The sequence below is a fragment of the Microvirga aerilata genome, from assembly GCF_016743775.1.
In the GTDB taxonomy this organism is placed as follows: Bacteria; Pseudomonadota; Alphaproteobacteria; order Rhizobiales; family Beijerinckiaceae; genus Microvirga; species Microvirga aerilata.
This window is the reverse complement of record NZ_JAEQMY010000003.1, coordinates 1-111,756: the sequence shown is the minus strand read 5'-3', so window position 1 is coordinate 111,756 and position 111,756 is coordinate 1. Positions and strand designations below refer to the sequence as shown.

The 111,756-nt window shown below is 63.6% G+C and carries 110 protein-coding genes and 1 tRNA gene (1 of these 111 only partly in view); 53 read left to right on the top strand and 58 right to left on the bottom strand.

Going from position 1 to position 111,756, the window contains the following annotated elements:
• Positions 1 to 943, top strand: the 3' portion of a protein-coding gene (locus JKG68_RS03395; RefSeq protein ID WP_202055866.1) for an MBL fold metallo-hydrolase. 44 nt of this gene lie to the left of the window's left edge; the window shows 943 of its 987 coding nt (coding positions 45–987); its start codon lies off the left edge, out of view; its stop codon occupies positions 941 to 943.
• On the opposite strand, the gene cutA is transcribed toward JKG68_RS03395, so the two are convergent.
• The gene (gene cutA, locus JKG68_RS03390; RefSeq protein ID WP_202055864.1) at positions 940 to 1,266 is read right to left on the bottom strand and encodes a divalent-cation tolerance protein CutA; all 327 of its coding nucleotides are present in this window, start codon (positions 1,264 to 1,266) and stop codon (positions 940 to 942) included. The genes JKG68_RS03395 and cutA overlap by 4 nt on opposite strands.
• A gap of 49 nt (positions 1,267 to 1,315) precedes the next feature.
• Here cutA and JKG68_RS03385 point away from each other — a divergent pair, with 49 nt between their 5' ends.
• The 4 genes from JKG68_RS03385 to JKG68_RS03370 all read left to right on the top strand — a co-directional run bounded on the left by JKG68_RS03385 (position 1,316) and on the right by JKG68_RS03370 (position 6,270).
• Entirely contained in the window at positions 1,316 to 2,089 is a 774-nt protein-coding gene (locus JKG68_RS03385) for an NAD kinase (RefSeq protein WP_202055862.1), read from the top strand.
• A 54-nt stretch (positions 2,090 to 2,143) separates the two neighbouring features.
• Positions 2,144 to 2,623, top strand: coding sequence for a MaoC family dehydratase (locus JKG68_RS03380; RefSeq protein ID WP_202055860.1), 480 nt, complete (start codon positions 2,144 to 2,146; stop codon positions 2,621 to 2,623).
• Positions 2,623 to 3,507 (top strand): HpcH/HpaI aldolase/citrate lyase family protein, encoded by an 885-nt coding sequence (locus tag JKG68_RS03375; RefSeq protein WP_202055859.1) that lies wholly within the window; start codon positions 2,623 to 2,625, stop codon positions 3,505 to 3,507. The genes JKG68_RS03380 and JKG68_RS03375 overlap by 1 nt, the downstream gene beginning before the upstream one ends.
• Positions 3,508 to 4,017: 510 nt before the next feature.
• Complete coding sequence (locus JKG68_RS03370; protein ID WP_202055858.1) at positions 4,018 to 6,270, top strand: Ig-like domain-containing protein; 2,253 nt, start codon at positions 4,018 to 4,020, stop codon at positions 6,268 to 6,270.
• Positions 6,271 to 6,306: 36 nt separating this feature from the next.
• On the opposite strand, the gene JKG68_RS03365 is transcribed toward JKG68_RS03370, so the two are convergent.
• The gene (locus JKG68_RS03365) at positions 6,307 to 6,915 is read right to left on the bottom strand and encodes a flavin reductase family protein (protein WP_202055857.1); all 609 of its coding nucleotides are present in this window, start codon (positions 6,913 to 6,915) and stop codon (positions 6,307 to 6,309) included.
• Positions 6,916 to 6,921: 6 nt separating this feature from the next.
• Positions 6,922 to 7,485 (bottom strand): nitroreductase family protein, encoded by a 564-nt coding sequence (locus JKG68_RS03360; RefSeq protein ID WP_202055856.1) that lies wholly within the window; start codon positions 7,483 to 7,485, stop codon positions 6,922 to 6,924.
• A gap of 288 nt (positions 7,486 to 7,773) precedes the next feature.
• Here JKG68_RS03360 and JKG68_RS03355 point away from each other — a divergent pair, with 288 nt between their 5' ends.
• From JKG68_RS03355 to JKG68_RS33250, 3 genes are all read left to right on the top strand, one after another.
• On the top strand, positions 7,774 to 10,218 hold the full coding sequence (locus JKG68_RS03355; protein ID WP_202055855.1) for a YfhO family protein: 2,445 nt from the start codon (positions 7,774 to 7,776) through the stop codon (positions 10,216 to 10,218).
• A gap of 18 nt (positions 10,219 to 10,236) precedes the next feature.
• Positions 10,237 to 11,115 carry an RgsD C-terminal domain-containing protein gene (locus JKG68_RS03350; protein WP_246515059.1) on the top strand — a complete coding sequence of 293 codons (879 nt, stop codon included), beginning with the start codon at positions 10,237 to 10,239 and terminating at the stop codon, positions 11,113 to 11,115.
• A gap of 107 nt (positions 11,116 to 11,222) precedes the next feature.
• Entirely contained in the window at positions 11,223 to 12,596 is a 1,374-nt protein-coding gene (locus JKG68_RS33250; RefSeq protein ID WP_246515044.1) for a CBS domain-containing protein, read from the top strand.
• A gap of 133 nt (positions 12,597 to 12,729) precedes the next feature.
• Here JKG68_RS33250 and thrS read toward each other — a convergent pair whose 3' ends face one another.
• From thrS to JKG68_RS03325, 3 genes are all read right to left on the bottom strand, one after another.
• Positions 12,730 to 14,742 carry a threonine--tRNA ligase gene (gene thrS, locus JKG68_RS03335; RefSeq protein ID WP_202056004.1) on the bottom strand — a complete coding sequence of 671 codons (2,013 nt, stop codon included), beginning with the start codon at positions 14,740 to 14,742 and terminating at the stop codon, positions 12,730 to 12,732.
• Positions 14,743 to 14,818: 76 nt separating this feature from the next.
• The gene (yidD, locus tag JKG68_RS03330) at positions 14,819 to 15,160 is read right to left on the bottom strand and encodes a membrane protein insertion efficiency factor YidD (RefSeq protein WP_202055848.1); all 342 of its coding nucleotides are present in this window, start codon (positions 15,158 to 15,160) and stop codon (positions 14,819 to 14,821) included.
• Positions 15,161 to 15,607, bottom strand: coding sequence for an iron-sulfur cluster assembly scaffold protein (locus JKG68_RS03325; RefSeq protein ID WP_202055847.1), 447 nt, complete (start codon positions 15,605 to 15,607; stop codon positions 15,161 to 15,163).
• Between the two features lie 175 nt (positions 15,608 to 15,782).
• Between JKG68_RS03325 and folE the strand changes: the two genes are divergently transcribed.
• The 4 genes from folE to JKG68_RS03305 all read left to right on the top strand — a co-directional run bounded on the left by folE (position 15,783) and on the right by JKG68_RS03305 (position 19,183).
• Positions 15,783 to 16,418 (top strand): GTP cyclohydrolase I FolE, encoded by a 636-nt coding sequence (folE, locus tag JKG68_RS03320; protein ID WP_202055846.1) that lies wholly within the window; start codon positions 15,783 to 15,785, stop codon positions 16,416 to 16,418.
• An 8-nt stretch (positions 16,419 to 16,426) separates the two neighbouring features.
• Positions 16,427 to 16,843, top strand: a complete 417-nt coding sequence (gene hisI, locus JKG68_RS03315; protein ID WP_202055845.1) for a phosphoribosyl-AMP cyclohydrolase — start codon at positions 16,427 to 16,429, stop codon at positions 16,841 to 16,843.
• An 84-nt stretch (positions 16,844 to 16,927) separates the two neighbouring features.
• On the top strand, positions 16,928 to 18,088 hold the full coding sequence (locus JKG68_RS03310) for an MFS transporter (protein ID WP_202055843.1): 1,161 nt from the start codon (positions 16,928 to 16,930) through the stop codon (positions 18,086 to 18,088).
• A gap of 84 nt (positions 18,089 to 18,172) precedes the next feature.
• Positions 18,173 to 19,183 (top strand): patatin-like phospholipase family protein, encoded by a 1,011-nt coding sequence (locus JKG68_RS03305; RefSeq protein WP_202055842.1) that lies wholly within the window; start codon positions 18,173 to 18,175, stop codon positions 19,181 to 19,183.
• 44 nt (positions 19,184 to 19,227) lie between these two features.
• Here the strand turns inward: JKG68_RS03305 and JKG68_RS03300 are convergent, their stop codons facing one another.
• Together JKG68_RS03300 and JKG68_RS03295 are read right to left on the bottom strand one after the other, a co-directional pair.
• The gene (locus JKG68_RS03300; RefSeq protein WP_202055839.1) at positions 19,228 to 19,659 is read right to left on the bottom strand and encodes a CBS domain-containing protein; all 432 of its coding nucleotides are present in this window, start codon (positions 19,657 to 19,659) and stop codon (positions 19,228 to 19,230) included.
• Between the two features lie 138 nt (positions 19,660 to 19,797).
• Positions 19,798 to 20,613: a rhomboid family intramembrane serine protease gene (locus JKG68_RS03295; RefSeq protein ID WP_202055838.1), complete on the bottom strand. Its 816-nt coding sequence runs from the start codon at positions 20,611 to 20,613 to the stop codon at positions 19,798 to 19,800.
• 291 nt (positions 20,614 to 20,904) lie between these two features.
• Between JKG68_RS03295 and JKG68_RS03290 the strand changes: the two genes are divergently transcribed.
• Entirely contained in the window at positions 20,905 to 21,588 is a 684-nt protein-coding gene (locus JKG68_RS03290; protein WP_202055837.1) for a transglutaminase-like cysteine peptidase, read from the top strand.
• A 67-nt stretch (positions 21,589 to 21,655) separates the two neighbouring features.
• Here JKG68_RS03290 and JKG68_RS03285 read toward each other — a convergent pair whose 3' ends face one another.
• From JKG68_RS03285 to cysE, 3 genes are all read right to left on the bottom strand, one after another.
• A complete protein-coding gene (locus JKG68_RS03285; protein ID WP_202055836.1) occupies positions 21,656 to 22,186 on the bottom strand; it encodes a gamma carbonic anhydrase family protein in 531 nt (176 codons plus the stop codon).
• Between the two features lie 61 nt (positions 22,187 to 22,247).
• Entirely contained in the window at positions 22,248 to 22,445 is a 198-nt protein-coding gene (locus JKG68_RS03280) for a DUF3126 family protein (protein WP_210346202.1), read from the bottom strand.
• Positions 22,446 to 22,552: 107 nt separating this feature from the next.
• A complete protein-coding gene (gene cysE, locus JKG68_RS03275) occupies positions 22,553 to 23,389 on the bottom strand; it encodes a serine O-acetyltransferase (protein ID WP_202055834.1) in 837 nt (278 codons plus the stop codon).
• Positions 23,390 to 23,468: 79 nt separating this feature from the next.
• On the opposite strand from cysE, the gene JKG68_RS03270 reads away from it, so the two are divergent.
• Positions 23,469 to 24,269 (top strand): enoyl-CoA hydratase, encoded by an 801-nt coding sequence (locus tag JKG68_RS03270; protein WP_202055833.1) that lies wholly within the window; start codon positions 23,469 to 23,471, stop codon positions 24,267 to 24,269.
• Between the two features lie 9 nt (positions 24,270 to 24,278).
• Here the strand turns inward: JKG68_RS03270 and JKG68_RS03265 are convergent, their stop codons facing one another.
• Both JKG68_RS03265 and JKG68_RS03260 read right to left on the bottom strand, forming a co-directional pair.
• Positions 24,279 to 24,770 (bottom strand): class I SAM-dependent methyltransferase, encoded by a 492-nt coding sequence (locus JKG68_RS03265; protein WP_202055831.1) that lies wholly within the window; start codon positions 24,768 to 24,770, stop codon positions 24,279 to 24,281.
• Positions 24,771 to 24,827: 57 nt separating this feature from the next.
• Complete coding sequence (locus JKG68_RS03260) at positions 24,828 to 25,592, bottom strand: alpha/beta fold hydrolase (RefSeq protein WP_202055829.1); 765 nt, start codon at positions 25,590 to 25,592, stop codon at positions 24,828 to 24,830.
• Positions 25,593 to 25,738: 146 nt separating this feature from the next.
• Between JKG68_RS03260 and JKG68_RS03255 the strand changes: the two genes are divergently transcribed.
• From JKG68_RS03255 to JKG68_RS03240, 4 genes are all read left to right on the top strand, one after another.
• Complete coding sequence (locus JKG68_RS03255) at positions 25,739 to 26,002, top strand: zinc-finger domain-containing protein (RefSeq protein ID WP_202055827.1); 264 nt, start codon at positions 25,739 to 25,741, stop codon at positions 26,000 to 26,002.
• Entirely contained in the window at positions 26,003 to 27,190 is a 1,188-nt protein-coding gene (locus JKG68_RS03250) for an FAD-dependent oxidoreductase (protein ID WP_202055825.1), read from the top strand.
• A gap of 71 nt (positions 27,191 to 27,261) precedes the next feature.
• A tRNA-Leu gene (locus JKG68_RS03245) sits at positions 27,262 to 27,347 on the top strand.
• Between the two features lie 112 nt (positions 27,348 to 27,459).
• Positions 27,460 to 27,729, top strand: a complete 270-nt coding sequence (locus JKG68_RS03240; protein WP_202055819.1) for a hypothetical protein — start codon at positions 27,460 to 27,462, stop codon at positions 27,727 to 27,729.
• Between the two features lie 33 nt (positions 27,730 to 27,762).
• On the opposite strand, the gene JKG68_RS03235 is transcribed toward JKG68_RS03240, so the two are convergent.
• From JKG68_RS03235 to JKG68_RS03220, 4 genes are all read right to left on the bottom strand, one after another.
• On the bottom strand, positions 27,763 to 28,101 hold the full coding sequence (locus JKG68_RS03235; protein WP_202055818.1) for a hypothetical protein: 339 nt from the start codon (positions 28,099 to 28,101) through the stop codon (positions 27,763 to 27,765).
• A 391-nt stretch (positions 28,102 to 28,492) separates the two neighbouring features.
• Complete coding sequence (locus JKG68_RS03230; protein WP_202055817.1) at positions 28,493 to 28,891, bottom strand: hypothetical protein; 399 nt, start codon at positions 28,889 to 28,891, stop codon at positions 28,493 to 28,495.
• 102 nt (positions 28,892 to 28,993) lie between these two features.
• A complete protein-coding gene (locus tag JKG68_RS03225; RefSeq protein WP_202055816.1) occupies positions 28,994 to 32,539 on the bottom strand; it encodes a PAS domain S-box protein in 3,546 nt (1,181 codons plus the stop codon).
• Between the two features lie 184 nt (positions 32,540 to 32,723).
• Positions 32,724 to 32,891 (bottom strand): hypothetical protein, encoded by a 168-nt coding sequence (locus JKG68_RS03220; RefSeq protein ID WP_202055814.1) that lies wholly within the window; start codon positions 32,889 to 32,891, stop codon positions 32,724 to 32,726.
• A 252-nt stretch (positions 32,892 to 33,143) separates the two neighbouring features.
• Here JKG68_RS03220 and JKG68_RS03215 point away from each other — a divergent pair, with 252 nt between their 5' ends.
• Entirely contained in the window at positions 33,144 to 33,365 is a 222-nt protein-coding gene (locus tag JKG68_RS03215; protein WP_202055813.1) for a NepR family anti-sigma factor, read from the top strand.
• A gap of 66 nt (positions 33,366 to 33,431) precedes the next feature.
• Here JKG68_RS03215 and JKG68_RS03210 read toward each other — a convergent pair whose 3' ends face one another.
• Positions 33,432 to 33,821: a hypothetical protein gene (locus JKG68_RS03210; RefSeq protein ID WP_202055812.1), complete on the bottom strand. Its 390-nt coding sequence runs from the start codon at positions 33,819 to 33,821 to the stop codon at positions 33,432 to 33,434.
• A 125-nt stretch (positions 33,822 to 33,946) separates the two neighbouring features.
• Positions 33,947 to 34,342 carry a response regulator gene (locus JKG68_RS03205; RefSeq protein WP_202055811.1) on the bottom strand — a complete coding sequence of 132 codons (396 nt, stop codon included), beginning with the start codon at positions 34,340 to 34,342 and terminating at the stop codon, positions 33,947 to 33,949.
• A 434-nt stretch (positions 34,343 to 34,776) separates the two neighbouring features.
• Between JKG68_RS03205 and JKG68_RS03200 the strand changes: the two genes are divergently transcribed.
• On the top strand, positions 34,777 to 34,965 hold the full coding sequence (locus JKG68_RS03200; protein ID WP_202055804.1) for a hypothetical protein: 189 nt from the start codon (positions 34,777 to 34,779) through the stop codon (positions 34,963 to 34,965).
• 164 nt (positions 34,966 to 35,129) lie between these two features.
• Positions 35,130 to 35,282: a hypothetical protein gene (locus JKG68_RS03195; protein WP_202055802.1), complete on the top strand. Its 153-nt coding sequence runs from the start codon at positions 35,130 to 35,132 to the stop codon at positions 35,280 to 35,282.
• A 229-nt stretch (positions 35,283 to 35,511) separates the two neighbouring features.
• On the opposite strand, the gene JKG68_RS03190 is transcribed toward JKG68_RS03195, so the two are convergent.
• From JKG68_RS03190 to JKG68_RS03165, 6 genes are all read right to left on the bottom strand, one after another.
• Positions 35,512 to 35,814, bottom strand: coding sequence for a hypothetical protein (locus tag JKG68_RS03190; RefSeq protein ID WP_202055800.1), 303 nt, complete (start codon positions 35,812 to 35,814; stop codon positions 35,512 to 35,514).
• 115 nt (positions 35,815 to 35,929) lie between these two features.
• Positions 35,930 to 37,171, bottom strand: coding sequence for a porin (locus JKG68_RS03185; RefSeq protein WP_202055798.1), 1,242 nt, complete (start codon positions 37,169 to 37,171; stop codon positions 35,930 to 35,932).
• Between the two features lie 240 nt (positions 37,172 to 37,411).
• A complete protein-coding gene (locus JKG68_RS03180) occupies positions 37,412 to 37,699 on the bottom strand; it encodes a hypothetical protein (protein WP_202056003.1) in 288 nt (95 codons plus the stop codon).
• Between the two features lie 124 nt (positions 37,700 to 37,823).
• Positions 37,824 to 39,380: an AMP-binding protein gene (locus tag JKG68_RS03175; protein WP_202055796.1), complete on the bottom strand. Its 1,557-nt coding sequence runs from the start codon at positions 39,378 to 39,380 to the stop codon at positions 37,824 to 37,826.
• Between the two features lie 129 nt (positions 39,381 to 39,509).
• Positions 39,510 to 40,016 carry a xanthine phosphoribosyltransferase gene (gene gpt, locus JKG68_RS03170; protein WP_190843991.1) on the bottom strand — a complete coding sequence of 169 codons (507 nt, stop codon included), beginning with the start codon at positions 40,014 to 40,016 and terminating at the stop codon, positions 39,510 to 39,512.
• Between the two features lie 35 nt (positions 40,017 to 40,051).
• On the bottom strand, positions 40,052 to 40,798 hold the full coding sequence (locus JKG68_RS03165) for a competence/damage-inducible protein A (RefSeq protein ID WP_202055794.1): 747 nt from the start codon (positions 40,796 to 40,798) through the stop codon (positions 40,052 to 40,054).
• Between the two features lie 412 nt (positions 40,799 to 41,210).
• Here JKG68_RS03165 and sfsA point away from each other — a divergent pair, with 412 nt between their 5' ends.
• On the top strand, positions 41,211 to 41,930 hold the full coding sequence (sfsA, locus tag JKG68_RS03160) for a DNA/RNA nuclease SfsA (RefSeq protein ID WP_202055792.1): 720 nt from the start codon (positions 41,211 to 41,213) through the stop codon (positions 41,928 to 41,930).
• A gap of 8 nt (positions 41,931 to 41,938) precedes the next feature.
• Here the strand turns inward: sfsA and JKG68_RS03155 are convergent, their stop codons facing one another.
• The 3 genes from JKG68_RS03155 to JKG68_RS03145 all read right to left on the bottom strand — a co-directional run bounded on the left by JKG68_RS03155 (position 41,939) and on the right by JKG68_RS03145 (position 46,231).
• Positions 41,939 to 43,597, bottom strand: coding sequence for an ATP-binding protein (locus tag JKG68_RS03155; protein ID WP_202055790.1), 1,659 nt, complete (start codon positions 43,595 to 43,597; stop codon positions 41,939 to 41,941).
• Positions 43,590 to 45,128: an ATPase domain-containing protein gene (locus JKG68_RS03150; RefSeq protein ID WP_202055788.1), complete on the bottom strand. Its 1,539-nt coding sequence runs from the start codon at positions 45,126 to 45,128 to the stop codon at positions 43,590 to 43,592. Before JKG68_RS03150 ends, JKG68_RS03155 begins: the two co-directional genes overlap by 8 nt.
• 266 nt (positions 45,129 to 45,394) lie before the next feature.
• Positions 45,395 to 46,231, bottom strand: coding sequence for an FkbM family methyltransferase (locus tag JKG68_RS03145; protein ID WP_202055786.1), 837 nt, complete (start codon positions 46,229 to 46,231; stop codon positions 45,395 to 45,397).
• A gap of 142 nt (positions 46,232 to 46,373) precedes the next feature.
• On the opposite strand from JKG68_RS03145, the gene map reads away from it, so the two are divergent.
• From map to JKG68_RS03130, 3 genes are all read left to right on the top strand, one after another.
• Positions 46,374 to 47,183, top strand: a complete 810-nt coding sequence (map, locus tag JKG68_RS03140; protein WP_202055784.1) for a type I methionyl aminopeptidase — start codon at positions 46,374 to 46,376, stop codon at positions 47,181 to 47,183.
• Positions 47,184 to 47,600: 417 nt separating this feature from the next.
• Complete coding sequence (gene radC / locus JKG68_RS03135; RefSeq protein WP_202055782.1) at positions 47,601 to 48,287, top strand: RadC family protein; 687 nt, start codon at positions 47,601 to 47,603, stop codon at positions 48,285 to 48,287.
• 72 nt (positions 48,288 to 48,359) lie between these two features.
• Complete coding sequence (locus JKG68_RS03130) at positions 48,360 to 48,818, top strand: PRC-barrel domain-containing protein (protein WP_202055781.1); 459 nt, start codon at positions 48,360 to 48,362, stop codon at positions 48,816 to 48,818.
• A gap of 45 nt (positions 48,819 to 48,863) precedes the next feature.
• On the opposite strand, the gene JKG68_RS03125 is transcribed toward JKG68_RS03130, so the two are convergent.
• Both JKG68_RS03125 and JKG68_RS03120 read right to left on the bottom strand, forming a co-directional pair.
• Entirely contained in the window at positions 48,864 to 49,460 is a 597-nt protein-coding gene (locus tag JKG68_RS03125; protein ID WP_202055780.1) for an exopolysaccharide biosynthesis protein, read from the bottom strand.
• Positions 49,461 to 49,542: 82 nt separating this feature from the next.
• Positions 49,543 to 49,812, bottom strand: a complete 270-nt coding sequence (locus JKG68_RS03120; RefSeq protein WP_202055779.1) for an usg protein — start codon at positions 49,810 to 49,812, stop codon at positions 49,543 to 49,545.
• A 227-nt stretch (positions 49,813 to 50,039) separates the two neighbouring features.
• Here JKG68_RS03120 and JKG68_RS03115 point away from each other — a divergent pair, with 227 nt between their 5' ends.
• Positions 50,040 to 50,888, top strand: coding sequence for a formyltransferase family protein (locus JKG68_RS03115; protein WP_202055778.1), 849 nt, complete (start codon positions 50,040 to 50,042; stop codon positions 50,886 to 50,888).
• A gap of 497 nt (positions 50,889 to 51,385) precedes the next feature.
• On the opposite strand, the gene JKG68_RS03110 is transcribed toward JKG68_RS03115, so the two are convergent.
• A complete protein-coding gene (locus JKG68_RS03110; RefSeq protein ID WP_202055777.1) occupies positions 51,386 to 51,862 on the bottom strand; it encodes a hypothetical protein in 477 nt (158 codons plus the stop codon).
• Between the two features lie 144 nt (positions 51,863 to 52,006).
• Complete coding sequence (locus JKG68_RS03105; RefSeq protein ID WP_202055776.1) at positions 52,007 to 52,534, bottom strand: flavin reductase; 528 nt, start codon at positions 52,532 to 52,534, stop codon at positions 52,007 to 52,009.
• A 297-nt stretch (positions 52,535 to 52,831) separates the two neighbouring features.
• Between JKG68_RS03105 and JKG68_RS03100 the strand changes: the two genes are divergently transcribed.
• The 7 genes from JKG68_RS03100 to JKG68_RS03070 all read left to right on the top strand — a co-directional run bounded on the left by JKG68_RS03100 (position 52,832) and on the right by JKG68_RS03070 (position 59,006).
• Positions 52,832 to 53,752 (top strand): branched-chain amino acid ABC transporter permease, encoded by a 921-nt coding sequence (locus JKG68_RS03100; RefSeq protein WP_202055775.1) that lies wholly within the window; start codon positions 52,832 to 52,834, stop codon positions 53,750 to 53,752.
• Positions 53,753 to 53,764: 12 nt separating this feature from the next.
• Positions 53,765 to 55,177, top strand: coding sequence for a high-affinity branched-chain amino acid ABC transporter permease LivM (gene livM, locus JKG68_RS03095; RefSeq protein WP_202055774.1), 1,413 nt, complete (start codon positions 53,765 to 53,767; stop codon positions 55,175 to 55,177).
• Positions 55,177 to 56,019, top strand: a complete 843-nt coding sequence (locus tag JKG68_RS03090; RefSeq protein WP_202055772.1) for an ABC transporter ATP-binding protein — start codon at positions 55,177 to 55,179, stop codon at positions 56,017 to 56,019. Before livM ends, JKG68_RS03090 begins: the two co-directional genes overlap by 1 nt.
• The gene (locus JKG68_RS03085; protein ID WP_202055770.1) at positions 56,016 to 56,792 is read left to right on the top strand and encodes an ABC transporter ATP-binding protein; all 777 of its coding nucleotides are present in this window, start codon (positions 56,016 to 56,018) and stop codon (positions 56,790 to 56,792) included. Before JKG68_RS03090 ends, JKG68_RS03085 begins: the two co-directional genes overlap by 4 nt.
• The gene (locus JKG68_RS03080; RefSeq protein ID WP_202055768.1) at positions 56,792 to 57,154 is read left to right on the top strand and encodes a DUF6867 family protein; all 363 of its coding nucleotides are present in this window, start codon (positions 56,792 to 56,794) and stop codon (positions 57,152 to 57,154) included. The genes JKG68_RS03085 and JKG68_RS03080 overlap by 1 nt, the downstream gene beginning before the upstream one ends.
• Positions 57,155 to 57,396: 242 nt before the next feature.
• Positions 57,397 to 58,524 (top strand): branched-chain amino acid ABC transporter substrate-binding protein, encoded by a 1,128-nt coding sequence (locus tag JKG68_RS03075; protein WP_202055766.1) that lies wholly within the window; start codon positions 57,397 to 57,399, stop codon positions 58,522 to 58,524.
• Positions 58,525 to 58,625: 101 nt separating this feature from the next.
• Complete coding sequence (locus tag JKG68_RS03070; protein WP_202055764.1) at positions 58,626 to 59,006, top strand: ACT domain-containing protein; 381 nt, start codon at positions 58,626 to 58,628, stop codon at positions 59,004 to 59,006.
• A 1-nt stretch (position 59,007) separates the two neighbouring features.
• Here JKG68_RS03070 and JKG68_RS03065 read toward each other — a convergent pair whose 3' ends face one another.
• Positions 59,008 to 59,475, bottom strand: a complete 468-nt coding sequence (locus JKG68_RS03065) for a DUF1203 domain-containing protein (RefSeq protein WP_202055761.1) — start codon at positions 59,473 to 59,475, stop codon at positions 59,008 to 59,010.
• A gap of 70 nt (positions 59,476 to 59,545) precedes the next feature.
• Positions 59,546 to 60,274: a cytochrome c biogenesis CcdA family protein gene (locus tag JKG68_RS03060; protein WP_202055759.1), complete on the bottom strand. Its 729-nt coding sequence runs from the start codon at positions 60,272 to 60,274 to the stop codon at positions 59,546 to 59,548.
• A 96-nt stretch (positions 60,275 to 60,370) separates the two neighbouring features.
• Between JKG68_RS03060 and JKG68_RS03055 the strand changes: the two genes are divergently transcribed.
• Positions 60,371 to 61,381, top strand: coding sequence for a P1 family peptidase (locus JKG68_RS03055; protein WP_202055757.1), 1,011 nt, complete (start codon positions 60,371 to 60,373; stop codon positions 61,379 to 61,381).
• On the opposite strand, the gene JKG68_RS03050 is transcribed toward JKG68_RS03055, so the two are convergent.
• Both JKG68_RS03050 and JKG68_RS03045 read right to left on the bottom strand, forming a co-directional pair.
• The gene (locus JKG68_RS03050) at positions 61,378 to 62,532 is read right to left on the bottom strand and encodes a hypothetical protein (RefSeq protein WP_202055755.1); all 1,155 of its coding nucleotides are present in this window, start codon (positions 62,530 to 62,532) and stop codon (positions 61,378 to 61,380) included. The genes JKG68_RS03055 and JKG68_RS03050 overlap by 4 nt on opposite strands.
• Before the next feature lie 97 nt (positions 62,533 to 62,629).
• Positions 62,630 to 63,871 carry an NAD(P)/FAD-dependent oxidoreductase gene (locus JKG68_RS03045; protein ID WP_202055753.1) on the bottom strand — a complete coding sequence of 414 codons (1,242 nt, stop codon included), beginning with the start codon at positions 63,869 to 63,871 and terminating at the stop codon, positions 62,630 to 62,632.
• 209 nt (positions 63,872 to 64,080) lie between these two features.
• On the opposite strand from JKG68_RS03045, the gene rpe reads away from it, so the two are divergent.
• The 4 genes from rpe (at position 64,081) to JKG68_RS03025 (ending at position 67,589) form a co-directional block, all read left to right on the top strand.
• Entirely contained in the window at positions 64,081 to 64,752 is a 672-nt protein-coding gene (gene rpe, locus JKG68_RS03040) for a ribulose-phosphate 3-epimerase (RefSeq protein WP_202055751.1), read from the top strand.
• A gap of 58 nt (positions 64,753 to 64,810) precedes the next feature.
• A complete protein-coding gene (gene purB / locus JKG68_RS03035; protein WP_202055750.1) occupies positions 64,811 to 66,124 on the top strand; it encodes an adenylosuccinate lyase in 1,314 nt (437 codons plus the stop codon).
• Positions 66,125 to 66,273: 149 nt separating this feature from the next.
• The gene (locus tag JKG68_RS03030; RefSeq protein ID WP_202056002.1) at positions 66,274 to 66,825 is read left to right on the top strand and encodes an RBBP9/YdeN family alpha/beta hydrolase; all 552 of its coding nucleotides are present in this window, start codon (positions 66,274 to 66,276) and stop codon (positions 66,823 to 66,825) included.
• A 143-nt stretch (positions 66,826 to 66,968) separates the two neighbouring features.
• Positions 66,969 to 67,589, top strand: a complete 621-nt coding sequence (locus tag JKG68_RS03025; protein ID WP_202055748.1) for a Spy/CpxP family protein refolding chaperone — start codon at positions 66,969 to 66,971, stop codon at positions 67,587 to 67,589.
• Between the two features lie 78 nt (positions 67,590 to 67,667).
• Here the strand turns inward: JKG68_RS03025 and rpsD are convergent, their stop codons facing one another.
• The 5 genes from rpsD to JKG68_RS03000 all read right to left on the bottom strand — a co-directional run bounded on the left by rpsD (position 67,668) and on the right by JKG68_RS03000 (position 71,951).
• Positions 67,668 to 68,285 (bottom strand): 30S ribosomal protein S4, encoded by a 618-nt coding sequence (gene rpsD / locus JKG68_RS03020; RefSeq protein WP_202055746.1) that lies wholly within the window; start codon positions 68,283 to 68,285, stop codon positions 67,668 to 67,670.
• 311 nt (positions 68,286 to 68,596) lie between these two features.
• Positions 68,597 to 69,469, bottom strand: a complete 873-nt coding sequence (murI, locus tag JKG68_RS03015) for a glutamate racemase (RefSeq protein WP_202055743.1) — start codon at positions 69,467 to 69,469, stop codon at positions 68,597 to 68,599.
• Positions 69,470 to 69,478: 9 nt separating this feature from the next.
• The gene (locus tag JKG68_RS03010; protein ID WP_202055742.1) at positions 69,479 to 70,681 is read right to left on the bottom strand and encodes an alpha/beta hydrolase family protein; all 1,203 of its coding nucleotides are present in this window, start codon (positions 70,679 to 70,681) and stop codon (positions 69,479 to 69,481) included.
• A gap of 65 nt (positions 70,682 to 70,746) precedes the next feature.
• On the bottom strand, positions 70,747 to 71,481 hold the full coding sequence (locus JKG68_RS03005; RefSeq protein WP_202055741.1) for an RNA methyltransferase: 735 nt from the start codon (positions 71,479 to 71,481) through the stop codon (positions 70,747 to 70,749).
• Positions 71,482 to 71,663: 182 nt separating this feature from the next.
• Positions 71,664 to 71,951, bottom strand: a complete 288-nt coding sequence (locus JKG68_RS03000; RefSeq protein WP_202055740.1) for a hypothetical protein — start codon at positions 71,949 to 71,951, stop codon at positions 71,664 to 71,666.
• A gap of 255 nt (positions 71,952 to 72,206) precedes the next feature.
• Between JKG68_RS03000 and JKG68_RS02995 the strand changes: the two genes are divergently transcribed.
• From JKG68_RS02995 to JKG68_RS02970, 6 genes are all read left to right on the top strand, one after another.
• On the top strand, positions 72,207 to 72,593 hold the full coding sequence (locus tag JKG68_RS02995) for a phospholipase A2 family protein (protein WP_202055739.1): 387 nt from the start codon (positions 72,207 to 72,209) through the stop codon (positions 72,591 to 72,593).
• Between the two features lie 109 nt (positions 72,594 to 72,702).
• Entirely contained in the window at positions 72,703 to 73,917 is a 1,215-nt protein-coding gene (locus JKG68_RS02990; protein ID WP_202055738.1) for an NADP-dependent isocitrate dehydrogenase, read from the top strand.
• Between the two features lie 201 nt (positions 73,918 to 74,118).
• The gene (locus tag JKG68_RS02985) at positions 74,119 to 74,346 is read left to right on the top strand and encodes a DUF6894 family protein (protein WP_202055737.1); all 228 of its coding nucleotides are present in this window, start codon (positions 74,119 to 74,121) and stop codon (positions 74,344 to 74,346) included.
• Between the two features lie 159 nt (positions 74,347 to 74,505).
• Complete coding sequence (locus tag JKG68_RS02980) at positions 74,506 to 74,970, top strand: GFA family protein (RefSeq protein ID WP_246515042.1); 465 nt, start codon at positions 74,506 to 74,508, stop codon at positions 74,968 to 74,970.
• A gap of 117 nt (positions 74,971 to 75,087) precedes the next feature.
• Entirely contained in the window at positions 75,088 to 75,519 is a 432-nt protein-coding gene (locus JKG68_RS02975; protein ID WP_202055735.1) for a DUF2231 domain-containing protein, read from the top strand.
• A complete protein-coding gene (locus tag JKG68_RS02970; protein WP_202055734.1) occupies positions 75,516 to 76,799 on the top strand; it encodes a PQQ-dependent sugar dehydrogenase in 1,284 nt (427 codons plus the stop codon). The genes JKG68_RS02975 and JKG68_RS02970 overlap by 4 nt, the downstream gene beginning before the upstream one ends.
• A gap of 86 nt (positions 76,800 to 76,885) precedes the next feature.
• On the opposite strand, the gene alaS is transcribed toward JKG68_RS02970, so the two are convergent.
• From alaS to cckA, 3 genes are all read right to left on the bottom strand, one after another.
• On the bottom strand, positions 76,886 to 79,549 hold the full coding sequence (alaS, locus tag JKG68_RS02965; RefSeq protein ID WP_202055733.1) for an alanine--tRNA ligase: 2,664 nt from the start codon (positions 79,547 to 79,549) through the stop codon (positions 76,886 to 76,888).
• Between the two features lie 522 nt (positions 79,550 to 80,071).
• A complete protein-coding gene (gene recA, locus JKG68_RS02960) occupies positions 80,072 to 81,166 on the bottom strand; it encodes a recombinase RecA (protein WP_202055732.1) in 1,095 nt (364 codons plus the stop codon).
• A gap of 171 nt (positions 81,167 to 81,337) precedes the next feature.
• Complete coding sequence (cckA, locus tag JKG68_RS02955) at positions 81,338 to 83,869, bottom strand: cell cycle histidine kinase CckA (protein ID WP_202055730.1); 2,532 nt, start codon at positions 83,867 to 83,869, stop codon at positions 81,338 to 81,340.
• Positions 83,870 to 84,256: 387 nt separating this feature from the next.
• Between cckA and JKG68_RS02950 the strand changes: the two genes are divergently transcribed.
• Positions 84,257 to 85,522 carry a hypothetical protein gene (locus tag JKG68_RS02950; protein ID WP_210346201.1) on the top strand — a complete coding sequence of 422 codons (1,266 nt, stop codon included), beginning with the start codon at positions 84,257 to 84,259 and terminating at the stop codon, positions 85,520 to 85,522.
• Between the two features lie 103 nt (positions 85,523 to 85,625).
• On the opposite strand, the gene dksA is transcribed toward JKG68_RS02950, so the two are convergent.
• The 7 genes from dksA to JKG68_RS02915 form a co-directional block, all read right to left on the bottom strand.
• A complete protein-coding gene (dksA, locus tag JKG68_RS02945; protein WP_202055729.1) occupies positions 85,626 to 86,045 on the bottom strand; it encodes an RNA polymerase-binding protein DksA in 420 nt (139 codons plus the stop codon).
• Between the two features lie 140 nt (positions 86,046 to 86,185).
• The gene (locus JKG68_RS02940; protein ID WP_202055724.1) at positions 86,186 to 87,175 is read right to left on the bottom strand and encodes a YcjF family protein; all 990 of its coding nucleotides are present in this window, start codon (positions 87,173 to 87,175) and stop codon (positions 86,186 to 86,188) included.
• Complete coding sequence (locus tag JKG68_RS02935; RefSeq protein WP_202055723.1) at positions 87,172 to 88,620, bottom strand: YcjX family GTP-binding protein; 1,449 nt, start codon at positions 88,618 to 88,620, stop codon at positions 87,172 to 87,174. Before JKG68_RS02935 ends, JKG68_RS02940 begins: the two co-directional genes overlap by 4 nt.
• 169 nt (positions 88,621 to 88,789) lie before the next feature.
• Entirely contained in the window at positions 88,790 to 91,291 is a 2,502-nt protein-coding gene (locus JKG68_RS02930; RefSeq protein WP_202055721.1) for a calcium-binding protein, read from the bottom strand.
• Between the two features lie 137 nt (positions 91,292 to 91,428).
• Positions 91,429 to 92,610 (bottom strand): hypothetical protein, encoded by a 1,182-nt coding sequence (locus JKG68_RS02925; RefSeq protein ID WP_202055718.1) that lies wholly within the window; start codon positions 92,608 to 92,610, stop codon positions 91,429 to 91,431.
• Positions 92,611 to 92,663: 53 nt separating this feature from the next.
• Positions 92,664 to 93,188, bottom strand: a complete 525-nt coding sequence (locus tag JKG68_RS02920; protein ID WP_202055716.1) for a SixA phosphatase family protein — start codon at positions 93,186 to 93,188, stop codon at positions 92,664 to 92,666.
• On the bottom strand, positions 93,188 to 94,036 hold the full coding sequence (locus JKG68_RS02915; protein WP_202055714.1) for an AAA family ATPase: 849 nt from the start codon (positions 94,034 to 94,036) through the stop codon (positions 93,188 to 93,190). Before JKG68_RS02915 ends, JKG68_RS02920 begins: the two co-directional genes overlap by 1 nt.
• A gap of 118 nt (positions 94,037 to 94,154) precedes the next feature.
• Here JKG68_RS02915 and JKG68_RS02910 point away from each other — a divergent pair, with 118 nt between their 5' ends.
• From JKG68_RS02910 to JKG68_RS02890, 5 genes are all read left to right on the top strand, one after another.
• Positions 94,155 to 95,441 (top strand): cystathionine gamma-synthase family protein, encoded by a 1,287-nt coding sequence (locus tag JKG68_RS02910; RefSeq protein WP_202055712.1) that lies wholly within the window; start codon positions 94,155 to 94,157, stop codon positions 95,439 to 95,441.
• 381 nt (positions 95,442 to 95,822) lie between these two features.
• The gene (locus JKG68_RS02905) at positions 95,823 to 97,613 is read left to right on the top strand and encodes a cation:proton antiporter domain-containing protein (RefSeq protein ID WP_202055710.1); all 1,791 of its coding nucleotides are present in this window, start codon (positions 95,823 to 95,825) and stop codon (positions 97,611 to 97,613) included.
• Between the two features lie 62 nt (positions 97,614 to 97,675).
• Positions 97,676 to 98,851 (top strand): vWA domain-containing protein, encoded by a 1,176-nt coding sequence (locus JKG68_RS02900; protein ID WP_202055702.1) that lies wholly within the window; start codon positions 97,676 to 97,678, stop codon positions 98,849 to 98,851.
• A 55-nt stretch (positions 98,852 to 98,906) separates the two neighbouring features.
• Positions 98,907 to 99,137 (top strand): hypothetical protein, encoded by a 231-nt coding sequence (locus tag JKG68_RS02895; protein ID WP_202055696.1) that lies wholly within the window; start codon positions 98,907 to 98,909, stop codon positions 99,135 to 99,137.
• Positions 99,138 to 99,421: 284 nt separating this feature from the next.
• Positions 99,422 to 100,291: a hypothetical protein gene (locus JKG68_RS02890; protein WP_202055694.1), complete on the top strand. Its 870-nt coding sequence runs from the start codon at positions 99,422 to 99,424 to the stop codon at positions 100,289 to 100,291.
• 497 nt (positions 100,292 to 100,788) lie between these two features.
• On the opposite strand, the gene JKG68_RS02885 is transcribed toward JKG68_RS02890, so the two are convergent.
• Both JKG68_RS02885 and JKG68_RS02880 read right to left on the bottom strand, forming a co-directional pair.
• A complete protein-coding gene (locus JKG68_RS02885; protein ID WP_202055693.1) occupies positions 100,789 to 101,151 on the bottom strand; it encodes a hypothetical protein in 363 nt (120 codons plus the stop codon).
• A gap of 5 nt (positions 101,152 to 101,156) precedes the next feature.
• Positions 101,157 to 102,791 carry a VapE domain-containing protein gene (locus JKG68_RS02880; RefSeq protein WP_202055692.1) on the bottom strand — a complete coding sequence of 545 codons (1,635 nt, stop codon included), beginning with the start codon at positions 102,789 to 102,791 and terminating at the stop codon, positions 101,157 to 101,159.
• Between the two features lie 1,251 nt (positions 102,792 to 104,042).
• On the opposite strand from JKG68_RS02880, the gene JKG68_RS02875 reads away from it, so the two are divergent.
• A complete protein-coding gene (locus JKG68_RS02875; protein WP_246515039.1) occupies positions 104,043 to 104,789 on the top strand; it encodes a Crp/Fnr family transcriptional regulator in 747 nt (248 codons plus the stop codon).
• Positions 104,790 to 104,981: 192 nt separating this feature from the next.
• Here the strand turns inward: JKG68_RS02875 and JKG68_RS02870 are convergent, their stop codons facing one another.
• The 3 genes from JKG68_RS02870 to JKG68_RS02860 form a co-directional block, all read right to left on the bottom strand.
• Positions 104,982 to 105,179 (bottom strand): hypothetical protein, encoded by a 198-nt coding sequence (locus tag JKG68_RS02870; protein ID WP_202055691.1) that lies wholly within the window; start codon positions 105,177 to 105,179, stop codon positions 104,982 to 104,984.
• Between the two features lie 339 nt (positions 105,180 to 105,518).
• Positions 105,519 to 106,232, bottom strand: a complete 714-nt coding sequence (locus tag JKG68_RS02865) for a hypothetical protein (protein ID WP_202055690.1) — start codon at positions 106,230 to 106,232, stop codon at positions 105,519 to 105,521.
• 95 nt (positions 106,233 to 106,327) lie between these two features.
• Positions 106,328 to 106,522: a DUF6494 family protein gene (locus JKG68_RS02860; protein ID WP_202055689.1), complete on the bottom strand. Its 195-nt coding sequence runs from the start codon at positions 106,520 to 106,522 to the stop codon at positions 106,328 to 106,330.
• Positions 106,523 to 106,964: 442 nt separating this feature from the next.
• Between JKG68_RS02860 and JKG68_RS02855 the strand changes: the two genes are divergently transcribed.
• On the top strand, positions 106,965 to 107,606 hold the full coding sequence (locus JKG68_RS02855; protein WP_202055688.1) for a recombinase family protein: 642 nt from the start codon (positions 106,965 to 106,967) through the stop codon (positions 107,604 to 107,606).
• A gap of 48 nt (positions 107,607 to 107,654) precedes the next feature.
• Here JKG68_RS02855 and JKG68_RS02850 read toward each other — a convergent pair whose 3' ends face one another.
• Positions 107,655 to 108,521 carry a GIY-YIG nuclease family protein gene (locus JKG68_RS02850; protein ID WP_202055687.1) on the bottom strand — a complete coding sequence of 289 codons (867 nt, stop codon included), beginning with the start codon at positions 108,519 to 108,521 and terminating at the stop codon, positions 107,655 to 107,657.
• A 1,545-nt stretch (positions 108,522 to 110,066) separates the two neighbouring features.
• On the opposite strand from JKG68_RS02850, the gene JKG68_RS02845 reads away from it, so the two are divergent.
• Positions 110,067 to 110,516 carry a hypothetical protein gene (locus tag JKG68_RS02845; protein WP_202055685.1) on the top strand — a complete coding sequence of 150 codons (450 nt, stop codon included), beginning with the start codon at positions 110,067 to 110,069 and terminating at the stop codon, positions 110,514 to 110,516.
• Between the two features lie 509 nt (positions 110,517 to 111,025).
• On the opposite strand, the gene JKG68_RS02840 is transcribed toward JKG68_RS02845, so the two are convergent.
• The coding region (locus JKG68_RS02840) for a M10 family metallopeptidase C-terminal domain-containing protein (protein ID WP_376773106.1) at positions 111,026 to 111,756 on the bottom strand (731 nt) is incomplete at its 5' end.

Genomic DNA, 111,756 nt, shown 5'->3' with positions numbered 1-111,756 from the left:
CGCTGCTCCGATCGGAGTTCCCGCCATGGCCCAAACGGCCTCGCCCGCACCGGCTCCTGCGCAAGGATCCGCCGCGCGCCAGGCTCCCGGCTTTTATCGCTACAAGGTCGGGGACATCGAGGTTACCGCCATCAACGACGGCTCCGCGCCTCGTCCTCTCGAGGGCTTTATCCGCAATGCGGAGATCGCGGCCGTTCAGCAGGCTGCCCGTGAGGCGTTTCTCCCGGAGAATACGATCCAGAACACCTTCAACGGCCTTGTTCTCAACAACGGCGGACGGCTGACGATCATCGATACCGGCAACGGAGACATGGGCGCTCCCACAACCGGCCGCTGGATGGAGAATTTTCGCGCCGCCGGCTTCGATCCGGCCCAGGTCAACACCGTCGTCATCAGCCATTTCCATGGCGATCACATCAACGGCCTGCGCCGCAAGGACGGCACCGCGGTCTTCCCGAATGCCGAGGTGATGGTGCCGGCCGCCGAATGGGCGTTCTGGATGGACGATGCCCGCATGAACCAGGCTCCCGAAGGCGCAAGGGGCGGCTTCCAGGGCGCCCGCCGGGTGTTCGGCCCCATCGCCAACGACGTGAAGCGATTCGAGGCGGACAAGGAGGTCGTGCCGGGCCTGACCTCCGTTGCGGCCTATGGCCATTCGCCAGGCCACACCGCCTTTATGCTCTCCTCGGGCTCGGGCCGGCTGCTGATCCTGTCCGATACGGCGAACCACCCTGCCCTCTTCGTGCGCAATCCGGACTGGTCGGCCGTGTTCGACATGGATGCGGATCAGGCCCGCGCCACCCGCCGCCGGATGCTCGATATGGCGGCCTCCGAGCGCGCGCAGGTCGCGTTCTACCATGCGCCTTTCCCGGCGACCGGCCATATCTCAAAGGACGGCAACGGGTTCCGCTTCGTGCCGGTGCAGTGGAGCCCGGCCGTCTAGGAAGCGTCTGAGGTTTCCGTCAGAAGCCACTCCAGGGTGGCCGCGTCAGCGCCGGTCGGCTCGATGAAGAGAACGACCGGCGTCTCGTAGGGGTGCCTTTCCTTCAGGGCGCGATGCACCTGGTCCTGGAGACCCTTGCGGGTCTTCAGGATGGCGACCGCTTCCTGGCCCTGCTCGACGGCTCCCTTCCAGGCATAGACGGACCTCATCCCTGGCAGCACATTGATGCAGGCGATCAGCCGATCCCGCACGAGGCCCTCCCCGATCGACAGGGCGCTGTCCACATCGGGAAAGGTCGTATAGACGAGAAGTGGGCGATCCATGCTATGCCTTTCCTCCGCATCCCGCCGGACGCAACGAGGGTAACTGGGCATGGCCCGCCGTTTCAACAACATTGCATTCGTGGCGAGTGCCGCACCTGATGCTCAGGCGGCGCTCAAAGGCCTGCAGGACCGTTATCCGAACGTTGCCCCCGAGGACGCGGACGTTGTCGTTGCCCTCGGCGGCGACGGCCTGATGCTGCAGAGCCTTCACGACAGCATGGGAACGGCCAAGCCCATCTATGGCATGAACAAGGGCACGGTCGGCTTCCTGATGAACGAGTTCCGGGAGGAAGACCTCTTCGAACGCCTCGATGCGGCCAAGCGCAGCGTCGTTCACCCCCTCCTCATGGTCGCCTGGGATGTGATGGGGGTGGCGCATACGGCGCGCGCGATCAACGAGGTTTCCATGCTGCGGCAGACCTACCAGGCCGCCAAGTTGCGCGTGAGCGTCGACTCCCATGTGCGCATCCCGGAACTCATTGCGGACGGCATTCTGGTGGCGACGCCTGCCGGGTCCACGGCCTACAATCTTTCCGTCGGCGGAACGATCCTGCCGCTGACCGCGCCCCTGCTGGCCCTGACCCCGATCTCGGCCTTCCGCCCGCGCCGGTGGCGCGGCGCGCTGCTGCCGGACTACGCCAAGATCCAGGTCGAGGTTCTGGAGGCCGTGAACCGCCCGGTGAGCGCGGTCGCCGATCACACGGAATTTCGCAACGTCTCCCGCGTTCATGTCTCCATGGACAGAAGCGTCGATCTTGTGATGCTTCACGATCCCGGCCATAGCCTGGACGAGCGCATCCTGCGGGAGCAGTTCGGCTATTGAGACCCGAAGAGGCATGGGAACCAGCATGCCCTGTCAGCAGAGGAGGACAGCATCGTGAGCGACGAGAGCAGGCACCCGCGCGGGGGGCTCTATTTCGAGGACTTCACCGTCGGCACCACCATCAATCACCGCCTCACCCGGACGGTGACGCAGATGGACAACATGCTGTTCTCCAACATGACCCTGAACCCCCAGCCGCTCCACATCGACGCGCATTTCTGTGCAACAGAGACGGAATGGGGAAAGCCGCTCATGAACTCCCTGTTCACCCTGGGCCTCATGATCGGCATCTCCGTCAACGACACCACCGTCGGCACCACCATCGCCAATCTCGGCATGACGGACGTGACGTTTCCCGCTCCGCTGTTCGAGGGCGATACGGTGAATGCAACGACGGAAATCGTCGCCAAGCGCGAATCCAAGTCGCGGCCCGATGCAGGCATCGTCGACTTCATTCATCGCGCCTATAAGCAGGACGGCACTCTGGTCGCCGAGTGCCGCCGGCAGGCTTTCATGCGCAAGAGGAGCGCCTGATGCGGTCCCTGCTCTTCGTGCCGGGCGACAGTTCCAGGAAGCTAGAAAAGGCCCTGGCATCGGGAGCCGACGTTCTCCTCATCGATCTGGAGGATTCCGTCGATCTCAGCGCCAAGGAAGAGGCCAGGCGCGTGACCGCGGCCTTTCTTTCGGAGCAGCAGGCGACACCTGATCGCCCCCGCCTGTTCGTCCGGGTGAACGGTTTGACCACCGGACTCACCGACGCCGACCTCGACGGCGTGATGCAGGCAGCTCCCGACGGGATCGTTTTGCCCAAAACGGTGGGCGGCGCAGATGTCGCGCATCTGGGAGCGAAGCTGGCAGTCAGGGAGGCCGAGTTCGACCTAAAGGACGGCGCCACGCGCATCCTCGCCATCGCCACGGAGAATGCCGCGGGTGTTTTCGCGCTGGGCACCTTCGCGGGTGCGAGCCATCGGCTCATGGGAATGACCTGGGGCGGAGAGGACCTGTCCGCCGATCTCGGGGCTGAGACCAACCGGGACGCCGATGGCGCCTATACGGATCCCTACAGGCTCGCCCGGTCGCTCACCCTCCTGGGTGCAGCCGCCGCGGGAGTCGACGCGGTGGACTCCGTCTTCACCAACTTCCGCGACATGGCAGGCCTGGAAGCCGAGTGCCGCATGGCCCGGCGCGATGGCTTCGTGGCCAAGATGGCGATTCATCCGGCGCAGGTGCCGATTATCAATGAGGCCTTCACCCCCTCCCAGGAAGCAATCGACAAGGCCAAAGCCGTCATCGAGGCTTTCAAGGTCAATCCCGGCGCGGGCGTCGTCGGCGTCAACGGCGAAATGCTTGATCGCCCGCATCAGCTCAGGGCTGAGCGGCTGTTGCGGCGGGCAGCCCAAAACGCCGGCCGGCGCTAGGGGCCCCTGAAGCAACCGAACACTTGGCTTGCCGGTTCGTGGCAAAAAATCCCGGCCTCTATGAAGCCGGGCTGCGGGCGGTGCACGTCACAGCCACTGCTGGTCGATGGCCATGGCCATGAAAGAAGGCGCAACTCTATATTGCACAACAACAACCGTTGTATCTTATAGTTGAAATAAGAATCATGCCTGCGAATTGCAGATGACCTGGAGATGAAGACTCCGGTTCCCGCGAACAATATGATCACATCACTCGGTTCAAGGTGCTTTCTCGCCCACTTTCTTCGGCGGACCTGATCTCTTTTCTTTCCGAGGGCTAAATTCGCCGGGGATTTAACCTCGCACCCCTCCAAACAGAGAGTACATCAACTCGAACCGTGGATCGTATAACTCCTCGCCCTCGCTGCTTGGCGCGCTTGAGCTGTCTCTGCGGGCGGAGGGTCGGGCGTTGAACACGACGGCGCAGTGATGCGGCCTGTCTCGCCCGGGGAAGAGCAATGAGGATCCCGGATGGACGAAACGACTGCTCTTGCGGCACTCCACGAAGCCCTGGCGACGCCGGGCGCAGACCCTGAAACGGGAAAGCCCCACTACGTGAACGCCATTCTGGCGGTTCTCGACACCTATGAGGCCATCTTCCTCGAAGGTGAGACCTTCGGACCTCTCTTCACGGAGTTGCTGGAGGGCGGAGAGCGCCAGCAGGCCGTGGCGCAGGGCCTGTATGATGAATGGACGCTGTCCGGAAATTTCGGGTCCGTTGGCATTCTCAAGTTCACGCTCGGGCAGCAGATCAGTTTCGAGCACGCCAAGCACCAGTTCATCACGGCGGCCAACAGCGCCGGAGATGAAGCCGCCATGGCTCAAGCCATCTCAGCCCATCTGGACACTCTCTACACCCATCGTCAGGACCAGATCGCACGGCTGATCGGCTTGGGCGACGATCCGGCAGTTCGGGCACGACTCCAGCAACTGGAGGACGATCCCTACACGATTGTCCTCAACAAGATTGTAGGGCGCCTCACCGACACCGGTTTCCTAGCCGATCTCGCTGCCGGTCTGCTGGCGGCAAGGAGAGCCATCGAGGGCGACGTCAAAGAATTCGCCGAGATCATTCCCGTTATCGCGGCGCTGGACCAGGCATCTGATGCATCGGATGCCACGCTCCTTGCGGCGTTCAACGATGCCGCCGATTGGAGCGCGGTCCTGGCCGCAATCGACGACAACGGCTCCACGGTGCTTGATGCGTCCAGTGCCGCCATCCTGCAGATCCTCCCGGACGGTGGGGAGCGCGAGGAGGCCATCGGGCGCGGCATCAACGAGATCAGAGACCTTTTCGGCAACTTCGGAACGGTCGGTGCAGTCAGGGAGGCCGTGCTGCAGCAGATCGCCGTCGAACATGCCAAGCACATGTTCTTCGAGGCGATCAACACGGCCGGCGATGCGAGCAGCATGGCCCAAGCTCTGGGAGAGGTAGCAACGCTCAGCCTGCACCGCCAAGCACAGATCGAGCTTTGGTCGAACAGCACCGATCCTGAGGTTGTGGCCCGTGTCGAAGCTCTCAAGGCCGCCGCCTACACTCGTGTTCTGAATGAGATCCACGCGCGTCTGGATGACGCTGCCTTTGTTGAGAGCCTGAGCGCCAGATTGCTGGCCGTTCGCGATGCCACTCATGCCGAAAAGAAATTCCAGGGCATTCTCCAGATCATCGACGCCATCGACGCCGCAGCGGATGCAATCGACTCTCCCACGGCTCCAGCAACCCGGCACCTCACGACCAACGAGGACACGCCGCTGGTGGGAATCGATATCGGGGCGAGCGACCCGAACGAAGATGCGCTGACGTACAGGATCAAGGAGGATGCCGGTCCCCAGAAGGGAACGGTGGCCATTGTCGATGGAAAGTTCACATACACGCCGAACCGCAACGTCAGCGGAACGGATCGTTTCACCTTCGAGATCTCCGACGGGAAGCACGGAACCATCGAGCAGAAGGTCCATATCGCCGTCGGCGCTGTCAACGACGCGCCGATAGAGCTGTCCCTGTCGAAGGCGCAGGTCCGTGAAAATGCGAAAGTCGGAACCGAGATCGGCCGTCTCGCCGGCTCCGACGCCGAAGGCGATCCTCTCACCTTCACCCTCCTGGACGATGCTGAGGGGCGTTTCGAGATCAAAGGGATCGATGGCTCGGCCTCGCTCGTGGTCAAGGATGGGGTCAAGCTCGACCACGAGCAGGCCGCATGGCACAGGATCAGGGTGCAGGTGAAGGATGCGGCGAATGCAACCTATGAGGAGACGCTCTCGATCGAGGTGACCGACGACAAGGACGAGATCCTGACGGGCACGTCCGCCTCGGATGTGCTCAACGGCGATGTCGGCAGCGACCAGCTCTGGGGCGGTCTGGGCAACGACACCCTGACGGGTGCCAAGGGGAAGGACGTGTTCGTGTTCGACACAAAAGCGAACAAGAGCACGAACCGGGACAAGATCGTCGATTTCAGCGTGAAGGACGACGCGATCTGGCTCGACAACAAGGTCTTCGCCAAGCTGGGCAAGACAGGTTCGGAGATGAAGCCGGCGCAGCTGAAGAAGGACTTCTTCACCATCGGGGCCAAGGCCAAGGACAAGAACGACTACCTTGTCTACGACAAGGCCAAGGGCGTGCTGTTCTACGATGCCGACGGCTCAGGAAAAGGCAAGGCGGTGGAAATCGCCTCCCTCTCCAAGAAGCTCCCCATGACTTACAAGGACTTCTTCGTCATCTAGATCGGCCCAGAGAACGTACCGAGGCTGTCCGGAGCCTCAACTGCCGGGCCGGGTGATCGAGAACTTGGTCTCAGGGGTAGCGACGAAATAGTCGCGGTAGCCGGAGCGGGCGATGGGGCGCATGGCGGCCGTATCGACGATGCCGTTCACGATGTAACGGTCGTCGATATGGATCCCGACCACCTGCCCGATTACGAGGTAATAGGACGGCTCGCCGCCGCCCAGGGGGGCGAGCGGCACGGTCTGGAGCCACTTGCACTCGAGGGCCGCCAAGGCCTCGGCCACCCGCGGCGGCTTCACCATCCGGGAGGGCGCGGCCGTAAGGCCCGCATGCTCCATCTCGTTCTCGCCCCGCGGCAGAACGGCGGAGGTCGCGTTCATCTGATCTCGCAGGTCATAGGTGGCGAGATTGCAGACGAACTCCCCCGTCTCCTCGACGAAGGTCAGCGCATCCTTCCTGCCGGCCGACGAGAACGCCACCATGGGCGGGCGCTCCGAGACGGCGTTGAAGAAGGAATAGGGCGAGAGGTTGACCTCGCCCCGGGCGCTCATGGACGTGATCCAGCCGATGGGACGCGGGGTGACGATGGCCTTGAAGGGATCGTGCGGCAGGCCGTGGGCATTGGTTGAGGTTTCATAGAACATGGGATGTCAGAACCGCGTCACGATGCTGGCGAGGCTCGGACGCTCCCGGTCTGCGGGCGTCTCCTTGGCCGTGCCGATATGGATATAGCCTGCAATGCGCTCGTTGGCCGCAAGCCCCAAAGCATCCAGCACCCTCCGGTCGAAGGCCGCCCAGCCGCTGAGCCAGGAGGCGCCATAGCCGAGGGCCGTTGCCCCGTTGAGAAGGTTCATGCACACCGCGCCGGCCGAGAGAACCTGCTCCCAGTCGGGGATCTTCACGTGGGGAACGACGCGGGACACGACGGCGACCACCAGGGGCGCCTTGGAGAAGCGCTCCCGTTCGGTGGCGACCTTTTCCGCATCGGCCTCGGGATGATCCGCCTGGAACGCCGCCGCCAGCACCTCGCCCAGCCGCTGCCGACCTTCGCCCTGGATGAGGATGAAGCGCCAGGGAGCCAGCTTTCCATGATCCGGCACGCGGGACGCGACCTGCAGGAGGGTCTCGATCTCCTGCTCGCTCGGGCCCGGCTCCCCGAGCCAGCGCGGGGGAACGGAACGGCGCTGCTGCAGGCGGGAAAGGCTTTCATTCATGGGATCTTCATCCAGCTCGAATAATGTGGAACAATGAAGGTGGATGCTCACGAAGGCTGCGGACGAGGAAAGCACCGGCTTGCCATCGTCTCGCCGTCTTGCTGCGCTTGAGGGAGCGCGGGCGTCTCAGGGTAGAGCCGCTGACACACAAGAAACAGCAGCGGATGTATAGGGGGAGTGCGGTCAGACGCCAAGCAGGTTTCAGCCTGTGCCGAAACCAGCGGCCTGCTCAAGGGGCCGAGGGGCAATCGATGGGCCGGTTCTTTGGCGAGGCGCCGCTTTAAAGCAATGCGTACATCCATCTTCAGTCTGGACGACGCCAGTCCACCGACAGCCTGTTCGAGGCAGCAGACGCTCCTCGCCTTCGCGCTCATTCTGGCAGCCTGGGCGCTGGCGGCCGCCATATGGCCCCTCACCGGCACGGTGGTGCCCTGGGACTCGAAGAACCATTTCTACCCGACCTTCCGCTATCTCGGAGCGGCCTTGGCCCATGGGGAGCTTCCCTTGTGGAACCCCTACCACTTCGGCGGCCACCCCTCGGCGGCCGATCCGCAGTCCCTGCTGTTCACCCCGACCATGCTGCTGTTCGGATGGCTGATCCCAGAGCCGTCCATGCAGTTCTTCGATGCGGTGGTCTTCGCCCATTTCCTCCCCGGCGCCCTGGCGTTCATCCCCCTCTTCCGGAGGCGCGGCTGGCATTCGGCCGGCGCCGTGGCTGCCGCCCTCATCTTCATGCTCGGCGGCTCGGCGACGGCCCGGCTGCAGCATACGGGAATGATCTTCAGCTACGGCTTCTTTCCCCTCGCCTTCTGGCTCCTCGAGCAGGCCCTGGATCGCCGGTCCTATGTTTATGGGGTGCTGTTTGCCGTCAGCGCCGCCATGATGGTGATCGGGCGCGACCAGGTGGCCTTCCTTTGCGCCCTGACCCTGATCGCACTTGCCGCTCACCGCATCTGGACTGCCCCGGAGCCCCTCGCCTATCTCAGGTCGCGCCTGGGGCTCCTAGTCTCGATGGGAGCGGTCGGCGCAGGCCTTCTGGCGGTGCCGGTCGTTTTGACGATGCAGTTTCTCGCCACGTCGTCCCGGCCGTCCTTCGGCTACGGCGTTGCCGCCATGGGATCCCTCCCTCCGGAGAGCCTGGCCACCATCCTGTTCGGGAATGTTTTCGGATCCTTGCGCTGGACATACGACTACTGGGGGCCCGACTGGCACAGCCTGTCCGAGGGCACCTGGACCGACAGGGCCACCAACTACCTGTTTGTCGGAACGATCCCGGCTCTCTTCCTCCTCTGGCACGGGATCGCTGGCGGACGCCTGTTTGCCCGCGAGTTCCGGTTCTTTCTCGCGGTCGGCATCGCTGCCCTGCTTTACGCCCTTGGGCGCTATACGCCCGGCTTTGAAATCATCTTCGATCACATGCCCGGCGTGAACCTCTACCGCAGGCCGGCCGACGCCACCTTCCTCATCAACATCGCCCTCGCCTTCGCGGTAGGCTACCTGGTGCATCGCTACGCAACCGATGGCCTTCCCAAGTGGAGCCGCGCCTCGCTCGGACCGTTCTGGGCATTCCTGCCCCTGCTGGCGCTCGGCCTCGTCATTGCCGCTATCGCAAGCGCCTTGGCCTTTGCCGTCAAGGGCGGCCACGTTTCCTCCGCCGCAACCGAAATCGGCCTGGGCCTAGCCGCCGCAGCCCTGGTGATGGGGGTGCTCGCCAAGATGGGCGGGGCGAGCCGCTGGCGCGCAGCGACGGCTCTCGTGCTGGTCACCCTGACGGGTGCGGAGCTGATCGGCCGCCATGCGGCCTCCGCCCTCAACGCGGAGCCCGCCGAGCGCTACACCGTCTTCACGAAGCTGCCCCCCGAGCAGCTTCAGGGTCTCCAGATCCTCAAGCGGGAGCTGGCCGAGCGCCACGCCAAGGGCGAGTATCCCCGCGTCGAGATCCTGGGGCTGAAGGGCGCTTGGCAGAACGCCTCCATGGTTCTCGGGATCGAGGACATCATCGGCTACAATCCCCTGCGCCTGGCCGATTACGAGCGGGCCATCGGTCCGGGAGAGAACGCGGAGGACCCCAATCTGCGGCGGTTCCCGACCAGTTTCCGGGGCTACGAGAGCGAGCTCGCGAGCCTTCTCGGGCTCGACTACCTTGTTCTCGACCGCCCCGCCGAGAAACTCCCCCGCCACTTCCCTCGCCTGACGGATGCCGAGGTCGTTTACGGAACGGGCCGGATGTGGATCTACCGGCTGAACGCCTCCGGCCCGCGCGCCTACGTGGCGCACCATGTGAGCCCGGTCGATTCCGAGGCGGTGCTCGGCCAGGACGAACTGCCCGAGTTCAATCGCGAGACGGAAGCCCTGATCGACCATGAGAGCCTTCCCCTGCTCAAGGCCCGCTATACCCCGGCCGGTCCCGGACCGGCCAAGGCCAAGGGCGAGGCGCGCATCGTTAGCTACCAGAGGAACTCGGTGACGATCGAGGTCGAGAGCAGCGAGCAGGGCATCCTGGTGCTGCACGACATCCATTATCCCGGATGGGAGGCATCGGTGGACGGGGAGCGGCGTCAGATCCTGCGCACCAATCTCCTGTTCCGGGGTATCGAGGTTCCGGCCGGGCGGCACCGGGTCGAGTTCCACTTCCGCCCGATGTCCCTTGAAAATCTGGTTGCCGCCGCGTCCGATCTGGTGAAGAGCGAGGACGAGCCTATCAAGACCGCCGTTGCTTCTCCGGTCCGGTAAGGGCCCATTCCACTGATGATGCTGTTCGTGAAAACTCCCACTTCGGTCCTCGGCCTGCTTGCCCTCCTCGCCGCATCCGCGGCCTCGGCGCAAGCGCCGTCGGTTCCTTCGATGTCGCAGAGCCTCCCCCCGATCTCCATCGGGCAGGTCACCCTGAACGCGGGCGCGGTCTTCGCGGGAAGCAATGAGCCGATCCGCTCGGGGCTGGTCTGGCGGGTCTACGAGGATCGCGGGGACGCCTCCCAGCCCAATATCGTGGGCCGCTCCAGCAGCCCCGGCCCGAGCTTCACCCTGTCGCCTGGCAACTACATCGTGCATGTGACCTACGGCTTCGCGAGCGCCTCCAAACGCATCAGCGTCCAGAGGGGCAGTCTCAACGAACGCTTGGCCATCAACGCAGGCGCCCTGCAGCTGAAGGGCGCCGTGGGGGAGAGCCCGATCCCGGCGAACCGGGTTTCCTTCTCGGTCTATGTGCCGGAAGCCCAGAACTCGGAAGGCCGGCTCGTCATTGCCGATGCGAAGGCCAACGACATGATCCGCCTCCCCGAGGGCACCTATCACGTGGTGTCCACCTATGGGGACGCCAACGCCATCATGCGCAGCGAATTGAAGGTGGAGTCGGGGCGCGTCACGGAGGCCACCCTCAACCACCGCGCCGCCACCGTGACCCTGAAGCTGGTCGGGTCCGCCGGCGGCGAGGCCTTCGCGGGCACGGCCTTCAGCGTGCTCACGCCGGGCGGCGACGTCATCCGCGAGGCCATCGGCGCCTTCCCGTCGGTGACCCTCGCCGAGGGCGAGTACGTTCTGATCGCCCGCCATGAGGGCAAGGTCTATACCCGCGAGTTCAAGATCGAGAGCGGCCTGGACCGGGATATCGAGATCATCGCCACCCCGTAGGCCCGCTGAACCTTTCCGTCCCGGCGGCATTGACCGAGGGCCATTGATCGGTCGCGCCACGCATGAGCCTGAACTCCCAAGGCGTGACCTTGCTGGAGAGGAAGCTCATGAAAATCGCAGAGATCATGACCCGCAACGTGCGCGTGGTGAGTCCCGACCGGACCATCCAGGAAGCGGCCCGTCTCATGGATGAGATGAATGTCGGCGTTCTGCCCGTGTGCGACGGACGGCGCCTGCGCGGCATGGTGACCGACCGGGATATCACCGTCCGGGCGACCGCAGCGGGCCTGCCGCCCGACACGACCCGCGTGCGCGATGTCATGTCCGACAATGTATGGTGGTGCTTCGAGGACGACGACGTCAGCCACATCGTGGAATTGATGAGCGATCATCAGATCCGCCGCCTGCCGGTGGTGGATCGCGACAAGCACCTGGTCGGCATCGTTGCGCTCGGCGACCTCGCAACCGACCGGGAGGGTGACGCCACCCGGGCGCTGCACCGCATCTCGACGCCATCCGAGCCCGACCGGACCGGCACCCCGACCACGGCGCGAGCCGATCAGACCCGTGGCGGCGGGCAGGCCAGGTTGACCGGGGACGAGCGCCGCGAACTCGACAGGCGCCTCCAGAACGATGGCGACGACTGGCGCCATCGTCCGCACGACTACCATGACCAGAACCGGGGTCAGGACAGCCGCTCGGGCAACAGGGACCGTAATCAGTTCCGCTTCCGCGAGGAGGACGATGTCCGCGCCGCCTTCGGCAGCTTCGGCTACCCGGGCGAGGAAGGCGCCCGCGACGCCCGCATGCGCGGCGGTTTCGGGGGTGAGGGCTATCAGAGCTATGGCGACGAATATGCCGGTCCCGGCTCCGCCGGCAGGGGCTTCCGGCCCAGGCACTATGGCGCCTCCACCATCACGGGCGAACGCGCTCGTCCCGGCGACGACAGCAGCGAGGCCGACCGCCGCATGCAGGACCGCGAGCGCACGTGGAGCCTCGTCAACGAGCGGCGGGATCACAGCAACTACGGCATGGGTCCCGGCAACAACCGCTTCGGCAACGACGCCACCGCGAGCCGCGGCGAGGTGCGCCGGGGCGAGCATCAGGGCCGGGGGCCGAAGGGCTACCAGCGCTCCGACGACCGCATCCGCGAGGACATCAACGAGCGCCTCACCGACGACGCCATGATCGATGCATCGGAAATCGAGGTGCAGGTTCAAAACCGGGATGTGACCCTCACCGGCACCGTTCGCGACCGCAACGAGAAGCGACGGGCAGAGGATCTTGCCGAGTCCGTCACGGGGGTGAACCACGTGCAGAACAACCTGCGGGTCGGGCAGCGCCAGGGCAGCCACGCCACCGGCACGGAGGCCGGCGATGCCGGTGCCGCCACGGGCAATCCGGGAGTCGGCACCGCAGGCACGACGGCTGGAACGCCCTCTGGCGGCCGCGCCGCCGGGCGGCAGCGCCAGACGAGCTGAGGCGCCAATCTAAGCCCAGACCTCATCCGGAGACTCAGACCGCGTCTGCTCCTCAGGATGAAACTTGGGGCATGCGGATACGAAAGCGGCGCTTCCTTCGAGGAAGCGCCGCTTCTTTTTGTACAACCGGGCTTTACGCGATCGTGCGCTCGACCACGTGATGACCGTCGAGCGTCACATGGCCTTCCGGCTCCGCCAATTCTCGAGCCGCGCGCTTGCGGTCCGGCGTCACCGCTTCCGCCGCCAAGGCTTTCAGGGCCTCGTCGAGGGTCATGGTCTTCTGGTCGGGGCTTCCCAGGCGGCGGATCGAAACCGTCCGTTCGGCGGCCTCCTTGCGGCCCACCACGAGAAGCACCGGCACCTTCACGAGCGAATGCTCGCGGACCTTGTAGTTGATCTTCTCGTTGCGAAGATCGGCCTCGACCCGCAGGCCTGCGGCCTCGGCGGCCCGCACCACTTCCCTGGCGTAGTCGTCGCCCTCGGACGTGATGGTGGCCACCACCGCCTGCACCGGGGCGAGCCAGAGCGGGAAATGCCCGGCGAAATGCTCGATCAGGATGCCCGTGAAGCGCTCCATGGAGCCGCAGATTGCGCGGTGGACCATGACGGGAGTCTTCTTCTGGCCGTCCTGGTCGACATAGAACGCGCCGAACCGTTCCGGCAGGTTGAAGTCCACCTGCGTGGTGCCGCACTGCCAGTCGCGGCCGATGGCATCGCGCAGCACGTACTCGAATTTCGGCCCGTAGAACGCGCCCTCGCCCGGGTTGATCGCGGTCTTGATGCGTCCGCCGGACTGCTCCTCGATCTGCTTGAGGACGCGGGTCATCACCTCCTCGGCGTGATCCCACATGGCGTCTGTCCCAACCCGCTTCTCGGGGCGGGTGGACAGCTTCACGACGATTTCCTCGAAGCCGAAATCGGCATAGGTCGAGAGGATGAGATCGTTAATCTTCAGGCATTCGGCGTCGAGCTGATCTTCCGTGCAGAAGATATGCGCGTCGTCCTGGGTGAAGCCGCGCACGCGCATGAGCCCGTGCAGGGCGCCGGACGGCTCGTAGCGGTGCACGTTGCCGAACTCCGCCAGCCGCAGCGGCAGGTCGCGGTACGATTTCAATCCGTGCTTGAAGATCTGCACGTGTCCCGGGCAGTTCATCGGCTTGATCGCAAAGATGCGATCGTCCTCCGTCTGCGTGGCGAACATGTTCTCGCGATACCAGCCCCAGTGGCCGGAGGTCTCCCACAAGGCCTTGTCGAGGATCTGCGGCGCGTTGACCTCCTGATAGTCGCCTTTCAGGCGGCGGCGCATATAGGAGATCAGCTCCTGGAACAGGGTCCAGCCCTTGGCGTGCCAGAAGACGACGCCCGGTCCCTCCTCCTGGAAATGGAACAGGTCCATCTCGCGGCCCAGGCGGCGGTGGTCGCGCTTCTCGGCTTCTTCGAGCTGGCGGATGTAGTTGTCGAGATCCGCTTGGGCAGCCCACGCTGTCGCATAGATGCGGGTCAGCATCGGGTTGTTCGAATCGCCGCGCCAATAGGCGCCCGCCACCTTCATGAGCTTGAAGGCGGTGCCGATCTTGCCCGTCGAGGTCATGTGCGGGCCGCGGCAGAGATCGAACCAGTCGCCCTGGAAATAGATCTTGAGATCCTGTCCGGCCGGGATCGCGTCGATCAGCTCGATCTTGTAGGCCTCGCCCTTGTCGGCGAAAACCTGCTTGGCCTTCTCGCGGCTCCAGGTTTCCTTCGTGAAGGGTTTGTCCTGGGCGATGATCTCGCGCATCTTCGCCTCGATGGCGGCGAAATCCTCCGGGGTGAAGGGCTCGTCGCGGGCGAAATCGTAATAGAAGCCGTTCTCGATCACCGGCCCGATGGTCACCTGCGTGCCCGGATACAGCGCCTGCACGGCCTCGGCGAGCACGTGGGCGCAGTCGTGCCGGATAAGCTCCAGGGCGCGCGGGTCCTCGCGGTTCAGGAATTCGATCCTGGCATCTTTCGTGATCGGATCGGCCAGATCGGCGACCGTGCCGTCGAGCGCCATGGCAACGGTGCGCTTGGCGAGCGACTTGGCGATGCCTTCCACGATCTCGCGGCCGGTGATGCCGGGATCGTACTGGCGCTGGGCGCCATCGGGGAATGTGAGGGTAATCATCATGCTTTCTCCTGGCTCACTCCTGCCAACGGAGCAGGTAAGCGGGGCCGACGGTCCGTTAGGATGAAGGGCGAGATCAGCCGCCGTCAGGTTCGGCTGCCTCGCAGGTGATCGCGGAGGGATTTTGCGGCGCGTTGACGCCCCGCCAGCGACCATAGGCCCACGGCTTATACCAGGCGGCGTTCCCCGGCAACGTTTCAGGCACGAGATCGAGCCCAGAGGTGCCGAAGGGACCGCAGCGGCAGATCCGCGAGAACCCCATCCAGCCCCCAGGCCAGAAGCCGTGACGCTGGATCGCCTCGTCCGTGTATTCGGAGCAGGACGGCAGGTGGCGGCACTGACGGCCGACGAGACCCGACAGGCTCAGCTGATAGCCTCGGATCGCCCAGTGCGCCGCCTTTTGAGCAGGGCTTTGCATTTATTCCACGCTCTTGGCGCGCCCCGCCTCGATTTGGTCGAGGGCCTCCACGACCGCGTCGAAGGTGAGAAGGATGGAAGCGTGGCGGGCCTTGTAATCCCGCAGCGGCTCCAGAACCTGCAGGTCCTGCCATTTGCCTTGGGGCGCCTGTCCGTCGGCTTTGAGCAGGCGGCTTGCCGCGTCACGGACGTCCCGCAGCTCGTCGGCCGTCGAGCCGATTACATGCCGTCCCATGATCGCGCACGAGGCCTGGCCCAGGGCACAGGCTTTCACATCGTGAGCAAAAGCCGTCACCACATTGCCGTCGAGCTTCAAATCGACCGTCACCGTCGAGCCGCAAAGCTTCGAGCGAACCGTCGCGGACGCTTGGGCGTCGGGCAACCGCCCGAGATGCGGAATGCTGGCGGCAAGCTCGAGAATGCGCCGGCTGTAGATTTCGTTCAGCATGACAGCCTGTGACATTACGGTTGGGAATATACGCTTTAACTCTATATAGGTATCGAATACACAATGTGCCCGAACTTCGCGACCGGGCGCACTGCCGAAGATGAGCGCCGAATAGCCGAAATACGCAGGAAGCCGCCGAGCTTCCGCACGTCAAAAGACTAGAAAGGGGCCCCGTGTGAGTGATGTCGTCAAGTCCTTGTCTCCGCGTCTGAGTCCAGCAGCCGAGAAGCCTACCGGGATCCCAAGCCGCGAGGAAGCCGAAGCAGCGGTGCGGATCCTCATCCGTTGGGCCGGAGACGATCCGGCCAGGGAGGGTCTCCACGATACCCCCAAGCGCGTCGCCAAGGCCTTCAAGGAACTCTATTCCGGCTACGATGAAGAGCCGGGCGAGATCCTCGACAAGATCTTCCGCGAGGTCGAAGGCTACGACGATATCGTGCTGGTGCGCGACATCCCCTTCTATTCCCATTGCGAGCATCATATGGTGCCGTTCTACGGCGTGGCGCATGTGGCCTACTATCCGACCAAAGGCGTCGTGGGGCTCTCCAAGCTGGCCCGCCTCGTCGATGCCTATGCGCGCCGCCTGCAGACCCAGGAGACCATGACGGCACAGATCGCCACGGCCATGGAAAAGGCGCTCGAGCCGCGCGGCGTTGCCGTGATGATCGAGGCCGAGCATATGTGCATGTCCATGCGCGGGGTGCAGAAGGCCGGGGCGCTGACGCTCACGACCCAGTTCTCCGGCGTCTTCAAGACGGACCCCGCCGAGCAGGTGCGCTTCCTGACACTGGTGCGGAACGGCAGGGGCTAAGGCGGTCCATGGGCACGTCGCACCCCACCCTGTTCCCCGCTCCGGGACCCAAGACCGAGCTTGAGGAGGGAACGATGCTCTCCCCTCGCTTCGGACCGGATGGGCTGATCACCTGCGTCACCGTCGACGCGGCGACAGGCGACATCCTCATGGTCGCCCACATGAACGACGCGGCCCTGGCCAGGACCCTTGAAACGGGGGAGGCCTGGTACTGGTCCCGGTCCCGCGGGGAGCTCTGGCACAAGGGGGCCACGAGCGGGCAGATCCAGACCGTGGTGGAGATGCGGGTCGACTGCGACCAGGACGCTCTCCTGCTCAAGGTCACAGTGGCGGGCGATGGCGGCTGCTGCCACACGGGCCGCCGCTCCTGCTTCTACCGGAAGGTCGAGATCTCCGGCGGCGAGCCTCGCCTCGCCGTCGACTGAGGCCGCAGGTCCCTCTGAGATGGCGAGCTCCCACTCACAAGTGAACGGGTGCATTTTCCCGCGTTGCCCGGTAGAGATGGCCGGATGACACAACGTGACCTTTTTCTCGCCCGGGCGGCGGCAAGCGCCCTCTTCTTCGGCAACGGCTTCGGCATCGGCACCTGGGCGGCCCAGCTTCCCCGGTTCAAGGTGGCGCTCGGGCTGTCGGACGGGCAGCTCAGCCTCGGTCTCCTAGCCTTTTCCCTCGGCGCCGTCGCGCTGATGCCGGTGATCGGGTGGGCGGTTGCCGTTGTGGGAAGCCGGACGATGACCCTGATCGCGGCCTTTTCCTTCGCGGCGGCGCTGCTTCTGCCAGGCTTCGCCCCGAGCCTGGGCCTCTTCGTCGTCGCTTCCCTGGTGGCCGGAGCCTGCAACGGCACCATGGACATCGCGATGAACACCAACGCCACCGTGGTGGAGAAGGCCTGGGGCTCGGCGATCATGTCGTCCTTCCACGCCTTCTTCAGCCTCGGCGGTCTTGCGGGAGCGGCCGTCTCCGGCCTCCTCATCTCCCTCGATGTCGGCATCGCGCCGACGCTTCTCCTGTCCTGTTCAGGAATGGGCCTTCTCTTCCTCCTGGCTGCCTTCTGGACCATGGGAGAGACGGATAGGACGACGGAGGGCCATGGCTTTGCCTGGCCTCGCGGAGCCGTCATCCTCCTGGCGGTGCTCGCCATGTTCTGCTTCATTGTCGAAGGCGCCATCGTCGACTGGTCGGCGATCTATCTCCAGACCGTTGCCGGCGCGAGCCTGGAGGCCGCCGTCATCGGCTTTGCCGCCTTCTCGCTCGCCATGACGATCTGCCGGTTCATGGGCGACTTCGTGGTCCGTCACCTGGGCCGCGTCCGCACGATCCAGCTCGGCGGATTGCTCTCGGCCTTCGGGCTTGCCCTGGCGATGCTCCTGCCGCATCCGGTGCCCGCCTCCATCGGCTTCGCCCTCGTGGGCGTCGGCCTTGCCAACACCGTGCCGGTTCTCTTCAGCACCGCCGGCCAGATGGACGGGATCCCGCCCAGCATGGGGGTCGCCATGGTGGCGACGCTGGGCTATGGCGGCCTGCTGCTCGGTCCGCCGCTCATCGGCTTCGGCGGGGAGCTCCTCAGCCTGCGCGCCATGCTGGGCCTGCTCATCGGCTTCGCCTTCATCATCATCGTCATGTCGCAGCGGGCTTTGCAGCGCTCAACTGTTCAGTTTTCCTCAACCTGACCTAATTGAAACTTTGAGGCGCCATTCACGCCCTCTTCATCAGAGCCTGGCATGAATAGGAGGCAAGTGCCTTGGAGTTGAACGATGTTGTGGGACGGGATCGCCCGGCGCAGCGCCGGGTCGGGGGGCGGCGGCGGCGTGGCGGACATCAAGCCCCCCATTGAGCGCGAGCCCCGGTCGAAGGTGAGGATCGGTCTGGCGCTGGGCGGCGGCGCCGCGCGGGGCTGGTCCCATATCGGCGTTCTGCGGGTCCTCAACGAAGCCGGCATCGTTCCCGACGTGATTGCCGGCTGCTCCATCGGCGCGGTGGTGGGCGGCTGCTACGCGGCGGGCAAGCTCGACGAGCTGGAGGCATTCGCCCTGTCGCTCACCAAGCGGCGCGTGATGGGGCTTCTTGATTTTCATTTCAGCGGAGCGGGTCTGATCGCCGGGGGGCGCCTGCAGCGCCTGCTCGATCAGGATCTCACCGACAAGCGGGTCGAGAACCTGCCGGTCAGGTTCTGCACCATCGCCACCGAGCTCGTGAGCGGACACGAGATCTGGCTGACCCGCGGCCCCCTCGTCCAGGCCATGCGGGCGTCGTATGCCCTTCCGGGTGTTTTCGATCCCGTGATGATCGGAGGCCGCTGGCTGATGGATGGCGCATTGGTCAACCCTATCCCCATCACGGCTGCCCGCGCCCTGGGCGCCGACATCGTGATCTGCGTGAACCTCAACGGCGAGGTGCGCGTGCGCGGGACGGTCATCCAATCCTACGACACCGAGGACAGCGACGAGCAGGAGATCGAGCAGGCCATCGGGGACGCTCCCCGGCGCTGGGGCATCTTCCCAGGCTCGCGGGGAGACAAGCCGCGCAAGCCGAATGCGCCCGGGATGGCGACCGTGATGGTCGACGCCTTCAACATCACCCAGGACCGCATTGCCCGCTCGCGGCTGGCCGGCGACCCGCCGGACATCATGGTAGCCCCCAAGCTGGCGAAGATGGGCCTGTTCGAGTTTCACCGGGCGCAGGAATGCATCGCGCTCGGCAAGCAGGCCACGGAACGCGCCCTGCCGGACCTTCTCGAGCTGCTGCAGGAGTCGCAGGCTCGCTGAAGCTTTCCGTGCGAGGTGGGCGCATTCCGGCCGGAACGCCTCCGTCAGGCGGTTGCGATATATTCCTTGATCGCCTGGGCCTCGGCCTCGACCTCCTCGAGACGCAGCTTCACCACGTCTCCGATGGAGATGATGCCCGCAAGGCGCCCGCCTTCCACCACCGGGACGTGCCGGAATTTCTGCTCGGTCATCAGCTCCATCACGTCGTTGATGGAGGTCTGGCCCGTGCAGGTGACCACTTTCTCGGTCATGAAACGGGAGACCGGCTCCTCCAGAGCTTTGATGCCCTGCGCGGCGACGGCCCGAACGATGTCGCGCTCGGAGATGATGCCCGAGACCGGCCTCTGACCGTCCACGATGAGAAGGGCGCCGATCCTGCGTTCCGAGAGAACCTTGACTGCTTCGCTCAAGGCCTGTGCGGGCTCTATGGTGACCACGTCGCGGCCCTTGAGTTCAAGGATCTTGTTGACGATCATATTTTCCCTCCCGTTGCGCGAAGGCGAAAGACCGTCAGCCCCCGCATCCGCAAGGCTGATGCCGGGTTCCTGCCCCCGTGACACGGGATCAAGAACCCTCCGTCAGCCTCAAGATGATCGGGGCAAACCGTGTCGGTTTCAAGCCGAGATGCGGCGGGGCCTGGCAGGAAGCGGGTCCAGCAGGGGGAAAACGAGAAGCCCTACGACGAAGCCGCCGATATGCGCCTCCCAGGCGATGCTCGCATCCATGAGACCCAGGGGCTGGACGAAGGCGAACACGTAGTTGGTGACGAACCATATTCCTAGGAAGATCAGAACCTGCCGGTTGCGGACCATATGCCCGATGGTCTCGCGCGGTCGCTCGTGGGGCTGGGTCAGGCGCCCTTCCCAATGCCAGGAGGCAGGCGCGAACATGAACCACGATGCCGCCGCCATGAGGCCGGAGACGGCGCCGGATGCGCCGATCATCGGCAGAACCTGCAGCGGGTTCATCAGCACGTAGAGAACGGCGCCGCCAATGGCCGATGCCGCCAGCAGGATGAAGAGACGTCCGGCTCCGCACCGCCTGACGATGGGCGTCCCGAAGGCGGCCAGCCAGACGCTGTTGATGAGCACGTGCGCCCAGGAGCCATGCAGGACCGCGTAGGTCAGCGCCGTGAGGGGGCGCCCCTCCCCGCCGTCCAGGACATACTGAGCAAGGGCCATGAGCGGGGTGAGCGTATCCTCCGCCACGCCCTCGCGCAGGGAGGTCATGACCTCCTCGGCCTGAACTCCCCCGAACGCCACCGACCAGCGGGCCGGAATCACGGCCCAATCGATGATCAGGGTGAAATCGGTTTCCTCCGACAGGAGAAGCCGGGCGGCATGGATGCCGACGAGGGCCAGCAGGCAGAGAGTGATGGCGGCCGGCAGGTTGAGGATCGGCTCACGGGTGCGGGGCTGATTTGGGGACATGAACGGCTTTTGATGGGTGGCCGGCACAACTTCTCATGACGGCGGCGTTGCGGAGGGCGCGTCGGGTCAGCCCTATGTGGCCTCTCGGCCGAGAAAAACCAACAGGTTAGCGCAAGCTCCCCGATCCTCGCGAGGAGCCGGGTTCCTCATCGGCGCTCATGGTTGAAATTTTCGTTAACCATAACGGAACCGGTCCAAGCGCGACGCGTTAACTCACCTTTTACTTTCCGCTTGAGCCTTAAATGTAAGCATGTCAGTTTGGTTAAAAGAAGATTAACCGGCTGGTGGGGCATGCGGCAGGATTATTTCAAGAACGGCCTTTTCCGTGGCTTAAATGGGAAGTCGGCCTTTTCGGGCACATTCGCAAAAGCGTTTCTTCTCGGATTATCCTTCCTGCTTTCAGGCGCTACCGTTCAGGCTCAAACCCTGGCGGCCCTGCCGGTCACCAGCAGCCCGATTTCGAGCATGGGCGCTGCCAAGCCCCTTCAGGGCTGGTCCAAGTTTTGCGAGACTTACCGGTCCGAATGCGCCGTCAGCGTGAGCGAGGCCGATGTGATCGAGCTTACGCCGCAGGTCTGGAAGATCATCGTTTCGGTTAACCAGCGCGTGAATTCCGGCATCAAGGCCGTGACCGACGCGGACCACTTCGGCGTCGTCGACACCTGGGGCTTTCCCGATGACGGCCAGGGCGACTGCGAGGACTTCCAGCTTCTCAAGCGCCGCCTGCTCGTCGAGAGCGGCCTGCCCCGCCGCGCCATGCGCATGACCGTCGTGATCGACGAGCTGGGCGAAGGCCATGCCGTGCTGATGGTGCGCACGAACCGCGGCGATTTCATCCTCGACAACAAGACCTCATCGATCCTGCCCTGGCACCGGACCGGCTACGTCTACATCAAGCGCGAGAGCCAGGACACGGTCGGCTGGGTTTCGCTGGGCGGCATCGCCTCCTCGCCGACCACCACCGCAAACCGCTAATGAAAACCGGCGCCATGGGCGCCGGCTTTTCCATTCACTCCATCGATGTGGCAGCTTGCGAGGCGGATCAGTCGATCCGCCTCATTCCTTTCGAGAACCGCTTCCAGTTGTCCACATAGCTCCGGGCCGACCAGCGGAGCCGTTCGATGGCCGCTTCGTCGAGCACCCGGATGGCCTTGGCCGGTGCGCCGACGATCAGTGAGTTGTCCGGGAATTCCTTGCCTTCCGTCACGAGTGCATTGGCGCCCACGAGGCAGTTCGCGCCGATGCGCGCGTGGTTCAGGATGGTCGCTCCCATGCCGATGAGCGAATTCTCGCCGATGGTGCAGCCGTGCAGGATGGCCTTGTGCCCGACCGTGCACCCTGCCCCGACGGTCAAGGGCGCGCCCATATCCGTGTGGAGCAGCGCCCCTTCCTGGATGTTGGTGGCCTCATTGACATCGATCAGCTCATTGTCGCCGCGCAGCACGGCCCCGAACCAGACTCCCACATCCCGCGCCAGCCGGACCTTGCCGATCACGTGGGCATCCGGAGCGATCCAGAAGCGATCCGGCTCGGGCAGAATCGGGGCGATGTCGTCGAGGCTGTAGATCGGCATCTTCGGTCCGCGATGTGAGGGGCAGCAGAACTTTTGAGAATTCTGCTGCGAAAGGCGCCTCTTATTCCTCGATATCCGTATCGAGGATGGCCATGGTGAAGTTGAAGGAGCGGTCCCCGTCCTCATCGTCGACGAAGAGCACGCCGACGAATTCCTCACCGATATAAACTTCCGCCGAATCGGTCTTTTTCGGACGACCGACCACGCGGATCGAGTGGTTCGCAAAGGTCTGGCGCAGATAGCGCTCGACTTTAGCCATCTCGTTTTTTTCCACTACAGGTCCTTTCTTGATGTCACGGATGCTGACTTGCCATGCCCCGCCAACGCGGGCAAGCGGCGTTGGGTCCCCTGAAGGGACCACTTGTCCTAGATTCCGTCGGACTGCGAGAAGCAATGATCCATGGAGCGGGCGGGCTCCGCGCATCCGGCGGTGCCGACAACCTTCGCCGGAATGCCGGCCACCGTGGCGTTATGGGGCACCGGCTGCAGCACCACGGAGCCGGCGGCGATTCTCGCGCAATGGCCGACCTCGATGTTGCCCAGGATCTTGGCGCCGGCGCCGATCAGCACCCCATGGCGGATCTTCGGATGCCGGTCGCCGCGCTCCTTGCCGGTTCCGCCGAGCGTCACGTCCTGGAGCATCGAGACGTTGTCCTCGATGACGGCGGTCGCCCCCACCACGAGCCCGGTGGCGTGATCGAGGAAGATGCCGCGCCCGATGCGGGCCGCCGGATGGATGTCCGTCTGGAACACGGCGGAGGAGCGGCTTTGAAGATAAAGGGCAAAGTCCTGCCGCCCCCGCTTCCACAGCCAGTGCGCGAGACGGTGGGTCTGGATGGCGTGAAAGCCCTTGAAGTAGAGCACGGGCTCGACCGCCCGCGTCACGACGGGGTCCCGGTCGAGCACGGCGCTGATGTCGGCCCGGAAGGCCGCCCCCATGGTGTTGTCCTGCTCGACCGCCTCAAGGAAGATCTGCTCGATGATGTCGGCCGGCACCGCCGCATGGCCCAGGCGCGAAGCGACCCGGTGGATGACGGCGGCCTCGAGGCTCGGCTGGTGAAGCAGGGAGCTGAGAGCGAACCCGGCAAGGGCAGGCTCGGCCTGCACGATAGCCTCGGCCTCCGCGCGCAGGCGATCCCAGATCGGGTCCACCTTCCCGGCAACCGGTTCGTGCACTCCCGGCTTCAGGCGCGTTTGTGTCATGATAGTCTCCCTGCCGGCTCAGCTATCGCATAAGCATAGATAATAAGCCCCGGCCCCTTACCACAGATCCAAGCAAGCCATGACCTACTCTTTTTCACCGTCGACCGCCAAGATCGCCGTCTCTCTTTCCGACGGCATCGCGACGGTGGCCATCGACAATCCGTCCAAGCACAACGCCGTCGACCTCGAGATGTGGAAGGCGTTTCCGGCCCTCATGGCCGCCCTCGACCGGGACCCGCAGGTTCGGGTGGCGATCCTGCGAGGGGCCGGCCGCGATTCCTTCGCCTCCGGCGCCGACATCGCGGAGTTCGAGACGGTGCGGGCGAATGCGCAGGGCGGGAGGCTCTACGAGGCTGCCAACGAAGCGGCCTTCTGGGCCGTGGCCCATTGCTCGAAGCCAGTCATCGCCATGATTCGCCGCTTCTGCCTCGGCGGGGGCTTCGGGCTGGCCCTGTCCTGCGACCTGCGGGTCGCATCGGAGAACGCCGTCTTCGGGATTCCGGCCGCCCGGCTCGGCATCGGCTACCCGCCCGGCGCCATGAAGCTCGTGACCGCCGCCGTCGGCGCGCCGGCCGCGAAGGACCTGTTCTTCACCGCACGGCGGATCGACGCGAAGGAGGCCGAGCGCCTCGGGGTCGTGCAGCGGGTGGTGCCGGACGGTGAGCTGGAATCGGCCACCCAGGCGCTTGCCGAAGGCATCGCCCGGAACGCGCCCTTGACGATCAGGGCCGCCAAGGCCGCCATCGACGAAGCGGTCGGGACGATGCGCCCCGATGTGGACCCTCTGGCTCTTGCCGATCTGTGCTTCGACAGCGCCGATGCGGTGGAAGGCCGCAAAGCCTTCCTGGAGAAACGGGATCCGGTGTTTTCTGGTCGCTGATGCTCGTTCTCAGGCGTTCCGGCGATAAACGAAGTAGCGGCCCTCCGGCACATCCGTTTGCGAGGAGATGTCCTCGCAGGAGGGCAGCTCGAAGGCCCGGTCCGCGATGAGGAGCCCTCCCGGCCGAAGCAGGGCTTCGAGAAGCGGCGAGAGGCGCAGGGCCAGCTTGCGGTTCGCCTCCTGATCGCCCGTGCCGATGTCGGTGTGGATCAGGGCCGCCGAGCCCCTACCGAATCGTTCGATAAAGGCCGGCAGGGTCTCAAAGATGTCGCCCACGATCAGGTAGCCCTCCGGCGGATAGCAGTCGGGATGAGCTGCGGGCGAGCGCTCGAACGCATAGATCTCGCGTCCCGGCAGCTTGGTTCTCAGGTGATCGTAGGTCCGCCCGTTGCCGAGCCCGAGTTCGAGCACGAGCCCATCGGGGCCAAGCTCCTCAGTGGCCCAGTTCAAAAGATCGCGCTGGGCGGTGAGCCGGCGAATAACGCTGTCGAGTCGGGTCATCCGTTTCTCCTGTCCCTCGGCCTCGGAGGGACCGTTCCTCAAATCGACGGCTGGGGCTCAGGGCCTGCCGGCCAGGAAGTCCAGCACGCCCTGCTTGTGCACCTTGTCGCCCACGGCAAGGTTGTGGTCGCGGCCCGGGATGTCGAGGGCCGTCGCGTTCGGCATCAGCCGGACGAGCTCCGGGCCCGAGCCCGCCACATCGTCGTTGGTGCCCACGGACACCAGGGTCGGCAGCGTGATGGAAGCGACCTCGGCCTTGGTCAGCGCCTGCCGCGACCCGCGGATGCAGGCGGCAAGCGCCCGCAGATCGCTCCTGGTCTGCTCGGCGAAGGCGCGGAACATGCGCTGCATCGGGTCGGTCAGCTCATCGAGCGAGGGCACCTCCATGGCATCCGCGATGCCGAGCGGCAGGCCTACCCCATCGACGAGATGAAAGCCCAGGCCGCCGAGAAGGGCCGAGCGCATGCGCTCAGGGGCAGCGAGCGCCATATGGGCGGTGATCCGCGCGCCCATGGAATAGCCCATTACGTCGGCCCGCTCGATGTCGAGATGATCGAGAAGACGGGTGGCGTCCTCGGCCATGCGGTAGGAGTGATAGGCTTCGGGATCGTAGAGCTTCTCGCTCTCTCCATGGCCCCGGTTGTCGAACGCGATCACCCGGTAGCCGGCCCGCGCGAGGGTTTTGATCCAGAGCGTATTCGCCCAGTTCACCACATGGTTCGAGGCGAAGCCGTGGATGAGGAGGATCGGATCGCCCTGCCCCTCGTGAGGCGGCACATCCACATAGGCGATGCTCACGCCGTTGGAATTGAAGTAGCGCATGGAACCCAGGGTGTTCGGTGGATCGGGCGGCTGGGCGCAACCTAAGCACCGGGGCGGCCGGATGCAATCGCTGGAATTTTGCTCTAGGCGCATGGCCGTTCGGCCATTATGGTGCGCGCGAATTTCATCGCTTCAGAGCAACGGCAATGGCTGACAAAGGCACACCCCACTTCCACAACGATCCGGGCGTTCCCGTCATTCACGTGGGCTCGAAGGAGTTCATGTGCATCGGAGCGACGCCTCCCTTCGATCACCCCCATGTCTTCATCGACATGGGCTATGACAACGAGACCATCTGCTCCTACTGCTCGACCCTCTTCAAGTACGATCCTTCCCTGAAGGCCGACGAGGCACGCCCCGCCGAGTGCGTGTGGGAGCCCGATTTCGCAACCTCGGATTCCTCGCGCTAAGTGCCCCATCTGTCGATTGCGGTCGTCGGCGCCGGCATCGGTGGCCTGACGGCGGCGCTGGCGCTTGCGCGCCAGGGCCACGCCGTCACGCTCATCGAACGGCGAACCGGCTTCAGCGAGGTCGGCGCCGGCCTCCAGCTCTCGCCGAACGCCAGCCGGATTCTGATGAAGCTGGGCTTGAGCGCGGCCCTGCGCCGGGTCGTCACCGAGCCGCGGCGGGTGGTCGTGCGCAGCATCCGCTCGGGCAAGCCCATCGGGCAAGTGGCGCTGGGAGCCTTCATGCGCGAGCGCTTCGGGGCGCCCTACTGGGTGGTGCACCGGGCCGACCTCCAAACCCTGCTCCTCGATGCCGTCCGCTCCGAGCCCTCGATCCGCCTCGTCATGGGCCGGACGGTCGAGAGCGTGGAGGACGGGCCGGGCCAGGCCGCTCTCACCTGGACTTCAGCCGGCGGAGCGCGCGAGAGCGTCACGGCCGACATGGTCATCGGAGCCGATGGGGTCTGGTCAAAGGTCAGGCAGGCGCTCGGGGACAGTGATGCCCCGGCCTTCCGCAGGTTCATCGCCTGGCGGGCCACCTTCGAGCGAAGCGCGGCTCCGGCGGAACTGGCCGGTGACGAGACCGGGTTGTGGCTCGGCCCGCAGGGCCACGTGGTGCACTACCCGATTGCCGGCGGCCGTCTCGTCAACGTCGTGGCGATCGAGAGAAGCACGATCCCCGTGGAAGGCTGGGCCGCCCCAGGGAACCGGGATGACCTGTTGGCCCGCTATGCCTCGGCGGCGCCTGCGTTGAAATTCCTTCTGGCCCAGCCGCCCGAATGGCTGCGCTGGTCGCTCTACGACCATCCCGCGAAACGGCTCGCGGGTGCGCGCATCGCTCTCCTCGGCGATGCCGGGCACCCAGTCCTGCCCTTCCTGGCCCAGGGCGCGGCGCTCGCCATCGAGGACGCCGCCACCCTTGCGTCCCTCCTGGGCGGGGAGCAGCCGGACATTCCAAGGCTTCTGCAGGTTTATGAGGAGCAGCGCCTCGGCCGCGCGAGGCGGGTCCAGACCGAGGCGCGCCGGAACGGGCGCATCTATCATGCAGGTGCCCTCGTGGCCTTCGGGCGCAACCTGGTCATGCGCCATCTTGGACCGGAGGGCATGACCAAGCGGTACGACTGGCTTTACGGCGTCCACACCCCTGAATAGGGCTCCCGTCCAGAGGCCCGCACAGTTGCACTTGCGCTTGGGCTCGCGGCCCGATAACCCTCGTGGCTGAAGCGGACGTGGCGAAACTGGTAGACGCAAGGGACTTAAAATCCCTCGGGCTTTGCCCGTGCGGGTTCGACCCCCGCCGTCCGCACCATCCTCAAGAATTCCCGACCTTTCACGCGCAGCGGTCCGGATATTCGATAGTTGGAATTGACTCTCGCAGGCATACTGGCAAGCTGGGTGGCCTTAGGAAAAGGCCATTGCTTATGGACTTGGCAGTATCCCTGCTCATGATTGCCGTCAGTTTCTTCGGGATGCTTTGGCTGCTGCTCTTCTGGTTTGGAGACGCACGCGCGAGGACTATAATCCCCTACACGGATGCAGCCGTTCTTGCCGATGGCGGGGATGCGGAGATCGAACCGTCACGGCCGTTCATTCCCATGCCGGATCACCTTCAAACCAACCATGAGATGGTGGCCTGGATGACGCAGGATCTTCCAAAGCTCATGGCCGCAATGCCAAACCCTCGCACGTAAGGACCAGTGGCCTCGTGCGAGGGTTCGCGTTCGTCAGTCGCAGCGCCGGATCCGGCGGGTCACGGTGCGGCCCCACTCATTCTCTTCCTGAATGGTGATGTTGCGGCAGTTGGACTCGTAAGCACCATAGCTCCGCGAGTCGCGGCGCGCATCCCGGCGCCCTTCCTCGTAAGCCCGCGCGCGGTCCGACTCGCGACGCTCACGCCACCTCTCGCGACGCTCGTACCGTTCTTGCGCCGGATCGCGGACGCCGATTTGAGGACGCCCGTCAGGGCCGATGCCGAAATTCAGCTGCGGCTGAGCCATCGACGGCGATGCACCAATCAAGCTGGAGCCGATCATGGCAGCTGCAAGGATAGCGATTTTTCTCATAGGCAAATTCCCTATTCAATAATCGCGATCCAACGCCCCTGTTCACCCTGAGTTCCAGATTTACTTCAGGCGCTACTCGGGCGTCATCCGATGCATCTGCATCGCAATAGGATTATACTTGCTGGATGCTTCCATTATTCCTGATTGTTGCCGGCGGCAAATCAGGACAGAAACAGCGCCGAAGCCACCACGCTCGCCACAACCATGAAGACCAGCATGAGCGGCGCTGCCATCGCCATCGAGGCAATCAGGAAAAGCGAGAGGCTGAGGCTACGCATGACAAGGCTCCTGGTGTTCCGAACCAGGAGCCTATGGTGAACAGTCCTTAAAAATTGCTAACCGTCGATGCCCGAGACCTGTGTCGCGGCGCTCCCCTTCGGCAACCCCGGGATCAACGGGAGGGCGCAAGGAGCGGTCGAGCGGATTTGTCCTGGAGCGGAATTTTGTTCTCATGAAACCGGCGCACCGCATCGGAGGCGACGCTGATCTTCACGATGCCTGAGCTCTGGCCAGCGCCCGGCGCGTCGCAATCCTGCATGGCGAAGACTTCGTTCGCCTTGGGATTGTAGAACGTCCTTACCTTGCGATTATAGGTCCAGGGCTCGTCGCTGCAGTTCCGGCCGAACGCCCCAAGGGTGTTTTCAACGGCCGTCCATTTGAGGCCGGCATTCGGGCACGAACCCTCATACTGCCCGCTATAGGCTCCCAGACGCGGATAACACCCCGTCTGGGCCTGCGATGCGCCAAGGCTCGCCAAGAGAACCGCGGCGGAAAGGATCGTTCTGGCCATCAACGTCTTCCAAGACAACTAACGGCCAAGATTATCAATTCAGGTTACGCTAGGGAATACGTAAGAGTCCTAGCGCCGTCGGAATATTGGCGGTGGAGAGGCTCAAGCCCCGTCGAGAAGCCCTCTCACGCGTTCGGCTAGGCTCGCCGCCGCGAAGGGCTTGGTGATCAGGTGCACCCCCTCGTCCAGGCGTCCATGGTGGATGATGGCGTTGCGCGTGTAGCCTGTGGTGAACAGCACCTTCAGATCGGGGCGAAGCCTCAGCGCCTCATCCGCCACCTTGCGCCCGTTCATGGGCCCGGTCAGCACCACATCTGTGAACAGAAGGGCGATCTCGTGGCGATGCGCCTCCAGGAGCTTCAGGGCGGTCGGTCCATCCTCTGCCGACAGCACCCGGTAGCCTGCCTCCTCCAGAACGGAGATCGAGAACTCCCGCACCATGATCTCGTCCTCCACGACAAGGATCGTTTCTCCCTTGACCGCGGCCGGAGGCGCCGCAACCGGCTCCTCCGCCTGAGGGCTCCGGACCTTATCGTCGCTGCGGAGGATGCGGGGGAAGTAGAGCTTGACGGTCGTGCCTTCGCCGGGCTCTGAATAGATCGCCGCGTGGCCGCCCGACTGCCGGGCAAAGCCGTAGACCTGGGCCAGGCCGAGCCCTGTCCCCTTGCCCACCGGCTTGGTGGTGAAGAAGGGCTCGAACACCTTCGCCCTCACATCGGGGGTCATTCCCGTTCCGGTGTCGGATACGCTTACCATCACGTATTGGCCCGCCTTCACCTCCCCGTTCGTGCTGGCCGCATAGGCCTCGTCCAGGTAGGCGTTGGCGGTTTCCAGGGTCAGCTTGCCCCCGTCGGGCATGGCGTCGCGGGCGTTGACCGCAAGGTTGAGCACGGCGCTTTCCAGCTGGTTCGGGTCTGCCTCCGTGCGCCAGAGCCCGCCGGCCAGCACCGTCTCGATGGCGATGTTCTCGCCGATGGTGCGCCGGAGCAGCTCGGACATGCCGGAGACGATCTTGTTCAGATCCAGAACCTCCGGCTGGAGCGGGGACTGGCGCGAGAAGGCGAGCAGGCGATGGGTGAGCTGGCCCGCGCGCCTGGCCCCCTCCAGGGCGTTGTCGAGGTTGCGGATCAGCCTTCCGTCGCCCGATCCTTCAACCCTGCGCCGGAGCATGTCGAGATTGCCTGTCACAACGGTGAGCAGGTTGTTGAAATCGTGCGCGACACCGCCCGTGAGTCGGCCAACCGCCTCCATCTTCTGGGCCTGGCGGAGCTGGGCTTCGATCTTTTCCCGCTCGGCGATAGCCTCGGCGATGCGCTGCTCCAGGGTGGCGTTGAACTCTCTGAGCGCCTCCCCGACCCGTTTTTCCTGGTCAATGTCGAGGCACGCCACCACTCCGGCGACGATCTGCCCGGAGCCGTCCCTGACGGGCGCCGCAATCAGGCGGACCCAGGTCTTGCGGCCGTCGCCGCGCTGGTACAGCACCTCCAGTTCGGGCCGCTCCTCCTGGCCTAGGAGGGCGCGGGAGAGCGGGTATTCCGGCCCTTCCACCTGCCGCCCGTCCGGATGGTAGCAGACCCATTCCCGGTAGCTTTCCAGGCTATCCGAGGGCAGGACCGGATGCCCGAAGATGCGCTCGACCTGAGGATTGCCGCCGATGATGCGCCCCGAGGGTGCTTCCGCGATGACGATGCCGACCGGAACGGTGTCGAGAATGGCCTGCAGGCGGCGCTGGCTCTCGGCCAAGGCCTCTTCCGTGCGCTTGCGCTCGGTGATGTCGATGACGACCCCCGGAAAGCGCGCCGGACCGCCTGCCTCGTCGTGATAGCAGCGGCCGCGGGCCGTCACCCAACGGGTGGCTCCTCCCAGCCCGATCACCCGGTATTCGGCCGAGAAATCGCTGCCGTCCGCCAGGGCCCGCTCGATCTCGGCGGTGACGTGGTCGCGGTCCTCGGGATGCATGCCGGCCAGGTATGCCGAGACGGGGGCTCCTTCCGCCGCTTTCTTCGGATCGACCCCGAAGAGAACCGCGAAGGCATCGTTGGTGTGAATCCGGTCTGTCGGGACGTCCCAGTCCCACGTTCCGATGCCGCCGGCCGCCTCGAGGGCGAAACGGAAGCGCTCCTCGCTTGCCCGTAAGGCAGCCTCCATGGCGCGCTGGTCGGTCATGTCCACCGACATGCCGGCAACGCCGATGATCCGGCCGCTCAGGTCGCGCAGAGGTGCTTTCGTGGTGCGATAGATCGTGGTGGCGCCCTCAGGCGACGTGAAAACCTCGTCAACCACCTCGACACGACCGGTCTCGACCACCTGGCGGTCATTGGCGGCATGTGCCTCACCTTCCACGGGATCCGCGATGAAATCGAGCGAGGTGCGCCCCAGGACGCGCTCGGCCGGCATTCCAAGGGCGGCGAGCGTCGCGGGATTCGCATAGATCATCCGGCCGTCCCGGTCCTTGGCATAAACCAGGTTCGGGGTGGAGGCGCCGATCGCCTCAAGAAGCGCCACGCTTTCGCGAAGCGCCGTCTCCGCCGCGTTCCGCTCCCGCTCGCGGGCGCGCAGGTCCACGGATGCGGCCGTCAGCGCATCTCCGACCTTGGCCACCTCGCGCAGCCGCGTGGGCAAGGGCTCAACGGTCTCGCCGCGCCCCAGCGCGGCCGCCCGCTCCGCCAGCATCAGCATGGGACCGGTGATGCGCCGCCCAAAGAACAAGGCCAGAATCATCGAAAGAAGCGTGAGGGCGGCTCCGAACCAGGCCATGTACCAAAGGGATCGCCTGAGAGGCGCGGCAAGATCCGAATCGCGTACCCCGACCGCAACGCGCCAGTCGGACAACTGGGAACGGGCATAAGCGCCGAGAACGGCCTGCCCATCGATGGTGAAGCCTTTCCAGGTGCCCTCGAGGCCGGTGGTGTTCTCCTGCAGGTCCTTCGTCGCAGGCTTGCCGGCAAACTCCGCGTGACGGGTGTTGCGTGCGAGGATGGTGCCTTGGCGGTCGATGATCGCGACGGTCCAGCCCTGGGGAACACCCCCGCCTGCGGCGAGCCTCTGAAGACGTTGAACGGGGGCGCTGATCGAGAGCAGATAGGCCACTGCCCCGTCGCGCATCACGGGCGTCGTGATCGCGAAGGCAGCCTCAGCCGAGTTCGTGCGGGAGAAAAAGCCGGAAACGACCGGCTGTCTCGAGGCGATCACTTCAGGATCGCCAGGAAGCACGACTCTGGGCAGCGGCTCCCCACGCGGCCGCCGTGCATTGACGAGCTCCTGGCCGTCCGGCGTCCGAAGAACCACGTTGAGCCCCTCCGCCAGGCCAGCCTGATTCAGCTGCCGGTGAAAGCTCTCCAGGTCGTTCCGCTGAAGATACGTGGAATAGACCAGCACGCCCAGGGCCGAGCGCAAGCCGGTCAGCTCCCGATCCACCGCTGCCGCGATTCCATGGGCCGTATCCAGAGCATCGCCCTCGAGCCGGGCACGCTCTGCCGCGGCGAACTGCCAGAGAATGAAGCCGACAAACACAAGGATCGGAAGAACCAGGCCTGCGCACAGAAGAGCAAGCTGAGACCTCAGCGACAGGCGCACTCCCCGGAAGCCCGTCCGGTCGGGCGCAGATGGAGCCAGATCCGTCTGCGGCGACGGCGGAATGGTTTGCATGACGCCCCGAACAGAGCCTTTTCGGGCCCTTCCAGCTTTAAGAGACCTCTTGCGGTGGATCACCACCGAGTGACCCCGGCTTTATAGGGACCTGCGGCGTCTTGGGAAGGGCCGGATTCGCACTAACGCACAAGGACGGCAGGCACTTCGTTGCAAGGTTCGGGAGCGGAAAGCACCCTGGCTCTCAGCGATTGCTCCAGGCTCTCAGGGCCAGGATGGGGGTGAGGATCGGCCATCCGAAGCCTGCGATCAGAATGTGGTCGAGACTGACCCCTTCCTCGCCGTCGATCATGGTCGACACCATCAGGAGCAGTATCACGCCGCCCAGATAGACCATCAAAACTTCACGCATCCCTCAGCCCCACTTTATCATTATGGTCGAGCTTTGAACCAGGGAGGGACGGAATCCAATGCGACCGGCAGTCGCCTCTCCGATCAAAGTGCACGCCCGAGGCGGATCCAGGAGGCAAAAGCGGCCTTGCGCCGCCATCAGGGGCGTCTTTTGGCGAACCGGAAAATTATTCTTTTCCAGAAACTTAACCGCAACTCAATCCAACTTCGCCCGTTCTCAGGCTCATGGATGTGCAACTGGAGGAGGTCAAGGATGTTCAGTCGGCTCCATCATCCTCATGCCGCGGGCGGGAACGGGGGCTGGAGCGTCGGCACCAGCGGCCTCACGGCGGCTGGCCAGTCTGAGCTTTTGAGGCATCTCGGACGTCAATTGCAGACCAGTTATCAAGGCGTCCTGAAAGAGCCGGCGCCTGACCGGATCAAGCAGTTGCTGGAGAGGCTCGAAAGAGATCGCGGCCAGGACGAGCACTTCTGAAGCCCAGCCCCTTTCCCGGACGGATCCGTCCGGGAAAGCTGACGATCTCTCGTGACATGCGGTCTTTTACCTGCGGCGGCCGTTCCGCTGGCTTGCGTTCCGCTGGTTCGCCTGGTGTCCCGCGGAAGCATCGCGAGGAATCAGGCTGTAGATCAGGAAGCCTGCGAGGACGCCGGCGCCCAGCAGGACATAAGGGTAGGATTTGGCCGTCTGCATCACGCCCGAGGCCGTCTGCCTGACCGAATACATGGGCCCCGAGGCATCATGGATCAGGCGCTCGGCTCGCTTCAGGTTCTCCTGGCGGGTGTGGATTTCCAGGTCGTAGCCCTCGCCGTCCTCATGCCCATGAAGCTCGATGCTGTTGCGGGCAAAGCCCCCGGAGACCAGACGCTGAACGGCCTGGTTGGCGGCCTTGCGGGATGGGAACGTGCCTGTGGCAACGGTGGTGTTTGGCATCAGTCAATCCTCTTACAAACTGCTGACGCCAATTCTCAGCAAGCGCCAAGGTTCCACTTCCCCGCCGATATGGCAGGCGAGCGGCGAGCTCGGAGGCTCGCCGGCTGCACCCTTGCAGATGCGGATCAGTTCCGACGATAGCCCTGGGCGGCCTTCTCGGCCTCCATCAGCACGTCGAGCGCCCTCCAGGGCTTCTGCATGAAGCGCACGTCGCGGGGCATGTCGTCCGTGTCCGGCTCCAGCGGGCGGCCGGAGGTGAGGACCGTGCGAACCCAGGGCCACTTGATGCGCACGGCGCGCACCAGATCCAGGCCGTTCATCAGACACGGAAGGCGGACATCCGCGAACAGGAAGGCGACCTCCTCCGAGTGCTGCCGCAGATAATCCAGAGCCTCCTCCGCGCTGGTCGTCTCCACGACCTTGAGGTCGGTCTCCTCCAGGAGGGCGGCCGCCAAACCCCGGACGTCAAAGTCATCCTCGACAATCAGGGCTACACGTTGAGGCTGGATCTTCTGTCCCATTCGGCTGTCTCCTCTGCCGGACAATGGTTATGGGAGCCCTCGCTGCGGTGCAGCTCCTGGCAGGCTCGATGGACCAACACAAAACCGGCGCCCTGGAACGCAATGCGGGAAATCGGCATGATGAAGGCAAGCACGCTGAACAACTTACGCGTTATGGAAGCCCCGAAAGCGGTCCTGCTCCCGGGCATGTCAAAATCGACTGATCCCGATCCGACGCAGCGATCGGGCTGAAAACCCTCATCACAGAACGGTGAACTCGGATCTCTGTTTCAGCTTGGCCATTGAGAAATTTGCCAGGCATGCATTTTTTTGACCTAGAGGAACCTGCCAGCACGGTGTAGCTTAACCTTAGAAGCGCACCCTTCTCACGCGAGATCCCTGCCGTGTTCAAGGAGACCCAGCTTCACCAGGAGTTCTTGGACCTGGAGCATCAAATGCGGCTTCTGGACCGAAGGCTGGCGGACGCGCTTCATCGCATTCGCCATGGATCCTCCGCAGATCTCATCGAGATCGCCCGCCGGGACGAAAGACAGCTCCTCACCGAGCTCGACCGGCTGATGACCCGCATGCGCGCCATCGAAGGACAGCTGCTGCAGATCCAGAAACACGCGACACGTCACTGAAGGACGTGGAAACAGCAAGGCAACCGGGAACGGCAAAAAACTTCAAAGCGGCGAAAGTCTGGGGCGGCGGCTTGCGGTCATGTGTGAAGCCGCACCTCATGAAGCGAGCTTTAGGTTCAGGGTGGCGCACATTCCGTTAGGTCACGCCATGAGGGAGATGAGCAATGACCGTCAACGAGACTCATCTCGGATCGCCTCTCGCCACGGTTCAGGACGAGAAGCGCGCTTTCCGTCTGCGCATTCCTGTCGTGCCGACCCTGCTTGCGGCCTTGGCCATGGTTAACGTGACGTCCGTGGTTCTCGCTCTCATGCAGTGATCGTCCCGCCGCCTTCGCGACGGCATCGGCCGAAGAGCGTCGCCGCCGTCGACCGTGGGAGGCCTGCAGGGCAGCGCGCATCGCGGGAGCTGCCCTGCAGGCTCGTCAGATCTTAGCGCAGGCCAAGGAACGACAAGATCGCAAGGACGACCACGATCGCTCCGATGATCCAGATGATGTTGTTCATGATAGTGCTCTCCTGACAGTGGAATCGACGTCATGCCAACGGCTAAGGTAAACGTTCGTTCCTTTGGCCGTTGGATTGAGCTGCCGAACCTGGTTCGCAAGCCGTCGTCTCGCTGCTGGCGATCCGCCCGGTCGGCTCCGCCTGCCGGGTGACGACGCTCGTACAGGACCTGCTGCCGATGCCGCGCACCGGGTCGCCATAGATCCGGCTTTCGGCGACGCGCTCCGTCTGAAAGCCAGGCTCGGACCGGTAGCTCCAGGTCGACACGCCAGCGCCGGCCACGCACCCGCCAAGGCCCATGGCAAGCACCGCAAGGAATGCAGGACGATTGAGGGATTTCAGCATCGCCTCTCCTTTATCGGCGTTCGGCAATCGTCGGCGAAGCCGGATCGGGTGAGCCGGCCAAAAGAAAACCCCGGTGTCGCCACCGGGGTTTCCTCATCGGATCGGGATGAGCCGATTAGAAGTCGCGCTGAATGCGGATGCGGCCTTCCCAAGCGTCGTCGCCGCGCTCGAGCACGCCGCGCGGGTCGAGGTTGGAGTAGAGAGCCTCAACACCGATATCGAGACCCGAAACCGGCGACCAGATCACGTTCGAGCCGATGCGCCACTCGTTGAGATCGCTGACCTCGGCGTCGGCGCCGTACTCGACGCGGGCGTACGATCCGAACACGCTCTGACGGACGGTCGGCGTCCAGTAGTGGTTCAGGCCACCGGCGATCTGCCAGCCGCGGCCGGTTTCGATGTCGCCGTCGGCGCCGATATAAGCGTCGAGCACGGTGCCCGACGCGATACCCGTCGAGATGTCGGGATCGAAGCCGAGATAGCCGAGAGCGCCGTCCGCATAGGTGGCGGCAAGCCACAGGGCATCGCCCGGAGCGAGCATGGGCAGGTTCACGTTGAACTGGCCCGACACGGCCCAGCCGAGCTCGCTGCTGGCATAGTCACCGCCCACGAGAGCGTTGCTGCGCAGCTGGTGCAGAGCACCGGACAGCTGAGCGGAGCCCCAGGTGCCGGCGTACTTCACGTTACCGACGAGATCGGGAAGCCTCTGGCCGGCCTGCGATCCGGCGACAAGGTCGCCAGTGTCGGGATCAACGGTGAAGTCCACCGCATTGTTGGTTGCAAACGAGCCCTCTTCGAGCGACAGGGTGGCCGAGAAGCCGTTGCCGAACGAGAAGGTGTAGGCGAGCAGGTTCACGTCCGGATAGTCGTAGAAGCGGAGCGTGCCCCAGTTCTCGTTCGGGAGGTCGCCGTTCGTGAAGAACGAGGTCGTGCGGCCGGCGGTCAGACCGCCGAACTGGATGTAGGCCTGAGCGATGTTGGACGAGGTCTCCGGATTGCCGGAGCTGGAGTAAACGCCGGTGTTCCGGCTCATTTCCATGCGGACGAAGGCGCGCAGGAGGCCGTAAGCGGTGGCGGTGCGGGCGTCGAGCTGCACGCGGCCACGGGCCAGGAATCCGATCGAGTCGTCTTCCCGGTCGGTCGGCTCGAGATAAGCATATTCGGCGCGAACACGGCCACCGACCTTAAGGCAGGTTTCGGTGCCGGGGATGTAGAAGAAGCCTTCGCCGTAAGTGGAGCAGACGCGCACGTATTCGACGGCGGCAGCCTTTGCCACGGGCAGATCGGCAGCTTGAGCTCCGGCAACAGCCGCGAGACCCGCGACCGAACCGAGAAAGAGGCTCTTAGCGAGCTTCATGGTGATCTCCAAAATGCGTGGGTCCGGGACCCAGATACAAACGTGACCATAACGAAGCCCTCTCTTGGTGCAACCGACGCAAGCGCAGGGGTCGCCGAAGGTGTGAGCATTCTGATGAAACTATAAGCATTCCCGAGAGGGCGAATTGCTTATTTGTGAAGGTGTTGCATAATCTCAACATCCCACGCTCCCCTCCTCCGGCGCAGGGTCGGCGGATGCGACCGGGGCGCGAGCCAGGGCTCAATCGAAGAAATCGAGTTCGACATCGCGGCATCGATAGACGGGGCACTGCGGCGTGTCCCTGGTCGGCACGAAGGCAACCTCGGTCGTCTCGTTGTGCTGGCAGAAGCTGCGGTCCCGAACATAGCGGTCATAGGTGTACGTTCCCGTGCCGAGCACCACCGCGCCGTTGGCCGCAACGATCTGCTGAGCCTGGCCGCAGGCCAGGCGGGGCGTAAAAGGCCGCTGCTGAGCGTACGCGCCGGCAGCAAAGGCCATGAACGCGAGAACAAGAGCAGTCCTTTTCATCATGCCATCCTCATCGCGGGGCCGCGCCGAACCCTTGGCGGGGCCTGGATGACAACGCCGAAAACCGTGCTTTGTTACGTGCGTCATCCAGAGGCAGGCGCGCAAGCGCGGCCGCGGGGAGCGCTCACAGCATCGATTGCAAGCGGCGGGCCATCTCGACGGTGGCGACGTAATCGGTCTTGCCTGAGCCCAAGACCGGAATGCCTGCCACCAGGATCGACCTTGGCATCCAGAGCTCCGGGAAACCCTGCTGCCTGGCATGGGCCAGCAATGCGTCCCTGTCCGCGTCCGCCTTGTCCGTGACGAGAACGATCTGCTCGCCCTTGCGCGGATCGGGAAGGGCGACGACCACATGGCTGCTTTCGGGCCAGAGCGCCTGCACCATCGCCTCGATGGCGCCCAGGGACACCATTTCGCCCCCGACCTTGGCAAAGCGCTTCGCCCGGCCCCGGATCGTGACGATGCCGTCCTCCACGGTGACGATGTCGCCGGTATCGTGCCATCCGTCGGCGGGCGGATGAATCCGGCCTGGCGCCGCGGCGTCGAGATAGCCCTTCATCACGTTGGGGCCGCGCACATACAGGCGCCCGCCTTCGTGGATACCTTCGACCGGATCGAGGCGCCACTCGATTCCCGGCAACAGCGGTCCCACCGATCCGGGCCGGTTGCGGTCGGGAAGGCTGACGGCGATCACCGGGGAGCACTCGGTGGCCCCGTATCCTTCGAGGATGACGGTGCCGTGCTTGGCCCAGAGCTTGCGGGTCTCGTCCTTCACCCGCTCGGCCCCGGCGATGACGTAGCGCACGCTGGCAAGATCGTTCTCGCCCGCCGCGCGGGCATAGCCCTGAAGAAAGGTATCGGTGGCGAGCATGATGGTGGCGCGGGTGCCGGCCACGAGCTTGGGGATCTGCCGGTAATGGAGCGGGCTCGGATAAAGCACCGACTTCATGCCGTTGAGAACCGCCGTCAGGAGACCCGCGGTCAGGCCGAAGGAGTGAAAGATCGGGAGCGGATTGAAGAACACGTCCTCGGCGTTCAGCACGTCGCCCGCGAGCGCTTTGACCTGATAGGCGTTCGCCACCAGGTTGGCGTTCGACAGCACCACGCCTTTCGGCGTTCCCTCCGAGCCGGAGGTGAAGAGCAGCACCGCCGGATCGTCGGGGCCGACCTTCGCCCTGGCGTGAACGCGCCGGGCCGCCCAGGAGGCGAGAAGGCCGCGCACCTTGTCCAGGCTCGTCAGGCCGGCGCGCACGTCCTCGAGCCATAGGATCCGCCGCCCCTCCCCCAGGGCCGCGACGATGTCGTCGAGCTTGCCCTGCTCGACGAAACGGCGCGAGGTCACGATGGTGCGGATCTCGGCAACCTCGCAGGCCGCCTTCAGGTTCTTGATGCCGGCGGTGAAATTCAGGAAGGCCGGGACGCGACCGAACGCGTTCAGCCCGAACAGGGTGACGGCGATGGCCTGCACGTTGGGCAGCAGCACCCCGATAGTCTCGCGCTCCCCGGTGAGGCCCGCCAGCTTGCGGCCGAGCACGAGCGAGCCCAGAACGAGGCGTCCGAAGGTGATGGGCTGGCGCTCCAGGTCCTCCAGGGCGACCTTGTTGCGCCCGAACCGGTCCCTCGCATCGAGAAGGGCGCCGAACAGGCTCTTGCGCGTTCGCGCGATGTCGAACTCCGCCACGGCGCTCCCCGTCTCGTTGGCATCGTGCGGAAAAGTGGATCCGGCTTTCCGCGTTCTACGATGCGCTTACTGATAAGTGGAGCATCGGATCAATCCCAAAAGTGCAAATCCACTTCAGGGCCCGATACTCTAGCCCGCCGAGCCTTCGCGGATCGGAGCCTGATAGGCCAAGCCCATATCCCAGGGGAAATAGATCCAGGTGTCCTGGCTCACTTCCGTCACGAAGGTGTCGATCAGGGGGCGCCCTGCGGGCTTGGCGTAGACGGCGGCGAAATGGGCATTGGGGAGCATGTCGCGCACGATCTTGGCGGTCTTGCCCGTATCCGTCAGGTCGTCGATCACGAGAACGCCCTTGCCGGTGCCGTCGCCCAGGGCCTTGATGGCGGGCGCGATGTCCTTGAGCACCTGCAGCTCGCCCTGGTTCTTGTAGTCGTGGTAGCTCGCGATGCAGACGCTCTCGATCAGCCGCACGTCGAGCTCGCGCGCCACGATGGCGGCCGGCACGAGGCCGCCGCGGGTGATGCACACGATGGCCTCGAAGGGACCCGCCGCGGCCAGGCGCCAGGCCAGGGCCCGGCAATCGCGGTGGAACTGATCCCAGGAGACGGGGAAGGCTTTGGGAGAGGTCGGGGACATCGTTGTGCTCTTTGTCTGCGGTGTGTGGAAAACGCTTAGAGGGGGGCCCGGTCGCCCTTGAGGCGGCCCAGAAGCGCGCGAACGGCGGCGGCCGCCTGCGCCACCGCGTCCTGCTCCTTGCCCCGCACCACGATCTGGTTGCGGAAGCCGCTGGTGGAGAACGACGGATAGGACCCGATGGAGACGCCTGGGCTGACGGAGGCAATCTGGCTCAGGCCGTCGGCGTAGATGCCCTCGGCCAGGCCCTCCGCCTCGATGGTCTCGATGATCATGCGCGCGCCGGTCTCGAGGGTGGGCGCGATGTTGTCCAGCATGGACTGCATGATCGAGGGCACGCCCGCCATCACATGAACATTGCCGATCCTGAAGCCGGGCGCCTTGGAGATCGGGTTTTCGATGAGGTCGGCGCCATCGGGAATGCGGGCCATGCGCAGGCGAGCCTCGTTCAGCTCCTCCGGCGTGTAGCGCTCCCGCAGCATGGCCACCGCCCTGGGATCGTGGTCGATCCCGACCCCGAAGGCCTTGGCGATGCAGTCGGCCGTGATGTCGTCATGGGTCGGCCCGATGCCGCCGGTGGTGAAGAGATAGGTGTAGCGGCCGCGCAGGGCATTGACCGCGGCCACGATCTCCTCCTCCACATCGGGCACGACGCGAACCTCGCGCAGGTCGATGCCGATGCCGGTCAGGTACTCGGCGATATAGCCGATGTTCTTGTCCTTGGTGCGGCCCGTGAGGATCTCATCGCCGATGATGAGAAGGGCGGCTGTGACGGAGACGGCCATGCGCATCGATCCTTTTAGGGGCCTTTACCCTCAGAAACGGGAATTCTCAAGCGCACGCAAGAGTTCACCTCAAAAGTCTACTCAGGGGATGTATGGGAAGAGATTCCATGGAGAAGCGTTTGATAGCGCGGCGCTTGATGGTGGATCCCCTTCCCGTACTGCGTGCGCCGGGGATGACAAGGGTTGCGCAAACCTCCGTGTCATTCCCGGCCGGAGCGCAGCGGAGGGGAAGGGAATCCATAGCGCTGAGCGTAGAAGTGGATCCCCTTCCCCCGCCTTCGGCTTGGCCTGAGGATGATGCCCTCCACGTCATGGTCAGGACAGGCCCGGTGATGACGAGGCAGATGTGTCGGGTTGAACCTGAGGCTCCTCCCCTGCTACCAGGGATTTTTCCGTTCAACCTTGGATTTCGATGCGTTTTCAGGAAACCCTGCTCGAAGGCCGTCTCATCGAGCGCTACAAGCGATTCCTGGCGGACGTTGCGCTCGACACCGGCGAGGTGGTGACGGCCCATTGCGCCAATCCGGGGGCCATGATGGGCCTGAAGGAGCCCGGCAGCCGGGTCTATCTCTCGCGCGCGACGAACCCGAACCGCAAGCTCAAGTACAATTGGGAGTTCGTGGAGGTGGCGGCGGGCGGTGGCCCCTTCCAGCTCGTCGGCATCAACACCTCCCGCCCCAATCTCCTGGTGGCCGAAGCCCTTCGGGATGGGCGGCTTGCTCCCTTTGCGGGCTACGACCGGGTGAGGCCGGAGGTGAAGTACGGGCGCAACAGCCGGGTCGACTTCCTGCTCGAGAGGGACGGAGAGCCGCCCTGCTATCTCGAGGTGAAGAACTGCCATCTCATGCGGGAAGCAGGCTTTGCCGAGTTCCCGGATTGCGTCGCGGCCCGCAGCGCCAAGCACCTCTACGAGCTGGCCGACATGGTGGCCCAGGGGGCGAGGGCCGCCCTCGTCTACGTGATCCAGATGGATGCCGACCGCTTCGATGTCGCCCGGGACATCGACCCCGCCTACGACAAGGCCTTCCGGCACGCCCTGGCATCGGGGGTGGAGTCCTATGCCTATGTGTGCCGCATCACGCCGGAAGAGGTGGCGATCGATCATCCCGTGGAGATCGTCACGCCTCGCTGAGGCGGCGCCTACCGGCCCTCGGAGCGCCGGGCGTCCGGCAGCGTCAGGACGTTGTCCCGCGCTTGCGCGGCATCGATGAGCTCGGCGATGCGCGATGCGAGCTCCGCCTGCCGGAACGGCTTGGCGAGGCGCGGCAGCTCGGCCCCGGGCCCCTGGACGAGATTGGTGTAGCCCGTGATGAGCAGAGCCGGAAGATCGGGCCGGAGCTTGCGCGCCTCGCGCACCATGTCGGCCCCGCCGATCCCGGGCATCAGGTAATCGCTCACGAGCATATCGATCTCGATCTCGCCCCTGCGCAGCACCCCGAGCGCTTCTGCGCCAGAACCCGCCTGGACGACCGAGTAGCCGAGATCCATCAGCATTTCGGCCGTGCCGACCCTCACGAGTTCCTCGTCGTCGACGAGGAGCACGGTCGACGGGCGGGGGGCCATGATGGCCTCCACCTGAGTCTGCTCGCTCGCTGCCGCCTGCTCGTCCGCGACCGGCAGCCAAAGCTCCGCCCGGGTTCCGACGCCCGGCTGGCTCGACAGCTGAAGGGCGCCGCCCGACTGCGCGGCAAGCCCATGCACCATGGAAAGGCCGAGGCCTGTGCCCTTGCCCACGCCCTTGGTGGAGAAGAAGGGCTCGATGGCCCGCTTCAAGGTCGCGGCATCCATGCCGACGCCTGTATCCGCCACGGAAACGCAAATGTAGTCGCCGGCCCTCAGCGTGTCCCGCAGCGCCGGAGGGATCGATTGCTGCCCCACCTCCATGACCAGGCTGCCGCCCCTTGGCATCGCGTCCCGGGCGTTGATGGCGAGGTTGAGGATGGCGAGTTCGAGCTGGCTCGGGTCCACCCGCGCCGCAGGCAGGTTCGCGGGCGATTGGACCGTGACCGCGATGGTGGGCCCGATCGAGCGCGAGACGAGATCCTCGATGCCGGCGAGAAGGCCCGACACGTCCACGGCCTTCGGCTGAAGGTCCTGCCGCCGGGCGAAGGCCAGCAGGCGCTGCACCAGGGTGGCGGCGCGGCTCGTCGCCTGCAGGGCGTTCTCGACCAGCCTTTGGGATTTGACGTCGTCGCCCGGAAGGCGCCGACGCAGCAGATCGAGGTTGCCCATCACCGGGGTGAGCAGATTGTTGAAGTCGTGGGCGACGCCGCCGGTCAGCTGCCCGATGGTCTCCAGCTTCTGGGCCTCGTGCAGCTGGGCCAGCGCCTCCTCGCGCTCGCGGGTGCGCTCCATGACGAGGCGCTCCAGCTCCTCGCGGGACCGGGCGAGAACGTCACGCGCCTCGTATTGGCGCCGCCGGGCATTCAGGGCCGAGCGCGCGGCGCGGACCATGCTTTCGGCATGCAGAGGCCGCTCCAGCAGCACGACGTTGCGCATGCGGTCGAGCGTTTCGAACGCCCGGGTGGACCGCATGCCCTTGTGGCCGTTGGCGAGCACCACGAACGGAAAATCCGACCAGGGCGGCTGCTGTTCGAGGCGCGCCGTCAGCAGATCCAGATCCGCGCCGGCCAGCGCCTCCTCGGCCACCAATGCGGCGCCCGCGCCGCGCTCGATCGCGGCCGAAAGAGCACCCAGGTGCTCGCAGATGAAGGCCGGGATCCCATGACGCTTCAGCAGATCCGCAGCGACTGCCGCATCGCGCCCATGGGGCGTCAGGATGAGAACCGCCTCATCCATTGCCGACGCCGTCGCTGCCCTCGCCAAGGGCGTGCGCCGCGGCCTCCGGGTTCATCAGCGGGCCGGAAGCACCCTTATAGCTGGGAACTCCGGTCAGAATGCCTTGGAACTCTCTCAAGGGAGAGCCGATGCTCAAGCCGCCGCCGTCCACCCGGAACTCGCGGATGGTGCGTTCGTGATCGGTCGTGCGCGTCTTGACCACCGAGATCGCTTTTCGGACCTCGCCATGGGCCTCGAAGAAGCGCAGGAGCAGGACCGTATCGGCCAGATAGCTCAGATCCACATCGGAGCGGATATCGCCGACGAGGCCGTGCTGGCCGAGAATCATGAGGGTGTAGACCCCCTGCTGGCCCAGATAGGACAGCAGCTCGTGCATCTGCAGCGTGAGGTGCCGGTCTTCCGGCATCGCCTGCAGATAGGCGTTGAGGCTGTCCACCACGATGACCTTTGCGCCGTCGTGCTCGACCGCATTGCGAACCGCCGTCGCGAACTCACCCGGAGAAAGCTCCGCCGGGTCGATCTGGCGAATCTTCAGATGACCGGATTCGATAAAGGGCCGCAGGTCCATGTTGAGGGCTGCCGAGCGTATCATCAGGGTCGGGAGGCGCTCGTCGAAAAGGAAGAAGGCGGCCCGTTCCCCCTGCGCGAGAGCGGAGACCATGCAGCGCACGGCTGCGGTCGTCTTGCCCACGCCTGCGGGGCCGCTCAGGAGGGTGGTCGTCCCGGGCACGAGCCCGCCGCCCAAGAGGGCGTCGAGGCCGTCGACGCCGGTTCCGAGCATCTGGCCCGACACCATGCCGGGATGGTCGGCCGCGATCAGGCGCGGATAGACGCAGACGCCGCCCGTGATGATCGACATGTCATGGTAGCCGCCGCTGTACTTGATCCCCCGCATCTTGATCACCCGGAGACGCCGGCGCTCCGCACCGAAGCCCGTGGGGGTCTGGTCGAGCGAGATCACCCCGTGGGCGATGCTGTGCAGCTGGAGATCACCGGGCTCCCCCGTGCGGTCGTCCAGGACCAGCACGGTGCAGTCCCGGCTCGCGAAGAAGTGCTTGAGCGCCAGGATCTGCCGCCGGTAGCGCAGGGGGTTCTGGGCCAGCAGGCGCAGCTCTGACAGGCTGTCGAGCACGACGCGCTTGGGCTTGAGCGCCTCGACCCGCTCCATGACCCCGCGAACGGTTTCGCCGAGTTCCACCTCCGACGGGTGGAGGAGCGTTTGCTCCAGTTCGGGGTCGAGGCCTGCCTCGGGCACGAGCTCGAACAGCTCGAGCCCGTCGAGGGACCAGCCGTGGGTTCCGGCAACCGCCCGCAGCTCGCCTTCGGTCTCGGACAGGGTGACGTAGAGCCCCGGCTCGCCCCGCCGGGCGCCTTCGAGCAGGAACTGAAGCGAGAAGGTGGTCTTGCCGGTGCCCGGGGTGCCTTCGACGAGGTAGAGCCGGTTGGCCGTGACGCCACCGCCGAGGATGTGGTCGAGCCCTTCGATTCCCGTGGGAATCCGGTGGGTTTCAGCAGAGGCAGTTTTATCCATCACGCAACCTTTAGCACAGCATACACCTATGCCAGCGGGTCGCGGAGGCAACACCTCCGGCTGGACTTAAAGACGCAGATCGTCACCCCTTGCCGGGACGACCCGGGAGACAATGCTCAAGTTCAGCTTCGGGTTCCTCGGAGCAGGCACGGTTTGCCCAGCAAGCCGCCTGGGGCTCGCGACAGTCAATGCGAGATTTCGGCACAAGACGGATACCCACCGATTTTTGGTCGGGATCGAGGACCACCGCCTCCCGGACGAGCGGACTAGGCATCATTCCGCTCGAAGACCAGGTTCATCCTGGTCTCCAGGATCAGCCGATACCCCTTGCCGGTCAGGAGCGCGGGCACATCCGTCTGCCAGCGGTCCGGAACATTGGCGACGATGAACAGCGAGGGATAAAGGGCGGGCGGCGCATCCCTGAAGAAGGGATCGAGGACGAGATCCTCCGCCCCCTCCACATCGAGCTTGATCGCATCCACGCGGGTGAGGCCCTCCCGGCTCAGAAGGTCGAGCAGGGTCACGGCCGGCACGCGGATCGCGTCCGTCTGGCTCGAATTCACGATCTTCAGGCTCGCCTCGCCCCGGTTGAGGGGATCGAGAAACAGGGTGAGCTCGCCGGTCTTGTCGGCAACCGCGCAGTCGACCGCCTTGATCATGCCGAAGGGGTTCTGGCGGATGTTGTAGATCAGGCGGTCGAAGATCTCGGGCTGCGGCTCCACGGCGAGGATCCTGGTCGCGAGCGAGGCTCCCGCCTCCCGGGCGATGAACAGGGCGTACCAGCCGACATTCGAGCCCACGTCGATGAACGTGAAGCCTTCCCGGATCCGCCCCGCGAGGATCTTGAGCTCCTCGGCGTCGAAATACTGGGGCGTGAAGAGGATGCGCCGCTCGCAGACGTTCTTGTAGGGGTAAAGCCGCATGCGCACGCCGCAGGTTTCCAGGTCGAGCGGCAGTCCTTTCAGCGTCTTCATGGCCAGGCGGCGCAGGATCAGGGCAACGCGGCGGCCGGCCCATCCCTCGGGAAGCGCGCGCGTCCGGTCGATCACCCAGCGGGCGACTCCTGAAGGTGCAAAATCGCCGAACGGGCGAGAATCATTCATTACCGAGGAATCCGAAGCCGATGAACCGGATGAACAGGGTTGCTCATGACACCCTCGGGCGCCAATCGCAAGCGGAGCCGAGGTCTTTGCTTGCTTCGCGCGCGACGATCCTTACATTCCCGCCATAGCCCAAGGATTGAGCATGACCGATACCGATGTTGTCGAACGCAAGCGCTCCGCCGCGATCCCGCTTCACGGGCCGGAGGAGTTCGAGGCCATGCGCCGCGTGTGCCGGCTCACGGCCGAGTGCCTCGACATGCTGACCGATCATGTGAAGCCCGGCGTCACCACGGACTTCCTGGACAAGCTCGCCTTCGACTTCATCCGCGACCATGGCGCCTATCCGGCCTGCCTGCACTACCGCGGCTACACCAAGACGATCTGCACCTCCATCAACCACGTGGTCTGCCACGGCATCCCCAACGACAAGCCCCTGCGGGACGGGGACATCATGAACATCGACGTCACCCTCATTCTCGACGGGTGGCACGGGGATTCCAGCCGCATGTACTATGTGGGCGAGGTTCCGCGCCGGGCGCAGCGGCTGTGCGAGATCACCTACGAGTGCCTCCTGCGCGGCATCGCGGCCGTGAAACCCGGTGCGACCACGAACGACATCGGCGCGGCGATCCAATCCTATGCGGAAGCCGAGCGCTGCTCGGTGGTGCGCGACTTCTGCGGCCACGGCCTCGGCCGCGTCTTCCACGATTCGCCGACGATCCTTCACTATGTGGAGCCGGCCTATAACGTGGAGCTGAAGGCCGGCATGTTCTTCACCATCGAGCCGATGATCAATCTCGGGCGCCCGCAGGTGAAGGTGCTCGCCGACGGCTGGACCGCCGTGACCCGCGACCGCTCCCTCTCGGCCCAGTTCGAGCACACGGTCGCCGTGACGGAGACGGGCGTGGAGGTTTTCACCTTCTCGCCGAAGGGTTTGGACAAGCCGTCTTAGGGGCATTTTTTCTACAGTCGGAGATTCCAGGCGAGAATGTGTGGCATACTAATACGTACAATACCTCGCTTTACCAAAACCTCCTCACCAATACTTTGTACATGCCAAGAAACGTCCTCACGAAGGTGAAGATCAAGACGGCAACTGTGATTATCAATCCTACCCAAGAGCTGAAAATAGAGTGCAAGATCCACCAATCGGAGAATGATAGAAAAACTAGCAAGAAGAAGATGACACAACTAATTAGCGCCAGTGCCAGCGCGCCAACTACAGCCGCAATAAGAACAATTATCCAGAACTTATAGGATTTCACACTCTGCTCGCAGTGTCGTTATTGACCAACTTGACAGCGGCTTTCTCACGGCTCAAGCCTACTATGTAACGTTTCACCCTTCAACAGGGAAGCATCAGGCCGGCATGAGCGACGACGGTTCTCCCCACTATCACGGCCACCGCGACCGGCTGCGCGCCCGCTTCATGGAGGTGGGCGGGGATGCGGTGCCGGATTACGAGTTGCTGGAGCTCGTCCTTTTCCGCTCCATCCCGCGCCGGGACGTGAAGCCCATCGCCAAGGAGTTGCTCAAGCGCTTCGGCTCCTTCGCCGAGGTGCTGGCGGCCTCCCCCGCCCGCCTGATGGAGGTGGACGGGATCGGCGAGAGCGTCGTCACGGATCTCAAGATCGTGGAGGCCTCCGCCCGGCGCCTGGCCAAGGGCGAGGTGGCCAAGCGCCCCGTCCTGTCCTCCTGGACCTCCGTGATCGATTACTGCCGCACCGCCATGGCGTTCATGGACAAGGAGCAGTTCCGCCTGCTGTTCTTGGACAAGCGCAATGCCCTCATTGCCGACGAGGTGCAGCAATCGGGCACGGTGGACCACACCCCGGTCTATCCGCGCGAGGTGGTCAAGCGGGCGCTCGAGCTCTCGGCCTCGGCCCTGATCCTCGTGCACAACCATCCCTCCGGCGACCCGACGCCCTCCTCCGCCGACGTGCGGATGACCCGCGAGATCATCGATGTGGCCAAACCCTTGGGCATCACGGTTCACGACCACATCATCGTGGGCCGCGAGGGCCATGCGAGCCTGAAGGGCCTTCGCCTGATCTGAGCTTGGCCGCAGAACCAAGCCCGCTCCCTTGCGTTACGCTCTTACCGAAACGCAAATGGAGGATCTCATTCCATGAGAAAGACACTGATCGCCGCCGCCCTGCTCGGCACCACCCTGCTCGCCCCGGCCGCCATGGCCCAGTCCGCGCCCGCCGGCCAGGCGAACCCCTCTGGGTTGATCACGCAGCTGAGCCCGGACGCCATGCTGGTTTCCGACCTGATGGATCAGGATGTCGTCGGCCCCGACAACAAGGAGATCGGCGAGGTCGACGACGTGATTCTCGATCGCACCGGCCGCGTGGTCGCCCTGGTCATCGAGGCGGACGAGGGCGTTGGCGACCGCACCGTGGCGGTGCCCATGAGTGCCGTTCAGATGAATGCCGCCGACGCGGCGACGACGGGCTCCGTCCAGGGTTCGGGTCAGGCCGCCGGCGGATCCGCCGCGCGGAATTCCGGCGACATGCGGATCGTGCTGAACATCCCGGCCGACCAGCTCAAGTCCGCGCCTGAATTCGACGAAGACAACGATTAACCGGCACCCGGCCTGCGGCCGCCTCCAAGCGGTCGCAGGCTCTCCTCAGATGAGGGTGTCGATCCCGGTGAAGACCGCGTAGACGAAGCCGAGGCTCAAGGTGAGGCCGATGGAGCCGATCGCGAGCCCGCCCAGCACCACCAGCCCGTCGCGCTCGACGAGCCCCAAGCCCACGAGGCAGACCGCGAGCCCCAGGGGGATCTGCCCCACGAAGGGCGGCGCGAACAAAAGCCCCAGAGCCAGCACCAGCAGCACGAGCCCCATGAGGCGCATGGCGATGGGCGTCTCGAGAAAGGCCATGCGCGGGCGCGAGAACCGCTCCAGCCGGCGGAAGGCCGGCATGGCGCGTCCCACCGCCCGCTCCACGTCGGTGCGGGCCACGGACCGGTTCAGGAGCTGGCGCGGCAGCCAGGGCGCATCCCGGCCGAAGGCGATCTGAATCGCGACCAGCGCCAGAAGCAGCCCGCAGACGAGCGGGATGGGCGGCGGCATGGGAAGGCAGTTGGGCAGCCCGAGCAGGACGATCAGCAGGGCGAAGGCCCTGTCCTGAAGGACCGCCATGATCTCGCGCACGGTCAGGCGCTCGCCTGGCTGGGAGGCAAGGGCGAGCAGGATCTGGGAAGTGCGCGCGTTGGAAAACAAGGAGCCCTGGCAGGTTCGGGGATGCTCAAGGCGCCTCTCTACCCGAGTTGGGCCCCCGGGCCAAGGCTCTGAGTGAAACCCTTTAGTGAATATGGATTTCGCCCTCGATGGCCTTGAACTCGGCGGGACGGATCAGCTGGGTGTGGGTGACCGTCACGGAGTGCAGGGGCCCGGCCAGCTCCCGCTTCCAGAAATCGAGAAAGTCGATGAGAACGGGAAACCGGGGCGCCAGATCGTAATCCTGCCAGATATAGGTTTGCAGGAATGTGGGGTGATCCGGCATCCGGTAGAGGATCTGGGCGGTGGTCAGGCCATAGCCTTCGAGCTGGCGGATGAAATCCTTCGATGCCATGCGAACTCCTTCTCTCGAACCGGAAGAGTCTCATCGGCAGATGGCCGCCCGAACCGCGCAGGCGGTTTCCCTGCCCTATGCTCAAGGCTAAATCTTGAGCGTAGTTTCCGGTTCCCGCAAGCAAAGCCGCTTGCACATCGGCGTGATCTTGCGTTGATTGGGGGCAGGACCCGCCGGCGCCCGCGGGCCGGCCTCACCATGCATGCGACGATAGGAGATCACCGGGAATGCGCTTCGCCTTCGCCGGCATCGACTTTCTGGGAGATGTTTTCGAGACGCTTCTCGCCAAGGGCTGGAAGCCGGTCAAACTCTTCAGCCGCCCCTGCGACGGCATCTACGACTTCAACGACGTGACGGTCTCGTTGGCCCGCACCTTGAGGCGGCCGATCCAGATGACGCGCATCGATCAGGCCGACCTTGCGGGGCTCAAGGCCATGGGCTGCGAGGCCCTCGTGGTGGCAGGCTACCCCTGGCTCATCACCGGCTGGGAGCGGCACCTGCCCTACGCGGTCAACTTCCACCCCTCCCCCCTCCCGACCGGACGGGGTCCCTACCCGCTCTTCCAGGCGATTCTCGATCAGGTCCCCGACTGGGGCATGACGGCCCACGCCCTCGAGCCCGCCTTCGACACCGGCGCCATCGTGGCCCAAAGACGCTTCGCGCTCGGCGGGCAGGAAACCCACGACACGCTCCTGGCCAAATGCCAGATGGCCGCCAAGAGCATCGCAGCCGACATCGCCGAGAGCCTTCCCCGGCTCTGGAGCGAAGCGAGGCCGCAGGGACCGGGAACCTATTGGCCGCGGGTCGCTCAAGCTCAAAGGACGGTGGATTGGACCGGAACCGTTCGGGACGTGCTGCGCACCGTCCGGGCCTTCGGCTCCATCGAAGCCTTTGCCCAGGTCGACACCCGGTACGTTTATGTGTGGGAGGCCACGGGCTGGGTGGAGCCGCATCGCTATCGGCCAGGCACCCTTGTCCACAGGCATCGCAAGCACCTGGTGGTCGCCGCCCGGGACGGCTTCGTCCAGATTACGGGTTGGAGCCCCTTCGCGCCTGGACCGGCGCGAAGGTCATAAAGCTTTTTGATGCTGCCGGGGGCAGGTGGTGGAGCCCCCTGCGGGCCGCAATCAGCGGCGGCGGCGCACCATCTTCCAGGCTTGGCGGATAAGGAAAAGATTTCTGAGAAGCTTGAGCATCGGTTCAACCTCGAAAGAACTGCATGTGGCTCAAGGGCAGTTCTGGCCGGAAGGTTCCAAGGCGCTCGCCCCCGGAGACATTTTTTGAGCTTGTGGGGAACCAGGATTCCCTTGCGGCATTATCGTCTCACGAAGGCCGATGTGCCCCCAAGGTCTTCGAGACCCCACAAAGCCCTTCACGCCCCACCGTGAGGGGCTTTTTCCTTATTCTGCACCGAATTCTGGCGGTTGCGCTGCAACTCCACTTATACTTTGGGATTAACCCATCGGAGGCACTGTTCACCTACAGCCCTTCATAACTTGGGGCCCCTTCGCTGATCCCTCGGCAAGGCAGGCCCCTTTCTTTGACCGGAGGGCATCCGGAGTTCCTGCGGGGTTCAAGGCCCCCTGCGGCCTGGGGCGAGCTTTCCCGCCCCGGGTTCCGGTGGAGGCACTCCGGTATCCTCGCTTCTGGAAAGTTCGCGCAGTTTCTGCCGGGCCCTGTCCCCGAACTCCTGCGATACGGGATGGCCGTCCCTCGGCCGGGTCAGCCCTGCCGCCACGTGAAACGCGAGCCTTGCCTGGATGAGCTCGATCAGGGACCGGGTGAGGCGGGCATCGCGTTCAAGGGCTGAGAGGAGTTCCCCATCTTTTGTTGCCGCATCGAGAACCGACAGCATGAACAGGGGTTGCCTTGCCAGCGCGTGGGCCTCGGCAAGATCGAAGGGGACCTGATCGAGGAAGGACGCGAGCCTTCCCGGATCCGCCCCCGCGAGGTCCAGAATCCTGATGACGATGTCCCTCGCCTGATCCAACTCCTGGTCGGACAGCACAACGGATTCTCGTCCATTCGACATGGTGCAAAACCAACGCATGGGGCCTCTCTCCAGGCGCCGTTATAAGCTTGACCGTCCAGGCTGCGTTAGCGTTACGGCGGAGTACCCCGATCGCGGCCCGCGCAGGCGTGCCGGGCGGCCTTGCCCCGCGCCCGGATCGAGGCCTCCGGCTCCGGGCGGGCGCTAGAGCTCGCGGTAAAGCCGGCCCTGGTAGACGAGAGCGGGCTTCTGCTCGCCCAACCTGATGCCGACGATCTCGCCGATGATCACGTGATGGGTCGCGACAACCCGGGCGTCGCTGATCCGGCAGTCGAACGAGACGACGCTGGCGGCAAGAGCGGGCGCGCCCGTTGCGAGCTTTGCCCATTGTCCCACCGTGAAGCGCTCCTGCCCCTGGAGCTCGGTTCGTCCGGCGAACACGTCGGCGAGGGCGAGGCTGTCGCCCCCCAGCGTGTTCACGCAGAAGACCCGGTTCGCGAGCAGCGCCTGCGCCGAGCGGGAGGCCGTGTTGACGCACACGAGAAGCGAGGCCGGGCTGTCGGTGACGGGGGTCACCGCGGTGGCCGTGAAGCCGGCGCGTCCCGACGGGCCATCGGTCGTGACCACATGCACGGCCCCGACAACGCGGCTCATGCCCTCCCGGAAGAGAACGGCGTCGAGGTCGGAGGCGCCGGTGACGGCCGATTGAGGAGGGGCTTGAGTCTTCACCATCTTGATCCAGGCAAGCCTCTCCCACTGTTTCGGGCAGAGCACAAGGCCGTTCAGGCCATATGGCCCCTCGCATCCCTCTTGGGAAGCCGCGCGGACAAGCCCTGCCGCCTATTCGGTCAGCCGATGCCGCTTATTCCATCAAAGAGGCGAATAGGAATCTTAACAGTAAGTTGTCGAATGAAAATCCGTTTGCTAGAGACACCAGCACCTTACGTCTGGCTTGGCGTTGCTTGCGCATCGTGCTTTGCTGCGGCGTTTCCCAAGAACGACCCCATACCAGAGGGGCAAGGGTAGGACATGGAAATTTTTGTGCAGCAGCTCATCAACGGGCTGACTCTGGGGTCGATATACGGCCTCATCGCCATCGGCTACACGATGGTCTTCGGCATCATTGGCATGGTGAACTTCGCCCACGGCGACGTCTTCATGCTCTCCGCTTTCATCTCGCTCATCTTCTTCCTGATCCTGACCACATGGCTCGGGATCTCGTCGGTCGCGGTGGCGCTGCTCATCGTTCTGGTGATCGCCATGGTGCTCACCTCCCTGTGGGGCTGGGCCATCGAGCGCATCGCCTACCGGCCCCTGCGCGGCTCCTTCCGCCTCGCCCCGCTGATCTCGGCCATCGGCGTGTCGATCTTCCTGTCGAACTTCGTCCAGGTCGCCCAGGGCGCCCGCAACAAGCCGACGCCTCCCATGGTCCAGGACGTGATCGTGCTGTTCCAGGGCGCGAGCGGCTACAATGTGGCCCTCTCCTACAAGCAGGTTATCATCATGGCGGTCACCGCCGTGCTGCTGACGATCTTCTGGTATCTCGTCCAGAAGACGTCCCTCGGCCGCGCCCAGCGCGCCTGCGAGCAGGACCGCAAGATGGCGGCGCTGCTCGGCATCAACGTGGACCGGACGATCTCGCTGACCTTCGTGATCGGCGCGGCCCTCGCGTCTGTCGCCGGCACCATGTACCTGCTGTACTATGGGGTGGTGAGCTTCAACGACGGCTTCGTGCCGGGCGTGAAGGCCTTCACGGCGGCGGTTCTGGGCGGCATCGGCTCGCTCCCGGGCGCCGTTCTGGGCGGGCTGATCATCGGCCTCATCGAGACCTTCTGGTCGGCCTATTTCTCCATCGAGTACAAGGACGTGGCCGCGTTCTCGATCCTCGCCATCGTGTTGATCTTCATGCCCTCCGGCATTCTCGGACGGCCTGAGGTCGAGAAGGTTTAAGGAGCCACGAGCATGACCGCTCCTTCCATCACCACAACCGCCCAGACCCAAACGGTGTCGAGGTCCTTCGATCTGGCGGCGGCCTTCAAGGACGCCGCCAAGACGGCCCTGATCATGCTGGGCCTCTCCATCCCGATCCTCGCCTACAAGACGGATCAGTCCGGCGCCGATCTTTTCCTCACCCCCCGCTGGGGCCTCGTGGCGATCGTCTGCGCCATCGTGTTCGGGCTGCGCCTCCTGATCCACGCCTTCACGGCGTCCCGGTCCTACGCCAGGGCGACGCCCAGCCCCCGGCAGGCAACCGAGCTGGTCGATGCCAGCCCCAGCGCGTTCCAGAAGGCCTCCCGCTTCGGCATCCCGTTCTTCCTCGGGGTGGCGCTCGCCTTTCCGTTCCTGGTCTACCTGATCCAGGGCGGCCTGACCGAATCCCGCTACTGGGTGGATCTGGGCATCCTGATCCTCACCTACGTGATGCTGGGTTGGGGCCTGAACATCGTGGTGGGCCTCGCCGGCCTTCTCGATCTCGGCTACGTCGCCTTCTACGCGGTCGGCGCCTACACCTACGCCCTGCTCTCGACCACGTTCGGCCTGTCGTTCTGGATCTGCCTGCCGCTGGCCGGGATCCTCGCCGCCTTCTGGGGCATGATCCTAGGGTTCCCGGTGCTGCGCCTGCGCGGCGATTATCTCGCCATCGTGACGCTTGCCTTCGGCGAGATCATCCGCCTCGTTCTCATCAACTGGGTGGACCTGACCAACGGCGGCGCCGGCATTTCGTCGATCCCGCGCGCAACCTTCTTCGGCATTCCGTTCACGGCGGGCGAGGACGGCTTTGCCGCGACCTTCGGGCTCGAGTTCAACGGCATGCACCGGATGATCTTCTTCTACTACCTCATCCTGGCGCTCGCGCTGCTCACCAACTTCGTCACCATGCGGCTGCGCAAGCTGCCCGTGGGGCGCGCCTGGGAGGCCCTGCGCGAGGACGAGATCGCCTGCCGGTCGCTGGGCATCAACACCACCAACACCAAGCTCACGGCCTTCTCCATCGGCGCAATGTTCGGCGGCTTTGCCGGCTCGTTCTTCGCGGTCCGCCAGGGCTTCGTCTCCCCGGAAAGCTTCAACTTCCTGGAATCGGCGATCATCCTGGCCATCGTGGTGCTCGGCGGCATGGGCTCGCAGATCGGCGTGGCGATTGCGGCCATCGTGCTGGTGGGCGGCCCCGAGATCCTGCGCAACCTCACCTTCCTGCAGGCGATCTTCGGCTCCGGCTTCGACCCGAACGAGTACCGCCTGCTGCTCTTCGGCGTCGGCATGGTGGCCATGATGGTGTGGCGTCCGCGCGGCCTGATCTCGGAACGCGAACCCTCGGTGATCTTGAAAGAGCGCAAGGCCATTTCCGGCTCGCTCGTGAAGGAAGGACACGGCTGATGCGCTGGCTGCAGGATCCCATCCTCGACGTACAGCATCTCACGATGCGCTTCGGCGGCCTGGTGGCCGTCAACGACCTCTCGTTCAAGGCCGGGCGCGGCGACATTACCGCGCTCATCGGCCCGAACGGCGCAGGCAAGACCACGGTCTTCAACTGCATCACCGGCTTCTACAAGCCCACGGAAGGCATGGTGGCGCTGCGCAAGCCCGACGGTTCGCACCTGCTCCTGGAGCGGCTGCCGGGCTACGACATCAACTGGAAGGGCAAGGTCGCGCGCACCTTCCAGAACATCCGGCTGTTCTCCGGCATGACCCTGCTCGAGAACCTGCTGGTGGCCCAGCACAACCCGCTGATGATCTCGTCGGGCTTCACCTTCCTCGGCGTTCTGGGCATCGGCGGTTACCGCAAGGCCGAGAAGGAGGCCATCGAGAAGGCCAAGTTCTGGCTGGAGAAAACCCGGCTCATCGACCGGGCCGACGAGCCCGCCGGCGACCTTCCCTACGGCGACCAGCGCCGCCTGGAGATCGCCCGCGCCATGTGCACGGACCCGCTCCTGCTCTGTCTCGACGAGCCGGCGGCGGGCCTCAATCCGCGCGAGTCGCTGGAGCTCAACGAGCTCCTCCTGTCGATCCGCCGGGACCATGGTACCTCGATCCTGCTGATCGAGCACGACATGTCGGTGGTGATGCAGATCTCGGACCACGTGGTGGTGCTCGATTACGGCACCAAGATCTCGGACGGCGCACCGGCCGAGGTCAGGGACGATCCCAAGGTGATCGCCGCCTATCTCGGCGTGCCCGACGAGGAAGTCGAGCAGGTTGAAGCGGAGATCGGCGCATGACCGCCGCTGGAGCAAACATCCCGATGCAGAGCCCTCAAGCCGCGTCTTCCCGCCAGCCGCTTCTGAGCGTGCGCGGCATCAAGACCTATTACGGCAACATCATCGCCCTCAAGGGCGTGGACATGGACGTCAACGAAGGCGAGATCGTCACCCTGATCGGCGCCAACGGCGCCGGCAAGTCGACCCTGATGATGACGATCTTCGGCAACCCGCGGGCCCGCGAGGGCACGATCACCTATGGGGGCCGGGACATCACCAAGATGCCCACCCACGAGATCGCCCGCCTATCGATCGCCCAGTCGCCCGAAGGCCGGCGCATCTTCCCGCGCATGACCGTGTTCGAGAACCTGCAGATGGGCGCGTCCATGAACGGCATGGCCCATTTCGACCACGACCTCGAGCGGGTCTGCACCCTGTTCCCGCGCCTGAAGGAGCGCCTGCAGCAGCGGGGCGGCACCCTGTCGGGCGGCGAACAGCAGATGTTGGCCATCGCCCGCGCGCTCATGAGCCGCCCGAAGCTCCTCCTCCTGGACGAGCCGTCGCTGGGCTTGGCGCCCCTGATCGTCAAGCAGATCTTCGAGATCATCAAGGAGCTCAACGAGAAGGACGGGATGACGGTCTTCCTCGTGGAGCAGAACGCCTATCACGCCCTCAAGCTGGCCCATCGCGGCTACGTGATGGTCACGGGCAACATCACCATGAGCGGCACCGGCAAGGAGCTGCTCGAGAACCCTCAAGTGAGGGCAGCCTATCTCGAAGGGGGGAGTCACTGATGCAGGGCATTCTCTACGAAGAGCCTTCGATCTGGCTCTTTCTTCTCATCACCGTGATCATGGGCGGCTGGGCCGCCTGGATGACCGGCCGGGCCATCGCCATGACCTGGCGCCCGTTCTGGGTGCTGATCGCCTATCTGTTCATCCTCGGGGCCGCGGTCCGCTTCATCCACTTCGCCCTGTTCGGCGGAACGCTGCTGTCATTCCACTACTACGCGATCGACACCATCGTCCTGCTGGTCATCGGGGCGCTCGGGTTCCAGTATCGCCGGGCCCGCATGATGACCACGCAATACCGCTGGCTCTACGAGCGGACCGGCCTGTTCTCCTGGCGGGAAAAGGCGTCTGCGACCAAGGGCTAGCGCATCGTGCACGAACGGGTTCCGGTTCTTCGCACCGAACGATGCGCAGCTTTAAAAAAACGGGTCATCGGATTGATCCCAAAAGCGGTTTCGACTTTCGGATCCGGTGCTTAGGTTAAAAAGATTCCCAGGTGACATCCGCTTAAAAACAAGCATGATGTTCCGCGGAAGGCGGGGTCCCCCCCGCCAAACCGGCCCCACGAGGAAGAGGGGCCTATAAAACAACCCAGAGGAGTGACCTCATGAAAAAATTGCTGTTGACCGGCGTGGCGCTTGGTCTTGGCCTCGCCTTCTCCAGCGCTGCCAGCGCCCAGATCAAGATCGGCGTCGCTGGCCCCATCACCGGCCCGAACGCGGCTTTCGGCGCCCAGCTGAAGAACGGCGTCGAGCAGGCCGTCGAGGACATCAACGCAGCTGGCGGCATCAATGGCCAGAAGCTGCAGATCGTCGTCGGCGACGACGTGTCCGACCCGAAGCAGGGCGTGTCGGTGGCGAACAAGTTCGCCGCTGAAGGCGTGAAGTTCGTCGTCGGCCACTTCAACTCCGGCGTCTCGATCCCGGCCTCGCAGGTCTACGAGGAAGCCGGCATCGTCCAGGTGACCCCGGCCTCGACGAACCCGCAATACACCGAGCGCGGCATGTGGAACACCTTCCGCACCTGCGGTCGCGACGACCAGCAGGGCCTCGTTGCCGGCACCTACCTGTCCGACAAGTTCAAGGGCAAGAAGGTTGCCGTCATTCACGACAAGACCCCCTACGGAAAGGGCCTTGCCGACGAGACCCAGAAGGCCATGAACGCAAAGGGCCTGAAGGAAGTAGTCTATGAAGGCATCAACCCGGGCGAGAAGGACTACTCCGCGCTCGTGTCGAAGCTGAAGCAGGCTGCGGTCGACGTGGTTTATTTCGGCGGCCTCCACACGGAAGCCGGCCTCATCATCCGCCAGATGCGCGATCAGGGCCTTGCCGCCCCGATGATGTCCGGTGACGGCATCGTGTCGGCCGAGTTCACCTCGATTGCCGGCCCGGGCGCCGAAGGAACCCTGATGACCTTCTCGCCGGATCCGCGCAAGAACCCGAACGCGCAAGCCGTCGTGGCCAAGTTCAAGGCCAAGAACTACGACCCCGAGGCCTACACGCTCTACAGCTACGCCGCGACCCAGATCCTGGCCGAGGCTGCAAAGCAGGCCAACAGCACCGATGGCAAGAAGGTCTCGGACGCCATGAAGTCCGGCAAGCCCTTCAAGACCGTCATCGGCGACATCTCCTTCGACAAGAAGGGCGACATCACCCGTCCGGACTACGTCATGTACGTCTGGAAGAAGGGCGCTGACGGCACGATCACCTACTCCGGCAACGAACTTGCCATGTAAGCCAAACATATGATCCATCGGCCGCAAGCCGATGATCGGAAGGCCCGCCCCGGCAACAGGGCGGGCTTTTTTCGTAGCAGTGCTTCAGCAAGGAGTTGACGATGCCGTCCCTCGATCTTTTCCTTCTTGAGGAGACCTACGCCGTTTGCCGCCTCCCCGCAGGCCGTGCCGTGAAGGCGCCCCTGCCCGGACCATTCTCGCTGCTGGTGCAGGCCCCGGAAGAGACGACCCTCGTCTGCTCCGTCGATCAGGCTCCGCCGGAGGCCGAGACCGATGCAGGCTGGCGCTGCTTCCGGATCGAGCAGAGCTTCGACTTCAGCATCCCGGGCATCCTGGCCTCCGTGCTCGATCCGCTGGCCCGGGCCGGCATCGGCATCTTCGCCACGTCCACCTTCAGCACCGACTACGTGCTGGTGAAGGAGCCCGATACGAGCCGGGCGGTGGAAGCCCTGCAGGCAGCGGGGCACCGGCTGACCGTCTGAGTCAGGCCCGTTCGATCCGCGCCGCGAAGCACCCGCGCCTGGCGAAATGGGCATCGATATGCGCGACGGTAGGATCGGCGAAGAACCGCTCGATCAGGCGAACCACCTCGCCGCCTTCGGCAACTTCAGCATCCACGATAAAGGCACTCGCATCGTAGGCGCGCAGCGAGAGAAGCCGATCCCGGAGCATGGGCGGCAGCTCCCCCCGGTAGCTCCCGGTCCTGGCGGAACGGCTGACGAAGATCGGCCCGGCGGCGCGGTAGGGCGAGGTCGGTTCCGTCTGGTGGGCATGGTTGAGGAGCAGAAGCTCCTCGCCTTCCTCGACGCGCCTGAGCGCGATGCGGCAGGGATAGGCATCCGCCTGATCGGCAACGACCCGCCGCGCCCCGATGGCCCCGAGTTCGTCTGCGTTCATGGAGAACAGGTGTGCAAAGGCGCCCGCTTCGAGCCCGCGAATCTGGAATGACATGGATGATCTCCTCGTTGGAGCCATCACTGTCAGGAAAACCGGCGCCCTGGACGACCCGATTCCTGTGGGCTTATCCGAGCATCCCCAAAGCCGGGAATGTCTCCAGCAGCCAGAAGGACATATTGGTGATCCAGCCGGTGAGGAAGGCGATGCCGGTGAGAACCAGGAGAACGCCCATCGCCTTCTCGATCACCGCGAACTGGGACCGCATGCGCTTCAGCAGCGCCACGAAGGGCTTCATGGCGAAGGCGGCCAGCAGGAACGGGATGCCGAGGCCCGCCGAATAGGCGGCCAGCAGCAGGGCTCCATGGGAGACGCTGTCCTCCGAGCCCGCCACCGTGAGGATCGCCGCCAGCACCGGCCCGATGCAGGGGGTCCAGCCGAACGCGAAGGCGAGACCCATCAGGTAGGCCCCCCAGAGGCCGACCGGCCGGGCCACGTTGAACCGGGCCTCCCGGTAGAACAGCGCGATCCTGAAGACGCCGAGAAAGTGCAGGCCCATGACGATGATGGCGATGCCGGCCACGGTGCTCAAGACATCGAGATGTTGCCGGATCGCCTGCCCCAGGGCCGATGCGGTCGCGCCAAGCAGCACGAAGACGGTCGAGAAGCCTGCCACGAACAGCAGCGCCGCCAGCACCGCCCTGCGGCGGACTGCTCGGTCGTCGCCCGCGCTCAGGCGGTCGAAGGTGGTGCCCGCCAGGAAGGACAGGTAGGGCGGCACCAGCGGCAGAACGCAGGGGCTCAAGAAGCTGATGAGGCCGCCGAGGGCAGCAGCCGGAAAGGAAACGCTGAGCATGGCAAGGGTTCTATCGCTTCGAGCCCTTGGAAGAAAGCCGGGAAAGGCCGGTTCTCCAGCTTGTGAAGACGGCGGTTTTTCGGTTTGCTGGAGGCCATGACCCGAGCCCGCAATCTCATCACAGACGTCCCCGGCCTGCGTGTCGGCAACGCCCACGACGCCGCCCTCGGCTCCGGCGTGACGGCTGCCCTCTTCGACGAACCCGCGGTGGTCTCCTGCGAGGCGATGGGCGGGGCCCCGGCCACCCGCGAGACGGATCTGCTGCAGCCCGACAAGATGGTGCCCGGCATTCACGGCGTCGTCCTGTCCGGCGGCTCCGCCTATGGCCTCGACGCGGCCGGCGGCGTGCAGGCCTACTTGAGAGAACGGGGCATCGGCTTTGCCGTCCGGGAGGCGCTGGTGCCGCTGGTGTCCCAGGCCTCCAGCTTCGACCTCATCAACGGCGGCAACAAGGATTGGGGCCGCTACCCGCCTTACCGGGACCTCGGCTACGAGGCGGCGTCCCGGGCCGGGCTCTCGTTCGATCTGGGCACGGCGGGCGGCGGCTATGGCGCGACCACGGCCAACCTGAAAGGCGGCCTGGGCTCGGCCAGCACCATCGCCTCTTCCGGCCATACAGTCGGGGCCCTGGTGGTCGTGAACGCCGTCGCTTCGGCGGTGATCGGCGAAGGCCCCCATTTCTGGGCCGGAGCCCTGGAGGAGGGCGGCGAATTCGGGGGGCTCGGGCTCCCGGCGCATGTGTCACCGCAGATGCGCCGGCTGGTCTGGAAAGGCGGCCCCCAGCCTGCGACCACCATCGCGCTGATCGCGACCGATGCGGTTCTGACGAAGGCCCAGGCCAAGCGCCTTGCGGTCGCGTCCCATGCGGGCCTCGCCCGAGGCCTGCGCTTCTCCCATGCCCTGTTCGATGGCGACACGATCTTTGCCGCGGCCACAGGCCTCAAACCCCTGCAGAACGAGGCGGTGGAGTTCACTGAACTCACGGCGCTCGCGGCCGACTGCCTCACCCGCGCCATCGCCCGGGGCGTCTACGAGGCGACGGCCCTGCCCTATCCGGACGCGCAGCCCGCGTGGCGGGATCGCTTCGGAAGCCCCGAACGGGGCTAGGACAGGAACGCGGCCGGCCTCGCGGCGCCATAGTCCGGGTCCTCGCCGAGCCGCCACAGGAAGCTTCCCATGCGAGCCTCGAGCCTGCTCTGCGTCCTCCCGAGCGTGCGGTCGAGGGCGTCTTGAACGTTCTCGGTGGAGGTCAGGAGAGCCGCCGCCAGGCGTGGAGACGCAGCCGCGATCACGCGGATCCAGCGCTGCGCCTCGCCGGCATCGATCGCGAACCGGGCCCGCACCAGATCCATGAGCCTGTTCTCCGAATCGGCGGGCCGGATCATGAGCAGGGTGGTCTCGCAGCCGAACAGATCCTGCGCAGCCCCGCGCATCGGCACCAGATAGGCGACCGCAGGTCCATGCTCCTCCGTCGCCGGAAGAGGAATGGGGCCGCGCAGCCGGTCGAACAGGTTCGCCGTGATCCGCTCCAGGCTCTCGCTCAGGGTACGCTGGGCCGCATCGTCCGTGAAGGCGATCCGATCGCCCGCCCTTACGCTCACCTGGGACAGGCGGGCCTCCATGGCCGCGTTGCAGGCGAGAAGCCGCCCGTTGCGGGTCAGGACGGCGGCGGGGATCTCCATGAATTGCAGGGCGGATGCAACGGAACGCGCCTGCCGAGCCCCGAGGCGGCTGAACAGAAAGGACACGCGGGCCAGATGCGGCCTGAGCCTGTCAAGCCTTGCCCTCAACGCGGCGCTCATCGGACCATCGTCGAACGGACGTTCGAACCGTATGGAGATATGGCTCCCTCCGGGGACCTGTATGATGGCTCCCGCGGACCATCCGGCTCCGCGCGGACGGATGAAGTCCCGGTACATGGGAATATCGTCCAGCTCGCCGGGGGCGAAAAGCTCCGTCTCGTCGAGGAACTGCAGCTGACGCCGCCGGCCGGCCCTCTCGGACCAGGGATTTCTCAGATGCCACCCCCCGGCATAGAAATCCTGCAGGATCGGGCAGAAGCGGTCCGTTGCCACCCAGGACCTTGCGCCTTCGCCCGAAACGACGCTCATGGAGCCGCCCTCGGTACCCGCGAACGCCGAAATCTGCTCGAGAACCTGGACCCATCCCTCAGGAATGACAGCAGCTTCGTAGATGTCGCTCAGCAGCGACCGGTCGCTCCCCGGCATCCGCCCCTCCGTAACGTTGGAGCGGATCATAAACGCTATATCTTCTCATTCAAGCACTTTCCCCTCCAAACGGAGAGGTAAGTTTCCCGTGAGAGGCTCCGGGATCGGAAATCTGAGAAGAAGCGGCTCAGAACCGCTCCACCCGGTACGGCTTCGGATCGACCACCGGCGTCTCGCCCGTGATCATCTCGGCGAGCACGCGGCCGGTGACCGGGCCCAGGGTCAGGCCATGGTGGGCATGGCCGAAGCCGAACCACAAGTTTTTGTGCCGGGGCGCTGCGCCGATGATCGGCATCATGTCCGGCGTGCAGGGCCGCATGCCCATCCAGGGCTCAGGGTCGACGCGCTCGCCGAGGGGGAAGAACGCCTTGGCGATGGGCTCGGCCCGCCCGAGCTGCACCGGGGTCTTGGGCGCATCGCGAGTGGCGAATTCCGCGCCCGTGGTGAGCCGGATGCCCTTCAACATGGGAGCGAGGAAATAGCCGCGGTCGAAATCCAGCGTCGGCCGGTTGAGCACCGCGTTGCCCTGAGGCTTGTAGTGCATGTGGTAGCCGCGTTTCACCGCAAGCGGCAGATTGTACCCGAGTCTTGTCGTCACCACGTCGGCCCAGGCGCCGAGTGCCACCACGACGGCTCCGGCCTCCACGGGGCCCCTCTCCGTCTGGACGCGCCAGCCGGTCGAGGTCTCCTCGAGGGTCTTGGCGTCACCGGCCGCGAGCTCGCCGCCGAGGCGCTCGAACAGGCCCACATAACCCATGGTCAGCATGTGAGGATCGGAGACGGAGGCCGGATCGGTCCAATGGATGCCGCCCGCCGTCTCCACCTTGAGGTGCGGCTCCCGCTCGGCCACACCTTGCATGTCGAGGGCATCGAAATTGACGCCGAAGTCGCGCTTCACGTTCTCCGCGTCGCGGAACTGCTGATCCATGCTCTTGCGGTCGCGGAAAACCTTCATCCAGCCGGTCGAGCGGATCAGATGCGTGGAGCCGGATTCCTCGGCGAGCGCCATATGCTCGGTGACGCTGCGCTCGATCAGCGGCGCGTACATCCGCGCGATCGCCTTGTGCTGATTGGGCCGGGAATGCATCCAATACTGCCACAGGAAGGGCGCGAGCTTCGGGATCGCGGCCCAATGGTAATGGGCATCGATGGTGTTGTTCAGGGCATAGCGCAGGAGCGCGCCGAAATCGTGCGGGAAGCCGTACGGGTAGACGCCCTCCCGCTGGATCAGGCCCGCATTGCCGAAAGAGGTCTCTTCGCCGGGCTTGCGCTTGTCCACCAGAAGGACCGAGCGCCCGCGCTTCTGCAAATGCAGGGCAATCGACACGCCGACGATGCCGGCTCCAAGAACAACCACATCCTTACGCATGAAGGCTTTGCCCCATTCCGATCGCCCCCCACTGCGGAAGGCGAGATCTATCTCTTGCTGAGGCAATCTTTACTCCCCTTAACTCAAGGCCGTCCACGGATTTCATGTGCCAAATGGACCTCTCCCCAGCCAAGTGGTCTTAGACTGGTTCATAAGGCCGGCCCACTGTCCCGTTGCCCTGGGCCATCCCCCGTGCTACCGGCGCGGCCATGACACGTCCTCTTCTCATCGCCCCCTCCATCCTGGCCTCCGACTTCTCCAAGCTCGGCGAGGAAATCCGCGCCATCGACGCTGCCGGTGCGGATTGGATCCATATCGACGTGATGGACGGCCATTTCGTGCCGAACATCACCATCGGCCCGGATGTGGTGAAGGCGCTGCGACCCCACACCGACAAGGTGTTCGACGTTCACCTGATGATCGCCCCGGTGGACCCTTATCTCGAAGCCTTCGCCAAGGCGGGCGCCGACATCATCAGCATCCATGCGGAAGCGGGCCCGCACCTTCACCGCTCGCTTCAGACCATCCGGGCCCTCGGCAAGAAGGCCGGCGTTGTGCTCAATCCCGGCACCCATGAATCCGCCATCGAGCCCGTGCTCGACATGGTCGATCTCGTCCTGCTGATGACCGTCAACCCGGGCTTCGGCGGCCAGGCCTTCATTGGCTCCGTCTGCGACAAGGTCCGCCGGATCAAGGCCATGGTGGGCGGCCGCGACATCGACATCGAGATCGATGGCGGCGTCACGGTCGAGACGGCCCCGTTCGTGGCCGCTGCCGGCGCCAATGCGCTGGTCGCAGGCTCCGCCACCTTCAAGGGCGGTCCTTCGGCCTACGCGGCCAACATGGCGGCCATTCGCGAGGCCGCCGCAAAGGCGCGTTGAGATCGAAGGGCTATCGTGCTACCGCGCGGGCATGTCCCCCGCGTGGAAGTGAACAGCCATGATCCCTCGTTACAGCCGCCCCGAGATGGTGGCCATCTGGTCGCCCGAGTCCAAGTTCCGCATCTGGTTCGAGATCGAGGCTCATGCCACCACGGCGCTCGCCAATCTCGGCGTGGTGCCGAAAGAGGCGGCGGAGACGGTGTGGGAGAAGGGCTCGAAGGCCACCTTCGACGTGGAGCGGATCGACGCCATCGAGCGTGAGGTGAAGCACGACGTCATCGCCTTCCTGACGCACCTGGCCGAGATCGTCGGCCCCGAGGCCCGCTTCGTTCACCAGGGCATGACCTCCTCGGACGTGCTCGACACCACGTTCAACGTCCAGCTTGCCCGCGCCACGGACCTGCTCCTGCGCGACATGGACGAGCTGCTCGCCGCCATCAAGCGCCGCGCCATCGAGCACAAGATGACGCCGACCATCGGCCGCTCCCATGGCATCCATGCGGAGCCCACCACGTTTGGCCTCAAGCTGGCCCAGGCCTATGCGGAGTTCGAGCGCTGCAAGGTCCGCCTGATCGAGGCACAACGGGAGATCTCCACCTGCGCCATCTCGGGCGCCGTCGGCACCTTCGCCAACATCGATCCTTCCGTTGAGGAATACGTGGCCGAGCAGATGGGCCTGCAGGTCGAGCCGGTCTCGACCCAGGTCATCCCGCGCGACCGCCATGCCATGTATTTCGCGACGCTCGGCGTGATCGCCTCCTCCATCGAACGCCTGGCGACGGAAGTCCGGCACCTTCAGCGCAGCGAGGTGCTGGAGGCGGAAGAGTTTTTCTCGGCCGGCCAGAAGGGTTCCTCGGCCATGCCGCACAAGCGAAACCCGGTGCTCACCGAGAACCTGACGGGTCTTGCCCGCATGGTGCGTGCCTATGCCATGCCGGCCATGGAGAACGTGGCGCTCTGGCATGAGCGCGATATCTCCCACTCCTCCGTCGAGCGCATGATCGGGCCCGACGCCACCGTGACGCTGGACTTCGCATTGGCCCGTCTCACCAACGTCATCGACAAGCTCGTGGTCTATCCGGAGAACATGCAGAAGAACCTGGATCGGCTGGGCGGCCTCGTCCATTCGCAGCGGGTGCTCTTGGCTCTGACCCAGAAGGGCGCCTCCCGCGAGGACGCCTACCGCCTCGTCCAGCGCAACGCCATGCCGGTCTGGCGCGGCGAAGGCGACTTCCTCACCCTTCTCAAGGGCGACGCCGACGTGACCGGATACCTGTCCGCGGACGAGATCGAAGCCTGCTTCGACTTGGGCTACCACTTCAAGCATGTGGACACGATCTTCACACGGGTCTTCGGCACAGCCGGAGCATAGCCAGGGGGCCTCTGCGGGCACGGTGCAGGGACGCCGTGCCTCTGGCCTGCGTCTCTTATCCCGTCTCGGGCACGGCGCCGGAGCCCGAAGAGCATGGAGTTGGGAGGGGAGTGCTTGAACCCGCCCGCGCGGGCCTTTATCTCGGGGCCATGAAAACCTCCGATTGCGATATCCTCATCGTCCCTGGCTATACGAATTCCGGCGTGGACCATTGGCAGAGCCGATGGGAACGCCAGCTCTCGACCGCATGGCGGGTCGAGCAGGAGAATTGGGATACCCCTACTAAGGACGCATGGGTGGAGCGCATCGCCCGTGACGTGAAGCGCGCCAAGAAGCCTGTGGTTCTGGTCGGCCACAGCCTCGGCGTCGTCGCGATCGCCCATGCGGCTCCGCATCTCGACAGAGGAAAGGTCCAAGGGGCTTTCCTGGTCAGCCTGCCGGATGTGGAAAGGCCCGACTTCATCCCCGCCATCGACCGCGCCTTCGCGCCGATTCCGCGCGATCCGTTTCTTTTCCCTTCGGTGCTCGTCGCGAGCCGCACCGATCCGCTCTGCGATTACGAGAAGGCGGAGGACATCGCCTATTCCTGGGGCTCGGCCATCGTCGATGCCGGCGATGCGGGACACGTGAACACGGAAAGCGGGCACGGCCCCTGGCCGGAAGGGCTGATGCGTTTCGCAGGCTTCCTGAAGCAGTTGTGAAGGCTCGCCATTTCCACTCCGCTGTCGGTCCGAGCCCGGACCGACAGCGCGGTCCACATGACGAAAAGTTCATGCGCCAGTCACGCAGCCGAGAGCCGGATAAGCACAACCTTATCCCTATCGACAGCATGGAGGATATCCGCATGAAGACAATCGCCACCATCGCTCTTGCCACGCTGCTGGCCGGCACGGGCTCCTATGCCTTCGCGCAGCAGACGCCCGCACCCGATGCGCCCGCCGCCCGCCAGGAGCAGGGCCGGCAGGATCGCCGTCCGCGCATGAGCCAGGACGACCACAACCGCCTTGTGGATGCCCGCATTGCCGCCATCAGGGCCGGCCTGAAGTTCACCCCGGATCAGGAGAGGCTCTGGACGCCGGCGGAGACCGCCATCCGCACGGCAGCGGGCGAGCGGTTCTCCCGCCTCGAGCAGCGCCCCAGCCGCGATGAGCGTCAATCCATGGACTTCATGCAGCGTCTGGAACGGCGCGGCGCCACTATGACGGAAGGGGCCCAGCGCTCGACCGCCGTGGCAACCGCCTTGCGTCCCCTGTGGGACACCTTCAGCGAGGACCAGAAGCGGATCGCACCGCGCCTCCTGCGCGAGGTCGTGGACGGCGATGGGCCGCGCTGGCGCGAGCGCGGCGGGCGCCGGGGCGGCCGTGACGGACATCATGGTCGCATGGCGCAGCACCATCGCGGGATGGATCATCACGGCAGGACGGGCCATGGCGGCCCACAAGGTCCTGCCCCGCAGCAGCAGTAAGCGGACAACCGCTGCCCTCAAGCAAAAAGGCCGCCCATTGGGCGGCCTTCGTGTTTCGAAACCGGCTTTTCGCGGCGATTAGCGCGAATAGAACTCGATCACGAGGTTCGGTTCCATCTGCACCGCATACGGCACCTCGGAGAGGGTCGGGATGCGGGTCAGGCGGGCGGTCATCTTGGAGTGATCGACCTCGATGTAGTCCGGCACGTCGCGCTCGGCGAGCTGGCTCGCCACCACGACGACTTCGAGCTGCTTCGACTTGTCCTTCACCTCGATCACATCGCCGGCCTTCACGAGATAGCTCGGGATGTTGACGCGGCGGCCGTTGACCTTCACGTGGCCGTGATTGACGAACTGGCGGGCAGCGAAGGGGGTCGCAACGAACTTCGCGCGGTACACGACCGCGTCGAGACGGCGCTCGAGCAGGCCGACCAGGTTCTCACCGGAGTCGCCCTTCTGGCGGATCGCCTCCGCGTAGTAGCGGCGGAACTGCTTCTCGGTGATGTTGGCGTAGTAGCCCTTGAGCTTCTGCTTGGCGCGCAGCTGCGTGCCGAAGTCGGACATCTTGCCCTTGCGGCGCTGGCCGTGCTGGCCGGGGCCGTATTCGCGGCGGTTCACAGGGCTCTTCGGGCGGCCCCAGATATTCTGACCCATGCGGCGGTCAAGCTTATGCTTGGCCTGAATGCGCTTCGACATCGCTGTTCCTCTTGTGTTGTCGAATTTGCGAGGAACGCGCCCTCCTCTTCCCCTCATTCCCGAGGAGGCCCAAGGGGCCGCTTCGAGGGACAGGACGACAGGCCGACTTAGAGCCGGGCCACGGGAGCGTAAAAATTTACGCGGCCCGTGAGGACCGCGTGAACGGGTGGCATGTATGGGAATTAAGCAGAAATGTCAATCAGTGTCAGCCGCCGTAGGTCGACAAAACAGACAAAGAAGCTGAGCCGGTTGGCGCAATCCTTCCCTTCCCCTTGTGGGGAGGAGGGCTAGGGCGTCCGCTTCGGAAACGTTTACCCGACGCGGAGCGGCATATCCTCGATCGTCACGAGCGGCAAGCCCTTGTGCAGCAAGGCTTCTCGCAGGGCCGAGCTCATCCTTTCCCCCGCGGTGAACACGGCCAGGGCTTCGTTTTCGTCGGCCTCGTGCCCTGGAACGGGAGGGCCGATGAGCTGCGTCACACGCCGGGCAATGGCCGGAGCCGGGTCGATCCAGGTCACGGGCCAAGGAGCAAGCCTCTCGAACCGGGACAGCAGCAAGGGGTAATGGGTGCAGCCCAGGGAGACGACATCGGTCCGTCCCCCTTCATCCTGGACGAAGCAGGGCGCGAGCTCGGCCAGCAGTTCCTCGTCCGAGGCGGGTGTTCCGGCCAGCTCCGCCTCGCTGTAACCGGCAAGGAAGCGAGAGCCGACGAGATTGACCCGGCAGTTCGCCGCATAGGTCTCGATAAGGCCGCGCGTATATTCACGGGTCACGGTGGCCGACGTGGCGAGCATGGTCATGTAGCCGGTGCGGGTCGCCAAAGCCGCCGGCTTGATCGCCGGCACAGTGCCGACGAAGGGCACCGGAAACCGCTCCCGCATCTGAGACAGGGCGATCGTCGAGGCCGTGTTGCAGGCGACCACCACCAGGGTCGGATTGTAGAGGTCGATCAGGCGCCCCATGACGTCCAGCACGCGGGCGGTTACGGCCTCTTCGCTCAGGCGGCCATAAGGAAAGGCTGCGTCGTCGCCCGCATACACGAAGCGTGCATCAGGGCGCGCCTTCAGAACCTCGGAGAAGACGGTGAGTCCCCCAAGGCCGGAATCGAAGACGAGGATGGTAGGAACGGGAGATGGCATGACAGCCGGGTTATAGGTCGTGCCTGCCAGAAAATCGATACGCATCGGCGCGCCTCAAGAGCGGAGCTGGATCAAGAAGTTGGAAAGGCCCTGCTGGGTTTCCGGCGGCGCCATGTTCAGCCTGCGGCGCGGCCCAGGCTCGGGCTTGTTCTCCTGCCCCTCCACTTTCGGGAGTTGCGCGGAAAGGCGGCGCACGGGCCAGCCGTCGCTCCAGGTGCCCATGTCGACGAACTTCGGATCCCGCGTGAGAGCGGCGGCATCCTTGCCCGCGAAGGCCGCCTCGGCCGCCATGTCGAAGGTCTTCCAGTAAGCCAGGTAATCGATGGTATCGGTCCCGTTGTTGCCGAGCTGCTGCGTCAGGATGGTCTGGGGACCGCTGAGCGCCATGTCGGCGCTCCAGCGCCAGGTGCTTTTCTGCTTGGGATCGCGCGGCGGATCGGGCGGCAGCTTGATGGCCGAGGCGTCGTAGTCGGCTTTCGGCGAGCCTGGGGATGCGAGAGTGGCCGAGATCGCCGGAAAGCCGTGGTCGTCGGAGCCTGCCCGCATGAAAAGCTTGCGGGTCGCCGGAACGGCCGTGGCGCCCTGAAGAAGCAGGCGGGAGGCTCGGTCGCTCGGCAAGTAATCCCGGTCCCCGCTCATGGTGATGATCAGGGTCGCAGGATCGATGGTCGAGAGATCCTGCAGGAGAATGCCGCGCTCCTTCTCGTTGGAGGCGATGCCGCCCGGCATGAGGCCGAAGATCAGCTTGGGCGCCGGTACCTTTCCGGAACTCACGCCGGCCGCGAGGTTGAGCGCGAGCGGCACGCCTGCCGAATGGCCTATGAACGCCACGCGCTCCCGATCGGGCTTGGCGTTCGCGTCCTCCGCAAGCGCCGACAAGGCGCTCCGGATCAAGTCCTCGGCAAGGTTCGAGGCATCGGCAGGGCGGGAGCGGTTGACCTCCTGGAAACGGGGGAAGAGGACGAGATTGCCCTTGCGGGCGAGGTGCTCGATCCAGCCCCCGTAAAGACCAGGGTTGGTTGCGCCCCAGGAATGGAGAAAGATCACGACAGGGCGAGGCCTGGCGGGAGCATCGGCTCCATGGAACACGAAAGTGCCCTCGCTCGCCGTACCGACCGCCCGCTTGACCACCTCGGCGGATTTATAATCCCGTCCGCCGGGCCCCTGCTCAGGCTGCTGCGGCGGCGTCGCCGCGCGAGCCCAGGGGGCGGCAAAGCAGACGCCTAGGAGCAGGACAGGCAGCAGGGAGCGGCGCATCGTGGTCTCGAACTCTATGTACAAACGGGCAGATAGAGCCCAACCGTCACAAAACCACGATTTGCTTAAGGTTTTCTCAACCGGCGACCCTCCGCAAGGGCACGAATCGCCCCGCGCAGGGTGCGCACCTCCTGTTCGGTCATTGCGAGGCGGTGGAAGATGTCCCGCATGTTCCGGGCCATGATCGGCTTCTTGTCCTCGGGGTAGAAGTTCACCGCCTCAAGTTCGGCTTCGATATAGTCGAAGAAGGACGTCACCGATTCCCGAGTTGCCGGCGGGGAGATCATGCCGCCCGCGAAAGGCAACGCGCCTCCGGTGGCGAGCTTGTACCACTCGTACGAGACGAGCAGGACGGCCTGCGCCAGGTTGAGGGACGAGAATTTCGGGTCGACCGGAAAGGTGATGATGGCGTCCGCCAGGGACACCTCGTCGTTTTCGAGCCCCGTGCGCTCCCGCCCGAACAGGATGCCGACGCCCTGCCCCGACCCAAGCCTCTTTTGAGCCTCCGTCATGGCGGCATCCGGCCCAAAGACCCGCTTCATCTGCCCGCGCTCCCGGGCCGTGGTGGCAAACACGAAGTTCAGATCGGCAATGGCCTCGCGCGCGGTGTCGTAGAGCTTCGCGCCTTCCAGGATGTGGGTTGCGCCGGATGCGGCCGAGTGTGCGCCCTTCTTGGGCCAGCCGTTGCGCGGCGACACCAGGCGCAGCTCAGAGAGGCCGAAATTGGCCATGGCCCGGGCTACCATGCCGATGTTCTCGGCCAGCTGGGGTTCCACGAGGATGATGATTGGACGGGTCATTTCGTATGTCTGAGGGCTCGAGCGAAGGCGGCGGATGCCACTCCCATACCGCCAAAGCAAGCAGCACGGCTAGACCCGATGGGAAGTGCGCGTCATCGGTGCTTTCCCAGCAGAAAAAAGCCTCCCCGACGATGCCGTCGAGGAGGCGCCTTGGCCTTCAAGAAATCTTTTGACGCCAATGCCTACCAGCAGCCCCAGCCACAGTAGTAGTGCGGGCGCGCAACCGCCGCACCGAGCACGGCGCCGCCGACCACACCCACCGCAGCACCTGCGGCGGCCTGGTTGGCGGCCGCGTTCGACTGGGCGACGTTGTTGCGGTAGCCGGCGTTGACGCACCGGGTATAGGTCTTCGTGCCAGGCTTCAGGCCGGTCTCCTGGCAAACGGATTCGGCGTTGGCCATGGATTGCTCGGTCGTCTGGCAGCCCGCCAGAACCAAAGCAGCCGCCCCGAGAATAATAGCAAGACGCATGTCAGCTCCCCTTATGTTTGGACACAACCCCGAAAGGTAATCCCCACAAGGTCCTCGGCCTGCTTTGGCCTCAGATGACCTTGGGGATCCCTTCGGAATGGAGAGATCTGAACTACGGATAAGCTTGCCTTTCCGTGCGGCAGCACACGCGACGTGGTTCTTTTCTCCTAAAGGGAACTCAAACCCATCAATGTCTCTTATTTCCTGTACGCTGTATGTCATAGCATCACAGCTTCGGTTCTGCGGAGTTCCAAAGTGCCCGGATCGCGATCCTGTACGGGAGTTTTCTGCCTGCTCTTCCTGATCGCCGGAACAGTCCAGGCCGCACCCCTGGTTGGAACGCCCCCTGAAGCGGCAAGGCCCCTCTTTCATGGGAACTGGTGCGGCGCCGGCGACGCGAACCGGGCCGCTCCCGTGGACGCCTTCGATGCCGCATGCCGGGCTCACGATCTGTGCTACGAGCGCGTCGGCCGGGGAGCCTGCTCCTGCGACAGGGCCTTTCTCCAGGCAACAGCGGCTCTGGTCAAAAGCCGCAAGGTCCCCGAGACGGTGCGAAGCAAGGCCGCCACCGCGAACTCGCTCTTCAGCGCCACGCTCTGCACGGAACCTCAAAAAACCGAGCGCAACCTTCGGCAGCGCTGAAATCCTTTGATCCTCCGCCCTTCCCCCTTGGCCGTAACCGCGCTATAGCCCCGGCAACCAGCCTGCTGGACGGCAGGCCCGTTTTAGTTCCTAAGCGCAAGGTGAGATCATGGCGAAGATCAAGGTTGCCAATCCGGTCGTCGAGCTCGACGGCGACGAGATGACCCGCATCATTTGGCAGTTCATCAAAGACAAGCTGATCCACCCCTATCTCGACCTCGACCTGAAGTACTACGATCTCGGCGTCGAGCACCGCGACGCCACGGGCGACAAGGTCACCGTCGAGGCCGCCGAGGCCATCAAGAAGTACGGCGTGGGCGTGAAGTGCGCCACCATCACGCCGGACGAGGCCCGCGTCGAGGAGTTCAAGCTCAAGGACATGTGGAAGTCGCCCAACGGCACCATCCGCAACATCCTGGGCGGCGTGATCTTCCGCGAGCCCATCATCTGCAAGAACGTGCCGCGCCTCGTGCCCGGCTGGACCCAGCCGATCATCGTCGGCCGCCACGCCTTCGGCGACCAGTACAAGGCCACGGACTTCAAGGTGCCCGGCAAGGGCCGCCTGACGATCAAGTTCGAGGGTGAGGACGGCACGGTCATCGAGAAGGAAATCTTCAAGTTCCCGGACGCCGGCGTCGCCATGGGCATGTACAACCTGGACGAGTCGATCCGCGACTTCGCCCGCGCCTCGTTCAACTACGGCCTGAACCGCAAGTACCCGGTCTATCTCTCCACGAAGAACACGATCCTCAAGGCCTATGACGGCCGCTTCAAGGACATCTTCCAGGAGATCTACGACAACGAATTCAAGGCGAAGTTCGACGCCGCCGGCATTCACTACGAGCACCGCCTCATCGACGACATGGTGGCCTCGGCCCTCAAGTGGTCGGGCGGCTATGTGTGGGCGTGCAAGAACTACGACGGCGACGTGCAGTCCGACACGGTCGCCCAGGGCTTCGGCAGCTTAGGCCTCATGACCTCCGTGCTCATGACGCCGGACGGCCAGACCGTCGAGGCGGAAGCCGCCCACGGCACCGTGACCCGTCACTACCGCGAGCACCAGAAGGGCAAGGAGACCTCGACCAACTCCATCGCGTCGATCTTCGCCTGGACCCGCGGCCTCGCGCACCGCGCCAAGCTCGACAACAACGAGGAACTCGCCCGCTTCGCCCAGACCCTCGAGAAGGTCTGCGTGGACACGGTCGAGGCCGGCTACATGACCAAGGACCTCGCGCTGCTCGTCGGCGCCGAGCAGAAGTGGCTCTCCACCACCGGCTTCCTCGACAAGATCGACGAGAACCTCAAGAAGGCGATGGCGGCCTAAAACCCTGCCCACCCTGGAATTGCGGACGGCCGGGTCGATCCCGGCCGTTTTCTTTTGCGGCTCTCAAGGCTGACTCGCCTGTTGCTCATCGGAGTTGCCACGAATGAGGGCGTGGTCAAGTAGCCTGATGGGCCTATTCACTTTCCGGAGGAAGGTCGTTAGGAAGCGTCATCCAGCAGCTGGAGGCTGGAAGGATACCAGATGCGCTGCTACTTCCACCTTTTTAAAGACTATGATGAGATCCTCGACGATACGGGGGTCGAGGTTTCCGATCTGCAGGCTGCAAAACTGCAGGCCCAGCAGGCTGCCGACGAACTGCGGTACGAGCTGGATAGGTCCATCAAGGACTGGAGCGGCTGGCGTCTCGACATCGTTTGCCCTGAAGGAAGCCTCCTGCATTCGCTGAGCCTCGAAACCACGCTCCACTGATCTGGAACCGCATTCGCGTGCACCGCTTGAGCCCGTATGGGGTCTTCAAGGACGATCCGCCCGAACTCCCATTGCCGCCGTTTGACCTGTGGCCGAAGCGACCTAAGTAACACTGTCTCCTTGCCGGCAGTTCTGACGGTTGCGAGAGGGAGCGAGCCCTTGAGGGACGATGCGACACCAGTCATGGCCGGGGGCTGCCAGTGCGGCGCGGTGCGGTATGCGCTGATGTCCGAGCCGACCCATGCCAGCATCTGCCACTGCCGCATGTGCCAGAAGGCCTTCGGCAATTACTTCGCGCCGCTCACCGGCGTGCCGCGCAAGGATCTGGTCTGGACGAAGGGTGAGCCCGCTTTCTTCAAGAGTTCGGCGGCCGTGGAGCGTGGGTTTTGCCCGGACTGCGGCACGCCGCTGACCTTCGCTTACGTAGACCGGGACCGCATCACCGTCTCGATCGGCAGCCTCGACGATCCCAGCCGGGTCACGCCCGAGATTCAATACGGGATCGAGAGCAGACTCCCGGCCTTCGAAATGCTGCATACGTTCCCTGGCGAGCGGACGGAGGACGGCGCTTCGCCGGAGGAACTGAAGCGCATGACGTCCCGCCAGCATCCGGACCACGATTGAAGCTTGCCGCCAGTCTCTCTCTTTCCAGGCCCTAGGTTCGAAACCTACCGACTGCTCATGCATTGATCCGATAGCTTTGCCAGGTGCGGCTGGATCAGGAACGAGAGGGAAAGTGCCTTGGTTGTTGTATCCAGTCCAGGTCGCGTGAGGCCGCTCCATCCCCTTCACGCCATTCTTCTGGCTTTTCCGCTTCCTCTGTTCCTGGGCGCGCTGGCGAGCGATCTCGCTTATCGGTCGAGCTTCCACATCCAATGGGCCAATTTCTCGTCCTGGCTCATTGCCGGCGGGTTGCTCGTCGGCGGCTTCGCCCTGCTTTGGGCGTTTATCAATCTCTTTCGCAGGGGAACGGCGCGCAAGGGGCGGCTGGCCGTGTATTTCGTCGTGCTGCTCGCCATGTGGGGGCTCGGCTTCGTCAACGCCCTTGTCCATGCCAAGGACGCCTGGGCGACCATGCCGGAGGGCCTCTATCTGTCGGCGATCACGGCGCTCCTGGCCCTCGCTGCAGCCTGGATCGGATATTCCGGGTTTCATGCCGGAGAGGTGAAATGATCCGCTCGTCCCTTCTGATCGGCACCCTGGCGCTCGCCCTTTCCGCCTGCAACAGCGAGCCTGAGCCGCCGCAATATGGCGCCAACCCGAACCTGCCCGAGCCGCAGCGCGGGCTGCTGCCCTCCATGAAGATCCCGAGGCCGGCCCAGTGGGGCAATGATCTTCCCAAAGTGCCGCCAGGCTACAAGATTCAACCCATTGCCACCGATCTCAAGATCCCGCGCCAGACTCTCGTCCTTCCCAACGGCGACATTCTGGTGGCGGAGGGATCGGGCGGCTACGCGCCGACGCTGCGCCCCAAGGACCTGATCGCTGGGTTCATCAAGAGCCTCGGCAAGACTTCGGTCAAAGGGGGCAATCGGTTGACGCTGCTGCGTGACGGCAATGGCGACGGCACTTATGAGATGCAGGGCGTTTTCGCCGACAACCTCAATGCGCCCTACGGCCTCGCGCTGGTCAACGGCTCTATTTACGTCGCCAACCAAGATGCGCTGGTGCGCTTCGACTATCGTGACGGCCAGGCCCAGGCGAGCGGGCCGCCGACGAAGGTCACGGATCTGCCCGCGGTGATCAACCACCACTGGACGAAGGCGATGACCGCGAGCGCCGATGGGCGCTTTCTCTATGTGGGCATCGGGTCCAACAGCAACATCACCGAGCGCGGGATGGATGCTGAGGAGGACCGGGCCATGGTTTGGCAGATCGATGCGCAGACGGGCGCGCACAAGCCTTACGCGACCGGTCTGCGCAACCCCACGGCTCTTGCGGTTCAGCCGGGAACGGGACAGCTCTGGGCGGTGGTGAACGAACGGGATGAAATCGGCCCCAACCTCGTTCCTGATTATTTGACGTCAGTACGTGAGGGCGGCTTCTACGGATGGCCCTACAGCTATTGGGGCCAGAACGTCGACCCGCGCGCGCAACCGCAGGATCCCGCGAAGGTCGCGGCAGCGATCCGTCCGGACTATGGCTTGGGCTCCCATGTGGCGGCGCTCGGCGTTTCTTTCTCGTCCCCCGCCATGGGGCCGGAATTCGCCGAGGGTGTGTTCGTCGGCGAGCATGGCAGCTGGAATCGCAGCGTACCGGTCGGTTACAAGGTGATCTTCGTGCCATTCCGCGACGGCCGCCCTGCCGGCGAACCAATCGACTTCGTGTCCGGCTTCCTGGTCGATGATGGCAATACGCGGGGGCGGCCGGTCGGGGTGACGGTGGATCCACGGGGCGCTCTGATCGTCGCCGACGACCTGTCGAACACCGTCTGGAGAATTACGAGAAACTGATGTCCGAACTGGCGCGTGCCGACGAACGCGCCTCTCCCCTCAGGCGATCCCGGATCGGCTTTCGCCGTCCGGGATGGCACCTTTCCTTAAGCGGCCGCCAGAGCCGCCTCGATGGCATCGAGCGCTGCTTCGGCCTGGGCCCCATCGGGACCGCCGGCCTGGGCCATGTCGCGGCGACCGCCACCGCCCTTGCCGCCGAGCTTCTCGGAGCCGACACGCACGAGAGCGACCGCATCGACCTTGGATGTCAGGTCTTCCGTGACGCCCACCACGATGCCGGCCTTGCCGTCCTCCGCCACGCCGATGATGGCGACGACGCCGGAGCCGAGGCGCTTCTTGCCCTCGTCGGCGAGGCTCTTGAGGTCCTTCATCTCGACCCCGGTCACGGCGCGGGCCATGAGCTTGATGCCGCCCACATCGCGGATCGGATCGCCGCCGCCCGTGCCACCCCCCATGGCGAGCTTGCGGCGGGCCTCGGCCAGATCGCGCTCCAGCTTGCGGCGCTCCTCCAGAAGAGCCGTCAGGCGCGAGGATACCTCGTCGACCGGCGTCTTCAGGATGTTTGCAACCTCGCGCAGCTTGCGGCTTTCCTCGGCGAGGTAGCGCCGGGCGGCCTCGCCCGTCATGGCCTCAAGGCGACGGACGCCTGCGGCAACCGCGGCCTCGCCCACGATGGTGACCACGCCGATGTCGCCCGTGCGGTTCACGTGCGTGCCGCCGCAGAGCTCCACCGAGAAAGCCTTGCTGCCATCGCCCCTACCCATGGAGACGACGCGAACCTCATCGCCGTATTTCTCTCCGAAGAGCGCGCGGGCGCCGGACTCGATGGCTTCATCCACGGCCATGAGCTTGGTGACGACCGGCTCGTTCTGGAGCAGCACCCTGTTGGCGATCTCCTCCACCTGCGCCAGCTCACCGTCGTCGATGGGCTTCGGGTGGCTGAAGTCGAAGCGCAGCCGGTCGGGCGCGACCAGCGAGCCCTTCTGGGCCACGTGGTCGCCAAGCACCTGGCGCAGGGCCTCGTGCAGCAGGTGGGTGGCCGAGTGGTTGGAGCGCACGGCCGAGCGGCGCGCATGGTCCACGACCAGTTCCAGGGCCTGGTTGAGCTTAAGGGAGCCGTGCTCCACCGTCGCATGATGCACGAAGAGGTCACCGAGCTTCTTCTCGGTGCCGGTCACCAGCACGCGCGCGCCTTCGCCCTGCATGATGCCGGTATCGCCGACCTGACCGCCGGACTCCCCATAGAAGGGCGTCTGGTTGAGCACCACGAGGCCCTTCTCACCGGCCTTCAGCTCTTGAACCTCCTGGCCATCCTTCAGCAGGGCCAGAACGATGCCCTCGGCGCTTTCCGTGTCGTAGCCCAGGAACTCGGTGGCGCCGGTGCGCTCCCTGACGCCGAACCATACGGTCTCGGTCGCCGCCTCGCCCGAGCCGGACCACGCCGCGCGAGCCTTCTCGCGCTGGCGCTGCATGGCCGCGTCGAACGCCTCCGTGTCAACGCCGATGCCGCGGGGCTTCAGAGCGTCCTGGGTGAGATCGAGCGGGAAGCCGTAGGTGTCGTAGAGGGTGAAGGCCGTGTCGCCGGAGAGGTTCTGGCCCTTCGACAGCGAGCGGGTCTCCTCGTCGAGGATCGAGAGGCCGCGCTCCAGGGTCTTGCGGAAGCGGGTTTCTTCGAGCCTCAACGTTTCGACGATCAGCGCCTCGGCCCGGATGAGCTCAGGATAAGCCTGCCCCATCTCGCGCACGAGAGCGGGCACGAGGCGGTACATGAGCGGATCGCGGGCGCCCAGCAACTGCGCATGGCGCATGGCGCGGCGCATGATGCGGCGGAGCACGTAGCCGCGGCCCTCGTTCGACGGCAGCACGCCGTCGGCAACCAGGAAGCACGAGGTGCGCAGGTGATCGGCGATGATCCGGTGCGAGGCCTTGCGGTCGCCCTCTGGAGCCACGCCCGTCGCGTGAGCCACCGCCTCGATAAGCGTGCGGAACAGATCCGTGTCGTAGTTCGAATGCACCCCTTGCAGGATCGCCGCCATGCGCTCCAGGCCCATGCCGGTATCGATGGAGGGCTTCGGGAGAGCGATGCGATTGCCGGGCTCGATCTGCTCGTACTGCATGAAGACGAGGTTCCAGAACTCCAGGAACCGGTCTCCATCCTCCTCCGGACTGCCGGGAGGGCCGCCCCAGAGTGACTCGCCCTGGTCGATGAAGATCTCCGAGCATGGGCCGCAGGGGCCGGTGTCGCCCATCTGCCAGAAATTGTCCGAAGTCGGGATGCGGATGATCTTGGAATCCGAGAACCCGGCGATCTTCTTCCACAGGTCCGCCGCCTCGTCGTCCGTGTGATAGACCGTGACGAGGAGCTTCTCCTTAGGCAGGTCGAACTCCTTGGTGATCAGGTTCCAGGCGAGCTCGATGGCCTCCGCCTTGAAGTAGTCGCCGAAGGAGAAGTTGCCCAGCATCTCGAAGAAGGTGTGGTGGCGCGCCGTGTAGCCCACATTGTCGAGATCGTTGTGCTTGCCGCCGGCGCGCACGCATTTCTGGGACGTGGTCGCACGGGTATAGGGGCGCTTCTCCACACCGGTGAAGACGTTCTTGAACTGCACCATGCCGGCATTCGTGAACATCAGGGTCGGGTCGTTGCGCGGCACGAGCGGGCTCGAGGCCACGGCTTCATGACCGTTCTTGGCGAAGTAATCGAGGAAGGCCGACCGGATATCGTTGACGCCGGAGAGGGTGTTTCGGGTCATGGGGTTTCAAACTCGGATGCAAAGAGCCGCGACGGCTGATCAATGTCTTAGTGGAGGCCGGTTTTAACCGTCCGCGCCTTTGCTGTCGAGGCGGCGTTTCGCGCTGAAGGCTTAAGCGTTGGATATGCCCGGCCCAATGCCCCTCACCTCCTGTCATCCCGGACGGCGAAGCCGATCCGGGATCGTTGGACGAGTGGAGCGCATGTTCCCTCCGCTGTGTGGGGAGGGGTAGTCGCGGCAGCGACCGAGTGGGGGTGCCAGCGCCTCGCCTTCATAGGCTATCGCTCACACCTCCCACTCCTCCCCACCGCAAGTCGGGTGTTCCCGGCTTGCGCATCGTCAAGACAAGTCCCGGGCAAGCCCGAGGCTAATGGGGCAGGAGGGTTCCAGCGCCATTCCCATCTGACGACCACAGGTTCTGCTCCGCAGCCCCGAGATGACGCTCTGTGAGAAGAACAAACAAAAAGACCGCCGCGATCTCTCGCGACGGCCTTTCGTTTGCCCTTGAAGGAGAGCAAAAGCTTACTCGGCGGAACCTTCGTCCAGATCGTCGGCGGTCGGGGTCGCCTGCTCCAGGATGCGGTCGGCGATCAGGCCGGCATTCTGGCGGATGAGACCCTCGATCTTGTCGGCCACCTCGGGGTTGTCGCGCAGGAACTGCTTCGAGTTCTCGCGGCCCTGCCCCAGGCGCTGGCTGTCATAGGAGAACCAGGCGCCGGACTTCTCGACGATGCCGGCCTTGACGCCGAGGTCGATGAGCTCGCCCACCTTCGAGACGCCTTCGCCGAACATGATGTCGAACTCGACCTGCTTGAAGGGCGGAGCGACCTTGTTCTTGACGACCTTCACGCGAACCGAGTTTCCGATCGGATCGTCGCGATCCTTCAGGGTCGAGACGCGGCGAATGTCGAGGCGCACGGACGCATAGAACTTCAGGGCGTTGCCGCCCGTCGTGGTCTCAGGGCTTCCGTACATGACGCCGATCTTCATGCGGATCTGGTTGATGAAGATCACCATGGTCTTCGACCGGGAGATCGAGCCGGTGAGCTTGCGCAAGGCCTGGCTCATGAGGCGAGCCTGGAGACCGGGTTGAACGTCGCCCATCTCGCCGTCGAGCTCTGCCTTCGGCGTCAGCGCCGCCACCGAGTCGATGACCAGCACGTCGACCGCGCCGGAGCGCACCAGAGTGTCGGAGATCTCGAGCGCCTGCTCGCCCGTGTCGGGCTGGGAGATCAGAAGATCGTCCAGATTGACGCCGAGCTTACGGGCATAGACCGGATCGAGAGCGTGCTCCGCGTCCACGAAGGCGCAGACGCCGCCCTTCTTCTGGGCCTCTGCGATGGTGTGCAGCGCCAGGGTGGTCTTGCCCGAGGATTCCGGCCCGTAGATCTCGATGATGCGGCCGCGGGGCAGACCGCCCACGCCGAGCGCGATATCGAGGCCGAGGGAACCCGTCGAAACGGTTTCGATCTCCACGGGTTGCTGGCCTTTGCCGAGCCGCATGATCGAGCCCTTGCCGAAGGCGCGCTCGATCTGGGAGAGCGCTGCGTCGAGAGCTTTGGTTTTTTCTTTATCCATTGATGAGCTTTCCACCAGTCTCAAGGAGGACTGTGACATGACCTAACATCCTTATGGCAGGAGGAAGAGTGAATCTCAACGCGCTATTGAGAGTTTATATGTACTCAATTTGTTCTCATTTACAAGTTCATTTTCCGTTCTCACCGGAGAATTCACAGTCCTTTCGCGGGCCAGAATGCCGCAGCGAAAAGACCCTATGAAAACAATGTCTTATTGCCCAATCACCTGCTTCACGGTCTCGACCAGCTGGCGCAGGCTGAAGGGCTTTGGCAGGAAGTTGAATTCCTCGCCCTCGGGCAGGTTCTTGCGGAAGGCCTCTTCGGCATAGCCGGAGACGAAGATCACCTTGAGGTCCGGGTAGAGCTTGCGCAACTCGCCCAGCAGGGTCGGGCCGTCCATTTCCGGCATGACCACGTCGGAGACCACGAGATCGACCGGCGCGCCGCGCTGCTCGATGATCTCCATGGCCTCGATGCCGGAGGCCGCCTCCAGCACCGTGTAGCCGCGGGCGGAAAGCGCGCGGGCGTTCACGGCCCGCACCGGATCCTCGTCTTCCACGAGGAGGATCGTACCCTGCCCCGTCATGTCGGCAGCGGGCTTCTTGGCAGCTTCGGGCTTGACCTCCTCGGGCATCTCCTGAACAGCCGGAACATGCCGGGGCAGGTAGATGCGGAAGGTCGTTCCCTCGCCGGGTCTCGAATCCACGTCGATATAGCCGCCCGACTGCTTGACGATGCCGAAAACCGTGGACAGGCCCAGTCCCGTGCCCTTGCCTACCTCCTTGGTGGTGAAGAAGGGCTCGAAGATCTTCTCGAGAACCTCGGGCGTCATGCCCGAGCCCGTATCGGACACCTCGACCACCACGTAGTCGGCAGGCGGCATGGCGCTCACGTTCAGGCGGGCGGCCTCGGCCGCCGTCACATTGGCCGTGCGGATCGCGAGCTTGCCGCCGTTCGGCATGGCGTCACGCGCATTGACCGCCAGGTTCACGACCACCTGCTCGAACTGGTTCACGTCCGCCTTCACGAACCACAGATCGCGGCCGTGACCGAGATCCAGCTCCACGCGCTCGCCCAGAAGGCGCTTCAGCAGCATGGAAAGGTCGTAGAGCCGGTCGTTGAGGTTCAGAACCTCCGGCCGCAGGGTCTGGCGGCGGGAGAAGGCCAGAAGCTGGCGCACCAGGCTCGCGGCCCGGTTCGCGTTCTGCTTGATCTGCATGATGTCCTGGAAGGACGGGTCGGTCGGCCGGTGGTTGGCGAGCAGCAGGTCGCTGTAGCCGATGATGGCCTGCAGCACGTTGTTGAAATCGTGCGCCACGCCGCCCGCGAGTTGGCCCACGGCATTCATCTTCTGGGATTGGGCCAGCTGCTCCTCGACCTTCCGGAAATCCGTGGTGTCCAGCGCGTAGAGGATCGACGTCTCGCCGTCCGCCCCGGTATCGCCCACAGGCGTCACCCAAACCCTGACGGAGCCCCCGCTCTCGCCCGCCGTCTGGAGCTCGAGGGGTGGAATATCCCCTCGGTTCTCCGCAGCGGCCTTCAGGGCTGCCTCGATGGGCCCGCGGTCACCGAACGCATCGAGAATGGAAGGCCCGTCCCCTGCCCCCTCCCCCGTGCGGGGCAACGTGCCGAACAGCTTGGAGAACGGCGCGTTCGCATGGACGATCCGTCCCGCCTGATTGACCGTCGCGATGGCAATGGGAGTGTTGTTGAAGAACCGGGCGAAACGCACCTCGGCGGCCCGCTGCCCCTCGTGCACCTCTCCCCCGGCCGACCGGTTGAGGACGAGGGTCCGGGAGGCTCCCATCCGGCCATCCTGGCCGAAGGCGATGCGATGATAAAGGCGCACGGGCAGGAACTGACCGTTGCGGCGGCGCAGGTCCAGATCGAAGGTTTCCGTGCGAACGCTGCCCGGTTCCCCTGAGAAGGAGGTCATCATCGCCACCACGTTGCGCGGCACGATGTCGGCGAGGTTCAAGCCGCCGGAGCCGACCTGCGCGAGGTCGTAGTCGAGCCAGGAGGCGAGCGTCGCGTTCAGATAGATGATGGAGCCGTCGGGATCGATGGACAGAAAGCCCGCAGGGGCATGATCGAGATAGTCGATGGCATGCTGCAGTTCCTGGAAGACGTTCTCCTGGCGCTCCCGCTCGTGAGTGACCTCGGCGATGGCCCAGAGAGCCGCCTGCCGCCCGCCGGGACGGGGCACGGGACGCACCCGGACGCGGTACCAGCCGAATTCCTGCACACCGTCCAGGGAGGGAGACAGGCGAATTTCCTCCGTGCCTGTGCGGTGCTCGCGGGCGGCCTGCGCCAGCCGGTAGATCGCCTCCGACACCTCCGGCGCTCCCATGAAGAGGCGCTCGACCGGCCGCACGTCGCCGCCCTGCGACCCGGCCAGGAACAGATAGGCCTCGTTGGCGTAGATGATCCGACCGTCGTCCTCGATCACCACAAGGCCGTCGCCGGACGTATCCGAAATGAGTTTCGTAATGTCGTTGCGGGTGGTTTTGCCTGCGAACTGAACCACGCCGATGGCCATGGCGAAGAGGAAGAAGACGCCCGCCATGGCGAAGAAGGCCAGCAGTCCCAGGATCAGCGGCTGAGCCTGTTGCATTCCAAGATACCGCAGGCTCAGGGTCGCGCCCACGAGGAGGGTGGCCAGGAGAAGGACCCACCCGATATGGCCCTGACGGTCAGAACGGTCGATGGCCGAACCCTTTGGCGTATCGCCCTCATAAGCCATGGAATACCAACATCCTTCAGGGAGGCGGATGTGCCTGACGGCACCGGCTGCAGGATTGCGGCCAACCGCTCGATCTTTGCCGATCATACTACACGCAAATTCTTGATTGACCTCTAAGGCGGCAGCGGCGACCAGCGCAAGCGGTTCATGCCCCGCATGGGATTTCACCAGGCAGCATCGCCAAATGGAAACCTTGTTTTCCTTGATGAAAAGGCAAACAGACCCATCTTGGACGGAACGTCGGGGATGGTCCCTGCTCGACACGCCCGGGCTCCAGGGCTGCGGCGTTAACCATCTGTTAACCTTGCGGCTCGCTTTGGCGGCCATTGTGGTACAACCAACACAGAACTGGCCTGCAGAGGCCTGCACAACGCTTGAGAGTTCATCGTGTCATCTCTTTTTGGTATCGAAGCGTCACGGGCGGTCCAATTCGCGATCGCCTTTGCGATCATCCTGATCCTGCTCGTGCTGTTCGGTGTAGTCTTCCGCAAGCTCACGGGCGCACGCCTGATGATGCCCGGCAGCGATCGCGGCCGCAGCCGGCAGCCGCGGCTCGGCATCGTCGACGTCTACGATCTCGACCGGCAGCGGCAGCTTCTCCTGCTCCGTCGCGACAATGTCGAACACCTTCTGCTCATCGGCGGCCCCAATGACGTGGTGATCGAAACCAACATCGTACGCGTTGCCGGGGCCCGTGCTCCCGCGGCCTCCAACGATACCGGCATGGAGCGCCTGGACCCCGTCCTGGAGCAGGCCCCGCGCCCTCCCCAGGTCGAACCCTCCGGGCGGCCGTCCATCGAGAGCCAGCTCGCAGCGCAACTCGGCTCCTTCGTGCGGCGGCCCTCCGAGGAGTCGGATGCAGCCGAAGAGCTCGCGCCCGTGGCGGCCGTCAGCGCACCGGTTCCGGCCCGTCCGGAACCCGTGCTGAAGCCCGATGCGGTCGCCGTATCCGCAACCCCGGCAATCCAGGGACTGCGCGCGGAGGCCAGAACATCCGTTGCCCCCACCACTCCACCGGCTCCCAACCCGGTCGTGGAGCGTCCGGAGCCTCGCCCGGCGGTGACGCCTCCCCCGTTCCAGTCAAGGCCTACGCCCATGCCGCCGATGCCGTCCCCGGCACCGGTGCATCCCGAGCCCGTTCGCGAGCCGCAGCCCATTGTTCCCGACGCGCCGCCCCCGGCCGAACGGCCCGCGCCCGATGCCGGCCTCCTGTCGGATATGGCCAAGCAGCTGGAAGAGGCCTTGAAGCGCCCTGCGAGCCCTGTTTCGCCGTCTCCCGCCGCTCCGGTCGCTCCGGTCGCTCCAGCGCCCGTTGCTTCCCCTGTGGTGCATGAGGATGTTTCGGACGAGGACGACCTTCTCGGACCCGATGCAACTCCGGCGGGCGATGAGCCCGTAGGCCTCTACGATGCCGCCATGGACGACGAGGACTCCAGGGAAGAGCCTGAGGCGGCTCCCCGGACAGAGACGCCTGCCATCGAGCCGGTTCGCCCGGCTCCGCCTCCGCCATCCGTAACGGCGCCCTTGCCTCCCCGGACCAGGGAGGCGCCTGCGGCGTCCGAGAAGGCCTCCGATCCCTTCTCCGTCGAGGACATCGAGGCGGAGTTCGCCCGCCTGCTCGGGCGTCCGCTCGATCCTTCCAAGAAGAGCTGAGGCGCTCGGCCGCCTCCTTGTCAAAACCCGGCAGGTCAAAGGAAAAGGGCTCCGCTTGCGGAGCCCTTTCGATTTCTCGCTGTCGATTTTTGGCAGAGGGCCGTCAGTCGTCCCGGTAGACCCGCTCGTTCCTCTCATGGCGCTCCTGCGCTTCGAGGGACAGGGTTGCAATGGGACGAGCCTCCAGGCGCTTGAGAGAGATCGGATCACCCGTATCCTCGCAGTAGCCGTAGCTGCCATCCTCGATCCGCGAGAGCGCGGCATCGATTTTGGCGATCAGCTTGCGCTGACGGTCCCTGGCGCGAAGTTCGATGGCCCGGTCCGTTTCCGAAGAAGCGCGATCCGCAAGGTCAGGATGATTCTCGTTCTCGCTCTGCAAGGTAGCGAGGGTTTCCTGAGCCTCTTTGAGGATATCGTGCTTCCAACGGATCAGCTTGCGCCTGAAATACTCCCTCTGCCGCTCATTCATGAAGGGCTCGTCTTCTGTCGGACGGTAACCCTCATCAATCACGCTATCTGTCATGTTCAGCCGTTCTTCCCCGATGAACCGTGGCGCCCCTATATAGGCAAGCAGGGTCCGCGACAACGAGATTAAGCGTCATCGATTTGTCTAAGACTTCGGAGGTAGGCGGAAAAGCCCAGCTAGAACGATTTGCCGCACCCTTATTGAGCGGCAACGGCCTCTGCGCGGCTGATCAATTCTCCCGCCACGTCGCCGATCTTGGGCGTCTCCTCACGGATGAAGGGAAGCGGCCGGCAGACGGACAGGGCGGCCAGGCCGAAGCGGGCGGTCATGAGCCCGTTCAGAACCCCTTCTCCGAGCTTGGCCGAGATCCGCGCGGCAAGCCCCAGGCCCAGCACCTGCTGCATGAGGCTGTCGCCCACAGCCATGCCGCCGGTGATGGCCAGGTGGTTGAAGGCGGCCTTGGCCAGCCGCAGGAAGCCGAACAGGCCGGGCCTGCCGCCATAGATGCGGGACAGGGTCCGCAACAGGCGCACCGCCGCGAAGATCACGAAGGCCACGTCGACGATGGCCCGTGGGCTGACGGCCGTGACGAGGGACACCTGCTTGGCTGCACCTGCGATCGCGCGCTTGGCCTGGGCGTCGAGAGGCGCCAGCAGCTCGCGCTCGGCGATGGCGAGGCGGTCATCCGCATCGATGATCTCGTCCGTCAGGCCGCGAAGGCGGGCGCTGCCCTGAGCCGCCGCCGCCCTGCCTCCGTAAAGGCTCAGAAGATCGGAAACGATGCTCTTGGCCGCCTTGTGGTCCTTGACCGCGAGCGCATCGATCGCGGCCTCGCGCAGGCTTTCGATCTTCTGCTCCCGCCAGATGCCCGACACCTCGCGCCCGATGATGGCCAGGAAGGCGAGCACCGCCAGCACGGCAAGCGCCAGCGCCACCCAGCCGAGCCAGGGGGCGATCCGGTACAGATCGACGATCAGGCTCTCGACGGCCAGCCCCAGCCCGAGAAGGACAAGACCCGACAGGGCCGAGAGGAGAATGCCGAGCCAGGGAGCGCGGCGCTTCTCCCCCATGGGCACCACGACGCCATCGGCGGCCTCGATGGCATCGAAGGGCTCCTCCGTCACCTGCACGGCGCCGGCGGCAACATTCGGATCGTCGAGACGATAGGCACGAGGTTGACGGCTCATGTGAAACGATCCCCCAACAGGAATTCAAGGGCGCGGTCGAGGCGGATATGGGGCATCTTGGCCATGCGGCCTGCCGCATCCATCGGCAGCCTGGGCGGCCTGAAGCGCGGGAAGCGGAACGAGCCCGGCGGCACGGCGCCCTGGAAGACCGCCTCCGCGCTCTCCGGCAGCTCGCCCGGAAAGATGGCCGCCTCCGCTTCGCCGTCGAAGATGTCGTCGCCGACCCGCTCGCCTGCCTCCGGCACTCCCGCCACTGCGCGAAGTGTCTCGCGGCCCTCGCGGATGGTGGTCTCCCGGGTGGCGCGCACAGAAGCGAGCGCCACCGTGCCGACCCGAGCCCCCGCGGCCTCGGTCCGGCGCGAGGCGCGGTTCACGAGAAACCGCAGGATGGCGTCGAGCCGGTCGTGATCCGTATGGTGGATGTGGTCGGCCTTGGTGGCGGCGAACAGGACCCGGTCGGCCCGGGGCGAGAACAGGCGGGACAGCAAGGTGTTGCGCCCCGTCCGGAACGACATGAGCACCTGATCCAACGCATCCTCCAGCTCGGCCAGCGCCACCGGCCCGGCATCGATGGCGGCCAGCACGTCCACCAGCACGATCTGCCGGTCGATGCGCTGGAAGTGATCGCGGAAGAAGGGCCTCACCACATGGGTCTTGTAGGCCTCGAAGCGCCGCTCCATGAGGGCCGCGAAGCTTCCCGGCTCGATTGCATGCCCCTGAGGGAGATCGAGCGGCGCGAAGGTAAGCGCGGGCGATCCCGCCAGGTCCCCCGGCATGAGGAAGCGCCCGGGCGGGGTCGTCGCCACCGCCTCCGATCCGGCGCGCAGGGCGGTGAGATAATCCTTGAAGGCCTCGCTCGCTTTCGACGCGAGCAGTTCGTCGGCGGACCCTGACGGATCGAGAGTTTTCAGGGCCTCGTGCCAGCGGCCCGCAACCGGTGCCCGATCGCGCTTGCGGCTTGCCTCCACGGTCTGCCGGGACCATTCCGCATAGCCTGCATCGAGAAGTGCAAGGTCGAGCAGCCATTCGCCCGGGTAATCCACGATGTCGAGGGCAAGCGATGCGGGACCCGTGCGCCAGCCCCCCTTGCGCTCGTAATCGATGTCCACCCGCAGTTCGCTGATGCGGTTGGTGGATTGCGGCCAGCGCCGGCTCTCCGTGAGGGCCGCCATATGTTCTTCATAGGGAAAGCGTGGAACCGCATCGTCCGGCTGATGCGCCAGATGCGCCCGCCGGATCCGCCCCTCGGCGGAAGCCCGGAAGGCCGGAAGGCTCGTACCTCGCGTCAGATGATGCACCAGCGCGGTCGTGAAGACCGTTTTGCCGGAGCGGGCGAGCCCCGTGACGCCGAGGCGAAGGGAGGGCTGAACGAGCTGGCCGGAGGCCTCCCAGAGCGATTGCGCAGCGGACCCGGCGCGGGAGGCAAGATCAGACAGAAGTGGCACCGGGAACCCGAACGTTGTTGGCGTTCGGGTTCAGATGGGGGTGCCGAGGCCAATTGCCAAGCAGGAGCGCGCTTCCGGGTCTGACAGTGCGGGCATTCATGCCGGACGTGCAGTAAAAACGAAGCGCCCGCCGCTCATCGGCGGCGGGCGCTCTCGTCGGTTCAACGACTTAGATGACGAAGAAGTCGTGGTAGAAGATCTTCAGGTTCTTATCGAGGGTGGCGATCTTCACCTGCGCCTTGGAGCCGGTGCCGTCCTGGTCGTAGTACAAGGCGCCCGTCTTCTTGTCGTAGACGATCCGGTCCTCCCGGTCCTGCGCCTTCTTGCCCTCGACGAACATGTCCGAGTTGAACTTCTTCGGCTTGGAAATCGAGCCCGCCCCCAGCTTGGTGAAGATCCGGTTCTCCAGATGGAACCCGTCCTCGCGGGAGCTGAAGTCCTCGACCCGGTCCACGTTGGTGCTCTTGTTCAGCTTGGTGTCGAACACGAAGATGTCCTTGCCGCCTTCGCCGTAGAGCGTGTCGTTGCCCAGGCCGCCATACACCTTGTCGTTGCCCGATCCCGCCGTGATCCGGTCGTTGCCGGCAAGGCCCCACAGGCTGTTGCTCAAGGCGTTGCCGGTCACCGTGTTGGCAAAGTCGGACGCCGTGAGGCTCACCGCCCCGACACCGGCCACCAGGGTCTCCACCTCGGCCCCGGCGCTGAGCGCATAGGCGGCGGTGTTGACCATCACCGTGTCGCTGCCCTGGCCGGCCTGCCCGACCACCACATCGCCGGCATGATCGACATAGATGAGGTCGTTGCCCACGCCGCCCGTCATGGCGTCCGCGTCGCCGCCGCCCACGATCGTGTCGTTGCCGGCCAGTCCGTCGAGAGCGTTGGCGCTCGCATTGCCGGTCAGAACGTTGTCGAGCTCGTTGCCGGTCAGGTTGACCGCGGCCGATCCGGTGGCCGTCAGGTGCTCAAAATGCGTTCCCAGGATCCACGAAGTGCCCGTCAGGATAGTGTCGCTTCCCTCGCCGGCAAGCTCAGTGATCTGATCGCCGCCATCCACAACATAAGTATCGTGCCCTGCCCCGCCCAGAAGGTAATCCGCGCCGGCGCCGCCATCGAGAGTATTGGCGGCCGCATTGCCCTTAATGACATTACCAAGTGCATTGCCCGTGAGGGTCATGGCCACCTGCCCCGTCGCAGTGAGATGCTCCAGGTATTCTCCAAGGGTGTAGCTCGCAGAGCTTTGGACTGTGTCGATCCCGCCATCAGGCGTTTCGATAATCCTATCCAGCGCATCGATGACATATGTGTCATTACCTGCAGAGCCTGACATGGTGTCTGCTCCCGCACCACCATTAAGGGTATCGGCCCCGATCCCGCCCGTGAGGATATCGTTGCCGCCCGCACCTCTCAGATGATCGTGGCCGCTGCCTCCGTTCAGGCTGTCAGCGAAGGTTGAACCGACGTAGTGATCGTCACCGGACGTGCCGGCGAGGTCCACTCCCCTGCTGCGTGGATCGACGATCTGAGCGCGAATGTCGGATTTGGGATTATCCGGATCATCACTTGACCACATGGTCCATGTGACGAGAAGCCGGCCATCGGCGAGCGCAGTCATGGTCGGCTCAGACGCACGGCTATCTGCGGTCACCCTGATCTCGCCACGGGTCGTGCCGTTGGCATCAAAACAGGCGATGCGGATATCTTCGCCTCCTCCGTTGAGGGGATCAGGCACATGACGGTATGTGACGGCAAACCCGCCGTCCGCCAGCGCTGTCAGCTGAGGATTGCCCTGATTCCCGACGGTCATGAGATTGACCTGAAACTCCGGCCCAGACGCCCAGCCCTCCGGATTGATGACGCGCGCCCTGATGGAATATCCAGAGTGGTCCCCCGTCGTCGCATCCCCATGCTCCCAGACAACGGCAATACGGCCATCGGCCAGCCGGGCGGCACTGGGTGACGACTGCGAACCTGCGAGAGTAGCTGGTACCCGAAATTCAGGCACAATCTCTTCGCCGGTTGCCGAGAGTACGCGACAACGGATGTCCCCATCCCGATCACCTGCGTATTCTTCTCCCTCGAAGAAAACCGCATACTGACCATTGTCCAGCGCCACCACATCGGATTTGAAGGCAGCCTTGCCCCCCGCTCCGTTGACCTTGATTCTCGAGCCTACGGCGACTCCGCTCGGATCGAAGACATGGGCGTAGACATGCAACGGATTGAAGAAAGATTCTGTATACGCATAGGCGACAACAAAACCCTCGCCTAGGGCAGAAACGGAGAGCAGCGGATTTGCTGGAACGCCGGTGTTGCCGACATATATGTCGTTGCCGCCCTGTCCCTGCGGGCTGAAGATACGAGCCCAAACGCCAACTTCATCGGCACCGCCGCCGCTGCTCCAGGCCACCACATAACGGCCGCCGCTCAGGAGCGCCGCCTGCGGCGCTCCTTGATCTCCAGTAGGGGAACTGGTGACGAGGAATGCTTCTCCCTTATGCGTTCCATCCGCCGCAAGGAACTGACCGACGATATCGCCACCTGCCTCACGGTCGGTCCAGACTGCAAGGAAGCTCCCATCGGCGAAAGCGATCACCGACGTTTCTTCTTGCACGCCTTCCGTGCTCTTGAGATCGACGGTAAATTCGGAGCCCCAAAGGACAGGCGCGGCCATAGCTGATCCTGCAATCGCACAAAGGAATGTGTCTGTTTCAGGGGACATCTTGCCCCCATGCAACTCTCTGAACGGAGAGGTGCGGCAGGATCGCACAGGGAGCTACCTTGAGGACAATAGGCTGCCCTGAAAATTTTCTAAGGCTCGCCACCCTTCGCCAACGCAATCCGCTCCGCCATCCGGCGAACCGCTCCCTCAACGAGGTCGAGGTTTGCGCGCAGCGCCCCCAGCTCGAAAGCCGACATTGCCAGCATCACGCGCACCAGGTTGGGCTGGGGGGTGCCGTCCTCGGCAAACAGTTTCAGGTCATCGGCCGGTCCCAAACCCAGGCCCTCGACCATCCGGCCGGCATAGTTGCGGTGGCGCTGCTCTTCCGACGGGCAGGCAGCCGCCACCTGCACCTTGGGCGCAGGTTTCGGGGCTGCCGAGGCGGTCGCTGCCGGCTCGCGGACCGGTTTGCGGCGGGCCGCGACAAGCGGCTCCGGCGGCTTGGCGGGTTTCGGCTTCTCGCCCATGCCGGCGGCGATGCTCGGCACCCGGAACTGGGGCGTCTTCGGCGCCAGCGAGATCACCATGGAAACCCGACCGGGCTTGCCGCCCGGGCTGGCCTTCGCCGTATACCGCACGGCCGCTCCGGATTTGCCCCCTCCCCGCTTGCGCGAGGCGAGATACTGGGCCCGGACCGTGCCGCCGATGCCCCGCACCGCCAGCATCGCCACGCCGCCGATTCCCGTCGCCACATTGCATTCGGCCGGCGCCCAGCGGCGCACGATGTCCAAGGCGGATTTGCGTTTGTACTCCATGTAATAGCGCCGCAGCAGGTTGGCGGCGGCATCGGCCCCGTGATCGGCGGAGACGAAGCCCACATGGCCTTCGGTGTCGGTGGCGAGCTCCCCGTTCCATCGTGCGCTCTTGATGCACCAATAGTTATTGAGCTTCACGCAGCGGGTGACGAAGGGGCGCTCGGCCTTGAACAGGGCCGCCATGGCCACGACCGGCTTGGGCTCCAGGGCATCCATGGCCTCGGTGCGCCAGTTGGTGACCTCGCGGGTATCCGGCTGGTATAGCGCCGCATGAGCCGGCATGCTCCCGTTCGGCTGCGCATTGCCGTTGGCTGCCTCGTCCGAGTTGCCGGGAAGGAGCGCGCGGACCGCGAGAGCGAGCGCGTAAACGGTCTGAGGCACCATGCTGAGGATCAGCCCCTGCTGCAGGAGGGTAAGGATTGGAAGGAAGGTTTCAGGCAGAACGATGGTGAAGCCGATATGTTCATTCCTGACCGCCTGACCGCCTGACCGGGGCCGCTTCCGCCTCAGGCGCAATCCCCTCGCGACCCGAGATGGCGGCGTCTCATCGGGATGGAGCGCTCAAGCGCCTAGTCGTCCTCGCCGCTGCCCAGCGACTTCGGCGTCACGAAGCGCTCCAGGCGCCCGGTCTTTTGCCCGACCTTGCCCCAGCTCTCCAACGGGAAATCAATGACCGAGAGACCTGCGGTCGGGTATTTCTGGCCGAGCAGCAGAAGACCGTCCATGTCGCCCTCGCTGATGAGAAACCGGGCAAGCTCCTCGAAGCCGGGATTGTGGCCGATCATCAGGAGGGTGCGGATCTCGGGCTCCACATCCCGGACGACCTCCAGAAGCCGTCCGACAGGCGCCTCGTAGATCCGCCCGTCCTGGCGCATTTCGACCTCGCTCAGGAAGGGCTGAACGCGCTCCCAGGTTTCCTGCGTCCGGCGGGCGGCGGACACGATGGCGAGATCGGGCTCGAGCCCCTCGTCCTTCAGGTACCGTCCCATCAGGGCCGCCGCCTCCTGGCCGCGTCCTGCGAGAGGTCGGTCGAGATCCAAGGTGCCTGAGGGCCATGCGGCCTTGGCGTGGCGCAGAAGCAGGAGGCGAAGCATCAGCGTCCTTCCCGTCGGGCAATGAAGGCCAGCTTTTCGAAGAGGCTCACATCCTGCTCGTTCTTCAACAGCGCCCCATGGAGCGGCGGGATGAGCTTGCGGGTATCGCGCTCGCGCAGCTGCTCGGGGCCGATATCCTCCGACAGGAGCAGCTTGAGCCAGTCGAGCAGCTCGGAGGTTGAGGGCTTCTTGCGCAGGCCCGGGACCTGGCGCACGTCGAAGAAGATCTTCAGCGCTTCCTCGACCAACCGGTGCTTGATGCCCGGGTAATGCACCTCGACGATCCGGCCCATGGTCTCGGGATCCGGGAACTTGATGTAGTGGAAGAAGCAGCGGCGCAGAAAGGCGTCCGGCAGCTCCTTCTCGTTGTTGGAGGTGATGATGACGATGGGGCGTTGCGCCGCCCGCACCGTCTCCCCGGTCTCGTAGACGAAGAACTCCATGCGGTCGAGTTCGAGCAGGAGATCGTTGGGGAACTCGATATCCGCCTTGTCGATCTCGTCGATCAGCAGCACCGGCCGGGTCTCGGCTTGAAAAGCCTCCCACAGCTTGCCGCGCCTGATGTAGTTGCTGATGTCCGACACGCGGGGGTCGCCGAGCTGGCTGTCGCGCAGGCGGGAGACCGCGTCGTATTCGTAGAGTCCCTGCTGGGCCTTGGTGGTGGACTTGATGTGCCAGGTCAGCAGCGGCGCGTTCAGGCTCCTGGCGATCTCCTCTGCCAGAACCGACTTGCCGGTGCCGGGCTCGCCCTTCACCAGAAGCGGGCGCTCCAGGGTGATCGCCGCATTGACGGCGACCGTGAGATCCTCGGTGGCCACATACGATTCGGTTCCGGCAAAACGCGCCATTCCACAATTCCTTGTTTCATCCAGACCCTAAGACCTGCAGTCACCTTTCGGCAATCGCCTTCATAGGTTAAGCCCAGGACATAAAGCGACGACAAACAAACCGGGAGGACAATCACCTATGGCTTACAACCGCTATCACAAGGACCGCATCGGCAATCATAAGCTGAAGCCCGAAACCCTGATGCTGGGCTACGGCTATGATCCAACCCTGTCAGAGGGTGCCGTGAAGCCTCCGGTCTTCCTGACCTCCACCTTCGTGTTCAACAGCGCCGAGCACGGCAAGGAGTTCTTCGACTACGTAGCAGGCCGCCGGGAGCCGCCTCAAGGAGAGACGGCCGGCCTCGTCTATTCCCGCTTCAACCACCCCAATTCCGAGATCGTCGAGGACAGGCTCGCCATCTTCGAGGAAGCGGAGGCAGGCCTCCTCTTCTCCTCCGGCATGTCGGCCATCGCCACGACGATCCTGGCCTTCGCCAAGCCCGGCGACGTGATTCTCCACTCGCAGCCCCTTTACGGCGGCACGGAGACCCTGATCGCCAAGACGCTCGCCAATATGAGCATCGGGGCGGTGGGCTTCGGCGACGGCGTGGACGAGGCCGGCATCCGTGCGGCCGCAAAGGAGGCGCAGGCGAAGGGGCGCGTCTCGGTGATCAAGATCGAAACGCCGTCCAACCCGCTGAACACTCTCGTGGATATCGCCCTGATCCGGCAGGTCGCGGACGAGATCGGCGAGGCGCAGGGGCATCGCCCGGTCATCGTCTGCGACAACACCCTGCTCGGCCCGGTATTCTCGAAGCCGATCCAGCACGGGGCCGACATCTCTGTCTACTCGCTCACGAAATATGTCGGCGGCCACTCGGACCTGATCGCCGGCGCGGCGCTGGGCTCGAAGGAGCACATAAAGGCCGTGCGCCTGCTGCGCTCCGCCATCGGCACGCAGCTCGATCCTCATTCCTGCTGGATGCTGGGCCGCTCGCTTGAGACCCTGTCCCTGCGCATGAACGCGGCCAACCGTAACGGCGAGATCGTCGCCGCATTCCTGCACGAGCACCCCAGCATCGTGAAGGTCCATCACCTCGCCTACCTGCCCGAGGGCTCCCCGGCGCACCGGGTCTACAAGGCGCAGTGCGAGGCCCCCGGCTCCACCTTCTCATTCGACGTGAAGGGCGGCGAGGCGGAAGCCTTCCGGGTGCTCAATGCCCTGCAGGTCTTCAAGCTCGCGGTGAGCCTGGGGGGCACCGAGTCGTTGATCTCGCACCCGGCCTCCACCACGCATTCGGGCGTGCCGAAGGCTACCCGCGACCGCCTTGGGGTCTCGGACGCCACCATCCGCGTCTCCATCGGCATCGAACACCCGGACGATCTGGTGGCGGACCTCGCCCAGGCGCTGGCGACGCTGGACTAGTTTGTGAGCACCGCCGTTTGGGACGGCCGAGCCAATCTGGGGAACGTTCTCAAGACAAAACACTGTCATCCCGGGGCTGCGAAGCAGAGCCCGGGATCCATAACCGCTAACGTTGCAGAACAAGACGCGACGCTGTTCGCCCTCTCCTGAGACGCCGTGGTGATGGATCCCCGCCTGCGCGGGGATGACAGCGTTGAGGTTCAGGCGCTCTACTGGGCCGGCGATTCCGGGCTCTGCTCAGCAGCCTCAGGGTGACATTCTCGACACAGCCACGCCGGCAGCCATGCGCTCATGTCGCGCCTTCCATGGGCCTTGAGCGGAATTAACCCCTTGCGCACCCTCTCCCGCTAGAACGACAATATCCATGACCGGAAGGAAGCGATGGCCGCCGCGGTAGACCTGTACGCCTATCAGGAACCCATTCTTTTTCTGGCAACCGCAGGCATTGTCGTCCCCCTGTTCCACCGGCTGAGAATCAGCCCGGTGCTGGGGTTTCTGGCAGCAGGCGCGTTGCTGGGACCCTATGGTCTTGGGCGGCTCATCCCGGACTACCCTTGGGTCGACTGGCTGACCTTCACCAACCCGGAGGGAACCTCACGGCTTGCCGAGTTCGGGGTGGTCTTCCTGCTGTTCACCATCGGCATCGAGCTGTCCTGGCAGCGCCTTCGCATCCTGCGCCGGCTGGTCTTCGGCTTCGGCACGCTTCAAGTCGTGCTCTGCACGCTCGCCTTGAGCCTGTTCGCCCTCAAAATCGTGAATACCATCACGGCCGCGGTGATCATCGGCATTGCGCTCGCCCTCTCCTCGACGGCCATCGTCCTGCCCGTGCTGGCCGAGAAAAGGCGGCTCAACACCTCCGCCGGGCGCGCCAGCTTCTCCGCCCTGCTCTTCCAGGATCTTGCGGTGGCGCCGATCCTGTTCACCATCGCGGCCCTGGACACCCGGCAGCCGGACGCGACCATGCTGTCCTTCGCGATGGCCCTCCTGCAGGCGGCTTTGGCGCTCGCCGTGATCGTGGGGATCGGGCGTCTGGTGCTGCGGCCGTTTTTTCAGTTGGTGACGGCCACCAAGAGCCCCGAGCTCTTCATGGCGGCCTGCCTGCTCGTGATCATGGTGACGAGCCTGGTGGCCGCCGTAAGCGGCCTCTCCATGGCGCTTGGTGCCTTCATCGCGGGCATCCTCCTGTCGGAGACCGAGTACCGCCGCGCCGTCGACACGACCATCCAGCCGTTCAAGGGCCTTCTGCTCGGCGTCTTCTTCGTCTCCGTCGGCATGAGCCTGGATGTGTTCCGGCTCCTTGAGGCGCCCCTGACCATCCTGGCCGTGGCCACCTTCGTAATCGCCATCAAGAGCGTGATCATCTACTGGCTGAGCCGCCCCTTCGGCCTTAATGCCGCGGAAGCCGCCGAGACGAGCCTGCTTCTGGGGCCCGGCGGGGAATTCGCGCTCGTCATCCTGGGCAGCGCCATCGTGTCGGGTCTTGTTCCCAGGGAAACCGGCCAGAACCTTCTGCTCGTGACCACGCTGACGATGATCGCCATCCCGTTCTTTGCCCGCCTTGGGCGGCGCCTGAGCCGTCAGCTCGAGAAGAAGCGCCCCATCGATCCAGCGGCAGCGGTTCCTCCGCCGCCGGAGGAGGCCGGGCGCGTCATCGTGGCCGGCTACGGGCGCGTCGGTCAGCTCGTCGGCGACATGCTCCAGCGGCACAAGGTGCCGTATCTTGCCATCGACATGGACCCGGTCCGCGTCGCCGACCAGCGCAAAACGGACAAGCCTGTCTATTTCGGCGATGGATCCTATCCGGAGTTCCTGCGCGCCTGCGGCATCGAGCAGGCCCGCGCCCTCGTCATCACCCTGGATACCCCGAGCTCCATCGAGGCCGTGGTTGCGGCCGCCCGTCAGGAGCGGCCGGACATCACCATCGTGTCCCGCGCCCGGGACGACAAGCATGCCGCCCAGCTCTATGATCTTGGCGTGGACGATGCGGTACCGGAGACCATCGAGGCATCCTTGCAATTGAGCGAAGCGGTGCTGGCCGATATCGGCGTGCCCATGGGCCTTGTCATTGCGTCCATCCACGAGCGGCGCGACGAGTTCCGGGAGGTTCTCAAGAAAAACAACCGCAAGCCCGAACGGGCCGAGTTCCGGGCGCGGCGGACGGTCGGGAAGTGAAAGCCAGACCGGACTTCCCGGTTGGCGCTTGACCTTCTCGGCCATTGCCTGACACTGGCGCGATGTTTCTCACCTTCTTCACCGAGCTGCGCGCGGCCAAGGTGCCGGTTTCCTTCAGGGAGTACCTGTCCCTGCTGGAGGCGCTCGATCAGGACCTGGCCGACAAGAGCGTCGAGGAGTTCTATTATCTCTCCCGCACCTGCCTGGTGAAGGACGAGCGCCATTTCGACCGGTTCGATCAGGTTTTTGCCCATGCCTTCAAAGGCATCGAGAGCATGGGGCAGGCTTTAGGCGAGACGGAGATCCCGGAGGAGTGGCTGCGCAAGCTCGCCGAGCGGTACCTCACCGACGAGGAGAAGAGCCAGCTTGAGGCCATGGGATGGGACAAGCTCTGGGAAACCTTGAAGGAGCGCCTCGAGGAACAGAAGGGCCGCCACCAGGGCGGCAACAAGTGGATCGGCACCGCCGGCACCTCGCCCTATGGGGCCTACGGCTACAACCCGGAAGGCATCCGCATCGGCCAGGACAGGAACCGCAATTTCCGGGCCGTGAAGGTATGGGACAAGCGCGAGTTCAGGGATTTCGACGACAATGTCGAACTCGGCGTGCGCAACATGCGTGTCGCCCTCCGCCGCCTGCGCCGCTTCGCCCGCACGGGTTCGGCCGAGGAGTTGGACCTCGACGAGACGATTCACGAGACCGCCCACAAGGGCTATCTCGACGTGCGCCTGCGCCCCGAGCGCCGCAACGCGGTCAAGGTGCTGCTCTTTCTCGATGTGGGCGGCTCCATGGACTGGCACATCCAGGTGGCGGAAGAGCTCTTTTCGGCGGCCCGGCTCGAGTTCAAGCATTTCGAGCACTTCTACTTCCACAACTGCGTCTACGAGAACCTGTGGAAGCAAAACCGCCGCCGTTTCGACGAGACGATTCCCACCCTCGACGTGATCCGCACCTATCCGTCCGACTACCGGGTGGTCTTCGTGGGCGATGCCTCCATGAGCCCCTATGAGGTCACGCATCCCGGCGGATCGGTGGAGCATTGGAACGAGGAGCCGGGGCAGGCCTGGCTTCGGCGCATCCTGGACCATTTCCCGAAGGCGGTGTGGCTCAACCCCGTCCCCCAACCCCATTGGGGATATACCCAATCCATCACCCTGATCCGCCAGCTCTTCGGCGAGCGCATGTATCCGCTCAATCTCGAAGGCATAGACCATGCGATGCGCGAACTGGTACGGTGAGCATCATCCGGCAAGAACAAAGCAGCCTTGATCAAGGCTGAGGCCCATCGAGACCATGACCCAGACCTACGCCCACAGCCCCAAGCCCTTCAGCGGGCCGATCTCCTTTATCCTCAACGGCGACAAGCTCACCGTCGATTCCGGCCGCAAGGTCCATGAGGTTCAGCTCGGCGCGGTGGACACCGTGCGCATGACCTTTGAGCCGGGCCGCCTGGCCCAGAGGGCGTTCCGGACCAAGGTGATCTTGAGCGACGGCAAGTCCTTCACCTTCAGCTCCGAGAATTGAACAAATTCAAACTTCGACTGGTGAGAACGTCGATAGCCAAGCTCTGAAACCGCTTCTCTGGCTGTGAAACGCTGGAAGGAATGGTCGTGAGGTAAGGCAAAAGAAAAGCCCCGGTTTGCAGACCGGGGCCAATCTAATTCGGCTCGTGGAACAAACCGCTTCTCGCAGGGCCAGAATTCCATGACCGTATCTGCTCGTCAAGGGGTCATCGGCCCTCGACGGCGAAGCTTTGCCTACGGCCATCGGGAGCGATGGTTGTGGAGAGTCGGTCTTTTAAGACGTGGATGGAGACAGTCCGTGATCTGCCGCATGAGAACGTAGCTATCGATCACTTCTCCAAGGATTTCATCAATCGGCATATGACCAGCCTCTCGGGTCTCTCAGATAAGGAGGCTGAAGCGGTTATGGCGGTGGCCAATGGCCGAAGACCTCTCCGACTTGATCAAAAGGTCGCGGTGTCCATCAAGCACCAAGCCCTCGGGAAGCTCGCCGGGAAGGTCCTCGCGCAGAATGGGGTCCAGTTCAACCTTCCAGGTCTCGTACCGCATCGTCCACGTAACCTCCCCTCCTCGGAGCAACGCCAGAAGCGGCGGGAACGGCGCTATGGATTGGCACATGGTAAAAGAGGCGTCCTGGTCCCGCCCACGTTCTCAGCCGCCCTGACCCCAGGCGAGACGGCTGTCCTGACAACTGTTGGGGTCGAGATCAACGATCACGGCTACTGCGACCTCTACGTCGCTAAGATCGGCGACTTGGCCGGTTGCGGCGTCAAGGTCGTCCGCAGCGCCCTGAAGAAAGGCAAGGAGCTTGGCTTGCTCGGCGTCCTCTACCGCCGGGAGGGACGCCTGAACAAGACCAACTTGATCACGGCCACACCAAAATGGAGCCAGTGGTTGGAGCGTCGAAAGGAGTGGAAGAATACCCGGCACTTTTCGAGCGCCCATCTCCAATCAAATGAAAAAAAAGAAAAGAAGGAAGAGAAAAAGGAAAAAGAAGAGGGCTCTTCGCGGAAGGAAGAGGCAGGTTCCGCGCCAATTCCTCAACCCGTCGCGCCTAATGTCAAGCCTGAGATTGTAACGGACCTACGCTCGGCCACGCAAAAAGCGGAGGACGACGCTCGGTTCGAGCGCTGGAAGAGCAAATTCCGACGATGATCAGCAAGGACGACTACCCGCTGTTCACGATGGTCCTGATCATCGTGCTCCTGGCCCCATGATCATCGTGGTTCAGGCATGATTGGAGGCACACATCCCCATTCACCCCTTCGAGGCGACGGTCCACAGGGGCGGTTGGTTCGTTGACCCGGTAGTCGTGGGTACAGATACGGCTACGGCCAAGCTGGGGTGAAGCCTTAGCAAAGACGGCGGCTAAGGCAGGTTCACTGCACGGTGCCCGACACCAGCTTCGCCGTGCGGAAGGCTTTCCGAGAGGTCCTGGGGGCGTCAGCTTTGCCGGATGTGGGTGGCTACTCTATGTCCCGCCCCCATGTCCGACCGTAGCGTATCCTTTGAACGGGCATTCGAAATCGGCGAAGGTCGCGTCCTATTGGTTAAGGTAGTCTATTGTGGGATCAGGGCGTCGTCACATATGCCGGTATTCCAGGTCGGAAACGAGAATCAGCCCATTGAGGGCCGATTCCAATCTGTTTTGGTCAGCGCCACCGAAGCTTGAAGAAAACCGCATCAACGTCGTTCTCGAAGGAGACCAACTTCAAGCCATGGTGGAAGTCCCAACCACCGTGAAGGTTCTCCCTCGCCCATTCGCGCACTTCTTCCTTTGACGCGTCCATCTCGATCCAAGTCGACCAGTTTTCGGTCGAGACGATGATGGGCCACCGCTCAACGAGTTCTTCGGCTTCTTCGATCCGGAAATCGCGAGCGAGTTCCAGCATGGTGATGATGCTCTCTTCAGTGCAGCCTTCCGGGAAGCCGTTGGTACGGAACATGTGCAGCAACCTTCCAAGGCTACTCTGATGGTCTGCGTGGATCAGGTCCACAATGTCATCAAGGGTCATAGTCATCAGCGCACGTATCCGACCTTCTGGGCCTTCGCCATGGGAACGATGTTCAGCGATCCCGTGTGGACGTAGGTGACACCTTTGGAACTGCGGGTGCCCTTCTCGAACGGGACGGAAGCCGGATCGTTGTCCAACAGACGCTTCATCTCGTGGCCCCATTCGTTGACCGACATACGGCCATACGATCCAGGGAACATCACTCCTTCCCATTCGCTATATAGCTCGAACAGGTCTTTGGCTGCGATCTTTCCAGCCTTGGACAGGCCATAGAACGTCTTGCCATATTCCTTAGCCGGTCCTGCGCTCGGCTCGAACTGAGCCAGCCATTCTTCGACACGGCCCTTCTCGCGTTCCTCTTCCTGCCGATCCTTCAACAGGTCCATGAAGGGCAGCATCGGGTCTTCCGTGTTCGGATCGACCGATAGCCACAGCTTCAGGTAATCGATCTGGTTCATGGTGTTCCAACAAGGGTTGGCTGAGAACTGAAGGCCAACGAAGCGGCGGATACCGGTCGGGTCCTTGATAAGCTGTGCCAGGGTTTTGTTCGAGCATCCGATGAAGGTGGCATTCTGGCTGACTGTAACCTTAGAGTTCGAACGCATCGGACGCCGGGTCAGGGTTGTGGCCGTGATCGCGTTTTTGATGGTGTCTACGTTCGCCTTCGAGGCATAGCCCATTTCGTCAAGGAATAGGATGAAGCTGTTCCAGATGTCGATATTGCGGTCATCCTCGATCATCTTAAAATCGACCTCCAGGGTCAGTTCCTTCAACGGTGCGATGAACATGTTGACAAAGGTGGACTTGCCTTTGCCCTGCGGACCCAGGATCACCGGCATCAGATGGTTTGTTACCGGCAGCATCACGTTGGCAGAGTTCCTGATTTTCCGCTTTACCTGCCAGATGAACTTCTTCAGGACGGCGATGATGAAATCAGGGCCGTCGTGGCTGGTATCGAAAACCTTCTCGGCCAGATCGGTCCACATCTGATCGACCCCGACCACACCAACCCCACGGGTCCTACCCATACCGACCTGTCCGAACAGGTAGAAGAGACGAGCCTTCTTGCTGTTCTCGTACCACTGCGTCAGGGCGTCAGAGATCGCATCACGGCTGAAATTAAGGCGAAGATTGTCGTTCAGGATACGAAGCTGACGTTCGAAGTCCATGAAGTTGAGGGTCTTCGGATGGTGGAACTCACGCTGGAGCCGAACCAGTTCGTCCTTCATGGATTCGGCATCGTAGTAGAGCTTCTCGCCGGTCGCCTCTATGATCTCGAACGCCACGACATCTCGGGTCAGCCTTCCGTCATACTGGCATTCGACCTTGTCCCGCTTCACCACGATCTCAACAAGATGAGTGGGGTTCATCGGGATCGCACCAAGCACGTCCTTGACCTTCACCCGACGAAGCATCTCGTTGAACTGTGCCTTGCTGACAATCTCGTTCTTGATTCCGAAGTCACGGATTAGGGTGTTGTCGTAGTTCGGACTGATGGTGATCTCGATGAAGCCAGGGTCGATGATTTCGCCTTTGACGATCCGTGCGGTCAAGTCGTTGATGATTTCACGCTGGTAATCGTTGTGTTCTTCCCACTTGCTCCTCGGAGCATCCGGAACAATGATAGTATCGGTAATCATAAATAAAAGAACTTTATATAATAGATAGTTAGTTCACCGGACCGCAATACGATCCAGTACAGCTTTAGCGATGTCGGATGAAGATTTTGTGTTAACTTAACCTTCATTCGACATCTGCACCTATTTAGCGGAGGCGATTCTTCTCGCGCATTATTTTTCGTGCAAAAATCCCCCTACTCTGACGCAGCCCTGATATGCGACCGATGCATGATTGCCTGAATATGAAGGGTCCGTCCGCTTCGCGTCCGAACCGCCTCACCCACTCCCACTGCGGCTGAAGCCTTCGTTCTCGTGGGATGTGGCCGGATTGGGCCGGATATGGGTGATGCTGGAGGATCGGGCCTACACGGGGGAAGATCATCACTCCCGATCTACATCGGAGAAATCCCTTATTACATGGGGACTTATAGGTCCTTTATGTAGATATGTAGTAGATGTAGACAAATATCTCTTAAGAAATAGAAGTCGGCACGTAATAGCCGTAGGCTATTTAGATATAGATTCATGTATATCACAAACTACATCTCTACATCGACGAGCCAGCGGCCATGAGAGTGCAACGGCGTAAGCCGTTGAACGGGAATGGCCTTGGCAGGGCGACTTGAAGTCGGCCTCATAAGTCTTTGGATTAGCCTTCAGGATTGGCTTGGTCGCCTTCGGCTCCCTCGATGTCGTAATCTCATCTCGGTGATCTCATCTCGTCGATGTACCTGTGATCTCGTGATGAACTCGATAGCGCACCCGCTCGGGCCTCACGTCGCAACGCGCTCGTCCTCCCTGACCGGACGATCCGGACCTACGCAGACTGGTCTGGACATAAAAGCGGGTCACCTGTGACCCTCAGAAGGCTGGGTGTCACCCGCTATCCGAAGCCGCCATCGGCAATCTGACTATCGGTGTCAGCTTCGCCGCCGATGCCGAGATGGTCTTGGTCAGGACTCGTGTGAGGTAAGAAGAAGAGCCTGGAGGTGAGCATCGCCTCCAGGCTCTTCTACGCTGCCTCGATACCGCCGAGCGTCTCAAGTTGTCCTGCAAACTGGCAATTCCAGTCGTGCTGATCCCGGCTCATCCAGGTTAAGCAGGTTGATCCCAGAAAAATAACATAGGTTAGTCATGCCCAACCTCCAAAATCTCTGACACTGGCGAGATTGGTTGAGATATAAACTTTCTGCGGCAGGGTGCCTCACAAGAAAACTGTTTGCTTTTAGCTCACCTTATAAGAATAGAGAACCATAAGGGGCAGACAAACAAATGTATTCTACCGACATGCTGTATGCAGGAGCCGTCCGGGAGCATCGGGCGAATAAGCTCCTGGCTGCTCTGGAGCCGGAAGACTTTGCCTGTCTGGAGCCCCACCTGGAGATCGTAAGCTTGCAGCAGGGTCAGGTTCTCTGCGAGACGGGTCAGCCTCTTCCCTACGCCTACTTCCCACATAACATCATTATCTCGCTGATGGCTGTCATGCACGATGGTCGCTCTGCCGAGATGTCGGTTTTTGGCAGCGAAGGCGTCACAGGTCTCACAGGAGCAGCGGTCACCAATCAGGCTTTTGGGCGCTATGTCGTGCAGATTACCGGCACGGCCTCGCGGATCAAGATCGCAAAGATGCACGAGGTGGTCAGCACACGTCCCGCCATTCAGCGCCAGATGCGCCACTTCATGGAGGCTCTTATGGCGCGGGTTCTCCAGAACGTCGCCTGTAACGCCATCCATAGTGTGGAAGCCCGTTGTGCTCGCCTGATCCTGAGCACGAGCCATCGGGTTGATCAGGGGATGATCCCCCTGACCCATGAGTTCTGGGCGGATCGCCTGGGAACCCAACGCTCGACCATCAGTGCCATCATGAAGAAGTTTGACAATTCTGGTTGGATCAAACAGGGCCGGGGCGGCATCACCATCACGGACCCGGCTTCTCTCAGAGAGGTCTCATGTGAATGCTATCAAACAGTTCACGACGTATTCGTGCGCCTGTTGCCGTATACCGCGAAGAAGGACTGAGGCTGGGTAGCCGTCCTCCTCTCACCCGGAGTCCCCTGCATACGACAGGTGTGGGTCAGCGCCTGATTCGATCATTCGCCTCCAGCTTGACGGTCGGTATGAGATCGAGCCTCGCTCAACTGGACACGCGCCCAGGTCGGTTTCCCTGGGTCTGCGGCTTAGGGACCGGACCTTGAGACCTTGTTCGCTCCGCTACGTTCCGACCGGCCCAGGCCCAACGAAGAGACGCTTGAAATCGACAGGTGCGAACTCCTGGCCGTCCGCGACGATCAACACGTGCCGCGCACCCTCGTCGGCTAACCTGTGGGCTTGTTGGAGTGCCATAGCGGGCATTTCATACGTGGTGGATACCGGCCCGTTCTCGCCTTCTCCCGTGGCGACAAAGATCATAGGTTCCTCGACTCCTGCTGGCACGGGCTCAGACCATTTTTTACCTGCCCTACGAGGCTGCTGTTACTCACCCTACCCTCTTCACTCGGAGGTGCAATTCAAGATGAGTTCCAGCCCCAACGCAACAAGCCCCTGGATGTTGGGCAGCGTGCCAAGAGCGTTCCTCCGCGCGTTGTTCGGAACATATCACCAGAGGATGAACTAAGGGGCATTGGAGCGCCTTCTGCTCGCGCCACATCTCACGACGTTTCTCGACGTGTTCTTCGGGTGTCGGGTTCGGTAACAGCTTCCGGAGATTTTGGTTAGCGGCGAACATACCGTGAGCATAGCACAAGGGCATCAAAGGAAGACGCCTCGACTGAGCCTATCTATTTGGCGTCGGTAATCATCCACCAACTCTATAGATTTTCGATGCGACTCCTGCACAAGCTTGGAAAATCTGCCGCTGTCTTCTATGAAATGATCAATTTGGCCTATTGAACGCGACATATACCATGCAAGGAATCCAATCTGATCTTGGTCCTCGTGACTCCATTCTTGGCCTCTTACCGTCGTCAGCAGCGAATTAATCTTATTTATAGTGCCGCTTGAAGATGTCACTATGCGCCCGAAAAGTTGGACTTTCTCGAACTGCAACTGAGCATCAGAAGAAAACAGCAACTTGTCAGAGTATTCCTCCAGTCCCCCGACATCTCTTTCAAGCTCAAACATCAAATCGGTCACTTTTTTTACAGCAATGACTGCCAAAAGCTTTTTATCTTCTCTGAGCGCCTCTTGTACTAATACCAGATTGGCATTTACTGCCTCAGAGGTGGTCTCGATCTGCGCGTATAGTTTGGCGAGCTTTATGATAACCTCTCGGTGCGATTCAAGCCGGGGTAGGTTCACTTCTCGATGCGATGCTCCATAAGCGATGGCGGCTGCGATAGCGGCAATGACAAAAGTAAACAGGTTTCCGGCTGCATTAACCCAATTCCGGATACAGACGGCGGCTGAACGGTCTTCTGTGCCGCACCACGCCTCGGAGTAAGTCGCGCTCGCGATAAATGCCACAACTACCATCCCGAATACGAACAGTGCGACAGGCCATTGTTCTCGAAACCGCAACGTCGCCCCCGGTAGTTTCTTCCCCCGAGATAGAGGATGAGTTATCGGAGTTCGATGGTTGTTTCGACGACATGCTTTAGCGCGGGCTCATCGTCTGAAGTCAGGGTCATGCGAAGCCGCAGGCTCGTCCCTTTCACGGCTCCCTCACGCACAACCCGCTCAATCTCTCGCTGAGATGTTACTCCGACTTCCTTCAGGAACTTGCGGACGGCCATGTTGAAGTGGTCTTCATCCATAATGATATCCCCGTCGAGGCCACAAATATCACGGTATCATATGATTTTGGAGTGACGCTACTGGCGGTGACTGAAAGCGTGGCAGACTTGAGGTACGGGCACCAGCAGGACCCAGCCGTTAATCGTTCACGCCCCACTGTTACTACATACCGCTGAAGCCCTTCGGAGCTTTAGGGCTTCGGAGTTTCTGTTGGTGCTCGATCACGCCGCTATTGTGGTGCTTTCCATCCGATTGAGGTTGTTCTCGCGGAACGTTCCCCAAGAAACAGATACTGTTCCATGGGAAGTCCTACGTCGCACAGCCCCTTACATCAGGATCATTGGTTCAACTTGGGCATGCCCTTCGTACACCGGCTGAGAACTGGTTCAGAAAGATAAGCTTGACCATTATAAATGAACCGCTACGCTGTGAACCATCCTAACTGAACTATTTGGGGGTTCGATGTTCGTTCGTGCTTATCTCCGCGCGTCTGACAAAAGCCAGGACGCGACCCGCGCCCGTGAGCAGATCGAAACCTTTGCAAAGGAGCATGGGCTACGCATCGCAGCCACCTACGTTGAAAACGAGAGCGGCACGAAGCTTGATCGTCCCGAGCTTTTCCGGCTTCTGGCTGATGCTTCCGAGGGGGATATCCTTTTATGCGAGCAAGTAGATCGCCTCAGTCGCCTTACTGCTCCCGACTGGGAGCGGCTAAAGTCCGAGCTTGCTGCTCGTCGCGTCCGTGTCGTCGCGCTTGACCTACCGACCTCCTGGATGATGGCGACCGCAAAGGTGGATGACTTCACCCTCAGAATGTTCGAGGCCGTCAACGGCATGATGCTGGACGTGCTCGCGGCTGTGGCTCGCAAAGACTACGAAGATCGTCGTCGCCGACAGGCTCAAGGGCAAATGAAAGCCAAGGCGGAAGGCCGCTACACCGGTCGTAAGGAGAATCTCGCTCGCAACAGCGGTATCGCATCCATGCTCAGGGCCGGTTCCTCGTGGTCGCAAATCCAGGCCGCGACTGGTTGCAGCCGCGCGACTGTTGCGAAGATCGCTAAGCGCCTTGGGACGAGCATCGGCGTTTCAGGCGTTCAAAACTGAGGACTTCTTGAGAATCTGCGGGTGGGCGCGGGTAATAGCCGCCAACCTTCACGCGGACGGTGCGAGAAGTGCTTGGGTGTCCAGAACCCCTAAATCAACGCACTTTCGAATTCCGACCAAGCCCACCACAATTCGAGCTTGGTCCGCCGTGAGTTGGAAGCATTCATCCGCAGGATTAGCATTTGGAATGAGGGCTCCGAGGCCGCTCGTTACTACGTCACAAGCTACGCCGTTCTCTACAAGGCCCGATACACCTTCGACAACGACTCGACGGGGGATATTGCAACCCCCATCTAATGCGATGCCATTCGCGGCGGCGGATGCGACGAGTGCCACCGCCTGTCGTAGGGATGGGGCCATGGATTTGTTTGGATACCGCTGGGTAGGACGCGCCACGAACTGTTCCGTTGGCTTAAGCACCACGGACTTCATGTCTGCGATGCTAAGGATATACCCATTCAATGTCGCCCGTTCCGGATTGTTGTCCGGAATACCGCCAAGAGTTGTTGAATGCTTCTCCTTCGAGACAGGTGCAGCACCTGTGGTTGCCCCGCCTCCAGGAGCAAGATTTGTAAGTGGTCCACCTTCGTGAAGCCGTTTGAAGTGGCCGATAAGCTTAGCTTCACGAGCGTAGACTATCTCCTCATCATCACCCACATAGTCAATCTCGTAAGTGACTACTTTTCCTGACCGCCAGATCGACCGGATGACATTCAGCTTGTAAGCGTTCGAGCGCCAGTCGTTGGGGTGCCGAGCCTCATTCTCATGAGCAAAGACCCGATCTCCAACACCCTTCCCAACGTAGAACGGTCGCCCGTCAGGTCGCCTTAGGATGTAGACGTAGAATCCTCCCACACTTCGAAGGAACTCCTTGCACAATGATTGTGGACCAATAACCAGGGCACCGGTTGGCATTCGACTCCGACTCCGGAAAGACTTTTCCAAACTATGACCGTTCGTTTGAATTGAGATCAAGGGAAACTCGTTAGCCGCCGATCTCTGGTTCATAAATACCCGCATGACGAAGTGCTGTTCTCAATCCAGATGTGCTCGAACTGACTGTGCTCCATGCGCTCGCCGCTATGCTGGCCGACTGACAAAACGTATCCAAGCCACTGCGGTCGGGAAACTGTTTGTGATCGAGATGGCGCTTCCCTCACCAACTCTGGCCGACTTCTCCACCTTCAGGATCGAAGCACGAAACCTCGTAGACCACCGTAGGCGCTGTTGCCGCTGGTGGCGGGAGTTTATGCTGCACGTCTGGTTCGGCCAGGACGGTAGTGTTCGTGGGGTGGGTAGCCTCGGTTCGCTCACATCGTCCGAGGTTCTGGAGGCATTCCATGGACGTTGGCCAACGACGTTACGAGCTACCACGCCCGAAAACATACGATCTGAGATCATGGGGATAGTCCGTCCAGGATCGCTATCGTCGGCTGATCTTTCTGGTCGCTACCAGCCCTTCAAATTTGCCATCTGGCCCCGACAATCCCAGAAGAAAGTCGTGCTTGGTACCATGCCAACCACATTCGAGATCGAACCCATGCCCATCGTATTCTGATAACGACTTTCATGAGAAACTTGACCCTTTTGTGAACCCATCACGAGCCTTGCCGCTCAACGCTGCCAGATAGATAACGTCTATAAACTGGGATCACAGAACCTATCGATGTGGGCTTGTTTCGCAGTAGGTGAGCCATGCTTCGAGAAGAGCAAAAGCAGCGGACGGGTTAGCGCAAAGTACCTCGACAATGTAAGCATCGATCACAGGGAACTTTTCACCGTCTATAATTTCATTGGGACCATGGGCTGTCTGGATCGCCTCCATGTCTGCCCACTCTGCTTTGTGGACAAAGAGCTTCGTAATGTCTCGTGGCCTACTACGCTTGGCCGGATGTTCGGGCGTGGGAAGTTCATGGTAAAACACTGAAAACCCCGTTGTGGAGTGTCGAGGTATTTATCCAACGAAATCACGGAAGGTTCTGTTGAAGTTGCCGATGGCCAAAATCGGCGCAGTCGCTCACGGTGAACCTTTCTCCACTCGCTCAAGTCGGCAAAGGACTGCGGTGGGCTTGCCGGTCAGCTTCGTTACACGCCCCTTCACGGGAAGAACCTCCCCAGGTCTAAGCTCCAGATTGTCGAGGTGCTTTGCAAAGGCGTCCCTGAACCCGAACATGTTGGTCGCTTCACATAGAACTGTGACCAGCCTGATCGTCCCGGTTGAGTCATTCTTTACGGTTCCAGTGACGTTGAGCCTGATGGTTGCTGAGTCTGAGCCACGCACAGATTTGCTAATAAAGACAACCTTAACTCTGAAGGCTACAAAATCGATTCTGCACCTTGCCGTATGATATACCGCCGTCGCGGCAATGTTCGCAGAACGTATCAAGAATTCAAACGGGGCAGAACGTGTTAGTATTATACATCATCATTCCAGTATTGTGCGCATTCGTTGGCTACAGAATGGCTACTCGAAAGCGCAGGAATGCGCCACTGTGGGCTTTTGCATGCTTTGTATTTCCTGTCGCACTGGGCTTCCTTTTTATGACCCAAGATGCAATCGCTGACTCTCGGGAGTTCAAAAAATTTGATCAGCAGTGGCCCAATTTGGTCCTATATGATCCTGACATCAAAGATGCTGTAAACCGCCTATCAGGGCTTGGTGATGAAGCTCTCGATAAATTCAAGCGCGCATACGCTGGAGTACAGCAAAAAAGCTCGATACAACTGATAGTTTCTGAAATCGAGCAGCAATGGACACAACGTAAAGAACTGGGTCTCAAGCTTTTCGAGAAATACAAAGGCGTTGAGATTCTCGTCGATCCCGCTGGATCATACCATGTCGCCGGAAGAACTACCCAAGACATTGGTAACGCCAGAGTGATAGCGACAGGTGCGGCGCGCCGAAGATAGAGGCCAGAGAAGGTCATATACAGCCGAAGCTTAACTTTTGTATTCAGTGTGAGGTTGGAAGAGGGCTTGGGCTAAACTTTGTTCACCCCTTCCAACCTCCAGAGCGCCGTCGTGGGTTTGCCGCTCACTTTAGCCACCCGACGATTAAGCGACATAACCTCACTGGGCTTCAAAGAGAGCTTCTCTAAGAGCTTGCCATGTGTATCGGTGAAATCAAACGCGTTGGTGGTTGCACAAGTCACAACTACTCGCCTGATCGTCTCGGCTGAATCATTCCTCAAGTTCCCGGTCAGTTTGAGATAAACGGACTCTCCATATCGGTTGGCGGGGATAACTTCATGAGAGATGTGAGCGACCATCTGTGATGATAGCCGCAGACCCAGCCTCAACTTGCGCCGTAGCACCTCACTGAAACTGGCCTTTGTGGTTGAGGCTCAGCGCACGTTCGGAGAAGGTCGGAGATGATTTGTAAGTAAAAAGCCCCGGATTGCTCCGGGGCTTTGTGCTTCTTAGATGACGAAGAAGTCCTTGTAGGTCATGGCGAGGTTCTTGGAGAGGGTAGCAATCTCGACCGCCTTGCCCTTACCCGAACCGTCCGCGTCGTACAGAAGAACGCCCTTCTTGTTGTCATAGATGACATAGTCGTTCTTGTCCTTGGCCTTGGAGCCCTTAACGAAGAAGTCCTTATTCAGACCCATTGGCTTCGAGACCGACCCCTTCGACCCCAACTTCTTGAAGACCGCATTCTCCAGGTAGATCGAGTCACCGGGAACCGTGAAGTCCATGATCTTATCGAGGTTCGTGGATTTGCTCGGCGCTGTATTGAAGACGAACGCGTCGTTCCCCGCTCCACCATAGAGAACGTCCCTCCCATCACTCCCATAGATCGCATCGTTGCCACCCGAGCCAAGGATGGTGTCATTACCATCCCAGCCGTACAGCTTCTCACCCTCGTCTGTACCAACGATGCTATCGTCGTCAGGTGTAGTCATGCCCTTGATCTGCGGCTTCGAAACAGGCGTAGGCTGTCCTTGAGGTCCCTGCGGACCTGTTGGACCCGTCGGGCCTTGCGGACCAGTTGGGCCGGTCGGACCCTGCGGACCTGTTGGCCCCTGAGGACCAGTCGGGCCGACCGGCCCTGTAGGACCCGTCTCACCCTGAGGGCCTTGCGGACCCGTAGGACCTTGCGGACCAGTGGCTCCGGTCTCGCCTTGCGGACCCGTAGGACCTTGCGGACCAG

Bases quoted from the DNA above. Each gene is read 5' to 3' on its own strand.
- cutA (WP_202055864.1), bottom strand. From the start codon at position 1,266: ATGGATCGCCCACTTCTCGTCTATACGACCTTTCCCGATGTGGACAGC.
- JKG68_RS03385 (WP_202055862.1), top strand. From the start codon at position 1,316: ATGGCCCGCCGTTTCAACAACATTGCATTCGTGGCGAGTGCCGCACCT.
- JKG68_RS03375 (WP_202055859.1), top strand. From the start codon at position 2,623: ATGCGGTCCCTGCTCTTCGTGCCGGGCGACAGTTCCAGGAAGCTAGAA.
- JKG68_RS03370 (WP_202055858.1), top strand. From the start codon at position 4,018: ATGGACGAAACGACTGCTCTTGCGGCACTCCACGAAGCCCTGGCGACG.
- JKG68_RS03365 (WP_202055857.1), bottom strand. From the start codon at position 6,915: ATGTTCTATGAAACCTCAACCAATGCCCACGGCCTGCCGCACGATCCC.
- JKG68_RS03360 (WP_202055856.1), bottom strand. From the start codon at position 7,485: ATGAATGAAAGCCTTTCCCGCCTGCAGCAGCGCCGTTCCGTTCCCCCG.
- JKG68_RS03355 (WP_202055855.1), top strand. From the start codon at position 7,774: ATGCGTACATCCATCTTCAGTCTGGACGACGCCAGTCCACCGACAGCC.
- JKG68_RS03350 (WP_246515059.1), top strand. From the start codon at position 10,237: ATGCTGTTCGTGAAAACTCCCACTTCGGTCCTCGGCCTGCTTGCCCTC.
- JKG68_RS33250 (WP_246515044.1), top strand. From the start codon at position 11,223: ATGAAAATCGCAGAGATCATGACCCGCAACGTGCGCGTGGTGAGTCCC.
- thrS (WP_202056004.1), bottom strand. From the start codon at position 14,742: ATGATTACCCTCACATTCCCCGATGGCGCCCAGCGCCAGTACGATCCC.
- yidD (WP_202055848.1), bottom strand. From the start codon at position 15,160: ATGCAAAGCCCTGCTCAAAAGGCGGCGCACTGGGCGATCCGAGGCTAT.
- JKG68_RS03325 (WP_202055847.1), bottom strand. From the start codon at position 15,607: ATGCTGAACGAAATCTACAGCCGGCGCATTCTCGAGCTTGCCGCCAGC.
- hisI (WP_202055845.1), top strand. From the start codon at position 16,427: ATGGGCACGTCGCACCCCACCCTGTTCCCCGCTCCGGGACCCAAGACC.
- JKG68_RS03310 (WP_202055843.1), top strand. From the start codon at position 16,928: ATGACACAACGTGACCTTTTTCTCGCCCGGGCGGCGGCAAGCGCCCTC.
- JKG68_RS03305 (WP_202055842.1), top strand. From the start codon at position 18,173: ATGTTGTGGGACGGGATCGCCCGGCGCAGCGCCGGGTCGGGGGGCGGC.
- JKG68_RS03300 (WP_202055839.1), bottom strand. From the start codon at position 19,659: ATGATCGTCAACAAGATCCTTGAACTCAAGGGCCGCGACGTGGTCACC.
- JKG68_RS03295 (WP_202055838.1), bottom strand. From the start codon at position 20,613: ATGTCCCCAAATCAGCCCCGCACCCGTGAGCCGATCCTCAACCTGCCG.
- JKG68_RS03290 (WP_202055837.1), top strand. From the start codon at position 20,905: ATGCGGCAGGATTATTTCAAGAACGGCCTTTTCCGTGGCTTAAATGGG.
- JKG68_RS03285 (WP_202055836.1), bottom strand. From the start codon at position 22,186: ATGCCGATCTACAGCCTCGACGACATCGCCCCGATTCTGCCCGAGCCG.
- JKG68_RS03280 (WP_210346202.1), bottom strand. From the start codon at position 22,445: ATGGCTAAAGTCGAGCGCTATCTGCGCCAGACCTTTGCGAACCACTCG.
- cysE (WP_202055834.1), bottom strand. From the start codon at position 23,389: ATGACACAAACGCGCCTGAAGCCGGGAGTGCACGAACCGGTTGCCGGG.
- JKG68_RS03270 (WP_202055833.1), top strand. From the start codon at position 23,469: ATGACCTACTCTTTTTCACCGTCGACCGCCAAGATCGCCGTCTCTCTT.
- JKG68_RS03265 (WP_202055831.1), bottom strand. From the start codon at position 24,770: ATGACCCGACTCGACAGCGTTATTCGCCGGCTCACCGCCCAGCGCGAT.
- JKG68_RS03260 (WP_202055829.1), bottom strand. From the start codon at position 25,592: ATGCGCTACTTCAATTCCAACGGCGTGAGCATCGCCTATGTGGATGTG.
- JKG68_RS03255 (WP_202055827.1), top strand. From the start codon at position 25,739: ATGGCTGACAAAGGCACACCCCACTTCCACAACGATCCGGGCGTTCCC.
- JKG68_RS03240 (WP_202055819.1), top strand. From the start codon at position 27,460: ATGGACTTGGCAGTATCCCTGCTCATGATTGCCGTCAGTTTCTTCGGG.
- JKG68_RS03235 (WP_202055818.1), bottom strand. From the start codon at position 28,101: ATGAGAAAAATCGCTATCCTTGCAGCTGCCATGATCGGCTCCAGCTTG.
- JKG68_RS03230 (WP_202055817.1), bottom strand. From the start codon at position 28,891: ATGGCCAGAACGATCCTTTCCGCCGCGGTTCTCTTGGCGAGCCTTGGC.
- JKG68_RS03225 (WP_202055816.1), bottom strand. From the start codon at position 32,539: ATGCAAACCATTCCGCCGTCGCCGCAGACGGATCTGGCTCCATCTGCG.
- JKG68_RS03220 (WP_202055814.1), bottom strand. From the start codon at position 32,891: ATGCGTGAAGTTTTGATGGTCTATCTGGGCGGCGTGATACTGCTCCTG.
- JKG68_RS03215 (WP_202055813.1), top strand. From the start codon at position 33,144: ATGTTCAGTCGGCTCCATCATCCTCATGCCGCGGGCGGGAACGGGGGC.
- JKG68_RS03210 (WP_202055812.1), bottom strand. From the start codon at position 33,821: ATGCCAAACACCACCGTTGCCACAGGCACGTTCCCATCCCGCAAGGCC.
- JKG68_RS03205 (WP_202055811.1), bottom strand. From the start codon at position 34,342: ATGGGACAGAAGATCCAGCCTCAACGTGTAGCCCTGATTGTCGAGGAT.
- JKG68_RS03200 (WP_202055804.1), top strand. From the start codon at position 34,777: ATGCGGCTTCTGGACCGAAGGCTGGCGGACGCGCTTCATCGCATTCGC.
- JKG68_RS03195 (WP_202055802.1), top strand. From the start codon at position 35,130: ATGACCGTCAACGAGACTCATCTCGGATCGCCTCTCGCCACGGTTCAG.
- JKG68_RS03190 (WP_202055800.1), bottom strand. From the start codon at position 35,814: ATGCTGAAATCCCTCAATCGTCCTGCATTCCTTGCGGTGCTTGCCATG.
- JKG68_RS03185 (WP_202055798.1), bottom strand. From the start codon at position 37,171: ATGAAGCTCGCTAAGAGCCTCTTTCTCGGTTCGGTCGCGGGTCTCGCG.
- JKG68_RS03180 (WP_202056003.1), bottom strand. From the start codon at position 37,699: ATGAAAAGGACTGCTCTTGTTCTCGCGTTCATGGCCTTTGCTGCCGGC.
- gpt (WP_190843991.1), bottom strand. From the start codon at position 40,016: ATGTCCCCGACCTCTCCCAAAGCCTTCCCCGTCTCCTGGGATCAGTTC.
- JKG68_RS03165 (WP_202055794.1), bottom strand. From the start codon at position 40,798: ATGGCCGTCTCCGTCACAGCCGCCCTTCTCATCATCGGCGATGAGATC.
- sfsA (WP_202055792.1), top strand. From the start codon at position 41,211: ATGCGTTTTCAGGAAACCCTGCTCGAAGGCCGTCTCATCGAGCGCTAC.
- JKG68_RS03155 (WP_202055790.1), bottom strand. From the start codon at position 43,597: ATGGATGAGGCGGTTCTCATCCTGACGCCCCATGGGCGCGATGCGGCA.
- JKG68_RS03150 (WP_202055788.1), bottom strand. From the start codon at position 45,128: ATGGATAAAACTGCCTCTGCTGAAACCCACCGGATTCCCACGGGAATC.
- JKG68_RS03145 (WP_202055786.1), bottom strand. From the start codon at position 46,231: ATGAATGATTCTCGCCCGTTCGGCGATTTTGCACCTTCAGGAGTCGCC.
- map (WP_202055784.1), top strand. From the start codon at position 46,374: ATGACCGATACCGATGTTGTCGAACGCAAGCGCTCCGCCGCGATCCCG.
- radC (WP_202055782.1), top strand. From the start codon at position 47,601: ATGAGCGACGACGGTTCTCCCCACTATCACGGCCACCGCGACCGGCTG.
- JKG68_RS03130 (WP_202055781.1), top strand. From the start codon at position 48,360: ATGAGAAAGACACTGATCGCCGCCGCCCTGCTCGGCACCACCCTGCTC.
- JKG68_RS03120 (WP_202055779.1), bottom strand. From the start codon at position 49,812: ATGGCATCGAAGGATTTCATCCGCCAGCTCGAAGGCTATGGCCTGACC.
- JKG68_RS03115 (WP_202055778.1), top strand. From the start codon at position 50,040: ATGCGCTTCGCCTTCGCCGGCATCGACTTTCTGGGAGATGTTTTCGAG.
- JKG68_RS03110 (WP_202055777.1), bottom strand. From the start codon at position 51,862: ATGCGTTGGTTTTGCACCATGTCGAATGGACGAGAATCCGTTGTGCTG.
- JKG68_RS03105 (WP_202055776.1), bottom strand. From the start codon at position 52,534: ATGGTGAAGACTCAAGCCCCTCCTCAATCGGCCGTCACCGGCGCCTCC.
- JKG68_RS03100 (WP_202055775.1), top strand. From the start codon at position 52,832: ATGGAAATTTTTGTGCAGCAGCTCATCAACGGGCTGACTCTGGGGTCG.
- livM (WP_202055774.1), top strand. From the start codon at position 53,765: ATGACCGCTCCTTCCATCACCACAACCGCCCAGACCCAAACGGTGTCG.
- JKG68_RS03090 (WP_202055772.1), top strand. From the start codon at position 55,177: ATGCGCTGGCTGCAGGATCCCATCCTCGACGTACAGCATCTCACGATG.
- JKG68_RS03085 (WP_202055770.1), top strand. From the start codon at position 56,016: ATGACCGCCGCTGGAGCAAACATCCCGATGCAGAGCCCTCAAGCCGCG.
- JKG68_RS03080 (WP_202055768.1), top strand. From the start codon at position 56,792: ATGCAGGGCATTCTCTACGAAGAGCCTTCGATCTGGCTCTTTCTTCTC.
- JKG68_RS03075 (WP_202055766.1), top strand. From the start codon at position 57,397: ATGAAAAAATTGCTGTTGACCGGCGTGGCGCTTGGTCTTGGCCTCGCC.
- JKG68_RS03070 (WP_202055764.1), top strand. From the start codon at position 58,626: ATGCCGTCCCTCGATCTTTTCCTTCTTGAGGAGACCTACGCCGTTTGC.
- JKG68_RS03065 (WP_202055761.1), bottom strand. From the start codon at position 59,475: ATGTCATTCCAGATTCGCGGGCTCGAAGCGGGCGCCTTTGCACACCTG.
- JKG68_RS03060 (WP_202055759.1), bottom strand. From the start codon at position 60,274: ATGCTCAGCGTTTCCTTTCCGGCTGCTGCCCTCGGCGGCCTCATCAGC.
- JKG68_RS03055 (WP_202055757.1), top strand. From the start codon at position 60,371: ATGACCCGAGCCCGCAATCTCATCACAGACGTCCCCGGCCTGCGTGTC.
- JKG68_RS03050 (WP_202055755.1), bottom strand. From the start codon at position 62,532: ATGATCCGCTCCAACGTTACGGAGGGGCGGATGCCGGGGAGCGACCGG.
- JKG68_RS03045 (WP_202055753.1), bottom strand. From the start codon at position 63,871: ATGCGTAAGGATGTGGTTGTTCTTGGAGCCGGCATCGTCGGCGTGTCG.
- rpe (WP_202055751.1), top strand. From the start codon at position 64,081: ATGACACGTCCTCTTCTCATCGCCCCCTCCATCCTGGCCTCCGACTTC.
- purB (WP_202055750.1), top strand. From the start codon at position 64,811: ATGATCCCTCGTTACAGCCGCCCCGAGATGGTGGCCATCTGGTCGCCC.
- JKG68_RS03030 (WP_202056002.1), top strand. From the start codon at position 66,274: ATGAAAACCTCCGATTGCGATATCCTCATCGTCCCTGGCTATACGAAT.
- JKG68_RS03025 (WP_202055748.1), top strand. From the start codon at position 66,969: ATGAAGACAATCGCCACCATCGCTCTTGCCACGCTGCTGGCCGGCACG.
- rpsD (WP_202055746.1), bottom strand. From the start codon at position 68,285: ATGTCGAAGCGCATTCAGGCCAAGCATAAGCTTGACCGCCGCATGGGT.
- murI (WP_202055743.1), bottom strand. From the start codon at position 69,469: ATGCGTATCGATTTTCTGGCAGGCACGACCTATAACCCGGCTGTCATG.
- JKG68_RS03010 (WP_202055742.1), bottom strand. From the start codon at position 70,681: ATGCGCCGCTCCCTGCTGCCTGTCCTGCTCCTAGGCGTCTGCTTTGCC.
- JKG68_RS03005 (WP_202055741.1), bottom strand. From the start codon at position 71,481: ATGACCCGTCCAATCATCATCCTCGTGGAACCCCAGCTGGCCGAGAAC.
- JKG68_RS03000 (WP_202055740.1), bottom strand. From the start codon at position 71,951: ATGCGTCTTGCTATTATTCTCGGGGCGGCTGCTTTGGTTCTGGCGGGC.
- JKG68_RS02990 (WP_202055738.1), top strand. From the start codon at position 72,703: ATGGCGAAGATCAAGGTTGCCAATCCGGTCGTCGAGCTCGACGGCGAC.
- JKG68_RS02985 (WP_202055737.1), top strand. From the start codon at position 74,119: ATGCGCTGCTACTTCCACCTTTTTAAAGACTATGATGAGATCCTCGAC.
- JKG68_RS02970 (WP_202055734.1), top strand. From the start codon at position 75,516: ATGATCCGCTCGTCCCTTCTGATCGGCACCCTGGCGCTCGCCCTTTCC.
- alaS (WP_202055733.1), bottom strand. From the start codon at position 79,549: ATGACCCGAAACACCCTCTCCGGCGTCAACGATATCCGGTCGGCCTTC.
- recA (WP_202055732.1), bottom strand. From the start codon at position 81,166: ATGTCACAGTCCTCCTTGAGACTGGTGGAAAGCTCATCAATGGATAAA.
- cckA (WP_202055730.1), bottom strand. From the start codon at position 83,869: ATGGCTTATGAGGGCGATACGCCAAAGGGTTCGGCCATCGACCGTTCT.
- dksA (WP_202055729.1), bottom strand. From the start codon at position 86,045: ATGACAGATAGCGTGATTGATGAGGGTTACCGTCCGACAGAAGACGAG.
- JKG68_RS02940 (WP_202055724.1), bottom strand. From the start codon at position 87,175: ATGAGCCGTCAACCTCGTGCCTATCGTCTCGACGATCCGAATGTTGCC.
- JKG68_RS02930 (WP_202055721.1), bottom strand. From the start codon at position 91,291: ATGGCCGCGCCTGTCCTTTGGGGCTCCGAATTTACCGTCGATCTCAAG.
- JKG68_RS02920 (WP_202055716.1), bottom strand. From the start codon at position 93,188: ATGCTTCGCCTCCTGCTTCTGCGCCACGCCAAGGCCGCATGGCCCTCA.
- JKG68_RS02915 (WP_202055714.1), bottom strand. From the start codon at position 94,036: ATGGCGCGTTTTGCCGGAACCGAATCGTATGTGGCCACCGAGGATCTC.
- JKG68_RS02910 (WP_202055712.1), top strand. From the start codon at position 94,155: ATGGCTTACAACCGCTATCACAAGGACCGCATCGGCAATCATAAGCTG.
- JKG68_RS02905 (WP_202055710.1), top strand. From the start codon at position 95,823: ATGGCCGCCGCGGTAGACCTGTACGCCTATCAGGAACCCATTCTTTTT.
- JKG68_RS02900 (WP_202055702.1), top strand. From the start codon at position 97,676: ATGTTTCTCACCTTCTTCACCGAGCTGCGCGCGGCCAAGGTGCCGGTT.
- JKG68_RS02895 (WP_202055696.1), top strand. From the start codon at position 98,907: ATGACCCAGACCTACGCCCACAGCCCCAAGCCCTTCAGCGGGCCGATC.
- JKG68_RS02890 (WP_202055694.1), top strand. From the start codon at position 99,422: ATGGAGACAGTCCGTGATCTGCCGCATGAGAACGTAGCTATCGATCAC.
- JKG68_RS02885 (WP_202055693.1), bottom strand. From the start codon at position 101,151: ATGACCCTTGATGACATTGTGGACCTGATCCACGCAGACCATCAGAGT.
- JKG68_RS02880 (WP_202055692.1), bottom strand. From the start codon at position 102,791: ATGATTACCGATACTATCATTGTTCCGGATGCTCCGAGGAGCAAGTGG.
- JKG68_RS02875 (WP_246515039.1), top strand. From the start codon at position 104,043: ATGTATTCTACCGACATGCTGTATGCAGGAGCCGTCCGGGAGCATCGG.
- JKG68_RS02870 (WP_202055691.1), bottom strand. From the start codon at position 105,179: ATGATCTTTGTCGCCACGGGAGAAGGCGAGAACGGGCCGGTATCCACC.
- JKG68_RS02860 (WP_202055689.1), bottom strand. From the start codon at position 106,522: ATGGATGAAGACCACTTCAACATGGCCGTCCGCAAGTTCCTGAAGGAA.
- JKG68_RS02855 (WP_202055688.1), top strand. From the start codon at position 106,965: ATGTTCGTTCGTGCTTATCTCCGCGCGTCTGACAAAAGCCAGGACGCG.
- JKG68_RS02850 (WP_202055687.1), bottom strand. From the start codon at position 108,521: ATGCCAACCGGTGCCCTGGTTATTGGTCCACAATCATTGTGCAAGGAG.
- JKG68_RS02845 (WP_202055685.1), top strand. From the start codon at position 110,067: ATGGCTACTCGAAAGCGCAGGAATGCGCCACTGTGGGCTTTTGCATGC.